This window comes from Herbaspirillum sp. SJZ107 (assembly GCF_006715485.1).
Lineage (GTDB): Bacteria > Pseudomonadota > Gammaproteobacteria > Burkholderiales > Burkholderiaceae_D > Telluria.
This window is the reverse complement of the sequence record NZ_VFNH01000003.1, coordinates 858,567-971,933: the sequence shown is the minus strand read 5'-3', so window position 1 is coordinate 971,933 and position 113,367 is coordinate 858,567. Positions and strand designations below refer to the sequence as shown.

105 protein-coding genes, 1 tRNA gene and 1 pseudogene (2 of these 107 running past the window's edge) are annotated in these 113,367 nt (G+C 65.6%); 43 read left to right on the top strand and 64 right to left on the bottom strand.

The genetic code is table 11. The annotated features are described in order from the left end of the window. The 22 genes from hisF to FBX97_RS22350 all read right to left on the bottom strand — a co-directional run. Positions 1-458: the 5' portion of an imidazole glycerol phosphate synthase subunit HisF gene (hisF, locus tag FBX97_RS22455; RefSeq protein WP_141836761.1), read on the bottom strand. It extends 304 nt beyond the left edge of the window; only the first 458 of its 762 coding nucleotides appear in the window; it begins with the start codon at positions 456-458; its stop codon lies off the left edge, out of view. Positions 459-588: 130 nt separating this feature from the next. After that, positions 589-1,365 (bottom strand): 1-(5-phosphoribosyl)-5-[(5-phosphoribosylamino)methylideneamino]imidazole-4-carboxamide isomerase, encoded by a 777-nt coding sequence (gene hisA, locus FBX97_RS22450; RefSeq protein WP_141836759.1) that lies wholly within the window; start codon positions 1,363-1,365, stop codon positions 589-591. A 43-nt stretch (positions 1,366-1,408) separates the two neighbouring features. After that, on the bottom strand, positions 1,409-2,050 hold the full coding sequence (gene hisH, locus FBX97_RS22445; RefSeq protein WP_141836757.1) for an imidazole glycerol phosphate synthase subunit HisH: 642 nt from the start codon (positions 2,048-2,050) through the stop codon (positions 1,409-1,411). A gap of 17 nt (positions 2,051-2,067) precedes the next feature. Beyond that, positions 2,068-2,658, bottom strand: coding sequence for an imidazoleglycerol-phosphate dehydratase HisB (gene hisB, locus FBX97_RS22440; RefSeq protein WP_141836755.1), 591 nt, complete (start codon positions 2,656-2,658; stop codon positions 2,068-2,070). After that, complete coding sequence (gene hisC / locus FBX97_RS22435; protein ID WP_141836753.1) at positions 2,658-3,746, bottom strand: histidinol-phosphate transaminase; 1,089 nt, start codon at positions 3,744-3,746, stop codon at positions 2,658-2,660. Before hisC ends, hisB begins: the two co-directional genes overlap by 1 nt. Further along, positions 3,743-4,714, bottom strand: a complete 972-nt coding sequence (locus FBX97_RS22430) for a site-specific DNA-methyltransferase (RefSeq protein ID WP_141836751.1) — start codon at positions 4,712-4,714, stop codon at positions 3,743-3,745. Before FBX97_RS22430 ends, hisC begins: the two co-directional genes overlap by 4 nt. Then, the gene (hisD, locus tag FBX97_RS22425) at positions 4,711-6,030 is read right to left on the bottom strand and encodes a histidinol dehydrogenase (RefSeq protein ID WP_141836749.1); all 1,320 of its coding nucleotides are present in this window, start codon (positions 6,028-6,030) and stop codon (positions 4,711-4,713) included. The genes FBX97_RS22430 and hisD overlap by 4 nt, the downstream gene beginning before the upstream one ends. A gap of 3 nt (positions 6,031-6,033) precedes the next feature. Then, positions 6,034-6,708 carry an ATP phosphoribosyltransferase gene (gene hisG / locus FBX97_RS22420; RefSeq protein ID WP_141836747.1) on the bottom strand — a complete coding sequence of 225 codons (675 nt, stop codon included), beginning with the start codon at positions 6,706-6,708 and terminating at the stop codon, positions 6,034-6,036. A 172-nt stretch (positions 6,709-6,880) separates the two neighbouring features. Continuing rightward, positions 6,881-8,131, bottom strand: a complete 1,251-nt coding sequence (gene murA, locus FBX97_RS22415; RefSeq protein WP_141836741.1) for a UDP-N-acetylglucosamine 1-carboxyvinyltransferase — start codon at positions 8,129-8,131, stop codon at positions 6,881-6,883. Between the two features lie 2 nt (positions 8,132-8,133). Then, on the bottom strand, positions 8,134-8,376 hold the full coding sequence (locus tag FBX97_RS22410; protein WP_141836739.1) for a BolA family protein: 243 nt from the start codon (positions 8,374-8,376) through the stop codon (positions 8,134-8,136). 18 nt (positions 8,377-8,394) lie between these two features. After that, positions 8,395-9,162, bottom strand: a complete 768-nt coding sequence (locus FBX97_RS22405; protein ID WP_141836737.1) for an ABC transporter permease — start codon at positions 9,160-9,162, stop codon at positions 8,395-8,397. Next, positions 9,159-10,088, bottom strand: coding sequence for an ABC transporter ATP-binding protein (locus FBX97_RS22400; RefSeq protein WP_141836735.1), 930 nt, complete (start codon positions 10,086-10,088; stop codon positions 9,159-9,161). Before FBX97_RS22400 ends, FBX97_RS22405 begins: the two co-directional genes overlap by 4 nt. A gap of 135 nt (positions 10,089-10,223) precedes the next feature. Further along, the gene (locus FBX97_RS22395; RefSeq protein ID WP_141836733.1) at positions 10,224-10,499 is read right to left on the bottom strand and encodes a lipid asymmetry maintenance protein MlaB; all 276 of its coding nucleotides are present in this window, start codon (positions 10,497-10,499) and stop codon (positions 10,224-10,226) included. A 2-nt stretch (positions 10,500-10,501) separates the two neighbouring features. Next, complete coding sequence (locus tag FBX97_RS22390; protein WP_141836731.1) at positions 10,502-11,146, bottom strand: phospholipid-binding protein MlaC; 645 nt, start codon at positions 11,144-11,146, stop codon at positions 10,502-10,504. 76 nt (positions 11,147-11,222) lie between these two features. Then, positions 11,223-12,155, bottom strand: a complete 933-nt coding sequence (locus tag FBX97_RS22385; RefSeq protein ID WP_141836727.1) for a VacJ family lipoprotein — start codon at positions 12,153-12,155, stop codon at positions 11,223-11,225. Beyond that, a complete protein-coding gene (mlaD, locus tag FBX97_RS22380) occupies positions 12,152-12,625 on the bottom strand; it encodes an outer membrane lipid asymmetry maintenance protein MlaD (protein ID WP_141836725.1) in 474 nt (157 codons plus the stop codon). Before mlaD ends, FBX97_RS22385 begins: the two co-directional genes overlap by 4 nt. Before the next feature lie 21 nt (positions 12,626-12,646). After that, positions 12,647-13,429, bottom strand: a complete 783-nt coding sequence (gene mlaE / locus FBX97_RS22375) for a lipid asymmetry maintenance ABC transporter permease subunit MlaE (protein ID WP_141836723.1) — start codon at positions 13,427-13,429, stop codon at positions 12,647-12,649. Next, positions 13,426-14,229 carry an ABC transporter ATP-binding protein gene (locus FBX97_RS22370; protein ID WP_141836721.1) on the bottom strand — a complete coding sequence of 268 codons (804 nt, stop codon included), beginning with the start codon at positions 14,227-14,229 and terminating at the stop codon, positions 13,426-13,428. Before FBX97_RS22370 ends, mlaE begins: the two co-directional genes overlap by 4 nt. 390 nt (positions 14,230-14,619) lie before the next feature. Continuing rightward, a complete protein-coding gene (locus FBX97_RS22365) occupies positions 14,620-16,083 on the bottom strand; it encodes a glutamate synthase subunit beta (RefSeq protein WP_141836719.1) in 1,464 nt (487 codons plus the stop codon). Between the two features lie 201 nt (positions 16,084-16,284). Beyond that, the gene (locus tag FBX97_RS22360) at positions 16,285-21,006 is read right to left on the bottom strand and encodes a glutamate synthase-related protein (RefSeq protein WP_141836717.1); all 4,722 of its coding nucleotides are present in this window, start codon (positions 21,004-21,006) and stop codon (positions 16,285-16,287) included. 228 nt (positions 21,007-21,234) lie between these two features. Further along, positions 21,235-21,738 (bottom strand): TssQ family T6SS-associated lipoprotein, encoded by a 504-nt coding sequence (locus FBX97_RS22355; RefSeq protein WP_255517591.1) that lies wholly within the window; start codon positions 21,736-21,738, stop codon positions 21,235-21,237. Further along, on the bottom strand, positions 21,735-22,889 hold the full coding sequence (locus FBX97_RS22350; protein ID WP_141836715.1) for a hypothetical protein: 1,155 nt from the start codon (positions 22,887-22,889) through the stop codon (positions 21,735-21,737). Before FBX97_RS22350 ends, FBX97_RS22355 begins: the two co-directional genes overlap by 4 nt. A gap of 336 nt (positions 22,890-23,225) precedes the next feature. Here FBX97_RS22350 and FBX97_RS22345 point away from each other — a divergent pair, with 336 nt between their 5' ends. Beyond that, the gene (locus tag FBX97_RS22345) at positions 23,226-24,290 is read left to right on the top strand and encodes an autotransporter outer membrane beta-barrel domain-containing protein (RefSeq protein ID WP_255517590.1); all 1,065 of its coding nucleotides are present in this window, start codon (positions 23,226-23,228) and stop codon (positions 24,288-24,290) included. A 21-nt stretch (positions 24,291-24,311) separates the two neighbouring features. On the opposite strand, the gene FBX97_RS22340 is transcribed toward FBX97_RS22345, so the two are convergent. The 6 genes from FBX97_RS22340 to FBX97_RS22315 form a co-directional block, all read right to left on the bottom strand. Further along, a complete protein-coding gene (locus FBX97_RS22340; protein WP_141836713.1) occupies positions 24,312-25,013 on the bottom strand; it encodes a transposase in 702 nt (233 codons plus the stop codon). A 13-nt stretch (positions 25,014-25,026) separates the two neighbouring features. Beyond that, a complete protein-coding gene (locus tag FBX97_RS22335; RefSeq protein WP_141836711.1) occupies positions 25,027-25,281 on the bottom strand; it encodes a hypothetical protein in 255 nt (84 codons plus the stop codon). A gap of 51 nt (positions 25,282-25,332) precedes the next feature. After that, positions 25,333-26,013 (bottom strand): response regulator transcription factor, encoded by a 681-nt coding sequence (locus tag FBX97_RS22330; protein ID WP_141836709.1) that lies wholly within the window; start codon positions 26,011-26,013, stop codon positions 25,333-25,335. A 21-nt stretch (positions 26,014-26,034) separates the two neighbouring features. After that, positions 26,035-27,231 carry a PAS domain-containing sensor histidine kinase gene (locus tag FBX97_RS22325; protein ID WP_141836707.1) on the bottom strand — a complete coding sequence of 399 codons (1,197 nt, stop codon included), beginning with the start codon at positions 27,229-27,231 and terminating at the stop codon, positions 26,035-26,037. 191 nt (positions 27,232-27,422) lie between these two features. Continuing rightward, positions 27,423-30,533 carry a DEAD/DEAH box helicase gene (locus tag FBX97_RS22320; RefSeq protein ID WP_141836706.1) on the bottom strand — a complete coding sequence of 1,037 codons (3,111 nt, stop codon included), beginning with the start codon at positions 30,531-30,533 and terminating at the stop codon, positions 27,423-27,425. Between the two features lie 242 nt (positions 30,534-30,775). Then, on the bottom strand, positions 30,776-31,393 hold the full coding sequence (locus FBX97_RS22315) for a TetR/AcrR family transcriptional regulator (protein ID WP_141836704.1): 618 nt from the start codon (positions 31,391-31,393) through the stop codon (positions 30,776-30,778). 121 nt (positions 31,394-31,514) lie between these two features. On the opposite strand from FBX97_RS22315, the gene FBX97_RS22310 reads away from it, so the two are divergent. Beyond that, a complete protein-coding gene (locus FBX97_RS22310) occupies positions 31,515-32,537 on the top strand; it encodes an MBL fold metallo-hydrolase (protein WP_255517589.1) in 1,023 nt (340 codons plus the stop codon). 4 nt (positions 32,538-32,541) lie between these two features. On the opposite strand, the gene FBX97_RS29695 is transcribed toward FBX97_RS22310, so the two are convergent. From FBX97_RS29695 to FBX97_RS29685, 3 genes are read right to left on the bottom strand one after another with little or no spacing between them, the layout of a single operon-like run. Continuing rightward, on the bottom strand, positions 32,542-32,691 hold the full coding sequence (locus tag FBX97_RS29695; protein ID WP_185748692.1) for a winged helix-turn-helix domain-containing protein: 150 nt from the start codon (positions 32,689-32,691) through the stop codon (positions 32,542-32,544). Beyond that, the gene (locus FBX97_RS29690) at positions 32,661-32,870 is read right to left on the bottom strand and encodes a hypothetical protein (protein ID WP_185748691.1); all 210 of its coding nucleotides are present in this window, start codon (positions 32,868-32,870) and stop codon (positions 32,661-32,663) included. Before FBX97_RS29690 ends, FBX97_RS29695 begins: the two co-directional genes overlap by 31 nt. A gap of 45 nt (positions 32,871-32,915) precedes the next feature. Continuing rightward, positions 32,916-33,269: a cyclic nucleotide-binding domain-containing protein gene (locus FBX97_RS29685; protein WP_185748690.1), complete on the bottom strand. Its 354-nt coding sequence runs from the start codon at positions 33,267-33,269 to the stop codon at positions 32,916-32,918. 152 nt (positions 33,270-33,421) lie between these two features. On the opposite strand from FBX97_RS29685, the gene FBX97_RS22300 reads away from it, so the two are divergent. The 3 genes from FBX97_RS22300 to FBX97_RS22290 all read left to right on the top strand — a co-directional run bounded on the left by FBX97_RS22300 (position 33,422) and on the right by FBX97_RS22290 (position 38,618). Next, a complete protein-coding gene (locus tag FBX97_RS22300; RefSeq protein WP_255517602.1) occupies positions 33,422-35,671 on the top strand; it encodes a family 1 glycosylhydrolase in 2,250 nt (749 codons plus the stop codon). Between the two features lie 119 nt (positions 35,672-35,790). Then, positions 35,791-38,160, top strand: a complete 2,370-nt coding sequence (locus tag FBX97_RS22295; RefSeq protein WP_141836698.1) for a Tex family protein — start codon at positions 35,791-35,793, stop codon at positions 38,158-38,160. Positions 38,161-38,162: 2 nt separating this feature from the next. Further along, positions 38,163-38,618 carry a GNAT family N-acetyltransferase gene (locus FBX97_RS22290; RefSeq protein ID WP_141836696.1) on the top strand — a complete coding sequence of 152 codons (456 nt, stop codon included), beginning with the start codon at positions 38,163-38,165 and terminating at the stop codon, positions 38,616-38,618. A gap of 4 nt (positions 38,619-38,622) precedes the next feature. Here the strand turns inward: FBX97_RS22290 and FBX97_RS22285 are convergent, their stop codons facing one another. Both FBX97_RS22285 and soxC read right to left on the bottom strand, forming a co-directional pair. Further along, positions 38,623-39,198: a c-type cytochrome gene (locus tag FBX97_RS22285; RefSeq protein ID WP_255517588.1), complete on the bottom strand. Its 576-nt coding sequence runs from the start codon at positions 39,196-39,198 to the stop codon at positions 38,623-38,625. Then, entirely contained in the window at positions 39,185-40,456 is a 1,272-nt protein-coding gene (gene soxC, locus FBX97_RS22280; protein ID WP_141836695.1) for a sulfite dehydrogenase, read from the bottom strand. The genes FBX97_RS22285 and soxC overlap by 14 nt, the downstream gene beginning before the upstream one ends. A gap of 235 nt (positions 40,457-40,691) precedes the next feature. On the opposite strand from soxC, the gene grxD reads away from it, so the two are divergent. Then, a complete protein-coding gene (gene grxD, locus FBX97_RS22275) occupies positions 40,692-41,009 on the top strand; it encodes a Grx4 family monothiol glutaredoxin (RefSeq protein ID WP_141836692.1) in 318 nt (105 codons plus the stop codon). A 2-nt stretch (positions 41,010-41,011) separates the two neighbouring features. Continuing rightward, positions 41,012-41,614 carry a UbiX family flavin prenyltransferase gene (locus FBX97_RS22270; protein WP_141836690.1) on the top strand — a complete coding sequence of 201 codons (603 nt, stop codon included), beginning with the start codon at positions 41,012-41,014 and terminating at the stop codon, positions 41,612-41,614. Here FBX97_RS22270 and FBX97_RS29680 read toward each other — a convergent pair. The 3 genes from FBX97_RS29680 to FBX97_RS22260 form a co-directional block, all read right to left on the bottom strand. After that, entirely contained in the window at positions 41,611-41,781 is a 171-nt protein-coding gene (locus FBX97_RS29680) for a hypothetical protein (protein WP_185748689.1), read from the bottom strand. The two genes, FBX97_RS22270 and FBX97_RS29680, sit on opposite strands and share 4 nt — an antisense overlap. 172 nt (positions 41,782-41,953) lie before the next feature. After that, the gene (locus FBX97_RS22265; RefSeq protein WP_255517587.1) at positions 41,954-42,373 is read right to left on the bottom strand and encodes a hypothetical protein; all 420 of its coding nucleotides are present in this window, start codon (positions 42,371-42,373) and stop codon (positions 41,954-41,956) included. 302 nt (positions 42,374-42,675) lie between these two features. Beyond that, positions 42,676-43,743 (bottom strand): MBL fold metallo-hydrolase, encoded by a 1,068-nt coding sequence (locus FBX97_RS22260; protein ID WP_141836686.1) that lies wholly within the window; start codon positions 43,741-43,743, stop codon positions 42,676-42,678. A 138-nt stretch (positions 43,744-43,881) separates the two neighbouring features. On the opposite strand from FBX97_RS22260, the gene FBX97_RS22255 reads away from it, so the two are divergent. From FBX97_RS22255 to FBX97_RS22225, 7 genes are all read left to right on the top strand, one after another. After that, the gene (locus FBX97_RS22255; RefSeq protein WP_141836684.1) at positions 43,882-44,298 is read left to right on the top strand and encodes a MerR family DNA-binding transcriptional regulator; all 417 of its coding nucleotides are present in this window, start codon (positions 43,882-43,884) and stop codon (positions 44,296-44,298) included. Between the two features lie 84 nt (positions 44,299-44,382). Beyond that, a complete protein-coding gene (locus FBX97_RS22250; RefSeq protein WP_141836682.1) occupies positions 44,383-45,567 on the top strand; it encodes an isovaleryl-CoA dehydrogenase in 1,185 nt (394 codons plus the stop codon). A gap of 272 nt (positions 45,568-45,839) precedes the next feature. After that, positions 45,840-47,042: an acetyl-CoA C-acyltransferase gene (locus tag FBX97_RS22245; protein ID WP_141836680.1), complete on the top strand. Its 1,203-nt coding sequence runs from the start codon at positions 45,840-45,842 to the stop codon at positions 47,040-47,042. A gap of 65 nt (positions 47,043-47,107) precedes the next feature. Further along, positions 47,108-47,776 carry an SDR family oxidoreductase gene (locus FBX97_RS22240; RefSeq protein ID WP_141836679.1) on the top strand — a complete coding sequence of 223 codons (669 nt, stop codon included), beginning with the start codon at positions 47,108-47,110 and terminating at the stop codon, positions 47,774-47,776. Between the two features lie 47 nt (positions 47,777-47,823). Then, complete coding sequence (locus tag FBX97_RS22235) at positions 47,824-48,951, top strand: acyl-CoA dehydrogenase family protein (protein ID WP_141836677.1); 1,128 nt, start codon at positions 47,824-47,826, stop codon at positions 48,949-48,951. Positions 48,952-48,958: 7 nt separating this feature from the next. Then, positions 48,959-49,525 (top strand): GNAT family N-acetyltransferase, encoded by a 567-nt coding sequence (locus FBX97_RS22230; protein WP_141836675.1) that lies wholly within the window; start codon positions 48,959-48,961, stop codon positions 49,523-49,525. Between the two features lie 110 nt (positions 49,526-49,635). Beyond that, on the top strand, positions 49,636-50,685 hold the full coding sequence (locus tag FBX97_RS22225) for a hypothetical protein (protein WP_141836673.1): 1,050 nt from the start codon (positions 49,636-49,638) through the stop codon (positions 50,683-50,685). A gap of 19 nt (positions 50,686-50,704) precedes the next feature. On the opposite strand, the gene FBX97_RS22220 is transcribed toward FBX97_RS22225, so the two are convergent. Further along, complete coding sequence (locus tag FBX97_RS22220; protein WP_141836671.1) at positions 50,705-51,718, bottom strand: zinc-binding alcohol dehydrogenase family protein; 1,014 nt, start codon at positions 51,716-51,718, stop codon at positions 50,705-50,707. A gap of 117 nt (positions 51,719-51,835) precedes the next feature. On the opposite strand from FBX97_RS22220, the gene FBX97_RS22215 reads away from it, so the two are divergent. Both FBX97_RS22215 and FBX97_RS22210 read left to right on the top strand, forming a co-directional pair. Then, entirely contained in the window at positions 51,836-52,738 is a 903-nt protein-coding gene (locus FBX97_RS22215; RefSeq protein ID WP_185748710.1) for a LysR family transcriptional regulator, read from the top strand. Positions 52,739-52,816: 78 nt separating this feature from the next. After that, a complete protein-coding gene (locus tag FBX97_RS22210; protein WP_141836667.1) occupies positions 52,817-53,359 on the top strand; it encodes a PaaI family thioesterase in 543 nt (180 codons plus the stop codon). Positions 53,360-53,365: 6 nt separating this feature from the next. Here the strand turns inward: FBX97_RS22210 and FBX97_RS22205 are convergent, their stop codons facing one another. The 3 genes from FBX97_RS22205 to FBX97_RS22195 all read right to left on the bottom strand — a co-directional run bounded on the left by FBX97_RS22205 (position 53,366) and on the right by FBX97_RS22195 (position 59,303). Further along, positions 53,366-54,397 (bottom strand): LD-carboxypeptidase, encoded by a 1,032-nt coding sequence (locus tag FBX97_RS22205; protein ID WP_255517586.1) that lies wholly within the window; start codon positions 54,395-54,397, stop codon positions 53,366-53,368. A 145-nt stretch (positions 54,398-54,542) separates the two neighbouring features. Next, a complete protein-coding gene (locus tag FBX97_RS22200) occupies positions 54,543-57,305 on the bottom strand; it encodes a TonB-dependent receptor (RefSeq protein ID WP_255517585.1) in 2,763 nt (920 codons plus the stop codon). Positions 57,306-57,476: 171 nt separating this feature from the next. Continuing rightward, complete coding sequence (locus FBX97_RS22195) at positions 57,477-59,303, bottom strand: ABC transporter substrate-binding protein (protein ID WP_141836665.1); 1,827 nt, start codon at positions 59,301-59,303, stop codon at positions 57,477-57,479. A gap of 178 nt (positions 59,304-59,481) precedes the next feature. Here FBX97_RS22195 and FBX97_RS22190 point away from each other — a divergent pair, with 178 nt between their 5' ends. After that, on the top strand, positions 59,482-60,720 hold the full coding sequence (locus tag FBX97_RS22190; RefSeq protein WP_141836663.1) for a nucleoside recognition domain-containing protein: 1,239 nt from the start codon (positions 59,482-59,484) through the stop codon (positions 60,718-60,720). Positions 60,721-60,732: 12 nt separating this feature from the next. Beyond that, complete coding sequence (gene dacB, locus FBX97_RS22185) at positions 60,733-62,265, top strand: D-alanyl-D-alanine carboxypeptidase/D-alanyl-D-alanine-endopeptidase (protein WP_141836661.1); 1,533 nt, start codon at positions 60,733-60,735, stop codon at positions 62,263-62,265. 1 nt (position 62,266) lies between these two features. Here dacB and FBX97_RS22180 read toward each other — a convergent pair whose 3' ends face one another. The 8 genes and pseudogenes from FBX97_RS22180 to murQ all read right to left on the bottom strand — a co-directional run bounded on the left by FBX97_RS22180 (position 62,267) and on the right by murQ (position 70,615). Then, positions 62,267-62,977 carry a hypothetical protein gene (locus FBX97_RS22180; RefSeq protein ID WP_141836659.1) on the bottom strand — a complete coding sequence of 237 codons (711 nt, stop codon included), beginning with the start codon at positions 62,975-62,977 and terminating at the stop codon, positions 62,267-62,269. Positions 62,978-63,117: 140 nt separating this feature from the next. After that, entirely contained in the window at positions 63,118-63,729 is a 612-nt protein-coding gene (locus FBX97_RS22175) for a M15 family metallopeptidase (RefSeq protein WP_141836657.1), read from the bottom strand. A gap of 2 nt (positions 63,730-63,731) precedes the next feature. Next, positions 63,732-64,643 (bottom strand): LysR family transcriptional regulator, encoded by a 912-nt coding sequence (locus FBX97_RS22170; protein WP_141836655.1) that lies wholly within the window; start codon positions 64,641-64,643, stop codon positions 63,732-63,734. A 333-nt stretch (positions 64,644-64,976) separates the two neighbouring features. Beyond that, positions 64,977-65,750 (bottom strand): annotated as a pseudogene (locus FBX97_RS22165) (N-acetylmuramoyl-L-alanine amidase); the annotation flags it as partial. Then, complete coding sequence (locus tag FBX97_RS22160) at positions 65,747-66,700, bottom strand: N-acetylglucosamine kinase (protein ID WP_141836651.1); 954 nt, start codon at positions 66,698-66,700, stop codon at positions 65,747-65,749. The gene FBX97_RS22160 and the pseudogene FBX97_RS22165, both read right to left, overlap by 4 nt. A 66-nt stretch (positions 66,701-66,766) precedes the next feature. Further along, complete coding sequence (locus FBX97_RS22155; protein ID WP_141837128.1) at positions 66,767-68,317, bottom strand: glycoside hydrolase family 10 protein; 1,551 nt, start codon at positions 68,315-68,317, stop codon at positions 66,767-66,769. A gap of 94 nt (positions 68,318-68,411) precedes the next feature. Further along, a complete protein-coding gene (locus FBX97_RS22150; protein ID WP_141836649.1) occupies positions 68,412-69,677 on the bottom strand; it encodes an MFS transporter in 1,266 nt (421 codons plus the stop codon). Positions 69,678-69,733: 56 nt separating this feature from the next. Further along, positions 69,734-70,615, bottom strand: coding sequence for an N-acetylmuramic acid 6-phosphate etherase (gene murQ, locus FBX97_RS22145; RefSeq protein ID WP_141836647.1), 882 nt, complete (start codon positions 70,613-70,615; stop codon positions 69,734-69,736). Positions 70,616-70,922: 307 nt separating this feature from the next. Here murQ and FBX97_RS22140 point away from each other — a divergent pair, with 307 nt between their 5' ends. From FBX97_RS22140 to FBX97_RS22090, 11 genes are all read left to right on the top strand, one after another. Then, positions 70,923-72,164 (top strand): D-amino acid dehydrogenase, encoded by a 1,242-nt coding sequence (locus FBX97_RS22140; RefSeq protein WP_141836645.1) that lies wholly within the window; start codon positions 70,923-70,925, stop codon positions 72,162-72,164. 165 nt (positions 72,165-72,329) lie between these two features. Further along, on the top strand, positions 72,330-72,782 hold the full coding sequence (locus FBX97_RS22135; protein WP_141836643.1) for a YchJ family protein: 453 nt from the start codon (positions 72,330-72,332) through the stop codon (positions 72,780-72,782). 16 nt (positions 72,783-72,798) lie between these two features. Further along, the gene (locus tag FBX97_RS22130; RefSeq protein ID WP_141836641.1) at positions 72,799-74,406 is read left to right on the top strand and encodes a carboxyl transferase domain-containing protein; all 1,608 of its coding nucleotides are present in this window, start codon (positions 72,799-72,801) and stop codon (positions 74,404-74,406) included. Positions 74,407-74,419: 13 nt separating this feature from the next. After that, the gene (locus FBX97_RS22125) at positions 74,420-75,208 is read left to right on the top strand and encodes an enoyl-CoA hydratase/isomerase family protein (protein WP_141836639.1); all 789 of its coding nucleotides are present in this window, start codon (positions 74,420-74,422) and stop codon (positions 75,206-75,208) included. A gap of 39 nt (positions 75,209-75,247) precedes the next feature. Further along, on the top strand, positions 75,248-76,588 hold the full coding sequence (gene bioA / locus FBX97_RS22120) for an adenosylmethionine--8-amino-7-oxononanoate transaminase (RefSeq protein ID WP_141836637.1): 1,341 nt from the start codon (positions 75,248-75,250) through the stop codon (positions 76,586-76,588). A gap of 4 nt (positions 76,589-76,592) precedes the next feature. Then, entirely contained in the window at positions 76,593-77,792 is a 1,200-nt protein-coding gene (gene bioF, locus FBX97_RS22115) for an 8-amino-7-oxononanoate synthase (RefSeq protein ID WP_141836635.1), read from the top strand. Beyond that, positions 77,789-78,616 (top strand): dethiobiotin synthase, encoded by an 828-nt coding sequence (bioD, locus tag FBX97_RS22110; protein WP_255517584.1) that lies wholly within the window; start codon positions 77,789-77,791, stop codon positions 78,614-78,616. Before bioF ends, bioD begins: the two co-directional genes overlap by 4 nt. A 28-nt stretch (positions 78,617-78,644) precedes the next feature. After that, positions 78,645-79,673, top strand: a complete 1,029-nt coding sequence (gene bioB / locus FBX97_RS22105; protein ID WP_141836633.1) for a biotin synthase BioB — start codon at positions 78,645-78,647, stop codon at positions 79,671-79,673. Positions 79,674-79,828: 155 nt separating this feature from the next. Next, the gene (locus FBX97_RS22100; protein ID WP_141836631.1) at positions 79,829-81,868 is read left to right on the top strand and encodes an acetyl/propionyl/methylcrotonyl-CoA carboxylase subunit alpha; all 2,040 of its coding nucleotides are present in this window, start codon (positions 79,829-79,831) and stop codon (positions 81,866-81,868) included. Positions 81,869-81,912: 44 nt separating this feature from the next. Beyond that, positions 81,913-82,842: a glyoxylate/hydroxypyruvate reductase A gene (locus FBX97_RS22095; RefSeq protein WP_141836629.1), complete on the top strand. Its 930-nt coding sequence runs from the start codon at positions 81,913-81,915 to the stop codon at positions 82,840-82,842. A 4-nt stretch (positions 82,843-82,846) separates the two neighbouring features. Next, positions 82,847-83,755: a hydroxymethylglutaryl-CoA lyase gene (locus FBX97_RS22090; RefSeq protein ID WP_141836627.1), complete on the top strand. Its 909-nt coding sequence runs from the start codon at positions 82,847-82,849 to the stop codon at positions 83,753-83,755. 103 nt (positions 83,756-83,858) lie between these two features. On the opposite strand, the gene FBX97_RS22085 is transcribed toward FBX97_RS22090, so the two are convergent. Further along, positions 83,859-83,935: transfer RNA gene (locus tag FBX97_RS22085), tRNA-Pro, on the bottom strand. A gap of 133 nt (positions 83,936-84,068) precedes the next feature. Next, positions 84,069-84,974 (bottom strand): 16S rRNA (cytidine(1402)-2'-O)-methyltransferase, encoded by a 906-nt coding sequence (gene rsmI, locus FBX97_RS22080; RefSeq protein ID WP_141836625.1) that lies wholly within the window; start codon positions 84,972-84,974, stop codon positions 84,069-84,071. 11 nt (positions 84,975-84,985) lie between these two features. On the opposite strand from rsmI, the gene FBX97_RS22075 reads away from it, so the two are divergent. The 7 genes from FBX97_RS22075 (at position 84,986) to FBX97_RS22045 (ending at position 89,640) form a co-directional block, all read left to right on the top strand. Then, complete coding sequence (locus FBX97_RS22075) at positions 84,986-86,314, top strand: penicillin-binding protein activator (protein WP_141836623.1); 1,329 nt, start codon at positions 84,986-84,988, stop codon at positions 86,312-86,314. 1 nt (position 86,315) lies between these two features. After that, a complete protein-coding gene (locus FBX97_RS22070) occupies positions 86,316-86,675 on the top strand; it encodes a YraN family protein (protein ID WP_141836621.1) in 360 nt (119 codons plus the stop codon). 100 nt (positions 86,676-86,775) lie between these two features. Continuing rightward, positions 86,776-87,372: a phosphoheptose isomerase gene (locus FBX97_RS22065; protein ID WP_141836619.1), complete on the top strand. Its 597-nt coding sequence runs from the start codon at positions 86,776-86,778 to the stop codon at positions 87,370-87,372. Beyond that, a complete protein-coding gene (locus tag FBX97_RS22060; protein WP_141836617.1) occupies positions 87,362-88,006 on the top strand; it encodes a BON domain-containing protein in 645 nt (214 codons plus the stop codon). Before FBX97_RS22065 ends, FBX97_RS22060 begins: the two co-directional genes overlap by 11 nt. Positions 88,007-88,081: 75 nt before the next feature. After that, entirely contained in the window at positions 88,082-88,600 is a 519-nt protein-coding gene (locus FBX97_RS22055) for a peroxiredoxin (protein WP_141836615.1), read from the top strand. 88 nt (positions 88,601-88,688) lie between these two features. Beyond that, positions 88,689-89,324, top strand: a complete 636-nt coding sequence (locus FBX97_RS22050) for a hypothetical protein (RefSeq protein ID WP_141836614.1) — start codon at positions 88,689-88,691, stop codon at positions 89,322-89,324. Between the two features lie 109 nt (positions 89,325-89,433). Continuing rightward, positions 89,434-89,640: a hypothetical protein gene (locus FBX97_RS22045; RefSeq protein WP_141836612.1), complete on the top strand. Its 207-nt coding sequence runs from the start codon at positions 89,434-89,436 to the stop codon at positions 89,638-89,640. 25 nt (positions 89,641-89,665) lie between these two features. Here the strand turns inward: FBX97_RS22045 and FBX97_RS22040 are convergent, their stop codons facing one another. The 4 genes from FBX97_RS22040 to oxc form a co-directional block, all read right to left on the bottom strand. Continuing rightward, entirely contained in the window at positions 89,666-91,657 is a 1,992-nt protein-coding gene (locus FBX97_RS22040) for a helicase-related protein (RefSeq protein ID WP_141836610.1), read from the bottom strand. An 82-nt stretch (positions 91,658-91,739) separates the two neighbouring features. Then, complete coding sequence (locus FBX97_RS22035) at positions 91,740-92,168, bottom strand: PAS domain-containing protein (protein ID WP_141837122.1); 429 nt, start codon at positions 92,166-92,168, stop codon at positions 91,740-91,742. Continuing rightward, positions 92,168-93,418, bottom strand: a complete 1,251-nt coding sequence (gene frc / locus FBX97_RS22030; protein ID WP_141836608.1) for a formyl-CoA transferase — start codon at positions 93,416-93,418, stop codon at positions 92,168-92,170. The genes FBX97_RS22035 and frc (FBX97_RS22030) overlap by 1 nt, the downstream gene beginning before the upstream one ends. A 52-nt stretch (positions 93,419-93,470) precedes the next feature. After that, complete coding sequence (gene oxc / locus FBX97_RS22025) at positions 93,471-95,183, bottom strand: oxalyl-CoA decarboxylase (RefSeq protein WP_141836607.1); 1,713 nt, start codon at positions 95,181-95,183, stop codon at positions 93,471-93,473. Between the two features lie 151 nt (positions 95,184-95,334). Here oxc and FBX97_RS22020 point away from each other — a divergent pair, with 151 nt between their 5' ends. Both FBX97_RS22020 and FBX97_RS29675 read left to right on the top strand, forming a co-directional pair. After that, positions 95,335-95,943: a Crp/Fnr family transcriptional regulator gene (locus tag FBX97_RS22020; protein ID WP_141836605.1), complete on the top strand. Its 609-nt coding sequence runs from the start codon at positions 95,335-95,337 to the stop codon at positions 95,941-95,943. Positions 95,944-96,132: 189 nt separating this feature from the next. Further along, the gene (locus FBX97_RS29675; protein WP_185748688.1) at positions 96,133-96,279 is read left to right on the top strand and encodes a hypothetical protein; all 147 of its coding nucleotides are present in this window, start codon (positions 96,133-96,135) and stop codon (positions 96,277-96,279) included. Between the two features lie 66 nt (positions 96,280-96,345). Here FBX97_RS29675 and FBX97_RS22015 read toward each other — a convergent pair whose 3' ends face one another. From FBX97_RS22015 to FBX97_RS22000, 4 genes are all read right to left on the bottom strand, one after another. Beyond that, entirely contained in the window at positions 96,346-97,362 is a 1,017-nt protein-coding gene (locus FBX97_RS22015; protein WP_141836603.1) for a 2-dehydropantoate 2-reductase, read from the bottom strand. A gap of 32 nt (positions 97,363-97,394) precedes the next feature. Beyond that, positions 97,395-98,171, bottom strand: a complete 777-nt coding sequence (locus FBX97_RS22010) for a fumarylacetoacetate hydrolase family protein (RefSeq protein WP_141836601.1) — start codon at positions 98,169-98,171, stop codon at positions 97,395-97,397. 20 nt (positions 98,172-98,191) lie between these two features. Continuing rightward, complete coding sequence (gene oxlT / locus FBX97_RS22005) at positions 98,192-99,547, bottom strand: oxalate/formate MFS antiporter (RefSeq protein WP_141836599.1); 1,356 nt, start codon at positions 99,545-99,547, stop codon at positions 98,192-98,194. Positions 99,548-99,698: 151 nt separating this feature from the next. Beyond that, entirely contained in the window at positions 99,699-100,049 is a 351-nt protein-coding gene (locus FBX97_RS22000; RefSeq protein ID WP_141836598.1) for a hypothetical protein, read from the bottom strand. Positions 100,050-100,178: 129 nt separating this feature from the next. Between FBX97_RS22000 and FBX97_RS21995 the strand changes: the two genes are divergently transcribed. Then, positions 100,179-101,111, top strand: coding sequence for a LysR family transcriptional regulator (locus FBX97_RS21995; protein ID WP_141836596.1), 933 nt, complete (start codon positions 100,179-100,181; stop codon positions 101,109-101,111). 4 nt (positions 101,112-101,115) lie between these two features. On the opposite strand, the gene FBX97_RS21990 is transcribed toward FBX97_RS21995, so the two are convergent. From FBX97_RS21990 to gcl, 4 genes are read right to left on the bottom strand one after another with little or no spacing between them, the layout of a single operon-like run. Continuing rightward, the gene (locus tag FBX97_RS21990; RefSeq protein ID WP_141836594.1) at positions 101,116-102,072 is read right to left on the bottom strand and encodes a histone deacetylase family protein; all 957 of its coding nucleotides are present in this window, start codon (positions 102,070-102,072) and stop codon (positions 101,116-101,118) included. Between the two features lie 10 nt (positions 102,073-102,082). Then, the gene (locus tag FBX97_RS21985; RefSeq protein ID WP_141836592.1) at positions 102,083-102,970 is read right to left on the bottom strand and encodes a 2-hydroxy-3-oxopropionate reductase; all 888 of its coding nucleotides are present in this window, start codon (positions 102,968-102,970) and stop codon (positions 102,083-102,085) included. Positions 102,971-102,996: 26 nt separating this feature from the next. After that, positions 102,997-103,773 carry a hydroxypyruvate isomerase gene (gene hyi / locus FBX97_RS21980; RefSeq protein WP_141836590.1) on the bottom strand — a complete coding sequence of 259 codons (777 nt, stop codon included), beginning with the start codon at positions 103,771-103,773 and terminating at the stop codon, positions 102,997-102,999. A gap of 3 nt (positions 103,774-103,776) precedes the next feature. Then, positions 103,777-105,519 carry a glyoxylate carboligase gene (gcl, locus tag FBX97_RS21975; RefSeq protein ID WP_141836588.1) on the bottom strand — a complete coding sequence of 581 codons (1,743 nt, stop codon included), beginning with the start codon at positions 105,517-105,519 and terminating at the stop codon, positions 103,777-103,779. Between the two features lie 113 nt (positions 105,520-105,632). Between gcl and FBX97_RS21970 the strand changes: the two genes are divergently transcribed. Then, entirely contained in the window at positions 105,633-106,538 is a 906-nt protein-coding gene (locus FBX97_RS21970) for a LysR family transcriptional regulator (protein ID WP_141836586.1), read from the top strand. A gap of 10 nt (positions 106,539-106,548) precedes the next feature. On the opposite strand, the gene frc (FBX97_RS21965) is transcribed toward FBX97_RS21970, so the two are convergent. Both frc (FBX97_RS21965) and FBX97_RS21960 read right to left on the bottom strand, forming a co-directional pair. Continuing rightward, positions 106,549-107,796: a formyl-CoA transferase gene (gene frc, locus FBX97_RS21965; RefSeq protein WP_141836584.1), complete on the bottom strand. Its 1,248-nt coding sequence runs from the start codon at positions 107,794-107,796 to the stop codon at positions 106,549-106,551. A gap of 108 nt (positions 107,797-107,904) precedes the next feature. After that, positions 107,905-108,960: a substrate-binding domain-containing protein gene (locus FBX97_RS21960; RefSeq protein ID WP_141836582.1), complete on the bottom strand. Its 1,056-nt coding sequence runs from the start codon at positions 108,958-108,960 to the stop codon at positions 107,905-107,907. A gap of 239 nt (positions 108,961-109,199) precedes the next feature. On the opposite strand from FBX97_RS21960, the gene FBX97_RS21955 reads away from it, so the two are divergent. The 3 genes in view from FBX97_RS21955 to fdhF are tightly spaced (at most 9 nt apart) and all read left to right on the top strand, a layout consistent with a single transcriptional unit that may run on beyond the window. Next, complete coding sequence (locus FBX97_RS21955; RefSeq protein WP_141836581.1) at positions 109,200-109,691, top strand: formate dehydrogenase subunit gamma; 492 nt, start codon at positions 109,200-109,202, stop codon at positions 109,689-109,691. Further along, on the top strand, positions 109,688-111,250 hold the full coding sequence (locus FBX97_RS21950) for an NADH-quinone oxidoreductase subunit NuoF (RefSeq protein WP_141836579.1): 1,563 nt from the start codon (positions 109,688-109,690) through the stop codon (positions 111,248-111,250). Before FBX97_RS21955 ends, FBX97_RS21950 begins: the two co-directional genes overlap by 4 nt. A gap of 9 nt (positions 111,251-111,259) precedes the next feature. Continuing rightward, on the top strand, positions 111,260-113,367 hold the 5' portion of the coding sequence (fdhF, locus tag FBX97_RS21945) for a formate dehydrogenase subunit alpha (RefSeq protein WP_141836577.1). It continues 769 nt past the right edge of the window; the window shows 2,108 of its 2,877 coding nt (coding positions 1-2,108); the start codon lies at positions 111,260-111,262; its stop codon lies beyond the right edge, outside the window.

Below are 113,367 nucleotides of genomic sequence, written 5' to 3'. Positions count from 1 at the left end.
TCCAGCCCGGTCGGGTTGCGCCCGCCGTGGGTGAATACTTCCCATTTGCCGGGCGCGACCTGCTTGGCGTCGATCGCCACCACGATGCACTGCGAGCCGTGCTTCTGGGAGGCGTCGAATACCAGCTGCGGGTTGGTGACGGCCGAGGTATTCATCGAGACCTTGTCGGCGCCGGCATTCAGCAGCCGCCGCACGTCCTCGACCTTGCGCACGCCGCCACCCACGGTCAGCGGGATGAACACGGTCGAGGCCACCGCCTCGATGATCGGCAGGATCAGGTCGCGGCCGTCGCTGGATGCCGTGATGTCGAGGAAGGTGATCTCGTCCGCACCCTGGCCGTCGTAGCGGCGGGCGATCTCGACCGGGTCACCGGCGTCGCGCAGCTCGGTGAAATTGATGCCCTTGACGACGCGGCCGCCGGTAACGTCGAGGCAGGGGATGATGCGTTTTGCGAGCATATGAATTAAGTGTTTGCCTCAAACCGTCGTCCCTGCGAAGGCAGGGACCCAAGTTCTGCCGGCATCTCGACGGCGCGTGCAACTTGGGCCCCTGCCTACGCAGGGGCGACGTTGGTTAGGTGTCGGCTGATTAAGCCTGCGCCCCTTCGGTCAGCACATCCGCACGCTCCTGCGCGCTGGACAGATCCAGCGTGCCCTCGTAGATCGAGCGGCCGCAGATCACGCCTTCGATGCCTTCGTCCTGCACCGCGCACAGCGCTTCGACGTCGGCCAGGTTGTGCACGCCGCCCGATGCGATGATCGGGATGCGCACCGCCTGGGCCAGCTTGACGGTGGCGTCGATGTTCACGCCGCCCATCATGCCGTCGCGGCCGATGTCGGTGTAGACGATCGATTCCACGCCGTAGCCTTCGAACTTCTTGGCCAGGTCGATGACTTCGTGGCCGGACATCTTGCTCCAGCCGTCGGTGGCAACCTTGCCGTCCTTGGCGTCCAGGCCGACGATGATCGAGCCCGGGAAGGCGCCGCAGGCATCGTGCAGGAAGCCCGGGTTTTTCACCGCGGCGGTGCCGACGATGATGTAGGTGATGCCGTCGTCCAGGTAGCGCTCGATGGTGTCGAGGTCGCGGATGCCGCCGCCGAGCTGGACCGGGATCTCGTCCAGGCCGTTGTCGTCGGCATACTCCTGCACGACTTGCAGGATCGACTTGATCGCCGCTTCGTTCTTCGGCTTGCCCGCGAACGCGCCGTTCAGGTCGACCAGGTGCAGCCGGCGCGCACCCTTCTTGAGCCAGTGCAGCGCCATCTCGGCGGGATCTTCGGAAAACACGGTGGCGAGGTCCATATCGCCTTGTTTCAGGCGAACGCAGTGACCGTCTTTCAGGTCGATGGCGGGGATCAGCAGCATGGTCGTTGTCGGTTGGTTGACGGGGTAAAAAGAACGCGGACGTTCAGGGATTCCAGTGGATGAAATTACGGTACAGGCGCAGCCCGGCGGCGGCGCTCTTTTCGGGGTGGAACTGGGTCGCGACGATGTTGTCCCGGCCGACGGCGCAGCAATAGGGCGCGCCATAGTCGGCTTCGCCGATGGTGTCTTCGGGATTCGCCGGTGCCGCGTAATAGCTGTGCACGAAGTAGAACCAGGCGCCGTCCTCGACGCCTTCCCACAGCGGGTGCGCGCGGGTCTGGCGCACGCGGTTCCAGCCCATCTGCGGGATCTTGAAGCGCGAACCGTCGGCCTGCAGCTTGCCGTCCAGCCGGAAGCGCACGACTTGGCCGGGCAGCAGGCCCAGGCCCGGCGTGCCTTCGTTTTCCTCGCTCGATTCGAACAGCATCTGCTCGCCCACGCACACGCCCATCACCGGACGCGTCTTCATGGCGCGCAGCACGGCATCCTCGGCGCCGGATTCGCGCAGGCTGCGCATGCAGTCGCGCATCGCGCCCTGGCCCGGCAGGACCACCCGGTCGGCCGCATCGATGTCGGCCGCGGCGTGGGAGACCAGCACATCGGCTTCCGGTGCGGCCGCGCGCAGCGCCTGCACCACGGAACGCAGGTTGCCCATGCCGTCGACCACAACAATCTTGTTCGTCATTGTGTGATGTCCGCCGCTTAGAGGCTGCCCTTGGTCGATGGGATGACGCCCAGTGCGCGCTCGTCCAGCTCGGTGGCGGCGCGCAGCGCGCGGCCGAAGGCCTTGAACACGGTCTCGCACTGGTGGTGCGCATTCACGCCGCGCAGGTTATCCACGTGCAGGGTCACGCCGGCATGGTTGACGAAGCCGCGGAAGAACTCGATGGTGAGGTCGACGTCGAAGCGGCCGATGGTGGCGCGGGTGAACGGCACGTGCCATTCCAGGCCCGGGCGGCCGGAAAAGTCGATGACCACGCGCGACAGCGCTTCGTCCAGCGGGACGTAGGCGTGGCCATAGCGGCGGATGCCCTTTTTGTCGCCGATGGCCTTGGCCACTGCCATGCCGAGCGTGATGCCGGTGTCCTCGACGGTGTGGTGGTCGTCGATGTGGAGGTCGCCGACCGCCTCGACCTCGAGGTCGATCAGGCCGTGGCGGGCGATCTGGTCCAGCATGTGGTCGAGGAAGGGCACGCCGGTGTTCAGTTTCTGGCGGCCGGTGCCGTCGAGGTCGAGCGCGACGCGGATCTGCGTCTCGTTGGTGTTGCGCGTGATTTCTGCGGAGCGGGTCATTACAGGGAAGCCTTCAGGGCATTCAGGAATACGGAATTCTCTTCCGGGGTGCTGACCGTCACACGGATGCAATTGGCCAGCAATACATGCATTTTACTCAAATTTTTAATCATTACCTTCTCGGCGAATAGTGTAGCGCAGGTCTTGTCTGCATCCGGCACCCGCACGGTAATGAAATTCGCGCTCGACGGGTACACCGTCACGCCCGGCAGCGCCGCCATCGCCTGCGCCAATGCGGTGCGCGCATCGTTCAGGCTGGCGGCCTGCGCATCCAGCACGTCGAGGTGGTCGAGCGCGAATTCGGCCGCCACCTGGGTCAGCACGTTGATGTTGTAGGGCGGACGCACCTTGTCGAACTGGTCCAGCAGCCTGGGTTCGGCCGCCAGGTAGCCGAGGCGGATACCGGCCAGGCCCAGCTTCGACAGCGTGCGCATGACAACCATGTTCGGGAATTCAGGCAGGCGCGCCATGAAGCTGGTGCGCGCGAACGGTTGATACGCTTCGTCGACCACGGCGATCCCGGTCTCGCCCAGCGCCTCGATGATGGCGACCACGTCCTCTTCGGCGAACAGGTTGCCGGTCGGGTTGTTCGGGTAGGCCAGGAACACCAGCGCCGGCTTGTGCTCGGCGATCGCGGCCAGCATGGCCGGCATGTCCAGCGAAAAGTCTTCCCTCAAAGGCACGCCGACGTAATCCATGCCCGCGAACTGGGCCGAGCGCTGGAACATCACGAAGGCCGGGGTCGGCGCCAGGATCACGGCGCGTTTATCCTGTCGTGCGCAGGCGGTGGCGACAATCGAGATGATCTCGTCGGAGCCGTTGCCGAGGATGACGTCGTAGCCGGCCGGGACGCCCAGGTTGGCGCAGATCTTCTGCTTGAGGGTGGCGTACGACGGCACCGGGTAGCGGTTCAGGACGGCGTCGGCCAGGCGCCTGGCCAGCTCCTCGCGCAGGTCGGCCGGCAGCGCGTACGGGTTTTCCATGGCGTCGAGCTTGATGTAACCGCTGGCGTCCGGGACTTTATAGCTATGGCCGGCACGGACGTCTTCGCGGATCGTGTTGGCGATGAGGGTGTCGATGTCGGTCATGATGGGGTTCCTTGGGTGGTGAGTGCGTGAACAGCGTTTTCTACATCTTGGTCGTTAGCCGAAAAACCGTCATTCCCGCGCAGGCGGGAATCCAAGTTTTTTCGCGGAATGCGTGCAACTTGGGTTCCCGCCTGCGCGGGAACGACGGTTTTACTGTCAGCGGTAGAGGCAAGCTTTGCCTTTTTGCGGACAGTAGCGCGTTTTTTGACCGGCGCCTCCGGCGCTGCCAGCCGCTGCGCGATCAGCTCGCAATATGCCGGATTCAGCTCGAACCCGGCATAGTGCCGCCCCAGCCGCTTGGCCGCCACTGCCGTGGTACCGCTGCCCATGAAGGGGTCGAGCACGGTGCCGCCCGGCGGGCAGGATGCCTTCAGCATGCGCTCGATGATCTCGAGCGGCTTCTGGGTCGGATGATCGACCCGCTCCGCATGCTCGCGGTGCAGGCGCGATACGCTCCACATGTCTTTCGGGTTGTAGCCGACCTCGAGCCACTTGGCGCCGACGAAGATCGAGCGCGAGCGCGCCTTCTTGGTGGCGGCGTCGTAGGGAATGCGCACCGCGTCCAGGTCGAAATAGTAATCCTTGCGCTTCACGAAGAAGCCGATCGTGTCGTGCACCGAACTGAAGCTGCGGACACTCCCTCCCATCGAGGGTACGCGGCGGTCCCAGATGATCTCGTTCATCATCGTCATGCGCTTTTTCAGCATCACGAAGATTTCCGGCGCGTGGCGCCAGGTCAGGAACAGGTACAGGCTGCCGTTGTCCTTCAGCTTGGGCAGCGCGCGATCGATCCAGGATTCGGTCCAGGCCAGGTATTCCTCGACGCTGAGCTGGTCCGAATCGTTGCCGTAGTCCTTGCCGAGGTTATAGGGCGGATCGGTCAGGATCAGGTCGATGGACTTGTCGGGAATGCGCGCCAGGCCGGCCAGCGCATCCTCGCAGAAGACCTGGTCGACCCAATCGCTCATGATTGCTTGATGCGCAGTTCTGCGCTGCGGGCGTGCGCCTGCAAGCCTTCTCCGTATGCCAGTTCGGCCGCGACTTTACCGAGCGTTTGCGCGCCGGCTTCGCTGACGAACAGCACCGACGAACGCTTCTGGAAGTCGTACACGCCCAGCGGCGACGAGAAGCGCGCGGTGCGCGAGGTCGGCAGCACGTGGTTCGGGCCGCAGCAGTAATCGCCCAGCGACTCCGACGAGAAGCGGCCCAGGAACATGGCGCCGGCATGGCGGATCTTGTCGGCCCACTGCTGCGGCTCGGCGGCGGAGATTTCCAGGTGCTCGGCGGCGATGTCGTTGGCGATCGCGCAGGCTTCATCCATGTCGCGTACCAGGATCAGGGCGCCGCGGTCGCTCATCGAGGTCGCGATGGTGTCCTTGCGCGGCATGGTCGGCAGCAGTTTGTGGATGCTGGCTTCGACCTGCGCGATGTAATCGGCGTCCGGGCACAGCAGGATGGCCTGGGCCAGCTCGTCGTGCTCGGCCTGCGAGAACAGGTCCATCGCGACCCAGTCCGGGGAGGTAGAGCCGTCGCACAGCACCAGGATCTCGGACGGGCCGGCGATCATGTCGATGCCGACGGTGCCGAACACGCGGCGCTTGGCGGCGGCCACGTAGGCATTGCCCGGGCCGACGATCTTGTCGACGGCGGGAATGGTCTCGGTGCCGTAGGCCAGCGCACCGACGGCTTGCGCGCCGCCGATGGTGATCACGCGCGTGACGCCGGCGATCGCGGCGGCGGCCAGCACCATCTGGTTCTTGATGCCGTCCGGGGTCGGCACCACCATCACGATCTCTTTCACACCGGCGACCTGTGCCGGAATCGCATTCATCAGCACCGACGACGGATACGCAGCCTTGCCGCCCGGGACATAGATGCCGACGCGGTCCAGCGGCGTCACGCGCTGGCCCAGCACGGTGCCGTCGGGTTCGGTATAAGTAAAACCGTTCAGCTCCTGCTTCTGGCGCTCGTGGAACACGCGGATGCGGTCGGCGGCCGTCTGCAGCGCGGCGCGCTGGGCGGCCGGCAGCGCATCCAGCGCGGCCTGCAGTTCTTCCTGGGTCAGGTCGAAGGCCGCCATGCTGGTGGCGCCGCCGGGAATGCGGTCGAACTTGACCGTGTATTCGAGCACGGCGGCGTCGCCGCGCGCCTTCACGTCGGCCAGGATCTTGGTGACGGCGGATTCGATGGCGTCATCGGTCTCCGCTTCGAAGGCGAGCAGTTTGGACAGCTGCTGCTTGAAACCGTCGGCGGTGGAGTCGAGCTTGCGGATGGTGATGTTCATTGCTTAACCTTGCAGCTTGGAGGCGCGTTCGAAGGCCTCGATGATCGGTTGCAGGCGCTCGCGCTTGAGCTTGAGCGCAGCCTGGTTCACCACCAGGCGCGAGGAGATGTCCATGATCTTTTCGACTTCGACCAGGTTGTTGGCGCGCAGCGTGCCGCCGGTCGAGACCACGTCGACGATGGCATCCGACAGGCCGACCAGCGGCGCCAGTTCCATCGAACCATACAGCTTGATCAGGTCGACGTGGACGCCCTTACTGGCAAAATGCTCACGCGCCGTGTTCACGAACTTGGTTGCCACCCGCAGGCGCGCGCCCTGGCGCACCGCGCTCTCGTAGTCGAAGCCGGCATTCACCGCCACCGACATGCGGCAGCAGGCGATGCGCAAATCGACCGGCTGGTACAGGCCTTCGCCGCCATGCTCGAGCAGCACGTCCTTGCCGGCCACGCCGAAGTCGGCGGCGCCATGCTGGACATAGGTCGGCACGTCGCTGGCGCGCACGATCAGCACGCGCACGCCGGGGTCGTTGGTGGCCAGGATCAGCTTGCGCGAGGTTTCCGGGTTTTCGGTGACTTCGATGCCGGCTGCGGCAAGCAGGGGCAGCGTGTCTTCGAAGATGCGGCCTTTGGACAGGGCGAGGATCAGCTGCTGGTTGTCGGCCTGGGTAGTTATGGTCATGTGACTGCTTTAATGTGGAACGCTGCGCTTGAACTTGGAACGCTACGCTTGAACGTCGCCCCTGCGAAGGCAGGGGTCCAAGTTTTCATGCGTTTCGATAGCGCCAGCAACTTGGGTCTTTGCCTTCGCAGGGACGACGTTGTTCGATGCTGGTACTGATCGAATGATAACTTTATTTGATACGCACGATATCGGCACCTACCGCCGACAACTTGTCTTCCATCCGGTCATACCCGCGATCCAGGTGATAGATCCGGTCCACCAGGGTCGTACCCGCAGCCGCCAGGCCCGCGATCACCAGCGACGCCGAGGCCCGCAGGTCGGTCGCCATCACCGGCGCGCCGACCAGGCGGTCGACGCCGCGCATGAAGGCGGTGTTGCCCTCGATCGAGATCTGCGCGCCCAGGCGGTTCATTTCCTGCACGTGCATGAAGCGGTTCTCGAAGATGGTTTCGGTCACGCGGCTGGGGCCGTCGGCGACGATGTTCACCGCCATGAACTGCGCCTGCATGTCGGTCGGGAAGCCTGGATACTCGGTGGTGCGGAACGACACCGGGCGCGGACGGCCGTCCATGCGCGCGCGGATCGAATCGCCTTCCACGGTCAATTGCAGGCCCATCTCGCGCAGTTTATCGAGCGCGACGTCGAAGATGTCGGTGCGGGTGCGGGTGATGCGGATGTCGCCGCCGGCCGCCGCCACCGCGCACAGGAAAGTCGCGGCTTCGATGCGGTCCGAGATCACGGCGTGCTCCGTGCCGTGCAGCGCGTCGACGCCCTGGATCACCAGGCGGTCGGTGCCGATGCCCTCGATCTTCGCACCCATCGCGACCAGCATGTTGGCCAGGTCCGTCACTTCCGGTTCGCGCGCGGCGTTTTCCAGAATGGTCTCGCCCTGCGCCAGCGTCGCCGCCATCAGCAGGTTCTCGGTGCCGGTGACGGTGATCATGTCGGTCAGGATGCGCGCACCCTGCAGGCGCGGGCACTTGGCGTGGATGTAGCCGCCTTCGATCGTGATCTCGGCGCCCATCGCGCGCAGGCCCTTGATGTGCTGGTCGACCGGACGCGAACCGATCGCGCAGCCGCCCGGCAGCGAGACCTTGGCTTCGCCGAAGCGCGCCAGCATCGGGCCCAGCACCAGGATCGAGGCGCGCATGGTCTTCACCAGCTCGTACGGCGCTTCCAGGCTGGTGATGGCGGCGCCGTTCAGGGTGACGTTCTCATCGTCCTGGGTAACCTTCAGGCCGGTCTGCGCCAGCAGCTTGAGCATGGTGCGCACGTCATGCAGGCGCGGCACGTTGCTCAGTTCGAGGTCGCCGGCGGTCAGGAGACCCGCGCACAGGATCGGCAGGGCCGCGTTCTTGGCGCCCGAAATCGGGATGTCGCCGTTCAGGCGCTTGCCGCCGGTGATCTGGAGCTTGTCCATGCTTATCCTTGGGTTGCGTACTCGTCGGGCGTCAGGGTCTTCATCGACAGCGCATGGATTTCCTCGCGCATGCGGTCGCCCAGGGCGCCGTACACGATCTGGTGGCGCTGGATGCGGCTCTTGCCCGTAAAGGCATTGGAGACGATGACGGCGCTGAAGTGCTGGCCGTCGCCCTCCACTTCGAGGTGGGTGCAGTCCAGGCCGTTCTCGATGTAGCCGTGGATCAGTTCAGGTGTGGTAGCCATAATTTTTCAGGAATCTGTTCAATGACGCAGCTTGTATCCGCGGCGCAGCATGTTGATCGCCACGGCCGCCAGCACCACGAAGAACACGGCAACGATGGCCAGGCTGGTCCAGGGCGAGACGTCCGACTTGCCGAAGAAGCCGTAGCGGAACCCGTCAATCATATAAAAGAACGGGTTGAAATGCGAGACTGCCAGCCAGAACGGGGGCAGTTTCTGGATGGAATAGAACACGCCGGCCAAAAATGTTGCAGGCATGATCAAGAAATTCTGGAACGCGGCCAGCTGGTCGAACTTTTCGGCCCAGATACCGGCGATCACGCCCATGGTGCCGAGGATGGCGGCGCCCAGCAGCGCGAACACGATGATCCACAGCGGCGCCACGAAACTCAGGTGCGCGAACCAGGCGGTGATGATGAACACGCCGGCGCCGACGACGAGGCCGCGCACGATCGAGGCCGATACGTAGGCCGACACGATTTCCCAGTGCGACAGCGGCGGCAGCAGGATGAACACCAGGTTGCCGGTGATTTTCGACTGGATCAGCGACGACGACGAGTTGGCGAACGCATTCTGCAGCACGCTCATCATGACCAGGCCGGGAATCAGGAAGGACGTGTAGTTGACGCCTTCCAGCATCTGCACTTTACCTTCCAGTACATGGCCGAAGATCAGCAGGTACAGCATCGAGGTGACGACCGGTGCGGCGATGGTCTGGGTAGCGACCTTCCAGAAACGCAGGATCTCTTTGTAGAACAGGGTACGGAAACCCACGGACAGAAAATTCATCGAACAGGTGCCCCATCCATGATTTGCAGGAAGATGTCTTCGAGGTCGGCTTGCTGCAGCTGCATCTCGTCGATCTCGGCGCCGGATTCGCGCAGCTTGGCGAGGATGCCCTCGACTTCGTTGTAAGCGTTTACGCGCAGCGTGTACTTGTTGCCGCCGTTGTTGGCGTTCTCGTCATGCTCGTCGTGCGCGACCAGGTGGCGCAGGCCTTCCGGCAGCGTGCCGTGCTTCAGGTGCACCACCAGCGAGGAACCGGACACGCGCCGCAGCAGCTGCGACATGGTGTCGAGCGCGACCACGTTGCCGGTCTTGAGCATCGCCACGCGCTGGCACATGGCCTGCGCTTCTTCCAGGTAGTGGGTGGTGAGGACGACGGTGTGGCCCTCGCGGTTCAGGCGCGAGATGAACTTCCACAGGGTCTGGCGCAGTTCGACGTCGACGCCGGCGGTGGGTTCGTCGAGCACGATCACCGGCGGTTTATGGACCAGCGCCTGCGCGACCAGCACGCGCCGCTTCATGCCGCCCGACAGCGCACGCATGTTGACGTCGGCCTTCGGGGTCAGGTCGAGGTTTTCCATGACCTCGTCGATCCACTTGTCGTTGTTCTTCAGGCCGAAATAGCCCGACTGCAGGCGCAGCGTCTCGCGCACCGTGAAGAAGGGATCGAACACCAGTTCCTGCGGCACCACGCCGAGCTTCATGCGCGCCTGCCGCTGGTCGGTGACGACGTCGTGGCCGTGAATGCGCACGCTGCCCACGTCCGGGCGGATCAGGCCGGCGATGGTGGAAATCAGGGTGGTCTTGCCGGCGCCGTTCGGGCCGAGCAGGCCGAAGAACTCGCCTTGTTCGATGCTGAGCGAAACGCCCTTCAGGGCCTTGAAACCCTTGTAGCTTTTCTCGACGCGGTCAATCTGGATGGCTGTCATTCGTTGGTGGGCCCGGGGAATGGGAGGGCCGTGCGGGGAAACGAGCCATTATAGAAGAAAACGCTACAGCAGACCGGCAATGGCCCGTAAACGTCGCCGCCGCAGGGGCGGGGCCGACGTTTATGGTGATGCTTGTTAAGCCCGGCCCAGCAACTCGCCGACGCCGTACAGCTTGGCCAGCGCATCGACGTTGGCCGGCACGTTGACGAAGCTGAGGCTGCGGCCCTGCGCCTGCGCGCGGCGCTGCCACGCCAGCATCAGGGCCAGCGCCGACGAATCGGCGGACTGGACGCCGCCGAGGTCGAACACGGTTTCGCCGGCGGCCAGTGCCGCGCAGCCCTGGTCCAGCGCCGCCTGGGCGTTCTGGAAGGTCAGGGCATCCAGCGAGAGCATGGGATTCGCTTCCGCCATGCTTACTTCTGCGTGGTCTTCAGCGGCTTGCTGGCCAGCTGCTGGTTGCGGTCGTGCAGCTTCTTGATCAGGCCGTCGACGCCGCCCTTGCTGATTTCCGAGTTGAAGGTGCTGGTGTAGGTCTGCACCAGCCACGCGCCCAGCACGTTGATGTCATAGATCTTCCAGCCCTGCGCGCCCTTGCTCAGGCGGTAGTCCAGGGTGATCGGCTCGCCGCGGGTCAGGTTGACCTGCGATTTCACGACGACGTCGTTGTCGGCCGGATCGGCGCGGAACGGCTTGAACTCGACGGTTTCATTCTTGATCTGCGACAGCGCACCGGCGTAGGTGTACACCAGCAGCGTGCGGAATTCGGTCGACAGCTGCTTCTGCTGCTCCGGGGTGGCCTGGCGCCAGTGGCGGCCGGCCGCCTGGGCGGTCATCTTGTCGGAATCGACGTAAGGCAGGATCTTGCTGTTGACCAGGTCCATGATCTTCTTGGTGTTGCCGGCCTGGATATCCTTGTCGGCCTTGACGCTGTCGATCACGTCGGTGCTGACGCGCTTGACCAGCGCGTCCGGCGCTTCGGCGGCGGCATATGCAGGCGCGATGGCGCTGGTGGAAATCGCCACGGCGGCGGTCATGATCAGTTGTGCGATAGGCTTCATGTGCTTCCTTTTGTCTGGTTGGGGTGGACCAGGCGGCTCAGCGGGGTCGCTGCCTGCCTGGCTGTACCATCATTAACTACTTGGTGGCCGCTCCGGATGACACAGGAGCCGGCACCGGCGGGTTGTTGGGGGCCGAATCGGTCGCGGGGGCGGCGTCTGCCGGCGCTGCCGGCGCATCGCCATCCTGGCCAGGCGTATCGACGCCCGGCGTCTCCGGCTTCTTGACGCCCAGCTTTTCCAGCCGCTCGGTCACTTTTTCCTGGACCTTGTCGATCTGGCCCTGCACCTTCTCGGAACGCTCCTGCGCCTTGTCGGTGTCGAGCACCTTGCTGGCGCGGCGCTGCAGGTAACCGTCGCGGATGAACTCGTAACGGTCGAGGGCGGCGTCTTCCAGCAGGTTCGACGCATCCAGCACGCTGGCGCGCTGGTCGACGGCGCGCAGCAGGATGCCGCTGTTGCGCAACGGGATGTTGTCCACGTGGGTCCAGGCATCGCCCCACCAGTCGCCCGGCAAAGCGACCGTGTCACGCACCGTAGATGGGCCCAGAATCGGCAACATCAAGTAGGGACCGCTTGGAATGCCCCAATAACCCAGGGTCTGTCCCAGGTCTTCGTTATGCTTGCGCAGGCCGGCCGGGGTGGCAACGTCCAGCAGGCCGACCAGGCCGAGGGTCGAGTTCATCGCAAAACGGCCGAGATCGTTCAAACCGTCGCGGCCCTTGAACTGGGCGAAATTGTTCGCCGAGCTCCACAGGTCCGACAAGTTACCGAAGAAATTATTCACACCAGTCTGCACGAAGCTCGGGGTGACTTCCTTGTAGGCGGTGGCCACCGGCTTCAGCGCATTGCGGTCGACTGCATCGTTGAAGGTGAACATGGCGCGGTTGAACTTCTCGAACGGATCGTTCGGATTGTTCGTGGTGGCGCAACCGCTCAGCAGCAGGGATGCGCCGACGGCGAGGGCCAGGCCGGATGTGCGGTAGCGGGCAGTTTTATTGTTGTATTTCATTTACTTTCGTCCTTCCCTTCGGCTGCCTTGCTATAAATAAATTGATTAATCAAGTCTTCCAGCACGGTCGCCGACTGTGTACGGTTGATGCGGTCGCCCTGCACCAGGTTGTTGGTGTCGCCGCCCGCCTCGATACCGACGTACTGCTCGCCGAGCAGGCCGGAGGTCAGGATCTTCAGCGAGCTATCCTTCGGAAACTTGAAAGCCGGGTCGAGGTCGAGGCGCACCAGTGCCTGGAAAGTCTTGTCGTCGAAGGTGATCGAACCGACGCGGCCCACCACCACACCGGCACTCTTGACCGGTGCCTGGGGCTTCAGTCCGCCGATGTTGTCGAATTTCGCGCTGACCGCATACGTCTTGCTGAACGAGATCGTGCTCATGTTACCGGCCTTGAGTGCCAGGAATAGGAGCGCTACCGCACCCAGCAATACAAAAAGTCCGACCCAGACGTCAATAGATTTGCGATGCATAAATTTTTCCCAATCTTCTAATTACTTCGTGAACATCAGTGCGGTCATGATGAAGTCCAGGCCGAGCACCATCAGCGAGGCGATCACCACCGTACGCGTGGTGGCGCGCGACACGCCTTCCGGCGTGGGCTGGGCCTCGTAGCCCTGGAACAGCGCCGTGAAGGTCACCGCGATACCGAAAACGAAACTTTTCAGCACGCCGTTCATGACGTCGCGGCGCACGTCGATATTGCCCTGCATCTGCGACCAGAACGCACCCGGGTCGACGCCGATCAGCTGCACGCCGACCAGGTAGCCGCCGATCACGCCGATGGCGGAAAACACGGTGGCCAGGATCGGCATGGCGATCAGGCCGGCCCAGAACCGCGGCGCCAGCACGCGCTGGATCGGGTTCACGGCCATCATTTCCATGGCGGTCAGCTGCTCGCCGGCTTTCATCAGGCCGATTTCGGCGGTCAGCGAGGTACCGGCGCGGCCGGCGAACAGCAGCGCGGTGACGACCGGGCCCAGTTCGCGCAGCAGGGAGAGCGCCACCAGCTGGCCCAGTTTTTCGTCGGCGCCGAACTGGCTCAGCGTGTAGTAACCCTGCAGCGCCAGCACCATGCCGACGAACAGGCCGGACACGGTGATGATCAGCAGCGAATAATTACCGATGAAGTGGATCTGTTCCGAGATCAGGGCCGGACGGCGCAGCGCGCCCGGCAGCTTGGCGGCCAGGCCGCCGAACGAGCGGGTCACGAAACCGACGCGGGCGAACACGTCGAGCACGAAGCCGCCGATCGCGCCGAGGAAGCGGTTGCTCATCGCTTGCCTCCCAGGCCCAGGTCTTCGGCCAGCGACTTGCCCGGATAATGGAAGGGTACCGGGCCGTCCGGCTGGGCGTTGACGAACTGTTTCACGTACGGGTGGTCCGAGCGGCGCATTTCATCCGGCGTGCCGGCGGCCACGATCTTCCCGGCAGACAGGAAATACACATAATCGGCAATCGAGAAGGTTTCGTTGACGTCGTGCGACACCAGGATCGAGGTCGACCCCAGGGCATCGTTCAGGTTGCGGATCAGGTTGGCGGTAACGCCCATCGAGATCGGGTCCAGGCCGGCGAAGGGCTCGTCGTACATGATCAGGCGCGGATCGAGCGCGACGGCACGGGCCAGCGCCACCCGGCGCGCCATGCCGCCCGAGATCTCGTTCGGCTTCAATTGCGCCGCATTGCGCAGGCCGACCGCGTTCAGGCGCATCAGCACCAGGTCGCGCAGCATTTCTTCCGGCAAATCGGTGTGCTCGCGCAGCGGAAAGGCCACGTTCTCGAACACGGTGAGGTCGGTGAACAGCGCGCCGAACTGGAACAGCATGCCCATCTTGCGGCGCAGGCGGTACAGCCCCTCGGTGTCCAGCTGGTTGACGTTCTCGCCGTTCACGGACACGGTGCCGCGCTGCGGACGAATCTGGCCGCCGATCAGGCGCAGCACCGTCGTCTTGCCCGAGCCGGAGCCGCCCATCACGGCAATCAGCTTGCCGCGCGGGAAATCCATGCTCAGGTTCGACAGGATGGGGCGATCTCCATACGAAAAATGCAGATCGCGGATTTCGACGAGGTTGGACACGGTGGAGTTTGGTATTTTGAGAATCTCGTATTGTAGTGCAGAAACGGCAAGCTCTGCTTGAGGCGACCCATTTCCGGCTGGGTTATCGACGTGATATTACAACACTACTGAACGATGGGTCAGGTATTTTCGACGCATAAGTCCTTGTTTTTACTAACTTATGCATATCGATGCCCGTTGCAATCAAATACACTTTAATGACAAATGCCATACGGCAACTAGGTTTTGCAAGCGGTATCCGTGCTTGCAAAAGCCGGTTGCGGAAGGTGGATTTTTTGCAGGTGCACAGGGCGAACGGCAAGGATAACCGTAACGCCATGCGCCTGCTCGCAGCCGAAAAAAAAGCGGCTCCATGAGCCGCTTTCACGCAGATGGGGGAAGCGCTGGCGGTCAGCGCGGCAGTTCCGACGACCCCATCAGGAACTCGTCGACCGCGCGCGCGCACTGGCGTCCTTCGCGGATCGCCCACACCACCAGCGACTGGCCGCGGCGCATGTCGCCCGCCGTGAACACCTTCGGCACCGAGGTCTGGTAGCAGGCTTCGCCGTCGACCGTGGCACGGGCGTTGCCGCGCGCATCCTTCTGCACGCCGAAGGCGTCCAGCACCTGCTGCACCGGAGAAACAAAACCCATGGCCAGCAGCACCAAGTCGGCCTTGATTTCGAATTCGGTATCCGGCACTTCGATCATCTTGCCGTCTTTCCACTCGACGCGGCAGGCGATGACTTTTTCGACCTTGCCGCCCTTGCCTTCGAAGCGCTTGGTGGCGACCGCGAAGTCGCGCTCGCAGCCTTCTTCGTGCGAGGACGAGGTGCGCAGCTTGGTCGGCCAGTACGGCCAGACCAGCGGCTTGTTCTCGTGCTCCGGCGGCATCGGCATCAGCTCGAACTGGGTGACGCCGACGGCGCCGTGGCGGTTCGAGGTGCCGACGCAGTCGGAACCGGTGTCGCCGCCGCCGATCACGACCACGTGCTTGCCGGTCGCCTTGATCTGGTCCTTGACCTTGTCGCCGGCATTCACGCGGTTCTGCTGCGGCAGGAATTCCATCGCGAAGTGCACGCCCTTCAGTTCGCGGCCCGGCACCGGCAGGTCGCGCGGCGCTTCGGCTCCGCCGGCCATGACGACGGCGTCGTAGTCTTTTGCCAGGTCTTCCGGGAAGATGGTTTCACGGGCCATGTTGCTGACCGTGGCCGGGAAATCCTTGCCGATCAGGGTGCTGGTGCGGAAAGTAACGCCTTCAAGCTGCATCTGTTCCACGCGGCGGTCGATCAGGCCCTTCTCCATCTTGAAGTCGGGGATGCCGTAGCGCAGCAGGCCGCCGATGCGGTCGCTTTTTTCGAACACGGTGACGTCGTGGCCGACGCGCGCCAGCTGCTGGGCCGCAGCCAGGCCGGCGGGGCCGGAACCGACGACCGCGACTTTCTTGCCGGTCTTGACGGCGGCGACCTGCGGCGTGATCCAGCCGTTTTCCCAGCCCATGTCGGCGATCTTGCGCTCGATCGACTTGATGCCGACCGGCTCGTCGTTGATGCCGAGCGTGCAGGCGGCTTCGCACGGTGCCGGGCAGATGCGGCCGGTGAACTCGGGGAAGTTATTGGTCGAATGCAGGTTCTCGACGGCGTAGCGGTAATTGCCGTGGTAGACCAGGTCGTTCCAGTCGGGGATCTGGTTGTTGACCGGGCAGCCGGTGTTGCAGAACGGAATGCCGCAATCCATGCAGCGGGCGCCCTGCACCTTGGCCTGCTCGTTGGTCAGGGTGATCGTGAATTCCTTGTAGTTCTTCAGGCGGACGGCGGGGTCCAGGTGGTCTTCTTCCTGGCGCTGGAATTCCATGAAGCCGGTGATTTTACCCACGGTGTTTTCCTTATTTATTCATTTAATAGCGCTTGCTCCGTTCAGCAGCGCTTGTTCCGTCGCCCCTGCGAAGGCCGGGGCCAAGTTCGACGCGTTACGTCAGCGTCTGCAACTTGGAGTCAAGAATGCCAGTGGCATTCTTGACGCCTGCGCAGGGACGACGTTGTTTTAATTCAATGGAAGTGCGAGCGGTGCGCTTTATCAAGCCACCAACTCAACCTTGTCGTTCGCCTCTTCCATACTGCTGTTGTGCATCTCTTCCAGCGCGCGCTTGTAGTCGGTCGGGAAGACCTTGACGAACTTGCCGCGGCTGTTGGCCCAGTCGTCCAGCAGGTTGCGGGCGCGGGTCGAGCCGGTGTGCTTGAAGTGGCGCTCGATCAGGCGTTTCAGGATCGCCTCGTCGGACTCGCGCGCGCCGCCACGGGTCTGGCTGTGCCAGCTGGATTGGTCGCCCTGCTCCTTGGTGGCCAGCACGCGCTCCAGGTTGACCATGGTCGTGTTGCACTTCTGCTCGAACTCGCCCTTCGGGTCGTACACGTACGCCACACCGCCCGACATGCCCGCCGCGAAGTTGCGGCCGGTGTCGCCCAGCACCACGACGGTGCCGCCGGTCATGTATTCGCAGCCGTGGTCGCCCAGGCCCTCGACGACGGCCGTCGCGCCCGAGTTACGGACGGCGAAGCGTTCGCCGGCCACGCCGTTGAAGAAGGCTTCACCGGCGATCGCGCCGTACATCACCGTGTTGCCGACGATGATGTTGTCCACGGCCCAGCCGCGGAACTCGGTGTTCGGACGCACGATGATGCGGCCGCCCGACAGGCCCTTGCCGACGTAGTCGTTGCCCTCGCCCACCAGGTCGATCGTGATGCCGTGCGCCAGGAAGGCCGCGGCCGACTGGCCGGCGGTACCCTGCAACTGGATGTGGATGGTGTCGTCCGGCAGGCCGGCGTGGCCATAGCGCTTGGCGACCTCGCCCGACAGCATGGCGCCGACGGTGCGGTTCAGGTTCTTCACCGGCGAGATGAACGAGACGCGCTCGCCCTTCTCCAGCGCCGCCTTGGCTTGCGCGATCAGCTTGTGGTCGAGTGCCTTGTCCAGGCCGTGGTCCTGGGTGTCGCTGTGCAGCAGGGCGCGCGGGCTGTCGACCTTCGGCTGGTAGAAGATGTTGCTGAAGTCCAGGCCTTGCGCTTTCCAGTGGCCGACGGCGCGGCTGCGGTCGAGCAGGTCGGCGCGGCCGATCAGCTCGTCATAGGTGCGGATACCCAGCTGGGCCATGATCTGGCGCGCTTCCTCGGCAACGAAGAAGAAGTAGTTCACCACGTGTTCCGGCTTGCCCTGGAACTTGGCGCGCAGGACCGGGTCCTGGGTCGCCACGCCCACCGGGCAGGTGTTCAGGTGGCACTTGCGCATCATGATGCAGCCTTCCACCACCAGCGGCGCGGTCGCGAAGCCGATCTCGTCGGCGCCCAGCAGGGCGGCGATGACGACGTCGCGGCCGGTACGCATCTGGCCGTCGGCCTGGACGCGGATGCGGCTGCGCAGCCCGTTCAGCACCAGGGTCTGCTGGGTCTCGGCCAGGCCCAGTTCCCACGGCGTGCCGGCGTGTTTCACCGACGACAGCGGCGAGGCGCCGGTGCCGCCGTCATGGCCGGCGACCACCACGTGGTCGGCCTTGGCTTTGCTGACGCCCGCGGCGACGGTACCGATGCCGACTTCCGACACCAGCTTCACCGAGATCGATGCGTTCGGATTCACGTTCTTCAGGTCGTGGATCAGCTGCGCCAGGTCCTCGATCGAATAGATGTCGTGGTGCGGCGGCGGCGAGATCAGGCCGACGCCCGGCACCGACACGCGCAGCGAGGCGATGTACTCGGACACCTTGTGGCCCGGCAGCTGGCCGCCTTCTCCCGGCTTGGCGCCCTGCGCCATCTTGATCTGGATCTGGTCGGCCGACGACAGGTATTCGGCCGAGACGCCGAAGCGGCCCGATGCCACCTGCTTGATCTTCGAGCGCAGCGAATCGCCTTCCTGCAGCGGGATGTCGGCGACCACGCGGTCCGAACCCAGGATCGAGGCCAGGGACTCGCCCTTGGCGATCTTGATGCCCTTGAACTCGCCCATGTAGCGGCGTGGGTCTTCGCCGCCCTCGCCGGTGTTGCTCTTGCCGCCGATACGGTTCATGGCGACGGCCAGCGTGGCATGCGCCTCGGTCGAGATCGAGCCGAGCGACATCGCACCGGTGGCGAAGCGCTTGACGATTTCCTTGGCCGGCTCGACTTCGTCCAGCGGGATCGCCTTGCTCGGATCGATCTTGAATTCCATCAGGCCGCGCAGCGTCAGGTGGCGGCGGCTCTGGTCGTTGATGATCTGGGCGTACTCTTTATAGGTGCTGAAGTTGTTGGCACGGGTCGAGTGCTGCAGCTTGGCGATCGCATCCGGGGTCCAGAGGTGGTCTTCGCCGCGCACGCGGAACGCATACTCGCCGCCGACGTCGAGCGAATGCGCCAGCACCGGGTCGTTGCCGAAGGCCAGGGTGTGCAGGCGCAGTGCCTCTTCCGCCACTTCGAACAGGCCGATGCCTTCGACGGTCGACGAGGTGCCCTTGAAATACTTGTCCACCAGCGACTTGTTGAGGCCGACGGCTTCGAAGATCTGGGCGCCGCAGTAGGACATGTAGGTCGAGATGCCCATCTTCGACATCACCTTCATGAGGCCCTTGCCGATCGCCTTGGTGTAGTTGTAATGGACTTTGTCGACCGCGATCTCGTGCGGCAGCGAATGCGCCAGCTCGGCCAGCGTTTCGAGTGCCAGGTAAGGGTGCACGGCTTCGGCGCCATAGCCGGCCAGCAGCGCGAAGTGGTGGGTTTCGCGGGCCGAGCCGGTTTCGACCACCAGGCCGGTCGAGGCGCGCAGGCCGCGCATCACCAGGTGCTGGTGAACGGCGGAGGTTGCCAGCAGCGCCGGGATCGCGACCTGGTCGGCGCTCAGGTTGCGGTCCGACACGATCAGGATGTTGTGGCCGGATTTCACCGCGTCGACGGCTTCCGCGCACAGCGAGGCCAGCGAGGCTTCGATGCCTTCCTTGCCCCAGCTGACCGGGTAGCAGATGTTCAGCTCATACGACTTGAACTTACCGCCGGTGTGCAGGCTGATGTTGCGCAGGCGCGCCATGTCGTCGAAGCCGATCACCGGCTGCGACACTTCGAGGCGCATCGGCGGGTTGACGTTGTTGGTGTCCAGCAGGTTCGGCTTCGGACCGATGAAGGAGACCAGCGACATCACCATCGCTTCGCGGATCGGGTCGATCGGCGGGTTGGTCACCTGCGCGAACAGCTGCTTGAAGTACGCATACAGCGGCTTCAGCTTGTTGGACATCACGGCGAGCGGCGAGTCGTTGCCCATCGAACCGGTGGCTTCTTCGCCCAGCACGGCCATCGGCGACATCAGGAATTTCAAGTCTTCCTGGGTGTAGCCGAAGGCTTGCTGGCGGTCCAGCAGCGAGAGGGGCGCTTTTTCGCCCTGGGCCGGCATGTCCTTGGCGCGGCTCTGGGCCAGTTGCGATTCCGACAGCTTGATTTCGTTCAGCTTGATGCGCACCGACTTGATCCATGCCTTGTACGGCTTGGCGTTCGAGTAGGTGTCCTTGAGTTCCTTGTCGTCGATGATGCGGCCGGCTTCGAGGTCGATCAGGAACATTTTACCCGGCTGCAGGCGCCACTTTTTCACGATGCGCGATTCCGGGATCGGCAGCACGCCGGATTCCGATGCCATCACGACCAGGTCGTCGTCGGTGACGACGTAGCGGGCCGGACGCAGGCCGTTGCGGTCCAGCGTACCGCCGATGTGGCGGCCGTCGGTGAAGGCCATCGCGGCCGGGCCGTCCCACGGCTCCATCATGGCGGCGTGGTATTCATAGAACGCGCGGCGGTTCTCGTCCATCGTCGCGTGGTTTTCCCAGGCTTCCGGGATCATCATCATCATCGCCTGGGCGATCGGGTAGCCGGCCATGACCAGCAGTTCGAGCGCATTGTCGAAGCAGGCGGTGTCCGACTGGCCTTCATAGATCAGCGGGAACAGTTTGTTCAGGTCGTCGCCCAGCACGGCCGACTTCATGACGCCTTCGCGGGCGCGGGTCCAATTAAAATTGCCCTTGACGGTGTTGATCTCGCCGTTGTGTGCGATCAGGCGGTACGGGTGGGCCAGCGGCCATTCCGGGAAGGTATTGGTCGAGAAGCGCTGGTGCACCAGCGACAGGGCCGACACGCAGCGCGGATCCTGCAGGTCTTTATAGTAGACGCCGACCTGGTCGGCCAGCAGCAGGCCTTTATAGACCACGGTGCGCGCCGACATCGACGGCACGAAGAATTCCTTGCCGTGCATGAGCTTCAGGGCCTGGATGGCGTGGCCCGACGACTTGCGGATCACGTACAGCTTGCGCTCGAGCGCATCGGTGACCATCACGTCCGGGCCGCGGCCGATGAAGATCTGGCGGATCACCGGTTCCTTGGCGCGCACGGTGGGCGACATCGGCATGGTGTCGTCGACCGGCACATTGCGCCAGCCCAGCACGACCTGGCCTTCGGCGCGCACGGCGCGCTCGATTTCCTGTTCGCAGGCGATGCGCGAGGCGTGCTCTTTCGGCAGGAAGATCATGCCGACGCCATACTCGCCCGGCGGCGGCAGTTCGACGCCCTGCTTGCCCATCTCGTCGCGGTAGTACTGGTCCGGAATCTGGATCAGGATGCCGGCACCGTCGCCCATCAGCGCATCGGCGCCGACCGCACCGCGGTGGTCCAGGTTTTTTAGGATGAGCAGGCCTTGCTCGATGATGGAATGGCTTTTGTTGCCCTTGATGTGGGCGATGAAACCGACGCCGCAGGCGTCGTGTTCATTGGCGGGATCGTACAAACCTTGGGCAATCATGTGGGGCTCCGCAGCATTTTATGAATATCGAAAGTCGAGAATAGAGCAGAGTCAGGTAAACATCAATCACAATAATTAGGGTCGGAGTCAAATTAAACCAGCGGATGACCGCCGAATAAATAAATGGGGACATGGTCAAAGCGGATGCAATGATCGAACGGATACCTGAATTGAATCAAGGAATTAGCGTCGATGCAGGGGGCATTGCAGGACTGGCCGGGTAGCGGATTACCTGGCGCGCCACAGGTCGACACCGCGCCAGCGCTCGCGTTCGCGGTCGAGCGAGGTATGGGTCCGGTCCTGTTCGCTGGTCGCTTTTGCAGCATCGAACACGGGTCCCCACATCGGATGACCGTGTTCGCTGGACCGCAATGCGAAGTCCGGATCGAGGCCGAGCGCCAGGTCGAACGCATGGCGGCATTGCGCGTAGTTCTCCAGTACGCAATAGCTGAAGGCGGTGTATTTGAGCGCATCGACCCGGATGGCTGGCGGCGCCGCCTGCACATCCGGCGCCCCGAGTGCCGCGATGGCTTCCTTGAAATTGCCGTTTTCGTACAGCCGGATGCCTTCGAGCAGGGTGGCGGCCGCCTTGCTCACGTCCTCGTATCCGGCCCGGCCAGGCGCCCCGGAACGCGCCGGCGCGCCATCCGGACGCAGGTCGGCGCAGCCGGCCCCCAGCAAGGGGAGCAGGATGCAGCAAAGCCGGGCGTGGCGCATGGCGTGGATGCTCATCGTGGCCCGCGGTCGAAGTCGACGTCGATGTGGCCGCCGCCCCCGGCCGTGTCGACCTCGAGCACGCGTTTCCCGGCTTCCGGATTGGTCACCCGCAGCGCATGGCGTCCCGGTGCCAGGACCAATTGCTTAAGAGGCGGGCTGATGCCGCGCCTGACCACATCCACGTACACGATGCCCCAGGGCCGGATGCGCAGACTGAAGACGGCGTCGGCAGCGGGTGACTGGGCGGCGGGAGCCGGCGCAGCTTGCGGCTGCGCCGGCAAGCGATCCGTGGACGGCAGCCAGGCAGCGGGCGCGGGCGGACTTGCGCGCGGACTGCGGCTGCGTGGCGCCGGCGTGCCGCTCCTGGCTTCCATGTGGCGCCCTGCCAGCGCAGGGCCGCCCTGTGCCGGCAGGGTGGCTTGCCCGCTGCCTGCTGCCACCCGGGCATCGCCGGGCATCGTGCCTTCGTGGCCGCCCGGCGGGGACGGTGCTGCCGGCGCCGGGGCAGCGACGGCTGGCACTGACGGATACCTGCCCCGCGCGGCATCCGGAACGACATGCGCCGCCGGTGGCACCGGCGCCACGGGTTCGACGCCCGCCGGACGATGCAGCACGGCGACGCCGCCGATTCCCATGGCCAGCAGGATACCCGCAGCGGTCCAGTATCGATGGCGCTTGCGCAGGCGCGCGGACGGCGCCGGGTGCCGTGCCGGCGCCGCCCTCGCCATCGTATCGCGCGGTGCGGCATGCGTGGCCGGGGCCACCTGCCCTGCCCGCAGCGCCGGTTTGAAGGCGACGATCCCGAGCAGGTCGCGCAATTCGCCGATCGTGCGCGGCCGCCTGGCCGGATCGAACGCCAGGCTGCGGTCGATCGCCGTCATGAGCGACTCGCTGTAGCCTTCCAGGGCGCGGCCGTGCAGCGGCGCGGCGGGAACCGGTTCGCGCGTGATCGCATAGTGAACCGTCCTGGCCAGTGCCGTCAGGTCGTCGGCAAGGTCGGGTTTCGGATCGCTGATGAGCGAGGGCAGCAGCGCAGGCGAACCGTCGTCGTGAAAGATGACGGTATCGGGCGAAATCACCCGGTGCGGCAATTGCAGCGTGTACTGCCTTTCCAATACCTGAAGCAATTGCCGGAAGATATTGCGGCACCATACTTCAGTCACCATTTCCGGATTGCGTTCGACAATATCCCTCACTGTGCGGCCGGCGCAGTTGGATTGCTTCGTTCCAATTGTCGATGGGCTAATCATTTGACCGGGCCAGGGAATCGGCAAAATCTCGCTCGATTGACGCTAACACTGCCCGGGCTTTCGCTCAAGCGTGCAAATAGATTCCCGATGTGATGGCTCAACATACGCAGCCGGCTCGTCAGTCATTGCGAACGCTCAAAATTCAAATCCCGCGCGGGCTCAACATTTTATGTCCATTGCCATGGTTTTTATTTTCGTATTGCCATAACCATGCGGAAAATATTAAATGCATTTTCAAAAGGATTCGAACCCATGCGCCCTTCTGCAAGGCCGGTGTATTTCTTTATCGGCGGCATGCTCATGCTGTTTTCTCGCCCGACGCCGGCGCAGGTCACGCCCGACGACGACCTCGGCCAGCGTCCGCCCAAGGTAGCGCCCTTGTTCGAGCAACCCGGCGTACTGACGCCGCGTGGTACCTATGTGCTGGAACCTGCCGTCCAATACGCCTATTCGTCGAGCGACCGGATCGCGATCGCGGGCTATGCGCTGATCGCGACCTTGCAGATGCCGCGCGTCGACGTACGCGAAGTCAGGCGCAACAGCACTATCGCCAGCCTGACGGCCAGGCGCGGCATCACGAACCGTTTCGAAGTCGAATTGCGGGTGCCGTATATCTATCGCAGCGATGCGATGGTCAGCCGGGATGTGACCGGCGGCATCGCAACGAATCGTGTTTCCGATGCCAGCGGCAAAGCCATCGGGGATGCCGAGTTCGCGGCGCGCTATCAATTGAACGAAGGCGGCCTGAATAAACCGTATTTCGTCGCCGGCCTGCGTTTCAAATCGCGGACCGGGCGCGACCCATTCGAAGTCACGACCGATTGCACGACGCGTTGCACGGGTCCCGGCGCCGCCGGCACCGCTCTTCAACTCGACCTGCCGACCGGTTCCGGATTTTATGCGCTGGAACCGAATATCGCCTGGTTCATGCCTTCCCGACCCGCCACCTTTTTCGGCACTTTCAGTTATATGCACAATTTCAAACGCAGTAATCTGAGCCGCAAGATTTTGAATGGACAAAGCGAATTCCTGGGCGAGATTACGCCGCCCGATTCATTCGGCTTCAATGCCGGCGTCGGATTTGCCTTGAATGAAAAGACTACGGTCAGTTTGGGTTACGACCATATTGCAATCACGCGGGCCAAACAGAACGGCCGGACACTGCCGGATTCGCTGCGTACCCAGCTGGGCACGCTCATGGCAGGGTTTTCCTACCGTCTCGATCCTCAGCGTACGATCAATGTGTCGGTCGGCGCCGGCCTGACGCGCGATGCGCCCGACATCGGCTTGACGGTGCGCATACCTTTCGCCTTCTGACGGCAGGGTGTGCCTGCGCCTTCAAGCGTCCGCCGGCTTGATTTTGAAAGGGCGTCCGCGCTTGGCCGGCAGGATCTGGCGTTTGGTCTTTTTTTCCAGTGCCGCCTTGAACGCATGCGAGCCGAGCGCCCCACCCTTCAGCACCGCCGCGTCGATGGTGTCCAGTTCATCCATCGACAGGCCCTGCTGTGCCAGCGCGATGTACGCGGCTTCGCGCTGGAACGGCGTATTGCCCAGGTCCCAGTATTTGGCATGGTCGGTGATCAGCGGATCGGCGCGCACGCCGGCGTGGTGGGCGTAGCTCGACCAGGGGTAATCGACCGCGCTGCCCGCCTGCTGCACGCGCACCGGATGCAGTTCGATATAGCGCATGCAGGCCAGGAAGTACTGGACTGGATCGATGACGGCGGTGCGGAAGCGCCCGCCGAACAGCGTGCCCGAGCGGCCGTGCCTGGCATTGAACCAGGGCACGTACAGGCGCCCGACTTTCTGCATCATCAGCGCCAGCCCGTCTTCGTCGGCTGGCGTGGCCAGCAGCTGCAGGTGGTCCGGCAGCAGCACGTAGGCGTGGATGGCGACGTGGTAAAACCGGGCGCTTTCCTTCAGCCAGCCGAGGAAGCGCGCGTAATCCTCGTCGTCGCGGAAGATGGTGATGTTGTCGTTGCCGCGCTGGACCAGGTGGTGCGGCTGGTGCGGGAGGATCAGTCGGGGTTGGCGGGCCATGGCGGCGATTCAGTTAATTCCTTGATGCGACCTGCACGAAGACGCCGCTGAACGGCGGTTCCGGCCACACCAGCCGCCAGACTTCGCGGCTCCTGAGGTGCAGGTACCAGACTTCGATGCACGCGGCATCCTCGAGATAAGGCGCGCCGACCGGCACCTGGCGCGCCATGCCGGCGCTGACCTGGCCGGTCATCCAGCGTTCGAAGCTGCGGAATTCGACCGGGCTGCGGAAGCTGGCGACTGCTTCCCAAGGACAAGGACCTGGCATGGCCGTCTCACTCGATACGGGAAAGCGCCCAATGTAGCGCTAACTTGGCAATCAGGCCAGCGTGAATCCGGCAGACAGGCTATACCCTTCGCCATAGGCACTGCGCAGCGGCAGGTCCTGGCCCAGGCCGGTGCGCGCCTTCTTACGCAAACGATACACCAGCATGTCGACGCGGCGGCTCGCATCCGGATCGTCGCCGCCCATGCCGGCCACGATCACCTGGCGCGGCACCGGGCGGGTGTTGATGGTCAGCAGGTGCAGGAAATTGCACTCTTTTTCGGTCAGGTCGATCACCTTGCCCATCAGCTCGAGCTGGCGCGCCGAGACGCGCAGCATCCACTTGCTCGGCGCCGGCGCCGGCTCGGCCGGCCGCACGCGGCGATCCAGGGCTTCGATGTGGGCGGCCAGTTCCGGGAACTTGATCGGCTTGGTGAGATAGTGGTCGGCGCCGAGGCGCAGGCCGAGGATGCGGTTGTCGAACGCGACCCGGCCGGTCAGCACCAGCAGGCCGATTTCGGGATACAGCTGGCGCATGCGCGGGATGACATTGAAACCGTCTTCGTCGGGCAGGCCAAGGTCGAGTACGACCACGGCGGCCGGGGTGCGGGTCAGGGCCGCCCACATGTCGCCGGCGGTGGTCGCGATCGTCACCTCGTGACCCAGTTCCCTGAGGAAGTCGGCCATGTCGCCGGCATAGTCGCCATTGTCTTCAACAATCAGTATTTGCGTCATGGGTGTGCCATGTTTCTATTATTACGTGTTCCCCGGCATTGTTGTCGGGTGGCCATCCCCGTTGCCTGCCCGATTATCACTGCTGGTCCCGCTGGAAGCAAGATTTTTCGCGGCGGCATCAGGGGCGCTTTCCTGGGCCGGCAGCCATAGCCGGAACTCGGCGCCGCCGCTGGCCGGCGTCACCATCCCGAGCGAACCACCGTGGACCTCGACCACCGAACGCGCCATGTACAGGCCGAGTCCCTTGCCGGGCGTCGCGGCCGCGTTGGCGCCGCGGTAGCCCTTGTCGAAAATGTGTGGCTGGTCGGCCGGCGCCACCCCCGGCCCCTCGTCGCGCAGCGCCAGTTCGATGCCGCCGCCGCTGCGGCGCCCGCTGACGTGCAGCGGACTGCCGGCCGGCGTGTGGCGCAGCGCATTCTCCAGCATCAGCTTGAGCGCCAGGCGCAGGCCGGCCGGTTCGCCGCGCAGCGCCGCCGGCAAGCCGGCCGCATCGAAGCTGACCGGCCGCCCCGCCACCCGTGCCTGGGCCACCAGTTCTTCCAGCAGCAAGCGTGGCGCCACCGCATGCGGCTGGCGCTGGCGCCCCAGCGCCGCCATCCGTTCCGGCGACAGGTAGTCGTCCAGCATGCCGATCAGGCGGTCGGTGGCGACGGCGATCTTGCGGTAGCGCTGGCGCGTCGGCTCGTCGGCGTTGGTGGCGGTCGCTTCGAGGCGCTGGATGGCGCCGTCGATGGTCGACAGCGGGGTGCGGAATTCGTGGTTCAGCATGCTGGCGAAGCGCTTCTGCTCGAGTTCGCGCGCACGCCGCGCCGACAGGTCGCGCACCAGGCCGGCCAGCGAACGCGGCTGGCCGTCGGCATCCGCCAGCAGGGTCGAGATCACTTCGACCGGGGTGGTGCGGCCATCCGGCCGGCGCACCTCGACCGCGCGCGTCACGCGCAGGCGCGATCCGTCGCCGGCGGCAAAGCGGCGTAGGCGCTCCGGCAAGCCGCCGCACAAGGCCGACAGGGGACCGTCACCACCCTCGGCCAACTGTTGTTCAATATCCACAAGACCATAGCCCAGCAAGTCGTCGACACCAGGGCTGAGATAAACGAAAGTGCCGGTGGCGCAGTCGAGGATGAAGGCAAGGTCACCGCCGAGCTCGGCGATGGTACGGAAGGCGTCCGCCGTCGCCAGCGCCGGGCCGGCTTGGTGGACGGAAGCGCTGCGGGTCATGGAAACCTTCCGGATGAGTGATTGCAGTCGGAATCAAAACGGCTGCCAAGGTCGCCAAGTATAGTGCGCTGACTCAACAGTTGACTAGGCAAACCACTCTAGACCGTTGCGCGGGTGAGATACGTAAATACAAAAACGCCGTCCCGCGCAGGCGGTGACGGCGTTGCATTTCAGTCAGCGAAGCAGACTGTTCAGTCTTCCAGCGGTGCAAAAATCGCCTGCAAATCTTCCTGCGTCAGCGCCATCTTCTGCGACTCGCCTTCCGCCAGGATCGATTGCGCCAGCTCCGACTTCTTCTGCTGCAGCAGCTGGATCTTTTCTTCCAGCGTACCCTTCGCGATCAATTTATAGACGAACACCGGCTTGTCCTGCCCGATGCGCCAGGCGCGGTCGGTGGCCTGGTTTTCGGCTGCCGGGTTCCACCACGGGTCGTAGTGGATCACGGTGTCGGCCGCGGTCAGGTTGAGGCCGACGCCGCCGGCTTTCAGGCTGATCAGGAAGATCGGCACCGCGCCCTGCTGGAAGGCGGCAACTTGCGCCGAACGGTCGCGCGTCTCGCCGGTGAGGATGGCGTACGGGATATTGCGTGCGTCCAGTTCTTCCTCGATCAGGCCGAGCATGCTGGTGAATTGCGAGAACACCAGGATCTTGCGGCCTTCGCCGAGCAGGTCGTCGACCATCTGCATCAGGTCGGTCAGCTTGGCGGAGACGGCGGCCGTGTTCTTCTTGGCCGGCATCGCCTTGACCAGACGCGGGTCGCAGCAGACCTGGCGCAGCTTCAGCAGCGCTTCCAGGATGACGATCTGGCTGCGCGCCACGCCCTTGCGGTCGATTTCCTCGCGCACCTTCTTGTCCATCGCCAGGCGCACGGTTTCGTACAGGTCGCGCTGCGGGCCGCTGATCTCGATGCGGCGGATCATTTCGGTCTTTTGCGGCAGTTCCTTGGCCACATTGTCCTTGGTCCGGCGCAGCAGGAAGGGTTTGATGCGGCGGTTCAGCAGCGTGCGCCGCACCGGGTCGTCCTGGCGTTCGATCGGATGGCGGAACTGGCTGTTGAAGGTCTTCTCGTCGCCGAGCAGGCCCGGCAGCAGGAAGTGGAATTGCGACCACAGCTCGCCCAGGTGGTTTTCCAGCGGCGTGCCGGACAGGCACAGGCGATGGCGCGCGTTCAGCGAACCGGCCGTCTGTGCCGCCTTCGAGCGGGTGTTCTTGATGTAGTGCGATTCGTCCAGGATCACCAGGTGGTACTCGTGCTCGCGCAGCTTTTCCTCGTCGCGCGGCAGCAGCGCATAGGTGGTCAGCACGATGTCGGCCTTGTCGATCTGGTCGAACAGGTCCATGCGCTCCTTGCCCTGCAGCAGCAGCACCTTCAGGTCGGGCGCGAAGCGTGCCGATTCTTCCATCCAGTTGGCCATCAGGCTGGTCGGGGCGATCACCAGTGCCGGCGCGGTCAGGCGGCCGGCTTCCTTCTCGGTGAGGATGTGGGCGATGGTCTGCACGGTTTTACCGAGACCCATGTCGTCGGCCAGGATGCCACCGAGGTCGTACTCGCGCAGGAACTGCATCCAGGCCAGGCCGTCCAGCTGGTAGTCGCGCAGGGTCGCCTGCAAGCCCTTCGGCGCATCGACCTTTTTCACTTTGCCGAACTGGCTCAGCTTGCGGCCGGTCTCGCGCAGGCGTTCGCCGCCGGTCCAGCTGAAGGCGGCGCCGCGCGCCAGCTCTTCGAGGCGCGCCGCGTCCAGCGTCGACAGGCGCACCTTGCTCTTGATCTTGTCGTTGAAATACAGCTCGCCCAGCGTCGACAGGATCGGTTTGACGCGGCCCCAGGGCAGCGCCACGCGCAGGCCGTCGGGCAGGGTCGCCAGCATCTGGTCGGCTTCGCCGTGGAAGGCCAGCACTTCCGGATTGAAATCGAGCGGCGTGCTGCGGATGAGTTGCACCAGCACCGGCAGCAGCGGCACGCGCTTGCGGTTGACCACGATGCCGAGTTCCAGTTCGAACCAGGCGTTACCCGCCTCGGCCGGCTCGTCGATCTGGGCGTACCACTCCTCGACCGGCACCACGTCGTAGCGGTACTTGGGCGACTTCTGCACATGCCAGCCGATGTCGGACAGCGCATCCAGTTCGTTTTCGGCAAAACGCAGCCAGTGCGCCTGGCTGTCCAGCAACTGCGCACCGGCCAGGGCCGACAGCGGCGCCGTGGCCGGCTTGCGGAAACCGATCTCGTGCAGCATGTCGAGCGCCGCGGCTTCGAATGCCTCGTTGCGCTGGATCACTTCGGTGACGTCGCCGATCTGGCGCACCACGCGCTGGGCCGGATCGAAGGACACGCGCTGGCCGTCGTAGTCGAACGACAGCACGGCGAAATCCTGCCAGCGCTGGGTCGTGCCGTCGGCCACCTGCACCGCATCCAGCAGCAGGTGCGGCTGCGGCTTGACGTCGGTACGGATGCGCTGGGTGAGTGGCTGCGGCAGCGGCATCAGCTGCTGCAGGCCATGCGCCAGCAGAAGTTGCGACACGCGCTTCTTGTCGTTGCCCGCCAGCGGCGGCGCCTGCGACACCAGGGCCTGCAGGTCGGCCAGCGAAATGTCGATGCCGCCACGGTTCAGGGCCAGGGGACCGCAGGACAGGTTGTCGATGTACCACGGCGGATCGGTCGGCAGCATGTAGTCGACCAGGTCGGCGCCCGGGTGGTTGGCGCCCTTGGCCGGTTCCACCGACCAGCCGAGCTTGGCGGTACGGCCTTCGTCGCGCCAGGTAAGGCTGGCCTGGCGCTCCGGGCCGGCCTGCAGCGGATACAGCAAACCGTTGCTCATGTCCGACCAAGAATTAGCCCAAAGCAATTTACCTTGCGCCAGCAACTGCTGCAGCAGGATGGCACCGACCTTGCCCTTGGGCTCGGTGGCGCTGGTGCTCTGGTTGGAACCGCTGCGCATGGCGATGAAGAAACGCACCAGATCCTCGTCATCCCCTTCGAGATAGGCGGGCGGCGCCGACAGCAGCGAGAACACTTCGCCGACCGGGCTGGCCGACGCCACGTCCCCGTTCGGACGCAGGCGCGCCTTGCACAGGCACACCGCGACATGGCGGCCACCGCTGGTCGGGGCCATGACATAAACGAATTTGTACTGGACAGCCTTGGGGTCAGCCACTTCGGCGGTCAGCTTGGGTTGCGGATGCGCTGCCGCTTCGACCCTTTGCAGCCAGCTCAATACCGGGGCGGGCAGGACAGGTGCGCGTGCGGGCGCTCGAGCCGGCGGGGCGTCGCTGGTATCGTCGCGAGGAAAATCAACTGTGTGCATGGGGTCTCAGGAATCTGGGATTTGAAAAAACAACAATGTTTATTATCCTCTATACGGACAGAACTGTTTTGTTCGTGATCGCACGTAGCAGGATGAAACTTTACAAGCCGAAAGGAGTAAAAGTTACACTCTTCCGCAGGTTTTTTCTAGCACCTGCACTCGTAAACATCGATTGTTGGGAGATTGAGCAAGCTTGCGCGCGTTTTGGCGGCCTTCCGACAGCGGCAGCCGGTTCGCAAGCCTCAGTCGGCGCCGCTACCGAAGTAGGCGAGGAACATCGACACCGACGCCTCGATGAGGCGCGCCTGCGCCTCCGCGTCCAGCGGTGCGGCGCCCAAGGTGACCTGCGGCCAGAACGCGAAGGTCTTGATCTGGCCCTGCAGCAGGGTGGAAACAAATGAAGGATCGCCCGGTTTCAGCCTGCCGTCGGCCTGGGCGGCGCGGATCCAGGCGGTGAGGCCCTCCTCGCGTTCGCCGATGCGGTCGAACACGGCGCGCGCGTGTGCAGGGGCATGGATCGCTTCGGCCACCGCGACCCGGGCCAGATCGATGAAATCGCGCTCGGCCAGCGTGCGCAGCTTGTGCGCCAACAGCTCGGTCAATTGCTCGCGCAAGCCGAGGTCGCGGCGATAAGGCAGGTCGAGCGCCTCGGCCTCGCTCTGGAACAATTGCACCAGCGTTTCCGCGAACAGCTCGTCCTTGCTCGGGAAATGGTTGTACACGGTGCGCTTGGACACCCCTGCAGCCGCAGCGATCCGGTCCACGCTGGTGGCCTCGAAGCCACAGGCACGGAATTGTTCGGCGGCGGCCTTCAAAATGGCCTGGCGCTTGCGGTCGGTAAGGCGGGTCGGTGCGTCCATCGGATAATTCTACACTTACCAGTTTACTTTCTCAAAAACGGAAACTACACTGTGTAGTGTACATTTACATTTATCCAACGCGATGCGCCTTCTGACGAGTGCCCTTTTTGGAGTCCTGCTCATGACCGGTTCTACCCTGGCGTCGACGCCTGCCCCCGCGACCTCTCCCCAATTCCACGACGGGAAATTCCGCAACCCGGCGCCGATGCACGAGCACAGCGTCGGCGAGATGGCGCGTCTGTGGTGGAACTTCATGTTCAACAAGCCGGCCGGCACCGTACCGGAAGGCGCGATTCCGGTACGCGCCCTGAGCCGGGCCGACCTGCTGGCGGCGCCCGACAACACCCTGTTCCGCCTCGGCCACTCGACCCTCCTGTTCAAGCTGGCAGGCGAGTTTTATCTGACCGACCCGGTGTTCTCGAAGCGGGCGTCTCCGGTGCAGTGGGCCGGACCGGCACGCTTCCACGCGCCGCCGATCGCGATCGAGGACCTGCCGCCGATCAAGGCCGTGATCCTGTCGCACGACCATTACGACCACCTCGACGAAGCCGCGGTCAAGGCGCTCGCCGGCAAGACCGCCCATTTCCTGGCGCCGCTGGGCGTGGGTGACCGCCTGGCCGGCTGGGGCATCGATGCCGCCAAGATCCACCAGTTCGACTGGTGGCAAGGCACCGAGATCGATGGGGTACGCTTCGTGGCGACGCCGTCCCAGCATTTCTCGGGCCGCGGCCTGGGCGACCGCAATTCGACGCTGTGGGCCTCCTGGGTCATCCTGCACGGGGACCTGCGTGTGTTCTTCAGCGGCGACAGCGGCTACTTCAGCGGTTTCAAGGACATCGGCGCCAAATATGGCCCGTTCGACGTGGCCCTGCTGGAAACCGGCGCCTACGACAAGCAATGGCCGGACGTCCACATGCAGCCCGAGGAAACCCTGCAAGCCTTCCTCGACCTGAAAGGCAAATGGCTGGTGCCGATCCACAACGGCACCTTCGACCTCAGCCTGCACCGCTGGCAGGATCCGTTCGAGCGCATCTCGGCGCTGGCGCAAGCGCGCGGCGTGGCCCTGTCGACGCCGGAGATCGGAGAACAGCTCGACCTGGTGCAGCCGCATGCCGGGCGGCCATGGTGGCGCGGCGTGAAATGAGCCGCTAAGGGCCAGGGCGCAGCAGATCCTCGATCTGGCGTGCGCATACCGCATAGCATTCGCAGCTGGCCCGCTCCAGGCCGGGACGGTCGAGCAGGGTCACGTGGCCGCGCGTGTAGCGGATCAGGCCAGCCTGCTGGAAGGCGCTGGCCACGGTGCTGACGCTGGCCCGGTGCACGCCCAGCACTGCGAGATGAATTCGTGGGTCAGGTAAAAACCGTCGCCGCCGACGCGGTCGCCCGTCATCAGCATCCAGCGCGCGAAGCGCTCTTCGACCTTGTGCAGGCGGTTGCAGGCGGCCGACTGCGCCACCAGGCTGAGGTAAGCCGCCACGAAACGCTGGGTCGCACGGCGCAGGGAGGGCAGCGCCGCGACAGCCTAGTGAAAGGCCTCGGCCGTCATCCACAGGCAGTCGCCCTCGACCTGGCAGAACACGGTATCGGTCCAGTATTCGCAGCCGAGCAGCACGTCGATACCGGCAAAGCCCTCGTTGCCGATGGTGCCGGTTTCGACCATCGTCCCGTCGCGCATCAGGGTCAGCACCGACAGCACGCCATGGCAGGGAAAATAGACGTTCGATGCCGCTTCGCCACGCGGGCCGACCACGTCGCCGACATGCAGGCGGCGCCGGCTCATGGCGGGCATCAGCGCACGGTAGGCGTCTTCGTCCAGCATGCGCAGCAAGCGGTTGGGGCAATCAATGGTCGGCAATAAGCCCGTAGATATATTCATGAGACGAGGCTAGCACGAAGCCGCGCCCTCCTCCGACACGAATCCAGCGCGCAACAAAATAGCGGAATAAGCCGCTGATTAGCGAAAGTTACTTGTGTTCTGATTGAAGAAAAGAATTTTTATTAAAAGCCGCCGTATGTCGGGATGCCGACATAGCTGGCTTCTGCCGGACACTAGACTGGGGTCAATCGAATACGGCAGGAGCCAGCATCATGACCAATTACCAGACACCCGGCCGCGGTCCCGCACTGTGGGGCGGCCTCGAGTGCACCGTGAACCGCGTGCGCGACCAGTACTTCAGCCAGATGGAACGCAACGGCCACGCCGAGCGGCTGCAGGACCTCGAACGCTTTGCCTCGCTCGGCATCAAGGCGATCCGCTACCCGGTGCTGTGGGAACGCACTGCCCCGGATGGGCTGGACAAGGCCGACTGGTCCTGGTCCGACCTGCGCCTGCCGGCCTTGCGCGAACTGGGCGTGACGCCCATCGTCGGCCTGCTGCACCACGGCAGCGGTCCGCGCCATACGAGCCTGGTCGACCCGGCCTTCCCGGACCAGCTGGCCGAATATGCCGGTGCAGTAGCGGCGCGCTATCCCTGGGTGGACCACTACACGCCGGTCAACGAACCGTTGACCACGGCGCGCTTTTCCGGCCTGTACGGCGTGTGGTACCCGCACGGCGAGGATGACGCCACCTTCGTACGCGCCCTGCTCAACCAGTGCCGCGCGACGGTGCTGGCGATGGCTGCGATCCGGCAGGTGAATCCGGATGCGAAGCTGGTGCAGACCGACGACCTGAGTAAAACCTACGGCACTCCCGAGATGGCGGAGCTGGTCACCTTTTTCAACGAGCGGCGCTGGCTGTCGTGGGACCTGCTGTGCGGCATGATCGAGCCCGGACACGCCTTATGGGATTACCTGCTGGCCGCCGGTGCCACCGCCGACGAGCTACTGTGGTTCCGCGACCACCCCTGCCCGCCCGACGTGGTCGGCGTCAATTACTACACCACCAGCGAGCGCTGGCTCGACCACCGGCCGGCGCGCTATCCCGAGCACTACCACAATGAGTACAAGGGCCTGGCCTACGCCGATATCGAAACGCCGCGCGTGCTGGCCACGCCGACGCCGGGCATCGGCCCGCTGCTGCACGAGACCTGGGAACGCTACCGGCTGCCGGTGGCGGTGACCGAAGCCCACGTCGACGCCAACCGCGAAGACCAGCTGCGCTGGCTGCTCGAGATCTGGGACGCGGCACGCCAGGCGCGCGACCGCGGCGCCGACATCCGCGCCGTGACCGTCTGGGCCCTGCTCGGCTCCTACGACTGGAACTGTCTGGTCACCGAATGCAGGGGCTATTACGAGCCGGGTCCGTTCGACGTGCGCGGCAACAAACCGCGCGCCACCGCGCTGGCCGACCTGATGCGGCGCCTGGCCACCGGCCGGCCGCTGGCGCATCCGGTGCTGCAGGGGCCGGGCTGGTGGCGCCGCCCGGGGCGCATCCTCTGCAAGCCGGTCGCGCATACGCTGGCGACCAACGGCTACGGCCCGCGCCAGCACGCGTCCTCGGCCCAGCCGATCCTGATTGCCGGCGCCGCGGGCAAGCTCGGCCGCGCCTTCGCGCGCTTGTGCCTGCAGCGCAGCCTCGCCTGCCGCCTGGTTGGCCACGACGAGATGGACATCGCCGATCCGGCATCGGTCGAGGCAGCGATCCGGCGCTACCGGCCCTGGGCCATCGTCAACGCCGGCGGCTACGCCAGCATCGACGGCGCCGAACGCGATGCCGCGCGCTGCTTCCGCGCCAACTCCGATGGCCCGACGGTGCTGGCGCTGGCCTGCGAACGCTACCAGCTGCGCCTGCTGACCTTCTCGAGCGACCAGGTATTCGACGGCGCCAGCGCGGCGCCCTACGTGGAATCGAGTCCGGTGGCGCCTCTCAACGTATACGGCCGCAGCCAGGCCAGGGCCGAGCAGCGCATCCTCGGTGTCGCCCCCAAGACCCTGGTGGTGCGCACCAGCGCCTTGTTCGGTCCTTGGGACGAGCACAACTTCGTGACACGGGCGCTGTCGACGCTGGCCGAAGGCGGCCGTTTCACGGCGGACGCCGACACCATGGTGTCGCCGACCTACCTGCCGGACCTGGCAGGTGCCTGCCTGGATCTGTTGATCGACGGCGAAAGCGGCATCTGGCATATGACCAATGGCGAAGCGCTCAGTTGGGCCGAGCTGGCGGCACGCGCCTGCGTCCTGGCCGGGGTCGATACGCGCGGCCTGCGCCGCGTCGCCTGCGCCGAACTGCGCCAGGCGGCGCCACGGCCGGCCTTCAGCGCCCTGCGCAGCGAGCGCCAGGTCCTGCTGCCGTCGCTCAGCGATGCGCTGGCGCGGTATGCAAGCGTGATCGCCTAGGGCGGCACCGAGGCGGAATTGAGACGGATGGTAGAACGGGGCGCCTGTCAAGACTGGCGTAATGCCCGCGTTTGCGTATCATTGCCCGTTCGACTCACCGACTGACTGACCCAAGCACCATGCTGCCTTCGATCGAACAACGCCTCGCCCAAGAACTGTCCGCCAAACCGGTGCAGGTGGCCGCCGCCATCGCCCTTCTCGATGAGGGCGCGACCGTCCCCTTCATTGCCCGCTACCGCAAGGAAGCCACCGGCGGCCTGGACGACGTCCAGCTGCGCCTGCTGGAAGAGCGCCTGCGCTACCTGCGCGAACTGGAAGACCGGCGCGCTGCCGTGATCGCCTCGATCACCGAGCAGAACAAGATGACGCCGGAACTGCTGCAGGCGCTGGCGCTGGCCGAAGACAAGACCCGCCTGGAAGATCTCTACCTGCCGTATAAACAGAAGCGCCGTACCAAGGCCCAGATCGCGATCGAAGCCGGGCTGGCACCGCTGGCGGACACCCTGCTGGCCGATCCGTCGCAGCATCCGGAAACCGTCGCCACCCAGTACCTGCGCGAGGCCTTCACCAATGCCGACGGCGTCAACAACCCGGGCGTGGCCGACACCAAGGCTGCGCTCGACGGCGCGCGCCAGATCCTGATGGAACGTTTTGCCGAAGACGCCGAACTGCTGCAGTCGCTGCGCGAATACGTGCAGGAACACGGCGTGGTCGAATCCAAGGTGGTCGAAGGCAAGCAGGAAGAAGGCGAAAAGTTCGCCGACTACTTCGATTACTCGGAAACCCTGTCGACCGTGCCCTCGCACCGCGCGCTCGCACTGATGCGCGGCCGCCGCGAAGGCATCCTCGACGTGACGCTGCGCCTCGATAGCGAAGCCGAAAAACCGAAGTGGGACGCGCCGCTGAACCCGTGCGAAAGCCGCATCGCCGCGCGCTTCGGCATCAAGGGCGCCGGCCGCCCGGCCGACAAATGGCTGCAGGACACGGCGCGCTGGACCTGGCGCGTAAAAAGCTTCATGTACATCGAGACCGAGCTGATGGGCCTGCTGCGCGACAAGGCGGAAACCGATGCGATCCAGGTCTTCGCGCGCAATTTGAAGGCCCTGCTGCTGGCGGCGCCGGCCGGCCCGCGCGCCACCATGGGCCTGGACCCGGGCCTGCGCACCGGCGTCAAGGTCGCCGTGGTCGACCCGACCGGTAAAGTCGTGGACACCGCTACCATCTATCCGCACGCGCCGCGCAACGACTGGGACGGCTCACTGCACACGCTGGCGAAACTCGCGGCCAAGCACAAGGTGTCCCTGATCTCGATCGGCAACGGCACCGCGTCGCGCGAGACCGATAAACTGGCGCAGGACCTGATCAAACAGCAGCCCGACCTGAATCTGACCAAGATCGTGGTCTCGGAAGCCGGCGCCTCGGTGTATTCGGCCTCGGAGTTCGCGTCGCGCGAGCTGCCCGACCTCGACGTGTCGATCCGCGGCGCGGTCTCGATCGCGCGCCGCCTGCAGGACCCGCTGGCGGAACTGGTGAAAATCGACCCCAAGAGCATCGGCGTCGGCCAGTACCAGCACGACGTGTCGCAGACCCAGCTCGCGCGCCAGCTCGACGCCGTGGTCGAGGATTGCGTGAACGCGGTCGGCGTGGACGTCAACACGGCGTCGGCGCCGCTGCTGGCGCGCGTATCCGGTCTGTCGGCCAGCGTGGCCCAGAGCATCGTCAACTATCGCGATGCAAAGGGCGCGTTCGCCTCGCGCGCGGCCCTGAAGAGTGTCCCGCGCCTGGGCGACAAGACCTTCGAGCAGGCGGCCGGCTTCCTGCGCGTGATGGGCGGCGAGAATCCGCTGGACGCGTCGGCGGTGCACCCGGAATCGTATCCGGTGGTGCAGAAGATTCTGCTGGACATCCAGCGCGACATCAAGCACGTGATCGGCGACGGCGCGCTGGTGAAGTCGCTGAACCCGGCTAAGTATGCCGATGAAAAATTCGGCGTGCCGACCGTGTCCGACATCCTGAAGGAACTGGAAAAGCCGGGACGCGATCCGCGTCCGGAATTCACCACCGCGACCTTTAAAGAAGGCGTGGAAGAGATTTCCGATCTGCGTCCGGACATGATCCTGGAAGGCGTGGTGACCAACGTCGCCAACTTCGGCGCCTTTGTCGACATCGGCGTGCACCAGGATGGCCTGGTGCATATCTCGGCGCTGTCGAACACCTTCGTGAAGGATCCGCACACGGTGGTCAAGGCCGGCCAGGTGGTGAAAGTCAAAGTGCTGGAAGTCGACGTCAAGCGCAAGCGTATCGCGCTGACCATGCGTTTGTCGGACAGCGCGCCGCAGGCAGGTTCGCAACCGCAGCAGCGTGGCGACCGCGACGACCGCAAGCGCATGGCTGATCACCAAAATAAGCAACAGCAGCGCCAGGAACGCTCGGCGCCGGCGGCTGCGGGTGGCGCCATGGCGGCGGCATTCGCCAAGCTCAAGAAATAAGCGTGTTCGCGATCGCCCCCGCCGACCCCGCATCGCTTGATGCCTGCGAGCTGCTGGCGGAACTGGGCGCGGCGCTGGCGGCGATCACCGGCAGCGACGGCACAGCCTCCTTCGATGCCGCCGGCGTGCGCGAGCCGGGGGGCTGCTTCCTGCTGGCGCGCGACGCGGATGGCAAGCCGGCCGGCTGCGGCGCGCTGCGCCCGCTGTCGGGATCGGTGGCCGAGCTCAAGCGGATGTATGCGCGGCCCGGCAGCGGCGCCGGCGTGCACCTGCTGGCGGCGCTGGAGCGCCAGGCCGCCGGCTTCGGCTACACCGAGGTGTGGCTGGAGACGCGCAGGGTCAACGCGCGCGCGGTCGCCTTTTACGAAAAACATGGCTACCGGGTGATACCGAATTACGGCAAGTACGCCGGACGGCCGGAAGCCGTGTGTTTCGGCAAGCGCTGCCGGTCAGCCTGACCGGTTATTTCAATACTGGCTTGAACCCGTCCCGGTTCGGCATCCGGATCGCAGCCAGCGACGCCGCATCCAGCACCGCGTCGGCTTTCAGGATGCCGTTCAGGTGCAGCGTGTAGGCGGTCACCGCATACACCTCGTCGGGCGTCAGCGATTGCGGGCTGTCGAGCGGCATGGCACGGTGGATGTAGTCGTACAGCGTGGTGGCATATGGCCAGTAGCTGCCGACCGTGAGCACCGGTGCCTTGCTGGCCAGCGTGCCCTGCCCGCCCGCCAGACGCGGCGCGATCCCCTTGTCGCCGTTGGCGCCGTGGCACGACAGGCAGCGCGCCTCGTAGATCGCCCGCCCCCGGGCCACCGAGCCGGAACCGGGCGGCAGCCCGGCGCCGTCGGCGCGCACGTCGATATCCCAGCCGCGGATCTGGTCGGCGCCGGGCGTCTGGCCCAGTCCCAGGCGCGTCGCCTCGCGTGGTCCTGCGCGTTTTCCCATTTCGTGGCGCGGGGCCGCCGGCGCACAGGCGACCAGCGCCACGGCAGCCGCACCCGCCACGGCCAGCACAGCGCAGGTGTTAGACGTGGACATTCGACACCTCGCCATTCGATGCCACTTTCCAGCTCTGGATGGCGTTGTAGTGATAGATCGAGTTCTGGCCGTCGGTCCCGATCAATGCCGCGCGGGTCGGCTGCACGTTCCCCGCTTCGTCGACGGCGCGGCTTTGCAGGATCGCTTCCTGTCCCGACCATACCCACGGCAAGCGAAAGCGCGTCAGGGCCCGGCTTTGCACCGGCCCGTCCAGCGTCGCCGCCTGCCACTGCCGGCCGCCGTCGAGCGACACCTCGACCCGGCTGATGCGTCCATGCCCGCTCCAGGCCAGGCCGGTGATTTCGCGGAAACCGTGGCCGTCCAGCACCTGGCGTGCCGAAGGCGACGTGATCACCGATTTCACCCCCATCGCGAAGGTGAACTGGCGCGCCGTCCCGTCCGGCATCAAGTCGGTGTACTTGGCGGTTTCCTCGCGCGTCTGGAACGGCGCGTCGCCCACCTTCAGGCGGCGCAGCCACTTGATGTTCATGTTGCCCTCGAAGCCAGGCAGCAGCAGGCGCAAGGGGTAGCCCTGCTCCGGGCGCAGCATCTCGCCGTTCTGGCCGTAGACCAGCAGCGCATCGTCGAGCGCCTTGGCCAGCGGGATGCTGCGCGTCATCGCTGCGGCGTCGGCGCCTTCGGCCAGGATCCAGCTGGCTGATGGTTGCAGGCCGGCTTCGCGCAGCACGTCGGCCAGGCGCACGCCAGTCCATTCGGCGCCGCTGATCAAGCCGTGGATGTCCTGCACGCTGCCTTTGCCGGGCGCCTTGAATTCGGCCATGCTGTTGCCGGAACACTCGATGAAATGGCTGCGCGAGACGGCAGGAAAGCGCAGCAGGTCCTTCATGCTGAGCAACAGCGGCCGCTCGACCAGGCCATGCAGCATCAGCCGGTGCTGGGCCGGATCGATGGCCGGCACGCCGGCGTGGTGGCGCTCGAAAAACAGGCCGTTCGGCGTATTCGTGCCGAACAGGCTTTGCAAGGGGGTGCGGGTGGCGGTGGGAAACGGCGACGGCTGGTCCGGCAGCTTGCGCAGCACGTTCTTTTCGAATGGCGAGGGCAAGCCGTAGGCCGGGTTCAGGAAGCCGGCGCCGGGCTCGCGCATCCATTGCGGCACATTCGGCGGCAGGTTGTCCGCCATGGCGCTGCCGCCGGCGGCGGCCAGCGAGGCCACGGCGCCGCGCGCGATGAAGCGGCGCCTGCGCGGTGACGCCGGCGCCGCTGCCGGCGCGTCGGCATCTGGTCGAGCGATGTCCATCGTGTTCCCATCAGCAATTGAAGAGCTGATAACTTTACGCCGCTGCGAAAGTTACCGTCAACGGCAGCGCTAGACCAAGTTCAGATAAGCTCATGCGGTTTATGAAAGCGGGAGAATGGCCCTGCACCTTAAAACTTGGGCCCCTGCCTTCGCAGGGGTGAACCGGTGGTAAACCTGCCGGTTCATTTTCTTATAAAATGCCGGCATCCACGATTAATTACCTGAGGCGACAACCATGAGCGACGTACAAACCTGGATCAAAGAAACCGTGACCAACACGCCTGTCGTGCTGTTCATGAAGGGCACCGCCCAGTTCCCGCAGTGCGGCTTTTCCGGCCGCGCCATCCAAATCCTGAAAGCCTGCGGCGTCGATAACATCGCCACCGTCAACGTGCTGGAAGATGCGGAAGTCCGCCAGGGCATCAAGGATTACTCGAACTGGCCGACCGTGCCGCAGCTGTACGTGAACGGCGAATTCATCGGCGGTTCCGACATCATGACGGAAATGTACGAGTCCGGCGAACTGGCTGCCCTGCTGAAGAAGAACGGCTGAAAATGGCTGATACCAGGCCGCGTCGTATTGTCGTCGCCATCACCGGCGCGACCGGCGCGGTCTACGGCGTGCGGCTGCTGCAGCGGCTCGGCGCCTGTCCCGGCGTCGAGACCCATCTGGTCGTCTCCGACGCCGCGTCCCTCACCCTGCACCAGGAAGTCGGCTTGCAAAAGCGCGACGTGGAAGCGCTCGCCCACGTGGTGCACCGCAACCGCGAGATCGGCGCCTCGATCGCCAGCGGCTCGTTCCAGACCGACGGCATGGTGATCGCACCCTGTTCGATGAAAACCCTGGCCGCGGTGGCGCACGGGCTGTCGGACAACCTGATCACGCGCGCCGCCGACGTCATATTGAAAGAACGCCGGCGCCTGGTGCTGATGGTGCGCGAGACGCCTTTCAACCTGGCGCACCTGCGCAACATGACCGCCGTCACCGAAATGGGCGGCATCGTGTTCCCGCCCTTACCCAGCTTCTATAACCTGCCGGCCAGCATCGACGAGATGGTCGACCACACGGTCGCGCGCGTGATGGACCTGCTCGGCGTGGACAACAGCCTGGCACCGCGCTGGGCCGGCATGCGCGGGGACAATGCCACGGCCGACTAACGGTCGCCGTAGCGCTCTTTTTCGGCCTGCCTGGCCTCTCTTGCGTCTTCGATCTTCCTGCGCTGCTCGTTACGCTTGCGCATGATTTCTGCATGTTGCTGCGCCGTCATCGGCGGCGCGGTCATCAAATCCTTCAACTGCGCGGTATTGCTGTAGTTATTAATCATGAGGTCGCTGCATCCTTGTTGACTGATAACGATACCGATTATGCGCGAGACTCTGCAGTTTGTGCCGTTCGCTTGAACAAAAATCGCGGATACCAGGAAATAAAAAAGCCCGGTCGGAAATCCGCCGGGCTTGTTACCGTTCCTGTCCGCTGCCGGGCAGCGTGCCAGAGACTTATTTTTGCTGGTGGTGCATGCGCACCAGCATGCGAATGAATTCGCGTGCCAGTTGCTTGTGGTGTTCGTCCAGGCGCTGCAGGTCGGCGATCAGTTTGACGTCGGCCGATTCGAAACGGGCGGCGCCTTCGCCGCTGTCGCCATTGCTGGCGGCGTTTTCCGAGCCGCCGAAACGCAGCCAGTCGGCCGGCACGCCCAGCCATTGGGCGATCATGCGCAGTTTTTCCTGGGTCGGGATGGCTTCGCCGACCAGCCACTTGCGCGCAGCGTGGACGGTGATCGGGCGGCCTTCGAAGCGAATGTTAAATTCCCGTGCCAACCGCGTAGGGCTATCCGGCGAATAATGGGCATTTTTCAGGGCTTGCTGCAGGCGCTCGCTGAAGCTCTCCCGTTCGTTGGTCGAATTCATGGGTGGCATTAATGGTTCATGCAAAGCCGTCATTGGTCGCTCCTTTAGTCAGACCGTCTGTGACGACAGGACAGGCTGGACGTAACAAAAGTGTGAGTATTGATCGATTCTCACATGCTGTCCAGCAATTCCCCACGTTTTCGGTCCCTGATTATGCAAGTGTGAAAAATATCCTACAGGAAAAAGAAAACGTTTGCCGAAATGATTTCACACGTGGCAATACCAAGGCAATCGCAATGAATGCCCATTGAGTATGGGATGGGACCGGCGGCCGCTTATGCAAGCCGCCTACGATGAAAGTAAGTGATTGCTCAGGTGACCTGGAAGCGGATGATGCCGTCGGCACCGGTTACACGGCGCAAGTGACCGTTTTGCCACAAAGCATGCAAATGGGCCAGTGCTTCGCCCAGGGCAAAGCTCAGCTGGTGGGCATCGAGCGGGCGCCGGAACATGATCGGCACAATGTCAACCGCCGATCGCGGCGTGGCGCAGGCGGCCTGGACTTCGTCCAGCCGCGCCGCATGGTGGTCGCGCAGCTGGCGGATGCGGGTGTGCAGGCCGCGGAACGGCTTGCCGTGCGAAGGCAGGACCAGCACGTCGTCCGGCAGGTCGCCGAACTTGGCGAGCGAATCCAGGTACAGCTGCAGCGGGTTGCCCTCGGGCTCGACTGCGAACACCGAGACGTTGGTCGAGATGCGCGGCAATACCATGTCGCCCGACACCAGCACGTTCAGCGCTTCGCTGTAGAGCGACACATGTTCGGGCGAATGGCCGAAGCCGGTGATCACGCGCCACGCGCAGCCGCCGATCGCGACCTGCTGGCCATCCTGCAGACGGGTGTAGGCGTGCGGCACCGACGGTACCAGCGACGGATAGTAATTCTTGCGGCTGGCCATCTGCTCGAGCATGGCGGCATCGGCCAGTCCGTGCAGCCGGAAATGCGGGATCGCCGACGGGCCGTCGACGCCGGGCAAGGCCGCCGCCATCATGCGCGCGAAGGCGAACTCGGCGGCGCTGGTCCAGAACGGCGCATCGAAACGCTCGCACAGCCAGCCGGACAGGCCGACGTGGTCCGGGTGGCAATGCGTCGCGAATACGCGCAGCAGCGGCCGCCCGTCCAGGGCGCCGGTGATCAGCTGTTCCCAAGCGGCGCGGGTGGCATCGGTGCCGGCGCCGCAGTCGATCAGCGACCAGCCGCGCCGGCCGTCGATCTCGTCGTCCAGCAGCCACAGGTTGATATGGTCGAGCGCGAACGGCAGCGGCATGCGCAGCCATTTGATGCCGGGTGCGGCCGGCGCAGGTGCGACGTCGAGCACGGTGCCGAGGGCCGGGACGGTGTCGCCGAAAGGATAGGCCAGCTGGGATTCGAGAGCGTTCATGCGCAGGTCTTTCGTGATATGACGGACGCGGCGCGCTACAATCACCGCCAATGAGATTACGTTGACGTAAACGGAAAGCGGCGCCAGCCTGGATTTTAAGCGATTCCCGGCGCCGTCACACTTTGCCCGCAGGACACCATGGCCACGACCTATACCATCGCCGAACTGGCACGCGAATTCGACATCACCGCCCGCGCCATCCGCTTCTATGAAGACCAGGGTTTATTGAGCCCGAAACGCGAGGGCCAGGGCGGACGCAACCGCGTGTACACGCCGCGCGACCGCACGCGCCTGAAACTGACGCTGCGCGGCAAGAGATTGGGTCTGACCCTGTCGGAGATCAAGAGCATCATCGACATGTACGAGTCGCCGAAAGATACCGTGGCCCAGATCGACCGTTTCCTCGACGTGCTGGCGCACCAGCGCCGGACCCTCGAGCAGCAGCGCGCGGACATCGAGATGTCGCTGGCCGAGATCGCCGTGCACGAGGACGAGTGCAAGCGCTTGCTGGAAGAAGCCGGCGTGCAGGACGCGCCGGAGCGCAACGCCGCCTGACGCAACAGCCGCGTCACTTGACGTTTACGTTAACGTCACTCCGCGTTATCATGCACTGTATAACATCATGGAGACGAGGACGACATGCTGCACCTTCCAGGCTTGACCTTTGACCACGGCGAAGACATCGCCGCGCTGCGCGAAGCGGTGCAACAGTTCGCGGCCAGCGAAATCGCGCCGCGCGCTGCCGAGATCGACCGCACCGACCAGTTCCCGATGGACCTGTGGAAGAAGATGGGCGAACTGGGCCTGCTGGGCATCACCGTCGGCGAGGAGTACGGCGGCGCCAACATGGGCTACCTGGCCCACATCGTCGCCATGGAAGAAATCTCGCGCGCCTCGGCCTCGGTCGGCCTGTCGTACGGCGCCCACTCCAATCTGTGCGTGAACCAGATCAAGCGCAACGGCAGCGAAGAACAGAAGCGCACCTACCTGCCGAAGCTGATCTCGGGCGAGCACGTCGGCGCGCTGGCCATGTCCGAACCGAACGCCGGTTCCGATGTCGTCAGCATGAAGCTGCGCGCCGAGCTGAAGGGTGACCGCTACGTCCTGAACGGCACCAAGATGTGGATCACCAACGGCCCCGACGCCGACACCCTGGTGGTCTATGCCAAGACCGACATCGACGCCGGCCCGCGCGGCATGACCGCCTTCCTCATCGAAAAAGGTTTTAAGGGTTTCTCGATCGCGCAAAAGCTGGACAAATTGGGCATGCGCGGCTCGCATACCGGCGAACTGGTGTTCCAGGATTGCGAAGTACCTGTGGAGAACGTGCTGGGCGGCGTGGGTAATGGCGTCAAGGTGCTGATGTCGGGCCTGGACTTCGAGCGCACCGTCCTCTCCGGCGGCCCGCTCGGCATCATGTCGGCCTGCATGGACGTGGTCGTTCCCTACATCCACGAACGAAAACAGTTCGGCCAGGCGATCGGCGAATTCCAGCTCATGCAGGGCAAGATCGCCGACATGTATTCCACCATGATGGCCTGCCGCGCCTACGTCTATGCGGTCGGCCAGGCCTGCGACCGCGCCACCGGCCCGGAACAGGTGCGCGCCCTGCGCAAGGACGCCGCCGGCGCCATCCTGTACAGCGCCGAAAAGGCGACCTGGATGGCCGGCGAGGCGATCCAGGCGCTGGGCGGCAACGGCTACATCAACGAGTACCCGGTCGGCCGCCTGTGGCGCGATGCCAAGCTGTACGAAATCGGCGCGGGCACCAGCGAGATCCGGCGCATGCTGATCGGGCGCGAGCTGTTTGGCGAGACCATGTAACAGTTTAAGCAGGAGAAGTGGAGTGGAGACGCGGGCTGCGTCGTAGAGCCGAAAAGGCCACAAGAAGAGTCGCAAAGACCGCCGCAAGCCCGTCACCGATGAACGTCGTTCCCGCGAAGGCGGGAACCCAATTTTGCCTGAATAGCCGCAGAACTTGGGTTCCCGCCTGCGCGGGAACGACGGGCTGGTGGTCCCTCTTCCCAGTTACAGCCGTTCGACATTCTCAAAACACGGCGATGCCATCGCCACCCTCATCCTGACTGGAGACACACATGAATAACGATCCGATCGTCATCGTCGGCGCCGCCCGCACCCCGATGGGCGCCTTCCAGGGCGACTTTTCCTCGAAATCCGCCAGCGACCTGGGCGCCGTGGCGATCAAGGCCGCGGTCGAACGCGCCGGCGTCGACGCCAGCAAGGTCGAACACGTCTACTTCGGCAACTGCCTGATGGCCGGCCAGGGCCAGGCCCCGGCACGCCAGGCGCTCATCAAGGCGGGGCTGCCCGTCTCGACCGGCGCCGTGACCCTCTCCAAGATGTGCGGCTCGGCGATGCAGGCCGCGATCTTCGCCCACGACCAGCTGAAAGCCGGCAGCGCCGACATCGTCGTGGCCGGCGGCATGGAATCGATGACCAACGCGCCCTACCTGATCCCGAAAGCGCGCGGCGGCTACCGCATCGGCCACGCGCCGATGTTCGACCACATGATGCTGGACGGCCTCGAAGACGCCTACTCGCGCAACGAAAAGACCGGAGAGGGCCGCTCGATGGGTACCTTCGCCGAGGAATGCGTGGCGACTTACCAGTTCACGCGCGAAGACCAGGACGCGTTCGCGATCGAATCGGTCAAGCGCGCGCAGGCCGCCAACAACGACGGCACCTTCGACTGGGAAATCGCGCCGGTGAGCGTGGCGAATCGCCTGGGCGAGCAGATCATCGAAAAGGACGAAGGCCCGCTGAAAGCGCGCACCGACAAGATCCCTTCCCTGAAGCCCGCCTTCAAGAAGGAAGGCACCGTGACCGCCGCCTCCTCGTCCTCGATCAACGACGGCGCCGCCGCGCTGGTGATGATGCGCGAATCGACGGCCAAGGAACTGGGCCTGGCGCCGATCGCGCGCGTGATCGGCCACGCCACCCACGCGCAGGAACCGAACCTGTTCACCACCGCCCCGATCGGCGCGATGCGCAAACTGTTCGCCAAGACCGGCTGGACCAGCGGCGACGTCGACCTGTTCGAGATCAACGAAGCCTTTGCCGCGGTGCCGATGGCTGCCATGCGCGACCTCGACATCCCGCACAGCAAGGTCAACATCCACGGCGGCGCCTGCGCGCTGGGCCACCCGATCGGCGCCTCGGGCGCGCGCATCGTCGTCACCCTGCTCGGTGCGCTGAAGAAGACCGGCGGCAAGCGCGGCGTGGCCTCGCTGTGCATCGGCGGCGGTGAAGCCACCGCGATGGCGATCGAGATGGCCTGAAACACGCGCGCCGCCAAAACACGGTATGGTGACAGCTTGTCATCCATACCGTAAGGAGCTGCACCATGTCCACCGTTCTCATCTTAGGCGCTTCGCGCGGCATCGGCCACGAACTGGTCCGTCAATACCGCGCCGACGGCTGGCGCGTGATCGCCACCGCGCGCAAGCAGGCCGACTGCGACGAACTCGCGCAGCTGGGCGCCCAGGCGCTGCGGCTGGACGTGACCAACGCCGAATCCATCGCCGGCCTCGGCTGGCAGCTGGACGACGAAAAGATCGATGCCGCCTGGCTGGTGGCCGGCGTCTACGGCCCTACCCACAACGGCTTCCCGACCGAGCAGGAATTCGACCAGGTCATGCACACCAACGTGCTGGCCGCGATGCGCCTGCTGCCGATCGTCGCGCCGCTGGTCGCCGCCACGCGCGGCAAGCTGGCAGTAATCTCCTCGCGCATGGGTTCGATCGGCGAGCGCCGCAGCGCCGACGGCTCGCTGTACCGCGCGAGCAAGGCCGCGCTCAACTCCATCCTGGCCGATACCGCCCTCACCTTCGGCCCGCAGGGCGTCACCTGCGTCAGCTTCCACCCCGGCTGGGTCCAGACCGACATGGGCGGTGCCGGCGCCACCCTGACGGTGGAAGAAAGCGTAGGTACGCTGCGCGCGACCCTGGCTGGCGTCGGCCACGGCCGGAACGGTTCCTTCCTGAACTACGACGGCGGTCCGATCCCCTGGTAACGCACAGGCAGGCAGCGGCGCCGCGATAACAATACAGACGAGACACGATGATACTGAGCGAAGAACACCAGATGATCCGCGACGCCCTGCGCGCTTTCTCGCAGGAGCGCCTGGCGCCCAACGCCGCGCGCTGGGACCGCGAGCACCATTTCCCGAAGGAAGAGCTGAAGGAACTGGCGCAACTGGGCGCCTTCGGTGTGGCGGTGCCCGAACAGTACGGCGGCGCCGGCCTCGACTACGTGGCGCTGGCCCTGGTGCTGGAAGAAATCGCGGCCGGCGACGGCGGCACCTCGACCGTCATCTCGGTGAACAACTGCCCGGTATGCTCGATCGGCATGACCTACGCCAGCGAAGCGCAGAAACAGCGCTGGCTGCGTCCGCTCGCCCAAGGGGAGTTATTAGGCGCCTTTGCTCTCACCGAACCGCATACCGGCAGCGATGCCGCCGCCCTGCGCACGACGGCCACCCGCGACGGCGATCATTACGTCATCAACGGCACCAAGCAGTTCATCACCAGCGGCAAGAACGGCGACGTGGCGATCGTGATGGCGGTCACGGACAAGGCCGCCGGCAAGAAAGGCATCAGCGCGTTCTGGGTGCCGACCGACACGCCCGGCTACATCGTCGCCGGCATCGAGCACAAGATGGGCCAGCATTCCTCGGACACGGCGCAGATCGTGTTCGACAACTGCCGCGTCCCGCTTGACAACCTGATCGGCGAAGAAGGGCAAGGCTACAAGATCGCACTGTCCGGCCTCGAGGGCGGCCGCATCGGCATCGCCTCGCAATCGGTCGGCATGGCGCGCGCTGCCTACGAGGCCGCCCTCGCCTATGCAAAGGAACGCACCAGCTTCGGCAGCCCGATCTTCGACCACCAGGCGGTGCAGTTCCGCCTGGCCGAGATGGCGATGGGGATCGAAGCCGCGCGCCAGCTGATCCTGCATGCGGCATCGATGAAGGATGCGGGATTACCCTGCCTGAAGGAAGCCGCGATGGCCAAGCTGTTCGCCTCGGAGATGGCCGAGCGCGTGGTCTCGAGCGCGATGCAGGTGTTCGGCGGCTACGGCTACGTGGCCGATTTCCCGATCGAGCGCATCTACCGCGACGTGCGCGTGTGCCAGATCTACGAGGGCACCAGCGACATCCAGAAGATTTTGATTGCAAGGGCGTTATGATGGCGTCATGAATGCATCGGACGAACAGATAGCGAAGCTGAATATCCGCCCAGCCGTCGAAGCCGACCTGGCGCCCTTCTTCGCCTACCTGGACGACCACCTGCGCGACAACGGCGCCGGCGGCACGCCGCTGTTCCAGCCGCTGCCGCGCGACCAGTCGCGCATGCCGGCCGGGCTGCGCCTGGCCTTCATCAAGGGTTTGCACCTGGCGGTCGGCCAGCCCGGCTGGCGCCGCCTGTGGCTGGCGCTCGGGCCGACCGGCAATATCGCCGGCCACATCGACCTGCGCGCGCGGCCGGAATCCGCGGCCGCGCACCGGGCGATGCTGGGAATGGGCGTGCAGCGCCTGTACCGGCGGCGCGGCCTGGGCGTGCAGCTGGTCGGCACCGCCGTCGAGTGGGCGCGCCGGGAAGCCGGCATCGACTGGATCGACCTGGAAGTGCTGGCCGATAACCGGCCTGCCGTTGCGCTTTACCTGCGTGCCGACTTCCGCATGATCGCGCGCATCGAGGATATGGTCAGGGTCGATGGCGCCAGCTACGACCTGTGCTACATGACCTTGCCGCTGGGTTGACCGGCAGCGGCGCCGCAGCAACAATAATTTTCCCTTTTGTTAACATTCCTGTGGCCGCGTGCTAGAGTGGAAATGCTTGCGTTTTCATAAACTTTATCAGCCGAGTCCACATGAAATCCATGATTGTCCTGAGCCTGGCGCTGAGCGCAGGCAGCGCCGCCCTGGCGCAAGATGCGCCCATCACCTATGGCGCCGCCGATTGCAGGATCGCCAAGCTGCTGCCCGCGCCGGCGACCGCGGTGCAGTGGAGCGGCAAGTGCCAGGATGGCTTTGCCGATGGCGTCGGCATCCTCACATGGAAGACCGCGGACGGCACCGCCATGCGGCTGCAGGGACGGCTCCTGCGCGGCGCCGTCGCCGGCGAAGCCAAGCTGCGTGTCGGCGACAAGCTCACCTACATCGGTTCGCTGCGCGACGGCTTCCCCGACGGTGAGGGCTACCTGAAGTATGCCGACGGCCTGCAGTATGAAGGCGGTCTGAAGATGATGGTGCGCGAAGGGAAAGGCACGCAAATCTACGTCAACGGCAACGTCTACCAGGGCCAGTTCAGCAACGACCGGCCGAACGGCCAGGGACGCCTGAGCTTTGTGCTTGGCGGCAGTATCGAAGGCGAATTCGTCGACGGCAAGCCGACCAGGGGCAAGATGGTGTATGCCGGCAGCGGCCGTACCGAAGACCTGGAGACGCTCGCGCAGAAAGCAGCCCGCCCGAAGCCCACTGCCGACAAGACCTTCAAGACACGCGAGGACGAAGCGCGAGTGGGTACCAACTTCCGCCGCGTCAACAGTACCGGCTCACTACCCAGCAACGTTGGCTGGGCAATGCTGACCGAAGAAGAAAAAGAACAGTTCCGCAGCCAGTATCCGGCACTCGAGGAAGGCGACGATCCACCTTATCCGGAACACGGTCCGGGCGGCATCTACAAGGTGGTGCGTGCGGCCGGTGGCCGCTACGGCGACACCAGCGAGCTGCACCTGAACGTGCTGGTCGGCGCCGACGGCGTGGCGAAACAGGTGGTCAAGCTGGGCGACTTCGACGCCGAAGCCACCCGCTATGTCGCCGCGGCCGCCATGGGGGAGCACTACAAGCCCGCCAAGTGCCACGGCGCGCCATGCGAAATGATGTATCCGCTGCACGTCAAGTTCCAACTGGTCTGGTGACCCGCGCCGGGCAGCGCGCTTAGAACCCTTCCAGCACGATCTTGCCCTGCGCCCGGTTCGACTCGAGCAGCGCATGCGCGCGCTTCAGGTTGTCGGCGTTGATGACGCCGAAGTTCTGGTTGACCGTGGTCTTGATCGTGCCGGCGTCGACCAGCTCGGCGATGCGGTTCAGGATGCGGTTCTGCTCGGCCATGTCGGCGGTATTGAACAGCGAACGGGTGAACATCAGCTCCCAGTGCAGCGACACCGCTTTTCGCTTGAACTTGCGCACGTCGATCGGGGCCGGGTCGTCGATCAGGCCGAATTTGCCCTGCGGCGCGATCAGGTCGACGATCTGGTCGAAGTGATGCTCGGTGTGGGTCAGGCTGATCACGTAGTCCGGGGCCGGCAGCCCGGCCTGCGCCAGTTCCTCGCCCAGCGGCTTGCTGTGGTCGATCACGTGGTGGGCGCCCAGTTGCAAGGCCCAGTCGCGGGTTTCCGGACGCGAGGCGGTGCCGATCACGGTCACCTGCGTCAGCTGGCGCGCCAGCTGCAGCAGGATCGAGCCGACGCCGCCGGCGGCGCCGATCACCAGCAGGGTTTTACCTTTGCCCCCGTCGCCGGTCGGCACCTCCAGGCGGTCGAACAGCATTTCCCAGGCCGTCAGGCCGGTCAGCGGCAGCGCCGCGGCCGGACCGAAGTCGAGCGATGCCGGCATGTGGCCGACGATGCGCTCGTCCACCAGCTGCAGCTCGCTGTTGCTGCCGGCGCGCGCGATCGAGCCGGCGTACCAGACGCAGTCGCCCGGCTGGAACAGGGTCACGTCGGGACCGACCGCCTTGACGATGCCGGTCGCATCCCAGCCCAGCACCTTCCATTCGCCGGCTTCCGGCGTGGCGCTCTTGCGCACCTTGGTGTCGACCGGGTTGACCGACACCGCGCGCACCTCGACCAGCAGGTCATGGCCTTGCGCGACCGGGTCCGGCAGGGTGATGTCGACCAGCGCCTGGGCGTCGTCGATGGGGAGGCTGGTCTGGTATCCGATGGCTTTCATGGGGGCTCCTTATGCAGGTTGATTGTGGATGGCTGTCATTCTGACCAGTTTCGCTTTTTTGATAAACTGGATAATCTCGAATTCACTTTCAACGATCCTTTGAAAATCGCATTGAAAATACGTAGTGTCCAGGACCTGGAAATCTTCGTGGCGACGGCCGACCACGGCAGCCTGTCGGCGGCGGCACGCCAGCTCGCGCTGTCGCCGGCCGTGGCCAGTGCCGGCCTGAAGCGCCTGGAGGCCGACCTCGGCGCCGCCCTGTTCGTGCGCACCACGCGCAGCATGCGCCTGACCCTGGCCGGCGAACGCCTGCTGGGGCGCAGCAAGGCGCTGCTGGACGGCTTGCGCGAGGCCGAGGACGAACTGCGCGCCGGCGGCGACGGCGTCGAGGGCCAGCTGCACATCTCGATGCCGTCCGACCTCGGCCGCCACGTGGTGCTGCCCTGGCTGAACGACTTCCAGGCGCGCCATCCGGGCGTGCGCCTGCGCCTGCAGCTGACCGACCGCGTGGCCGACATCTACCGCGAGCCGGTCGACATCGGCCTGCGCTTCGGGAAGCCGCCCGGATCGAGCATGGTGGCGCTGCCGCTGCTGCAGGATAACCGGCGCGTGCTGTGCGCGGCGCCCGCCTACCTCGCCAGGCGCGGGGTGCCGGCCTCGCCCCACGCGCTGGGTGACCACAACTGCCTGTGCTTCATGCTGGACGAGGCGGTCAACGACCGCTGGGGTTTCAGCAAGGACGGCGAGGACATCGAGGTCACGGTGCAGGGCGACCGCGTGGCCGACGATTCCGAGATCGTGCGGCGCTGGGCGCTGGAAGGACTCGGCATCTGCTACCGCTCGCGCATCGACGTGCAGGCCGACCTCGCCGCCGGCCGGCTGCGCCAGGTATGTCCGGATTGGCAAGGGAGCAACGTGCCCTTGTATATGGTGCTGGCCAACCGCCGGCAGGTATCGCCGGCGGTGCGGGTGCTGCGCGAATTCCTGGTGGCGCGCTGCCAGGCGCTGGCGGGAAGTTGAAGAGCGCCGGATAACACGGCGGAACCCGGGCATAATCGTCGTACCAATCCGTGCCTACGCACTCACCGAGGACAGCGCATGAACACCGCATCGACAACGGCAGAACAATGGGAACGACAGCTGCGCGAGGTGCGCGCCCGCGTGGCGCAGGCCGGCGGCAAGCCGGGCGTGGTGCCGGCGGAAGCGGCGCGCGCCATGAGCGGCCTCGAGATCATGCAGGCGCTGCTGGCCGGTCGCTTTCCGTATGCGCCGATCGCCGAGACGCTGGACTTCTTCCTGGTCGAGGTGGAGGGAGGCCAGGCAACCTTCCAGGGCACGCCCCTGCCCGGCCACCTGAACCCGATGGGCACCGTGCACGGCGGCTGGTATGCGACCCTGCTCGATTCGGCGGTCGGCTGCGCGGTGCAGACCATGCTGGCGCCGGGCCAGGGCTACACGACGGCGGAGCTGAGCGTCAACCTGGTGCGCGGCGCGCGCCTGGATGGCGGGCCCCTGCGCGCGATCGGCAAGGTGCTGCATTGCGGCCGCCAGCTGGCGACCGCCGAGGGCAGGATCGTCGATGCGCAGGGCCGGCTGTACGCGCATGCGACGACCACCTGCCTGGTGTTCGGCGCGCGCTGACCGCTGCTAGCTGACCGCCGGCTCCAGCAGCGTCAACGTCTGCGCAGCCGTATCGAGCGTGGCGCGCACGCCCAGCGGCATGGTGAACTGGTGGCGGATGTGGCCGAACGAATAGCCGCTCACCGCCGGCACCTGCAAGGGCTGCAGGTGCACGTCGAGGGTCTGGTCCAGCGTCAGCGACGGTCCTTCTCCCTGCGGCCCGCAGTTCTCGCAGATGCCGATCATGACGGCGGCCGCCCCTGCCAGCGGCAGCGACAAATCGAGCTGGGTCAGCCAGCGGTCGATCCGGTACGGTTCCTCGTTGACTTCCTCGATGAACAGGATGCTGTCGCGGTAATCGGCGGCATACGGCGTGCCGGCCAGCGCGCTCACCAGGGACAGGTTGCCGCCGACGAGCCGCCCGCTGGCGACGCCGCCGTGCACGGTGCGCACGCCGTACTGAGGTTCCTGCTGCGCTTTCAGGGCGTTCTCCGCCGCCATCGGGATCGTGTAGCTGGCGCGCGGGTCCACCAGCACCGCCAGCATGTGCTCGTCCGAATACGCGGACGGCGTGCTGCTCGCGACCGGCCCGTGGAAGGTCACCAGGCCGGCGTGACGCCGGATGGCGAGATGCAGCGCCGTGATGTCGGAATAGCCGAGCAGGATCTTGGGATGGCTGCGGATCAGGCCGTAATCGAGGTGCTGCAGCAGCGAGATGCAGCCGGAGCCGCCGCGGATCGCCCAGATCGCCTTGACCTCCGGATCGCGGAACATGGCATGCAGGTCGGCGATGCGGGCGGCCACCGTGCCGCCGTAGTTGCCCCAGACTTCGCGCAGCCAGGCGCCCTGCTTCACCCGGAAACCGAGGCCTTCGATGTGTTTTACTGCCTTCTCGATGGCGTCGTCGCTGGTGTAGCCGCCGGGGGCGACCAGGCCGATGACGTCGCCCTTGCGCAGGCGCGGGGGTTTGATCAGGGGTGGCATGGCGGGGGAAGAAGAGGCGGCGGCAGGCAATGCCAGGGAGGCGGCCAGTGCGCCGCCGAAACGGCGCCTGCTCATACGGATTTTGCTCGACATGCGGATAGGGACCATCGTTGACGTCGTCCCTGCGGAGGCAGGGACCCAAGTTCTGCTTGCGTTAACGATACGCTTGCAACTTGGGTCCCTGCCTTCGCAGGGACGACGTAGTGGATCGCCCGGACTATCAGAAGAACGTGTAACGCACGTTGAAATTCAGCGCCCGCCCACGCGGATCCGCCACGCGCGGGTCCCAGCCGGCACCCACGACTTCGTCCACGTTGTGCGCCGTGAACGGCGGGTCGCGGTCGAACAGGTTCTGGATGCCGACCGTGATCGCGGTGTTCCTGAAGCCGGTGTAGGTGGTCGACAGGCCGAAGGTGGTGTAGCTGCTCACGTGCGGCTTGAAGCCGGCCGGCGGCGCGCTCTTGCCCGCATCCGGCAGCTGGTCCTTGTAGCCGTCGCGGTACAGGTTACTCAGCAGGAAGCTCCACGGTCCCTTGCTCACGCTGAAGGTCGCGTTGTGCTTCCAACGCAGGTACAGGTCGCGCGTATAAAAATTGCCGACATATTCGACGTAGGGCTGGCCCTCGAACTCGGCGAACTGGTAGCTCTGGGTCCAGGTGCCGTCCAGGCCCGCATTCCAGCGCCAGCCGCCCGGCAGGCTGCCGCGGCCGCGCAGGCCGACGTCGGCGCCGCGCGTCTTGAGGCCGGCCGCATTGATCCAGCCGGCGTCGATGTACTCGATGATGCCTTCGCCGTTGCGATGGATGTATTCCGGCAGCGCGGCGGCGTTCGCCAGCACCACTTGCGGGGTGCGGTTCAGGATGCGGTCCTTAACGTTGATCGCCCAGTAGTCGACCGACACCGAGAAGTTCGGGCTCGGCTCGAGGATGATGCCCAGCGTGCCCTGCTTCGCGGTTTCCGGACGCAGGTTCGGATTGCCGCCGCTGAAATAATCGAGGCGCTCGATCGCGCAGTAGCGCGGGTCGTTCGGGTGGGCCGCGCAGCCGACCGGGTCGGACACGCCGTTCGGCAGCTCCTGGCTCAGGCGGCCGCTGTACAGCTGGCCGAAGCTCGGCGCCAGGAAGCCTTTGTTCGCCGAACCGCGCAGCATCACCCAGCTGGCCGGACGGTAGCTGAAGGCGACCTTCGGATTGGTGGTGGCGCCGATCAGGCTGTAATCGTCGCGGCGCAGCGCCAGCTGCAGTTCCAGGTCCTTGATGACCGGCACCACCAGCTCGGCATAGACCGCCTTGATGTTGCGCGCCACGCGGTTCTGGTTGGCGTTGCCCGGCGCCAGCAGGATCTGGGTGGCGTCGACGTCCTGGTGGAAGGCGTAGCTTTCGCGGCGCAGGTCGGTGCCGATCGCGCCCGAGACGGCGCCGGCCGGCAGCTGGAAGATCTCGCCCGAGATCGAGCCGTTCAGCTGGGTCAGCGTGGTCTTGCCCTGCTGCAGGCGGCCGTAGAACTTGGTCGCGTTCAGCGCCGCCATGGCGGCGTCGCTCTGGCCCTGCTCGGGCGAGGCCCACGGATTGACGATGCCGCTGCCCAGCACCGAATACAGCGCCCGGGTATTCGCGTAGCCGTCCAGCAGGTCGGTCGTGGTGCGGCTGAAGCTGTGCGACAGGTCGACCCGGTAATCCCATTTGCTTGCCAGCGTGCCTTCGGCGCCCAGCAGCAGGCGCGCGGTGTCGGTGCTGTATTGCTGGGTGCGGTCGCCGAGCGGCCAGGCGCGCCATTTGTACAGGATCGGCTTGGTCGGATCGTAGCTGGGAATGTAGGCCTGCAGGTTCTGGTAGTACGGACCGCCCACCGGATAGGCATTGCCGGCCGCCAGCGTGGTCGAGATCTGGGCCGGGGTCAGGATCGCCAGGGCATTGGTGTGCGCGCCCACGGCCTCGGCGTACAGGCGGTGCTCCGGCGCCAGCTGGAACGTGCCGCGCGCCACGAAATTGGTGCGCTCGGTCGGCAGCTGCATCACGTAGTCGCCGCCGTAGTCGTAGGTACAGGAATAGGTCGAGCGCAGCGGCGAGGTGGTCTTGGCCCACAGGCTGCTGGTGTACTGGTTCATGCCCGGGACGGTGTCGCACTTGCCTTGCAGGCTCAGCAGGCCGGCCTGCAGGTAGGTGCTGGGGTCGCCCGGCATCTTGAAACCGGTGCCCAGCGCGCTGCCGGCACCGGTCAGCTGGTTGGCGACCGGGGTGCCGGTGGTGTCCGGCGACAGGCCGCGCTGCGGCTGGTAGCCATTGGAAAAGCTGCGCTGGCTGGAATCGAGGCGGTCGTTCTTGTCGTGGCCGAGGGCGAACATGACGTTGTAGCGGTCGGTGTCCAGCCTCCCCTTGCCGGCCGTCAGGCCCAGGCGCCGGGTGGCGCCGCCGCCGGCTTCGGTGAAGTTGCCGCTGGCGCTCGCCTGCACGCCTTCGAAATCGGTCTTCAGGATGAAGTTGATGACGCCGCCGACCGCATCGGTACCGTAGATCGCCGACGCGCCATCCTTCAGCACCTCGACGCGGGCGATGGCTGCCAGCGGGATCGTGTTCAGGTCGACCGCCTTGCTGGACAGGCCATAGCCGGCGATGCGGCGGCCGTTGATCAGCACCAGCGTGCCGCTCGGGCCGAGGCCGCGCAGCGACGCGAAGGAACCGCCGCCGCTGACGCGGTCGGAGTCGGCGCCGAACACGTTGTTCCCCGAGGTCATGTTGTCGGCGCCGGTGCCGTTGGCCGAGATCAGCGTCATCAACTGTTCGGCGTTGTTGATGCCCTGCTTGTCGAGCTGGTCCAGCGTGATGGTCTGGACCGGCAGCGCGCCTTCCAGGTTGATGCGCCGGATGCTGCTGCCCGTGATTTCGACGCGCTGCATCGGCTGTTGCGATGCCACCTGCTGGGCGAAAGCCGGGCTGACGGCGCCGATCAGGGCAATCATGTGGGTTAACGTCTTGAGCTTCACGCCTCTCTCCTTGGGTACTTGCCGCGCGCGTTTCATATGCCGGTAATGTGTTTGCATTACGATATTGGTCATCTCAAAGGTAAGCGCAGGCGTGCCGCGCCAGCCAATGAAAATTCCGGCGCTGAGTATAACTAGAGGGAATGTTTAGCTAAGGAAAAACTGGCAAAAGAATCACTTTGCCCGGAGCGTGCGTGCACTTTCTGCAACATCGACATCCAGATAACGCCACTGCGTCAGTTCGACCGGGTGGCGTTTGTAGTTTTTCAACCACGGTTGGCGGATATCGGCCGACAGCACCTGGGTCAGCGGCACCCACGGGTTGTAGGCGTGGATCAGCTGGTTCATCTCGAAGTACAGCTTTTGGCGGGCCGGACCGTCGGTCAGCAGCCGCGCCTGTTCGTAGCGTTCGTTATAGGCCGGCAGATTGAAGCGCGCGTAATTGGCGCGGCCGGCGTTCGGGCCGTACAGCAGCTGGTAGAAATTCTCGCCGTCCGGGAAGTCGGCCACCCAGTTACTCTCGAACATCTGCACCTTGCCGAGGCGCGACGCCTTGATGATCTCGGTCTTCTTGTCCGATTTGAACACGACCCGCAAGCCGATCGCATTCAGGCACTTGCGCCACAGTTCGTCGCGCAGGCGGCCGCTGACCGTGGCTTCGCTGCTCATCTGCAGGGTCAGGTTGGCGCCATTCGGCTGCGTCCTGAAACCGTCCGGGTCGCGCCTGGCGTAACCATATTTGTCGAGCAGGGCATTCGCCAGCGCCGGATCGTAGCGGACCGGGCTGCGGTAGTTCGGATCGTAGCCGAGCACGTTCGGCGGCAACGGCGACTCGGCCTTGATCGCAAACCCTTTCTTTAACAGCGCAATGTCCTCCGCGCTGTTGTAGCTCAGCGCGATCGCGCGCCGCAGCGCCAGCTTGTCCTTGCCATAGCCGCCGATGAGCGGGTCCTGCATGTTCATCCACATGTAATAGGTCTGCAGCACCGGGAAGCGGTACAGTTCCATGCCGCGCGCGGCCAGCGCCGGCTTCAGCTTGCCGTTCTGGATCACCATCTCCGTCATCGATTCCGGCACCTGCTCCAGGTAATCGTATTCGCCGTTGAGGAAGCCCAGCATGCGGCCCTGGAATTCTTCCGCGATTTTCACTTCGACCCGGTCCACGCGCGGCAGGGTCTTGCCTTCGAGCGCAGCGCCGATCGCCCCGTCGGCCGCGCTTGTGCCCGGTCCATTGCCGGGCGTGCCATGGAACACGGCGGTGGAGGCCGGATTCTTCAGCAGGACGATGCGGTCGCTGTGCTTCCACTCGCCCAGCATGAAGGGCCCGGTGCCGACCGGGTGGTTGCCGGCCTGGCCCGGGTAAGCCTCGATCACTTCGCGCGCCACCACGCCGGTGGCCGGGGTCGCCATATAGAACAGGAAATTGTTATCAGCTTCCGTCAAGCGGATCCGCAGCGTGTAGCGGTCGAGCGCCTGCAAGCCGGGAATTCGGGTGTCCACACTAAAATTGGTCTTCAGGGCGGCATCGCCCAGCAGCTTGCCGTCAAACAGGAAAGACCAGGGCGATTTCAGCGCCGGATCGTACAGGCGCGTGAGGCTGTAGACGTAATCCTGGGCGGTCACTTCGCGCTGCTTCCCCTTGAACGCCGGGTCGGGCGTGAAATAAATGCCGGGACGGATGTGGAAGGTGTAGCTGCGCCCGCCCTCCTCGACAATCGGCAGCGCCGTCGCGGTATTGCCCTGCAATTTGAGCGGGCGCGCCAGGTAGTCGTAGCGCAGCAGCGGATCGAACAGGTTTTCCAGCAGCGACAGGCTGGCGAGGTCGGAACCGACCGCCGGGTCGAGGCCGGCTTCGCTGGTGGACAGGAACATGTGCAGGACCTTGCCCTCGCCGGCGGCGGTAGTGGTGGTGGCGGCCCGGGCCGGCACGGTGGCCGAGGCGTGAAGCAGGGTCGACAGCAGGGCAGCAGCAGCAAGGGCAGCGGGGCGGAAGATCGGCATGGCAGAGGTCCAGGAAGCGTTGCGAATTATAGGCCCAGGAAGCGCCTCCAAGCGCATCCGGCGGCAATAGAGGCCCATGCAATATAACTTTTAAACATAGCCTTGCAGCATTCTTTCATCGTGGCAGTGGGCTGTACGCCTATACTCTTCCCTGCACGCGACCCGAACGACATTTCCCATGGCACTGAATTACATCTGGATCGGCTTCTTCCTGGTTGGTTTTATTGCGGCGCTCGCCCAATGGATCTTTCTTGGCGATACCGAAATCTTCAAGCGCATCATCGACGGCACCTTCGACTCGTCCAAGATGGCGGTGATGGACATCGCCCTGCCGCTGGCCGGCGTGATGACCTTATGGCTCGGCCTCATGAACGTCGGCGAAAAGGCCGGCGCCATCGGCTGGCTGGCGAAACTCATCTCTCCCTTCTTTTCGCGCATCTTCCCGGACGTGCCGAAAGACCACCCGGCCACCGGCCACATGGTGATGAATTTCTCGGCCAACCTGCTCGGCCTGGACAATGCGGCAACGCCGTTCGGCCTGAAAGCGATGGAAAGCCTGCAGAGCTTAAACCCGCAGAAAGATACCGCCAGCAACGCGCAAATCATGTTCCTGGTGCTGCACACCTCGGGCCTGACCCTGATTCCGCTGGCCATCATGGCCCAGCGCGCCATCCTGGGCGCCAGGGACCCGTCCGACATCTTCATTCCCTGCATGGTCGCGACCTATGTCGCCACCGTGGCCGGCATCATCGCGGTCTCGATCCGCCAGCGCATCAACCTGATCAATGGCGTGGTGCTGAGCTGGCTGGGCGGCATCACGGCCGCGATCGGCCTGATGATTTTTTACTTCACGAACTATCTCACCAAGCCGGAAATCGAGACCGTGTCCAAGGTCGCGAGCAACCTGATCCTGTTCACGATCATCGTCGTGTTCATCGTCGGCGCGCTGCGCAAGGGCGTGAACGTCTATGAAGCCTTCATCGAAGGCGCCAAGGGCGGCATCCAGACTTCGCTGACCATCATTCCCTACCTGGTCGGCATGCTGGTGGCGATTTCCGTGATCCGCAATTCGGGCGTGCTCGGCTTTGTCGTGCAGGGCCTGGAATGGGTGATCCGCATGGTGGGCCTGGACACCGCCTTTACGCCGGCACTGCCGACCGCATTGATGAAACCGTTGTCTGGCAGCGGTTCGCGCGCGCTGATGATCGACGCCATGAAGACCTACGGCGTGGATTCCTTCGTCGGCCGCCTGGCCTGCATCTTCCAGGGCTCGGCCGACACCACCTTTTATATCGTCGCCCTGTATTTCGGTTCGGTCGGCGTGCGCAAGACGCGCTATGCCATTTCGTGCGGGCTGATCGCGGACCTGGCCGGTATCATCGCCGCCATTTCCGTCGCCTATGTGTTCTTTGGATAAATCAGGATGAGCATGTTCCGAAGCAGACTCCTTGCCCTTGCCTTCCCTGCCCTGCTGGCCGCCTGGCTGCCGGCCCGCGCCCAGTTGCCGGCACCGGTGGTCGGCGCCCTGCGCAGCACCACGATTCCCGAGGAAGCGCTGAGCGTGGTCGTCCTGCGCGACAACCAGACCGTGCTGTCGCACTTGGCCGACCGCCCGGCGCATCCGGCCTCGACCATGAAACTGATCACGACCCTGGTCAGCCTGGACGTGCTGGGGCCGGTGTTCCGCGGCCGCACCGAGCTGCGCAGTAACGGCCAGGTACAAGGCGACACGCTCAAGGGCGACCTGGTGCTGCGCGGCGGCGCCGACATCGACTTCACGACCGAAGCCCTGACCACCATGCTGCGCAGCCTGCGCTACCAGGGCATCCGCCGGATCGACGGCAACCTGGTGCTCGACCGCCAGCTGTTCAACCCGGCGCGTGCCGACCTCGGCGCGCCGCCCTTCGACGAATCGCCCGAGTCCTATTACAACGTCATCCCCGACGCCCTGCTGCTCAACAAGAACATGCTGCAGCTGGACCTGCGCTCCACGGGTGGCCGCCTGAAGATATCCTCGCTGCCCGAGATGGATGGCGTCAGCGTCGATTCCGACATGCGCCTGGTGAACGGCGATTGCGGCAACTGGGACGCCGGCTGGCAACACCCGGACGTCCAGACCCAAGCAGACGGGCGCCTGCGCGTGATGCTGCACGGGACCTTCCCGAAAAATTGCGTCGCCAGCGAATCGATCAACGTGGTCGACCGCCAGGATTACGTCGGCCGCATGGTGCGCACCGTCTGGTCCGCCCTCGGCGGCACCATCGACGGCAGCACGATCGAAGGCGCGGCGCCATCCGATGCCAAGCTGCTGGCCGAACATGTGTCGCGCGCTTTGCCGGAACTGGTCCGCGACACCAACAAACCCTCGGACAATTTGCTGGCGCGTACCCTGTTCCTGAGCCTGGGCGCGCTGGCGCCGGACCCGGTGCTGGGCAGCCGTCCGCTGCCGGGCAGTCTCGAGCCGACCCTGGCGCGGGCCCAGGCCACGGTCCGCACCTGGCTGCGCGCCCACGGCATCGACGACACCGGCCTGGTGCTGGAAAACGGCTCGGGCCTGTCACGCATCGAACGCGTCACCCCGGTGCAGCTGGCCGGCGTGCTGCTGGCCGGCCAGCGCAGCAACTGGGCGCCCGAATTCCAGGCCAGCATGCCGATCGTCGCCATCGACGGCACCATGCGCCGCCGCCTGCACGACAGCCCGGCGGCCGGCCGCGCGCGCATGAAGACCGGCACCCTCAAGAATGTGGTGGCACTGGCCGGCTATGTGCCGGATGCGAGCGGACGCCAGTGCGTCGTGGTGGCCATGATCAACAGCGACCTGGTCAGCAACGGACGTGGCCGCATGGTGCTGGACACGCTGGTCGACTGGGTGGCGCGGATGGATGCGCCGCAACCGGTGCAGCCGGTGCAGCCGATACAGGCGCTGCCGGCAGCGCCACCCGTTCCGGCCACGCAGCCGTAAGCTATTTGACCGGTGCAGCCGTGCCCGATGTCGGCACGGCCGCCGCCGGTGCCGCCGTACTGGCCTGCGCACTGCCATTCTTGCCCGGCTCCAGCCACGGCGTACCAGCCAGGTTCGGCTTGGCCTCGACCAGCGACACGTTGGCGCCGGTGCCTTCGCGGATCGCGCGCACCAGGTCCATCATGGTCGATTCGGTGAATTTTTCCGGGGTGCCCAGCACCATGCCGCCGACCCGGCGCGGCCAGGCCAGCCAGCCGCCTTCGGGCTTGGTAAAGACCCCGTACATGTCGAGGTGGTAGCCGCTCTTGTAGGGGAACAGGCAGGCGACCAGGTTCATGTTGTCGCTGCCGTGCACCTTGGGCGCCGCCTTGGCGGTCCAGGAAGCGCCGTCGCAGCTCGGGCCCTTGTCGACGGCGGTGCCCGGCGCCGCGGCAGTCGGATCGGCGATCTTGAAGTGGCCCGGGAGGTCGGTGACCTGCACCCCGGCCGGCGTGCTGACCTGGGCGTCCTTGACGTTGCGGTTGATGCCGTTGCTGGCGGCCTTGGCCACCGTCTCGGCGGGGGCTTCGGTCTTGATGTCGAATACGCGGTAGTACTCGACCGTCGTATCGCGTGCGGCCAGGTTGTTGCCGCCGTTGCCGGTGCTGCAGCCGGTGGCCAGCGCCGCCATGGCCGCCAGCATGCCGGCACCCGCCCATATCGAGCCTTTCATATGCACCTCCCATGTTTTGGGGACGGTTACCCGCCCTGCATTGATGGTGCGATTTTCCGGCGCTCGATGCGCCGGAGACTGCGTTTGCTCAAGCGTTTGGTTTGAGCGTCAGCGTGGCGCGACAGCGGCGTGGGTTCCGTTCAGAGCACGCGGCGGAAGGTCTGGCGCACATGGTCGCGGTCGCCGCAATCGAAGTGCCACCACTCGGTATTGATGCCGACGAAGCCGGCCTGGACCATGGCGTCGCGCAGCAGCCGGCGCTGCGCCACCTGCTGGTCGGTCAGCGCCCCCGCACGCAGGAAGCCTTCTTCCAGCGCCGGGTGCGACAGTTCCGTCATGTCGTCGAAACCGGTGCCCATGTCGAGTTCACGGCCGGCCGGATCGAGCAGCGTGACGTCGAGCGCCATGCCGTAGGAGTGAATGGAGCCGCGCGCCGGGTCGGCCAGGTAGATACGCAGGCCGGTGCCGTCGAGTGCATCCCACAGCTGCTGCTGGACGCGCTGCGGACGCAGGGCGTCCAGCACCAGCAGCGTGTGGCCGGGCGCGTGCCGGGCCAGCCAGGCCACCGCCCGCTCGAGCGCGGCGGCGGCGTCGCGGTGCAGCCAGGCGCAGTCGAACGGCGAATACAGATCGCGGCCGGTGAAATTGTGCGGGGTCGCGTAGCGCAGGTCGACGCCGATGCCGGCAATGGTGGACAGGTGGCGGAACGCCGGATCGCCGGCAATGTCTTCGCTAGCTATGGTCGAACCCATCGTCATCTCTTTTCGATCAGTGCCCGTGCAGCGGCGCCGATGCAGTTGGCCAGTTCGCGCGCGCCGTGCGACAGCGGCGCATGGCTGGCAGTGAGCAGGTACAGCTGTACCGGCATCGCCGGCGCCCACGGGCGGCACTGCACCTTGTCGCGCGTACCGGACGCGGCCGTGAACGGATCGAGCACGGCGCAGCCGGCACCCGCTTCCACCAGCGCCCGCGCGATCTGGTAAGTCTGCACCACGGTGTGAAAGACCGGACGCACGTCCTGGGCTTCGCAGGCGGCGACCACCATCTCGCCGATCGGGTCGCCGTCGGCCAGGCCGATCAGTTCGCCGTGCATGGTGTCGACGAGTGCCGCCGGCGTGACCGGTTCGGCGCATTCGGCTGCGCTCCAGGTGCCGGCCGGCGCCATCACGGTCAGCGCGCCCTGTGCGATCGCTTCGGCCTCGATGCCGGGGTGGCGCGGGTCCTGCAGCGACAGCGCCAGGTCGGCTTCGCCCAGGCGCAAGGCGTTCACGATCTCGCTGGTATGAAACGTGGCCAGTTCGCAGCGGGTCTGCGAAAAATCGCGGCGCCAGTCGGTCAGCGCGGCCGGCAGCACGCTGATCGCGACGGTGGGCGTGGCCACCAGGCGCACCGTCTCGCAGGCGCGGTTTTTCAGGCTGGCGGCGAGGCGGCGGATCCCTTGCAGGTCGCGGTGCAGCTTTTCGGTTTCGGCGAACAGGCGGTGCGCTTCCGGCTTCGGGTAGAGCTTGCCGCGCACGCGCTCGAACAGCGGCATGCCCAGCTGCAGCTCGGCGTGCTGCAGCACCTTGGTCACCGCCGGCTGGGAGATGTGCAGCACCTGGGCGGCGCCGCTGATGGTGCCTACCTGCATGATGGCGTGGAAAACTTCGATATGACGCAGACGCATGCTGTTCCTTGGCTTGGACGACCGCCGCGCCTCAGGCGCGCGGAATCGCCAAGCTTAGCGGAAAACCCGCCGGGCAGAAAAGCCTCACTGCTGGACCGGCACCGGCGGTGTTGCGGGAACGGCAGTCGGGCTGCCCGGCGCCGCGGCCGGCGGGGTGGTCGGCAGCGGCGGCGCGGCCGGTGCGGGCTGCGGCTGCGTGGCCGGCGCCTGCGGCTGTACCGGCTGATACTGCGGCTGCGGCTGCGCCGGCTGATACTGCGACTGCACCGGCTGGTACTGATAGTGCGGCGCCGGCGCCGGGAACGGCTGCGGCAGCGCGCCGCGCGGATTGGTCAGCGCTTCCAGCAGCACCGCCGTTTCCAGGTCCGGCAAGCCGTCGATGTTGGTTGGACGGTATTTCATCTGGAAGGCGGACAGCACGGTGCGGGTTTGCTCGTCCAGGTTGCCGGACTGGACCAGGCCGTAGCCCCAGGCCGCCAACTTCTTCTGGTACCAGGCGACGTCAGGCAGCTGCAACTGGAAGATCGGCGTCAGCGCGGCCACGCGGTTGGCGTCCGGCCAGGCGACCAGGCCGGCGGCGGCCAGCTGGCGCCACGGGAACATCGGACCCGGGTCCTGCTTGCGCAGCGGCGCGATGTCGCTGTGGCCGAGCACGTTTTCCGGCGCGATGTGGTGGCGCGTGACGATGTCGCGCACCAGCGGGATCAGGGCGTCGATCTGCGACTGCGCGAACGGCGTGTAGACGCGGCCGCCCGGGGTGTCCTTCCAGCCCGGGTTGACGATCTCGATGCCGATCGAGCTGTTGTTCAGCTGCGTGAAGTTCTTCCAGCTCGAGTTGCCCGCATGCCAGGCAGCGTTCTTTTCGTCGACCAGGTTATAAATGTGCGGGACCGGATCGTCGGTAACCAGGTAATGCGCGCTGACTTCCTGCTGGGTCAGCGTGGTGAGCGAAGAGGCGCGGTCGCCCACGGTGTAGTGCAGCACCAGGAAACGCGCACGGCTGGCCTGGCCCTTGGCGGTGTAGCTGCGGTCGTATTGCGGGCCGGACGGTGGCGTGGCGCAGCCGGCCAGCAGAGCAAGCAGCAAGGTGGCAACGAGAGTCTTCATGGTGGGTTCGTATTGTTGTTAATTGGGGTCAGTGCCAGGCGCGCGGCCGCATGGTGGGCGCCGGCTGTGGCTTGGGTCAGTACCGTATCCGGCGCCAGGTCTGCGCGCATGGCCTCGAGGATGAGCGGATGCAGCCCGGCCGCGCGCCCGGACAGCGCCACCGGACGCGGGCCGAAGCGCTCGGCCAGGGCCCGGGCCAGGCGCGCCAGTTCGCGGCCGGCTTCGCGCAGGATCCCGGCCGCGACCGGATCCCGGTCTGCGCTGGCGGCCACGGCCAGCGCCAGCTTGCCGACGGCGCCGCGCTCCTGGCCGTAGATGAACTGGCGCGAGTATGCCCAGTCGGCGCCGCCGACGTAATCGAATACCGCCTGTGCCATCGGCGAGGTGCGCCAGGCGCCGGGACGCTCGTCCTCGTTGCGCCAGATGTGGCGCATGGCTTCGCGCGCGATCCAGAAGCCGCCGCCGCCATCGTCCAGCACCACGCCGCGGCCGCCGGCCCGGTGGAACTGGCCATCGGTGTCGATGAAGGCGCCGATCGAGCCGGTGCCGGCGTACACCAGGTAGCCTTGGCCGGGATCGAAACTGGCGCGGTAGGCGATCTCGATGTCGCTGCAGAAGTGGATGGCCGCCGGCGCCAGGTGCAGCAGCTCGGCCAGCCAGCGTTGCAGCAGTTCGCTGTCGCCGCCGAAACCGGTAAGGCCGGCCCACACGCGCGCCGGCGCGCCGTGCGGCAATACCGCCACCGCCAGCCGGGCGAAGGTCGCATGCACAGCATCGCGCCCGGCCTGGCTGCCCATCTGCAGCGCGGACAGGCCATCCACGCTGCCTTCGGCCACGATGGCGCCGCCGGGAGCGGCGAGCGCCCAGCGCGTCTCGGTGCCGCCGGCGTCGATGCCGAGGCCGAACTCGGCAGCCAACCCGGACTCCGGTGCGTGTTGTGAATGAATCATGATCAAAGCGAAGTGTACGCCGTCGCGCCGATCCACCGCGCATGAATGAGGATGGTTATGTATTGCTTATGCCTTGCGCCAGGCCTGCACGCGCGCGCTCTCGTTGCCGAGGCGGTCGACCGCGCTGACCACCACCGCATCGGCCGGGCCCAGCTTGACGTCGTCCGGCACCGTCCAGTCCACGCGCGACGCCGGCGCCACCGCGAATTGCCAGCGGCCGCCATGGCGCGACCAGATCGCATAGGTCGCGTTGGCGCTGCCGGCGGCCAGCTTCAGCAGCACGCCATTGCCCTTGCGCACGGCCGCGACCGAGGGCGTGCCCGGTGTGGTTCTGCCGAGCCAGGGCGTGGCCGGCACCAGCGCCGGCGACGAATAGCAGCCGGTGCGCAACTGGTCGCCGATGCCCTTGCGGTTCTGCATCAGCGCGACCATGCTGAAGTGAACGTGGCCGGAAGCGGCCGGGCGCGTGCGCGTCACGCCGATCTGTTCGATGATTTCCTGCGGCAGGTATTCCTTGCTGGCCGCGCCGATGCGGCTGGTGAACAGGCCCGGCCACAGGTGGCGGCCGCGGGTGTTCTGGGTGACCCAGTAGTCGAGCAGCGTGCCGTAGGCCTGGCCCGGCTGGCGGATCGCCCAGTACAGCTGCGGCGTGAAGTAATCGAGCCAGCCGTTTTGCAGCCAGGTCTCGACATCCGCGTACAGCTTGTCGTACTGCGAAAAACCGTTGATGCCATGCGGGCGGCGGTCCGGGCGGCCGATGCCGAACGGGCTGATGCCGAAGCGCACCCAGCTCTTTTCGCGGTGGATTTCTTCGTTCAGTGCCTCGATCAGTTTATTGACGTTCTGGCGCCGCCAGCCGGCGCGGTCCAGCCTGCCGCCGCCGCTGACGTAGCGCTGGAAGGACGGACCGTCCGGGAAGTCCAGCTCGCCCTTGCCGGCCTTGCCTTCCAGCGCCAGGCTCTCGGCGCCGCTGGCGCCGGGCGCTTCGATCGGGTACGGATAAAAATAATCGTCGATGTGGACGCCGTCGATGTCGTAGCGGCGCACCACGTCCAGCACCACGTCCAGCGTCTGCTTGACCGCGCTGTCCTCGCCCGGATCCATCCACAGGTATTTACCGTAGCTTTTCACCGCGGCCGGGTTGGTGCGGGTGATGTGGTTCGGCGCCGCCGGCGAGCGCGCGCCGTTGTTGCGGGCGCGGTAGGGATTGAACCAGGCGTGCAGCTCGAGGCCGCGCGCGTGCGCCTGCGTGATCCAGAATTTCAGGGGGTCGTACCACGGCTGCGGCGCCTGGCCCTGCAGTCCGGTGAGATATTCCGACCACGGCTCCAGCTTCGACGGGTAGATGGCATCGGCCGACGGCCTTACCTGCAGCACGATCGCATTCAGGTTGAGTGCCTTGGCGCGGTCCAGGATGGCGATGGCCTCGGCCTGCTGTTTTTCCGCGTTCAGGTTCGGCTTGCTGGGCCAGTCGATGTTGGCGACCGTCGAGACCCAGGCGGCGCGGAATTCGCGCGGTGCGGGCGGCGGCACATCGCCGCCGGTGCCGCCGGTCACCACCGGCGCGATGCCCGGCTGCGTACTGGTACAGGCCGAGAACAGGCCACTCATCGCCATCGCACCGGCCACGCCGGCCAGTGCGAACGCACGTCGTTGTTTTTGTTTCTGATCGAGTTCCAAAACCACCTCGTATTGACTTACTTTTTAGCGCTTACTTTTTGCCGAATTCCGGATCGATTTTCACCAGCGCCGCCATGATAAACGCCGGGATCGTCGCCAGACAGGTCCACACGAAGAAATGCTGGTAGCCGATCATTTCCTGCAGCTTCCCGCTCCACATCCCCGGCACCATCATCCCCAGCGCCATCAGGCCGGTGCAGATCGCGTAATGCGCGGTTTTATAGGGGCCGTCGGCCACCATGATCATGTACATCATCATCGCGGTGAAGCCGAAGCCGTAGCCGAACTGCTCGATCGCCAGGAAGCCGCAGATCACGCCGAAGTTCTGCGGCTGCACCTGTGACAGGTAGACGAACACCAGGTCCGGCAGGTGCACGGCGAACACCATCAGCCACAGGCAGCGCTTCAGCCCCCAGCGCGAAATCAGCCAACCGCCGCACAGGCCGCCGATGGTCAGCGCGACGATGCCGATGGTGCCATAGGCCAGGCCGTACTGCACGGTGCTCAGGCCGAGGCCGCCCTTGTCCAGCGGGTCCTTCAGGAAAGGCGCGATCAGTTTCAGCAGCTGGGCCTCGCCCAGGCGGAAGGTCAATATAAAACCGAGGATCAGCCAGATGTCGCGCTTGGCGAAGAAGGTGGCGAAGGTCTTGCCGAAGCCTTCAAGGACATTGCCGCCTGCGGGCGCCTGGTGGTCCAGGTCCGGACGCGGCAGGATCTTCTGGTGCCAGGCGAAGAAGGCGAAGAACAGGCCGGCCAGCACGAAGAAGACGATGGCCCAGGCCTGGCGCACGTCGCCCAGCGACACCGCCAGCACCCCGGCCAGCACCACCAGCGGTCCCTGCCCGGCCAGCGTCGCCAGGCGGTAGAAGGTGGAGCGCACGCCGACCATCGATGCCTGCTGCTGCTGGCGCAGGCCGAGCATATAAAAGCCGTCGGCCGAGATGTCGTGGGTGGCCGAGGCGAAGGCCATGACCCACATCACCGCCAGGCTGACCATGAAATAGGCAGGCAGGTGCAGCGTCGCCCCGACCGCGCCGAGTGCGGCGGCCAGCACCAGCTGTAGCGAGACGGTCCAGCCGCGCTTGGTGCCTTTCAGGTCGACCAGCGGCGACCACAGCGGCTTGATCACCCAGGGTAGATACAGCAGGCTGGTATACAAGGCGATGTCGGCGTTGGACACGCCCATGTCCTTGTACATCACGACGGACAGGTTATTGGCGACGATGTAGGGAATCGCCTGGCCGAAGTAGAGCGAGGGCACCCACAGCCACGGGTTCTTTGCTTGCGAAGTTTGCATAATTCTTTCGTGGCCGGGCGGGGACCACGCGCCTTGGAGGCGACTGGGGCGGCAACTCAGTTGGCCAGGGAGGCGCGCACGCTGCCGCCCGTCGTCTCCAGCAAGGCACGCGCCTGCTCGACCGGGATATTCTTGGACAAGGCCACGATCGCGACCTTGACCTGGAAGCCGCACTGTTCCAGCACCGCGCGCGCCTCGTCCTCGCCGGCGCCGGTGGCGAAGGTCGTCAGGCGGATCGCGCGCCGCACCAGCTTGGCGTTGGTCGCCTTCAAGTCTACCATCAGGTTGCCATAAACCTTGTTCAAACGCACCATCAAAGCGCTCGAAAAGGTGTTCAGGGCGATCTTTTGCGAGGTGCCGGCTTTCAGACGGGTGCTGCCGGAGATGGCTTCCGGGCCGGTGTCGAGGGTGACGCCGATTTCCGCTTCGCGGGCGACCGGGGCGTCCGGATTGTTGGCGAAGCCGATCGTCAGCGCCCCGGCCGTGCGTGCCGCGCGCAGGGCGCCGAGCACGTAGGGCGTGCTGCCCGAAGCCGCGATCAGGAGCACCACATCCTTGCTGCCCACCCCGATCCGGCCGATATCGTCGGCCCCCTGCCCGCTGTCGTCTTCCGCACCCTCGACGGCGACGAACATCGCTTCCCTGCCGCCGGCCAGCAGCGCCTCGGCGCGTTCGCGCGGCCAGGAAAAGGTGGGGTACAGTTCCACGCTGTCCAGCACGCCCAGCCGGCCCGAGGTGCCGGCGCCGACGTAGACCAGGCGCCCGCCCGCTTGCATGCGCGGCAGCGCGGCGGTGACGGCGGCGGCGAGGCGCGGCCCGGCGGCGCGCACCGCCTCGACGGCCCGGAACTGGTCGTCGACCAGCACGTTCACCAGTTCGACGGTCGGGTATTGATCGAGGGACGCGTGTTGGGCGGCAGGTGTTTCGGTATTCAGCATCGCAGTGCAATCAATCCGTGATGGTGCGTGACGACGTTATCGATATGACCAGTGTAATGGCAAGGCACGACAGCCTGTCATGAAAGGATCGGTCGCGCTCATGCCAAAAAGTTATGCGGAGCGGCTGTCATGACAGGGTGCGCAGAGTCCGTGTCCCTGCCTGCATGATACCTACTGCCGCGACAGGGAGCCGTCCGCACGTCAAACATGAACGCCGGTTATGCCCGGCGTCGCTACATTCATTGGCCGAGCCGGCTGCCGGCCCCTTAAGCTTGCGGGTCATCTCAATGATCAATCGTGTGGCCTGATGCAACAAATCATCGTGATCGGCGCCGGCGTCGTCGGCCTGACCTCGGCCTGGTGGCTGCTCGAGGCAGGCTACCGGGTCACGCTGCTGGAACGCGCGGCGCAGGTGGGCAGCGGCACCAGCTACGCCAATGGCGGCCAGCTGAGCTACCGCTACGTGTCGCCGCTGGCCGATGCCGGGGTGCCGCTGAAGGCCCTGCGCTGGCTGTTCCAGGAACACGGTCCGCTGCGCCTGCGCCTGCAGGCCGATCCGCACCAGTGGCGCTGGCTGGCCGCCTTCCTCGCCAATTGCCGGGCCGACGCCAACCGCAGGACCACGCAAAAACTGCTGCAGCTGGGCGAACTGTCGCGGCGCGGCATGGCGCAGCTGGCGCCGGTCGTCCCGCCGGCCGAATTCGGGTGGCGCGATGCCGGCAAGCTGGTGGTGTACCGCAGCCGCAAGGTATTCGAGGCCGCCACCGCCAGGGCGGACGGTGCCGCCACGCGCCAGATCTGGAGCGCGGCCGAGTGCGTCGCGCATGAACCGGCGCTGGCGGCGGTCGGGGATCGCCTGGCCGGCGGTATTTATAACAGTGGCGAAGCGGTGGCCGACTGTTACGCCTTTTGCGTGGCGCTGGCCGAGCGCGTGCGGGCGCATCCGCGTTTCGGGGGGTTCATCCAGGGCCAGGCGGCGCGCCTCGTGACCGACCGCGGCCGCGTGACGGGCCTGGATACCAGCGCCGGCCGGCTGGCGGCCGACGCCTACGTGCTGGCGGCCGGCATGCAGAGCCGCACGCTGGCGCTGACGGCCGGCATCGCGCTGCCGCTGTATCCGCTCAAGGGCTACAGCCTGAGTGCGCCGATCCGCTCCGGCGACGTCGCACCGCAGATCAGCGTCACCGATTTCGAGCGCAAAGTGCTGTACGCGCGCATCGGCGACCAGTTGCGGGTGGCGGCGATGGTCGACATGGTCGGCGAAGACCTGCGCCTGGACGCGCGCCGCCTGGCCTCGCTGACGCGTCAGGTGCGCGCGACCATGCCGCGCGCGGCCGACTACGCCAGCGTCACGCCCTGGGCCGGGCTGCGGCCGGCGACGCCCAACTCGGCACCGATCGTCGGGCCGACGCCGTATGCGAATCTGTGGCTGAACGTCGGCCACGGCCCGCTCGGATTCACCTTCGCCTGTGGCACGGCCAGCCTGCTGACGGACCTGATGCGCGGACACGAACCGCCGATCGCGTTGGACGGCCTGACCCTGTCTTAGCATCGGTATCCCGAATTTTTGCAATGCAATTGTCGACCGTTTTATTTATGTTCAGCAATCTTTAGCCGAAGTTGCACCAACTCCACCCAAGATGGCCCCATCTTCCCGATTCTGAAAACCCTTTATGCCTGACTCAGGCACACGAAATGGCGGATAATTGCCGCCATGTCCACCCGCGCTCCCACTCCATCCTGCCCTTGCGGCAGCGGCTCGCCAATCCTGCGCTGCTGCGGCCCCTATATTGCCGGCGCCGAACTGCCGCCGACGGCCGAAGCCCTGATGCGTTCCCGCTACACCGCCTACACGATGCAGCAGGAAGACTACCTGCGTGCCACCTGGCATCCGAGCACCCGGCCTTCCGAACCGATCATCGACAAAAATGAAAAGATTCAATGGCTCGGACTTGAGATAAAATCTGCTTTACGTTTACGTCAACGTAAAGCAGACCTGCCGGACAATCCAGACCAGGACACCGTCGAATTCGTCGCCCGCTTCAAATTGGCGGGGAACGGCCGCGCCCAGCGCCTGCACGAAATCAGCAACTTCGTGCGCGAGCCGGACCCTGAGCTCAAGGGCAAGATGCGTTGGTTCTACCTGGACGGCAGTTTCCCCGAATAAAAACGCAGGAGACGCAATGCCCCAGATCGAAAGTCAACTCAACCCGCGCGGCGAGGATTTCAAAGCCAACGCCGCCGCCATGCACGCCGTGGTCGACGACTTGCGCGCCAGGGTCGCGGCCATCGCCCAGGGCGGCGGCGAAGCGGCCAGTGCAAAACACGTTGCGCGCGGCAAGCTGCTGCCGCGCGACCGGGTGCAGATGCTGCTCGATCCGGGCACACCCTTCCTCGAGTTTTCCCAGCTGGCGGCGTATGCCATGTACGACGGCGCCGCGCCCAGCGCCGGCATCATCACCGGCATCGGCAGGGTGAGCGGGCAGGAATGCGTGATTGTCTGCAACGATGCCACCGTCAAGGGCGGTACCTATTACCCGATGACGGTCAAAAAGCACCTGCGCGCCCAGGAAATCGCCGAGCAGAACAATTTACCGTGCATCTACCTGGTCGACTCGGGCGGCGCCAACCTGCCGAACCAGGACGAGGTCTTCCCCGACCGCGACCATTTCGGCCGCATCTTCTATAACCAGGCGAACCTGTCCGCCAAGTGCATCCCGCAGATCGCGGTGGTGATGGGGTCCTGCACGGCCGGCGGCGCCTACGTGCCGGCGATGAGCGACGAATCGATCATCGTCAAGGAACAGGGCACGATCTTCCTGGGCGGCCCGCCGCTGGTCAAGGCGGCCACCGGCGAGGTCGTGACCGCCGAAGACCTGGGCGGCGGCGACGTCCACACCCGCTTGTCCGGCGTGGCCGACCACCTGGCGCAGAACGACACCCACGCGCTGTCGCTGGCGCGCACCATCGTGTCGAACCTGAACCGCGTGAAACCGCTGCAGGGCGCGCTGCGCGAGTCCGTCGAACCCAAATACGCGGCTGAAGAACTGTACGGCGTGATTCCGGTCGATACCCGCAAGCCTTTCGACGTGCGCGAGGTCATCGCCCGCATCGTCGACGGCAGCGAATTCGACGAATTCAAGGCGCGATACGGCACCACGCTGGTATGCGGCTTCGCCCATATCTTCGGCATGAAGGTCGGCATCATCGCCAACAACGGCATCCTGTTCTCGGAATCGGCGCTGAAGGGCAGCCACTTCATCGAGCTGTGCTGCCAGCGCAAGATCCCGCTGGTGTTCCTGCAAAATATCACCGGCTTCATGGTCGGCCGCAAGTACGAGAACGAGGGCATCGCCCGCAACGGCGCCAAGATGGTGACGGCGGTGGCGACGGCCTCGGTGCCGAAATTTACCGTGATCATCGGCGGCTCCTTCGGCGCCGGCAATTACGGCATGTGCGGCCGCGCCTTTTCGCCGCGCTTCCTGTGGATGTGGCCGAATGCGCGCATCTCGGTGATGGGCGGCGACCAGGCGGCCTCGGTGCTGGCGACGGTCAAGCGCGACGGCATCGAAGCCAAGGGCGGCCAGTGGTCCGCGGATGAGGAAGCCGCGTTCAAGCAGCCGATCAAGGACCAGTACGAACACCAGGGCCACCCCTACTACGCCAGTGCGCGCCTGTGGGACGATGGCGTGATCGATCCGGCCGACACGCGCATGGTGCTGGGCCTGGGCCTGTCCGCCGCGCTGAATGCGCCGATCGAAGACACGAAGTTCGGCGTGTTCCGGATGTAATGGAGGAGAAGACATGGACACCTATGAAACCCTCGAGATTACCGTCGCCGACAGGGTCGCGACCATCACGCTGAACCGCCCGCAGCTGCGCAATGCCTTCAACGAGAATGCGATCACCGACCTGACCATGGCCTTCGACGAAGCCAGCCAGGACAAGGACGTGCGCGCCATCGTGCTGGCCGCCAACGGCCCCGCCTTTTGCGCCGGCGCCGACCTGAACTGGATGAAGAAGATGGCCGGCTACTCCGCGGCCGAGAACGAAGCCGACGCGCTGCGCCTGGCCGACATGCTGCGCACCATCTACTACAGCCCGAAGCCGGTGGTGGCCAGGGTGCAGGGCGACTGCTACGCCGGCGGCATGGGCCTGGTGGCAGCCTGCGACATCGTGGTGGTGGCGGAAGGCGTCAGCTTCTGCCTGTCGGAAGTGAAGCTGGGCCTGATCCCGGCCACGATTTCTCCCTACGTGATCAAGGCGATGGGCGACCAAGCCGCGCGCCGCTACTTCCTCAGCGCCGAACGCTTCGACGCGCGCGAAGCGCACCGCCTCGGCCTGGCGCACGAGGTGGTGCCGGCCGCCCAGCTGGACGCCAAGGTCGGCGAGATCGTAAAGGCCCTGGTCGGCAACAGCCCGAACGCGGTGCGCGAAGCGAAAGCCCTGGTGCGCGACATCGCCGGCCTGCCGATCGACGACGTGCTGCTGGCCGACACCGCCGGCCGCATCGCCGCCATCCGCGCGTCCGATGAAGGACGCGAAGGCGTCGCGGCCTTCCTGGAAAAACGCAAGCCGTCATGGCTGACTTAGTACAATCAGTTTATATCGTTTAGTTAGTTAGGAATCATCTTGAATCAGACCACGTCCTCCGACTGGATCGCCCGCAGCCTGCGCAGCGTCTGGCATCCATGCACGCAAATGCAGCACCACGAAGAGGTGCCGCTGATCGCCGTCCATCACGGCAAGGGACCGTGGCTGTATGACCACGAGGGCAAGCGCTACCTGGACGGCATCAGCTCGTGGTGGGTCAATTTGTTCGGCCACGCCAACCCGCGCATCAACGCGGCCTTGAAAGACCAGCTGGACACGCTGGAGCACGCGATGCTGGCCGGCTTTACCCACGAGCCGGTGGTCGAACTGTCCGAGCGGCTGGCCGCCCTCACCGGGCACGCGCTCGGCCACGCCTTCTATGCGTCCGACGGTGCCTCGGCGGTCGAGATCGCGCTCAAGATGAGTTTCCACTACTGGCGCAACGCCGGCTACGCCAAGAAGCAGGAATTCGTCTGCCTGCAGGGGTCCTACCACGGCGAGACCATCGGCGCGCTGGCCGTGACCGACGTCGCCCTGTTCAAGGATGCCTACGGTCCGCTGCTGCGCGCGGCGCGCACCGTGGCCTCGCCGGATGCGCGCAACGCGGTCGATGGCGAGTCGGCCCAGGACGTGGCGCTGCGCGCGGTCAAGGATGTCGAAGCGCTGTTCGCGGAAAAGGGCGATACCATCGCCGCCATCATCGTCGAGCCGCTGGTACAGTGCGCCACCGGCATGGCGATGCACGATCCGCTCTACCTGCAACGCCTGCGCGAGCTGTGCGACCGCTACCATGTGCACCTGATCGCCGACGAGATCGCGGTCGGCTGCGGCCGCACCGGCACTTTCTTTGCCTGCGAACAGGCCGCCATCTGGCCCGACTTCCTGTGCCTGTCGAAGGGCATCAGCGGCGGCTACCTGCCGCTGTCGCTGGTGCTCAGCACGGATAAAATCTACGAAGCCTTCTACAGCGAAGACATCACGCGCGGCTTCCTGCATTCGCACTCCTACACCGGCAACGCGCTGGCCTGCCGCGCGGCGCTGGCCACGCTGCAGATCTTCCAGGAAGACGACGTGCTGGCCAGGAACCGCGAAACCGCGACCCGCCTGATGCTGGAACTGGCGCCGCTGCTCGACCACGAGCGCGTCACCAACTTCCGCCAGCGCGGCATGATCCTGGCCTTCGACGCGGTCGAGCCGGACAGCGCGCGCGCATCGACCTTCTCGCGCCGATTCTTCACCAGCGCGGTCGAGAACGAACTGCTGCTGCGCCCGATCGGCCGCACCGTCTACCTGATGCCGCCGTATGTGCTGAACGAGGAAGAGATCGTCGGCCTGGCCGCGCGCACCCGCAAGGTGTTCGAATCGGTGATCGCGAGCTGACGGCATGGATTTGATCGCACACGTGCAAACCAGGCTGGATGCGCTGGCCGCGCAAAGCCTGACACGCAAGCGGCGTACCGCCGACACCCCGTGCGCGCCGCGTCAGACCGTCGACGGCCGCCCAATGCTGGCTTTTTGCAGCAACGATTACCTGGGCCTGGCCGCGCATCCGCGGGTGGTGGCGGCGCTGCGCGAAGGGGCCGCGCTGTACGGCGCCGGCAGCGGCGCCTCTCACCTGGTGTCCGGCCACAGCCGCGCGCACGCGCTGCTGGAAGAGCGCCTGGCCGCCTTCGAGGCGCCGCACCTGGTGGACGCCGGGGCGCTGTACTTCTGTACCGGCTACATGGCCAACCTGGCCACCCTCACCGCGCTCGGTCTTGATGCCGATGCGATGATTTTTTCGGAGGCGCTGAACCACGCCTCGCTGATCGACGGCGCGCGCCTGGCCCGCGCCGGCGTCACCGTGTATCCGCATGGCGACGTGCAAGCGCTGGAAGCCAAGCTGCTTGCGAGCCAGGCGTCGACGAAAATCGTCGTCACCGACAGCGTGTTCAGCATGGACGGCGACCTGGCCCCGCTGCCGGCACTGCTGGCCCTGTGCGAGCGCCACGGCGCCTGGCTTGTCGTCGACGATGCGCACGGCTTCGGCGTGCTGGGACACAACGGCCGCGGCGCGCTCGAGCATTTCGACCTGCGTTCGCCCAACCTGGTCTACGTCGGCACCCTGGGCAAGGCAGCCGGCGTCGGCGGCGCCTTCGTGGCGGCGCACCGGTCGGTGATCGAACTGCTGGTGCAGCGCGCCCGCCCTTATATCTACACGACGGCGGCGCCGCCGGCGCTGGCGCATGCGCTGCTGGCCAGCCTCGACATCATCGAAGGCGCCGAAGGCCGCGAACGGCGTGCGCATTTGAGCAGCCTGATCGCGCAACTGGACAGCGAATTGCGCCTGGCGCGCTGGCAGCGCCCGCCCTCGCCCACCGCGATCCAGCCGATCGTCATCGGCGCCAACGACGACGCCCTGCGCGCGGCCGCGCGCCTGCACGAGCAGGGCCTGTGGGTGCCGGCGATCCGTCCGCCGACCGTGGCGCCGGGCACGGCGCGCCTGCGCGTGACCTTGTCCGCGGCGCACACCCGTCAAGATGTCGCGCAGCTTGCCGCTGCGCTCAACAACCTGGAGCTGGAACTGGAAAGGACATCCGCATGATGCTCAACGACCCCGAACAACCGGGCGCACCCGCGCAGGAAACCGGCCTTGCCGAACCTGCCGTCACCACCGCCGCTGCAGTGCCTGCCGCCGTGCCGGCCGCGCTGGCGGCGGAAGGCGTGCCAACCCGCTTCGCCTGCTTCGTCACCGGCACCGACACCGAGATCGGCAAGACGCTGGTCTCCAGCGCGATTCTCCATAAACTGGTGCAGACGGGCGTGCGTGCCTGCGGCATGAAGCCGATCGCCGCCGGGGCCGACGAGCGCGACGGCGAGCTGCACAACGAGGACGCCGCCATGCTGCGCGCCGCCGGCAACGTCAACCTGCCGCAGCGCATCACCACGCCCTTCATGCTGCGCGAGCCGTGCGCACCGCACATCGCGGCCGCACTGGAAGGCGTGACCATCGAGCCGGTGACGATCCTGACCGCCTATGCCGAGATCCTGGGTGCGTCCGACGCCACCGTGGTCGAAGGCGTGGGCGGCTTCTGCGTGCCGTTTTCCGACGATTTCGACAGCGCCGGCCTGGCGGTACAGCTGAACCTGCCGGTGGTTATGGTGGTCGGCATGCGCCTGGGCTGCATCAGCCACGCCCTGCTCACCGCCGAAGCGATCATCTCGCGCGGCCTGGTGCTGGCCGGCTGGGTCGCCAACCTGGTCGACCCCGACATGCGCTTCGTCGACGAGAACATCAGCGCGCTGGAACAACGCATGCCGGCACCCCTGCTGGGACGCGTGCCGCGCCTGGACAACCCTTCGGCTGCGCAAGCAGCCGCATTCATCGAACTCGCGGGCCTGCCGGGATGGCCGGCCACGCGTGCCTGAACAAGCAACGCCAAAACAAGGAACTTTTATGTCGCAAGTCATCAACCTCCACCCGCCGGTCGCACCGGTCACCCTGCCCAAGGACGCCACCTGGCCGCTGCCCGACGTGCTGGCCCTGTTCGACCTGCCGATGCCGGAACTGATGTTCCGCGCCCAGCAGGCGCACCGCGCCAACTTCCCCGACGGCGACGTCGAACTGGCCACGCTGCTGTCGATCAAGACCGGCGGCTGCGAAGAAGACTGCGGCTACTGCCCGCAGGCGGCGCGCTACGACACCGGCGTCGAAGCGAAAAAAATCCTCGACCTCGACGTCGTGCTGGCTGCAGCCAGCGAAGCCAAGGCCAAGGGCGCGACCCGCTTCTGCATGGGCGCCGCCTGGCGCAGCCCGAAAGAGCGCGACATGGAAAAGGTCGAAGCGATGGTGCGCGGCGTGAAAGCGCTGGGCATGGAAACCTGCGCCACGCTGGGCATGCTGGAAGAGGGCCAGGCCGAGCAGCTGAAACAGGCCGGCCTCGATTACTACAACCACAACATCGACACCGCTCCCGACTTCTACGGCGACATCATCTCGACCCGCGACTACCACGACCGCCTGGATACCCTCGGCCGCGTGCGCGACGCCGGCCTGAAAGTCTGCTGCGGCGGCATCGTCGGCATGGGCGAGACCCGGGCCCAGCGCGCCGGCCTGATCGCCCAGCTGGCCAACATGAACCCGTATCCGGAATCGGTCCCGGTCAACCACCTGGTGCAGGTCGAGGGTACCCCGCTGCACGGCCTGCCGCCGCTGGACCCGATCGAATTCGTGCGTACCATCGCCGTGGCCCGCATCACCATGCCGAAGGCGCGCGTGCGTTTGTCGGCCGGGCGCCGCCAGCTGGGCGAAGCGGTGCAGGCGATGTGCTTCATGGCCGGCGCGAATTCGATCTTCTACGGCGACAAGCTGCTGACCACCAACAACCCGGAAGCGGACGAGGACCGCGCGCTGCTGGAAAAGCTGGGCCTCAAGACGCGTTCGGCGACGCTGGAGTCGGCGCCGAAGGAGCGTTGCGGCTGCTGATTGAAGTTAGATACATGAGAGCCGCGCACGTAGAACCGTCGTCCCTGCGAAGGCAGGGATCCAAGTTCGTGGCTCAGTTGCAAACTTGGACCCCTGCCTTCGCAGGGGCGACGGTCTCACGGATAACACTTAAAACTAAATAAACGAGACACCACATGTTCACCAAGATCCTGATCGCCAACCGTGGCGAAATCGCCTGCCGGGTCGCGGCCACCGCGCGCCGGCTGGGCATCCGTACCGTTGCCGTCTATTCGGAAGCCGACGCCGGCGCCAAGCACGTCGCCGTCTGCGACGAAGCCGTCCTGATCGGCCCCGCGGCCGCCAAGGACAGCTACCTGCGCGGCGACAGGATCATCGAGGTGGCCAGGGCCCATGGCGCGCAGGCGATCCATCCGGGCTACGGCTTCCTGTCGGAGAACGCCGAATTCGCGCAAGCCTGCGCCGCCGCCGGCCTGGTGTTCATCGGCCCGCCGGGCAGCTCGATGCGGGCGATGGGTTCGAAATCGGCCGCCAAGCAGCTGATGGAAGGTGCCAGGGTGCCGCTGGTGCCGGGCTACCACGGCGACGACCAGGACCCGGCCCTGCTGCAGCGCGAGGCCGACCGCATCGGCTATCCGGTGCTGCTCAAGGCCAGCGCCGGCGGCGGCGGCAAGGGCATGCGCGTGGTGGAACGGTCCGACGATTTCCAGGCGGCGCTGGCCTCCTGCAAGCGTGAAGCGATCAGCTCGTTCGGCGACGACAAGGTGCTGGTCGAAAAATACCTGCAGCGTCCGCGCCATATCGAGATCCAGGTGTTTGCCGACACCCACGGCAACTGCGTCTACCTGCACGAGCGCGACTGCTCGGTGCAGCGCCGCCACCAGAAAGTGCTGGAAGAAGCGCCGGCGCCCGGCATGCCGCCGGAGCGCCGCGCCGCGATGGGCGAGGCTGCTGTGGCGGCGGCGCGCGCGGTCGGCTACGTCGGCGCCGGCACCGTTGAATTCATCGCCAACCAGGACGGTTCGTTCTATTTCATGGAAATGAACACGCGCCTGCAGGTCGAGCATCCGGTGACCGAAATGATCACCGGCACCGACCTGGTCGAATGGCAGCTGCGCGTGGCCTTTGGCGAGCCGCTGCCGAAGCAGCAGCACGAACTGGCGATCCACGGCCACGCGATCGAAGCGCGCGTGTATGCCGAGAATCCCGAGAAGGGTTTCTTGCCGTCGATCGGCACCCTGCACTACATGGCCACGCCGGCGCACGTCGCCTTCGAACTGGGCGGCACGGCGGGACTGCCTGCTGCCGTGCGCATCGATTCGGGCGTGCGCGAAGGCGATGCCATTTCTCCGTTCTACGACCCGATGATCGCCAAGCTGATCGTCTGGGGCGCCGACCGCGCGCAGGCGCTGGCGCGCATGGCGCAGGCACTCAGCGAATTCCACATCGTCGGCCTGGCCACCAACATCGCCTTCCTGAAACGCCTGGTCGAGGGCCAGGCATTTGCGAGCGCCGATCTCGACACCGGTTTGATCGAGCGCAACAGTGCGACGCTGTTCCCGGCCGCCGGTCCGGCCCCGGTCAGTGTGCTGGCACTGGCCGCCGCCGCCCTGCTTGCGGATGAGCAAGGGCAAGCCCGACACGGCCAGCCGACCGATCCGTGGACGCATACGCACGGCTGGCGCATGAACGGCACCTATCGCCGTCAATTGTCGTTCACGGACGAGTATGCAGTGGCCACGCTCGGCAGCAAAGCCTATGCACTGGGCGTGACGTATCATCCGAAAGGCTGGACGCTCGACCTCGACGGCAACAAGCATGCGCTGGCGCCGGTCGCACGCAGCGGCAGCCGCCATGCGCTGCGCCTGGACGGCCATGCGGTGCAGGGCACGGTGCGGCGCGAGGGCGAGCTGGTACACGTGTTCAGCGGCGGCCTGCACCATGTGCTGGCGTGGGAAGATCCGCTGGCCCATGCCGGCGAGCACGAAGCCGCGGGCGGACGCCTGACCGCGCCGATGCCGGGCAAGGTGGTGGCGGTGATCGCCAGCGGCGGCCAGCAGGTCAAGAAGGGCGAGCCGCTGGTGATCATGGAAGCCATGAAGATGGAACACACGATCGCGGCGCCGAGCGACGGCCTGGTCGAGGAAATCCTGTACCAGGTCGGCGACCAGGTGGCCGACGGTGCGCCGCTGCTGGCCTTCAAGGCAGCGGCCTGATGCAAAACGCAATAAATAATATAAATAATTAGGGGACAACAACCATGCGCATCTTGCTGTATCGGGGCGATGGCGTCATCGAGGCGTGGGCCCGTGACTTCGCCGCCGAGCTGCCGCATGCCGAGACCGTGGTCTGGCAGGAAGGGGAACGCGCCGCGCCGTGTGACTACGCCGTGCTGTGGGCACCGACGCCCGCCCTGCTCGACCAGCTCTGGAATGTGAAAGCGATTTTCCTGATGGGCGCCGGGGTCGACGCCCTGCTGAAATTCGGCGATGCCCTGCCGCCGGTGCCGATCGTCCGCCTGGGCGATGCCGGCATGGCCGAGCAGATGGCGGACTACGTCGCGCATGCGGTGCTGCGCTACTTCCGCCGTTTCGACGATTACGAACGGCAGGCGCGCGAGGGCCTCTGGCGCCCGCTCGCGCTGCAGGACAAGAAGACCTTCACGGTCGGCGTGCTGGGCCTCGGCAAGCTCGGCGCACCGGTGGTGCGCACGCTGCGCCAGCTCGGCTTTCCGGTGCGCGGCTGGAGCCGCACGCCGAAAGACTTGCCCGGCGTCGCCTGCTACGCCGGCATGGACCAGCTGGACGACTTCCTGGCCGGCACCCGGGTGCTGGTCTGCATGCTGCCGCTGACGCCGGAGACGGGCAACCTGCTCGACCGTGCGCGCCTGTCGCGGCTGCCCGAAGGCGCCTACCTGATCAACGTCGCGCGCGGTGCCCTGGTGGCCGAACCGGACCTGCTGGCGCTGATCCGCGCCGGCCACATCGCCGGCGCCACGCTCGACGTGTTCCGCAACGAGCCGCTGCCGGCGCCGCATCCGTTCTGGGGCGAGCCGCGCATCACGATCACGCCGCACATTTCCGCGCTCACGCTGCGCGAGGAAGCCGTGCGCCAGATCGCGGCCAAGATCAAGCTGCTCGACCAGGGCGAGACGGTCGCCGACGTGGTCGACCTTCAGAGAGGATACTGACATCATGAACCTGCCAGGCTACGTCAAGATCGTCGAAGTCGGCCCGCGCGACGGGCTGCAGAACGAAAAGGAAGCGCTATCGGCGGCCGTCAAGATCGAACTGGTCGACCGCCTGTCACGCGCAGGCTTTCCCAACATCGAGGCGGCTTCCTTCGTCTCGCCGAAATGGGTCCCGCAGATGGCGACCAGCAGCGAGGTCATGGCCGGCATCACCCGCCGTCCGGACACGCTGTATTCGGCGCTGACCCCGAACATGCAGGGCTTCGAGGCGGCCCTCGCGGCGCGCGCCGATGAAGTCGTGATCTTCGGCTCGGCCTCGGAAGCCTTTTCGCAGAAGAACATCAACTGCTCGATCGCGGAATCGATCGCCCGTTTCGAACCGGTGGCGCGCGCAGCAAAGGACAACGGTTTGCGCCTGCGCGGCAGCATCAGCTGTTCGTTCGGCTGCCCCTACCAGGGCGAGGTGCCCTTGGAAGCGGTGGCCGACGTGGTCGGCCGCATGCGCGACCTGGGCTGTGACGAGATCGACATCGCCGACACCATCGGCGTCTCGACGCCGCGCAAGACGCAAGCCGTGATGGAAACCGCGGCACGCGCCTTCGACCTGGCGCGCATCGCCGGCCACTTCCACGATACCTACGGCCAGGCCTTGGCGAACATCTATGCCAGCCTGGAAGTCGGCGTGGCGATCTTCCACTCGTCGGTGTCGGGCCTGGGCGGCTGCCCGTATGCGAAGGGCGCGACCGGCAACGTGGCGACCGAGGACGTGATCTACATGCTGAACGGTCTCGGGATCGAGACCGGGATCGACCTCGACCAGGTGGTGGATGCGGGGGCCTTCATTTCGCAGCAGCTCGGGCGCAAGGGCGTGAGCCGGGTCGGAAACGCGTTGTTGGCCAAGAGGGGTGGGTGATGGTGTCGGGTGGGCACCCCGTGCCCACCCGACAAATTGACGCCGCAGAAATGAAAAAGCCGACGATTTCTCGTCGGCTTTTTTCATGCTTACTGCTGAATACTGGTCGGAGTACAAGGATTCGAACCTTGGACCCTCTGGTCCCAAACCAGATGCGCTACCGGGCTGCGCTACACTCCGAAGACAGTCATCATAGCCTTCCGAATAGATTCGGTCAAGGAAAGTGCCGATAAATATGCAAATGCGGTGCAAATGCGGTTTTCCGGCACAACCGTAGCGCCGGTACGAAGAACGCCGCCGCTGCAAACGGCGACTACTCGCCCTTGATCTGCAGCGCCCGTTCGTACAGCGCGTTCTTTTTCTTGCCCGTGATTTGCGCCGCCAGGCTGGCCGCCTGCTTCACCGAGCACTCGGCCAGCAGGATGTTGAGGATGCGCTCGGCCTCGGTGTCGCCGGCATCGGTGTCCTGCGTCGCGCCCTCGACCAGCACCACGAACTCGCCGCGTTCGCGGTTGGCGTCGGCCTTGACCCAGGCCAGCGCCTCGCCGATCGTGCAGCGGTGGATCTCTTCGAACAGCTTCGACAGTTCGCGCGCAAACACCACCTGCCGTCCCGGCTCGAACACTGCTCCCAATGCCTCGACACAGTCGACGATGCGATGCGGTGCCTCATAGATCACGAGCGTCGCCGCCATCGACTTGAGCGTACTCAGTTCCGATTCGCGCTGCTTGGCCTTGGCCGGCAGGAAGCCGACAAAATGGAAGCGGTCGTTCACCAGGCCGCTGGCGGACAGCGCCGCGATCGCCGCCGACGCACCCGGCACCGGCACCACGTTCAGGCCGGCCGCGCGCACGGCGTCGACGATGCGTGCGCCCGGGTCGGACACGGCCGGGGTGCCGGCGTCCGACACCAGCGCCACGCGCTCGCCCGCGTGCAGGCGTGCGATCAGCTTCTCGGCCGCTTCGCGTTCGTTGTGCTGGTGCGCCGCGACCATGTGCTTGGCTAAACCGAAGCGCGTGAGCAGGGCACCGGTCTTGCGCGTGTCTTCGCAGGCCACCACGTCGGCCAGCAGCAGCACGTGCAGCGCGCGCAGGGTGATGTCGGTGACGTTACCGATGGGTGTGGCCACCACGTACAGCGTTGCGGTAGGATAGGACTGCTGGGCGGCTTCGCCCAGTACGGGCAAGTTGGCAATCTGGGTGGACTGGGATTCTGTCATTTGGAGATCGGATGCTGATAAAAAGTCTCAAGGCCTGGCGCAGGGACGGTGAATCCGGCCTGATGCGCGCATGGTTCGCTTGCTTGTTCGCTGGCCTGCTGCTGTCGGGCTGCAGCACGGTATGCCTCGAGCCGGAGGAATTGTGCGCGTCCGGCAACGCAAACACAAGCCTGCATCCGCGCGCCTCCGCCGTGCTGGCGCCAGAAGTGCCCGCAGCGGCACCCGCTCCTGCACCGGCGCTCGAACCGGTGGACCCGGTCCGCACCGCACCGATCTACCTGCCCGGCCAGGATGCCGGGACGGCCCGTGCCGCCAATCCTGCCGTCAGTCCGGCCGCCGGCACGGCGCGCATCGCCCTGCTGCTGCCGCTGAATTCCCCGAGCCTGGGCGGCGCCGCCGAAGCGGTGCGTGCCGGCTTCATGGCCGCGGCCGAGCGCGACGGCGCCGGCATCCAAGTCGACGTCGTGCCCACCAGCGACAATCCCGACGAGGCGCTGGCCACCTACACGCGCGCCGGCGCCGCCCACGATATCATCGTCGGCCCGCTGTCGCGCCCGGCAGTTGGTGCGCTGATCGCCAGCGGCAAGGCCGACAAGCCGACCGTCGCCCTGAACCACCCCGAAGTGCGCGGCACGCTGCCGCCGCGCATGCTGGTCGCCGGCCTGTCGATCGAGGACGAGGCGCGCCAGGCCGCCGAATGGGCGGCGCGCGAACATCCGCACGGACGGGTATTGATCCTGACCGGCAGCCCGGCCTGGGCCCAGCGCGCCGCCGGCGCCTTCGAAGCGCGCTGGAGCGAACTCGGCCATACCGGCCAGCGCTTCGCCCTGCCCTCGAGCGACGGCCGGGTCGACCCGGCCCTGTTGCAAGACCTCAAGGCACGCCTGGAAGTCGATCCGCCCGAGCTGCTGTTCGCCGCCGTCGACGTGGCCGAATTGCGCCAGGTCCGCACCTTCGTCGGCGCCACGCTGCCCGTGTACGGCGGCGCGTCGATCAATCCCGGCCGCACGCCCGGCCTCGGCGCCACCGAGCTGGACGGCATCCACGTGGTCGACCTGCCCTGGCTGGTGCTGCCGGACCACCCGGCCGTGATGGTCTACCCGCGCCAGGCCGATCCGGAAACCCCACTGTACATGCAGCGCCTGTACGCGCTCGGCATCGACGCCTTCCTGGTTGCACGCCAGCTCGCCGCGCAGCAGGCTGCGGCGCCCGCGGCAGCGTCGAGCATCGACGGCGTCACCGGCCGGCTGACCTTCGGCGCCAACGCCGGCCTGACCCGGCGCGAAGCGGCTGCCATCTATCGCGACGGCAACTTCACGCCGGTCGAAGCGGGACCCTGACATGTGGCCGGCCCGCCTGTCGCACAAGCAGGAACAGGGTCGGCAGTGGGAAAATACGGCGCAGCTGTATCTTCAGCGTCACGGTTTGGTGCTGATCGAAGCAAATTTCCGGTGTAAGCTCGGCGAGATCGATTTGATCATGCGCGAAGGCAGCACCCTGGTCTTCGTCGAAGTCCGCCAGCGCGCCGCCGGTGCACAGGTCGGTGCCGCGGCCAGCATCGGCCCCGCCAAGATCCGCCGCATCGTGCGCGCCGCCCAGGTCTACCTGCAGCGCTGCCCACGCATGCCGCCCTGCCGCATCGATGTCGTCGCGATCGACGGCGGCCGCATTGAATGGCTCAAGAATGCCATCGAGGGCTGACCGGACTGCCTTTACTGGCAGGCTTGCCACCTTTTCAAGTGTAAGCATTTTTTGCAGCACTTGATCGTCTGCCGTTGCCACTGCACTATAATCTTCGACCATGAATACTCAACGCATCCTCGCTCATTTCCAGGAAAGCGCCGACCTCAAACTGAAGTCGGGCGCGCTGCTGGCACAACCCATTTCCGAAGCCATCGAACTGATGTTCAATGCGCTTTCCAATGGCAACAAGATCCTTGCCTGCGGCAACGGCGGCTCGGCCGGCGATGCCCAGCACTTCGCCGCCGAGCTGGTTGGCCGCTTCGAGCGCGAGCGTTTCCCGCTGCCGGCGATCTCGCTCAGCACCGACACCTCGATCATCACGGCGGTCGGCAACGACTACAGTTTCAACGAGATCTTCAGCAAGCAGGTGCAGGCGCTCGGCCAGTCCGGCGACATCCTGCTGGCGATCTCGACCTCCGGTAACTCCGGCAACGTGCTGGCCGCGGCCGAAGCGGCGCTCGAGCGCGAAATGCGCGTCGTCGCCCTGACCGGCAAGGATGGCGGCAAGCTCGGCCAGCTGCTGACCGAAGCCGACGTCCACATCAACGTGCAGCATGCGCGTACCGCCCGCATCCAGGAAGTGCACCTGGTAGCGATCCACAGTATCTGCGACGGTCTCGACGTCGCCCTGTTCGGAGAAGAAGATGCAAGTTAAACCCGCTGCCCTCCAAGTGCTGCGTCCCCTGTCCAAGGCCGTGCTGTGCGTCGCCCTGCTGTCTTCGCTGCAAGGCTGCATCGCGGTCGTGGCGGGCGCCGCCGTGGGCGGCGCGTTTGCCACCGTCGACCGCCGCTCGCTGGGCGCGCAGACCGAAGACAAGGCGATCGCCGTCAAGGCCGACACCCGCCTGCCGGGCATCGTCGGCGACGCCGGCCACGTCAACGTCAACAGCTACAACCGCAAGGTGCTGCTGACCGGCGAGGTGCGCGACGAAGCGATGAAGCGCGCGGTCGAGAACGAGGTGCGCAGCATCGCCAACGTCGATACCGTGAGCAACGAACTGGAAATCGCCGGCCCGTCGAGCTACACCTCGCGCTCCAGCGATGCGCTGATCACCAGCAAGGTCAAGCTCAGCCTGGCCGACAAGAACACCATCAAGGCCACCTCGTTCAAGGTCGTGACCGAACGCGGCAATGTCTACCTGATGGGTCTGGTGACCCAGCGCGAAGGCAATATCGCGGCCCAGGTGGCACAGGGTGTGGCCGGCGTCATGCGCGTGACCAAGATCTTCGAATACATCAGCGAAGAAGACCTGCGCTCGCTCCAGCCGCAGCAGGCGCAAGCCCAGTAAACGCTGGCCGGATACGGCAAGGATGAGGGGGCGGGACTATAATGGACCATCCCCTCTTATGGATGAGATGAGACCATGACTGCTTCCACGCGTTCCTGGATCAAGCCGGCCGCCATCGGCGCGGCCGTGCTGGCGCTTGCCGGCGGCGCCTACGTCGCCGTCTTCAGCCAGCAGCAGGCGCCCGACGTCACCTTCATCGGTATCGATGGCCAGAAGATCAGCTCGCAAGACTTGCGCGGCAAGGTCGTGATGATCAATTTCTGGGCCACCTCCTGCACTACCTGCGTGAAGGAAATGCCGCAGATGGTCGAGACCTACAACAAGTACAAGGGACAAGGCCTGGAATTCGTCGCCGTGGCGATGAGCTACGACCGCCCCGACTACGTGCTGAACTATGCGGCCACGCGCCAGCTGCCGTTCAAGGTCGCGCTCGACGCGGGCGGCGACCTGGCCAGGCAGTTCGGCGACGTCGCGATGACGCCGACCACCTTCGTCATCGGCAAGGATGGCAAGATCCTCAAGCGCTACCTGGGCGAGCCCGATTTCGCCTCGCTGCACGCGCTGCTGGAAAAGTCGCTGCACACGCAAGCCTGAGCGCGCGCAAAGACGCCCCGGCCGATTGCTCCAAGCTTGACGCGCCCGCTGACGCTGTTCCACACTGGCGCGGCCAAGGAGACTATCCATGCGCAAGCTGATCAGGTATGCCCCTGCACTCGCCTGCCTGCTGGCGGCCGGCTGCACCAGCGTCGATCGCGGTCTGCGTCACACGGTCGTCCTGCACTACCAGCACGTCGCCAACGTCCACCGCATCGATTTTTCCAGCCCTCTGGTTCTAGCGCGGCGCAGCAGTCCGGTGGACGCGGTGCTGCCGCTGGAATCGCAGGGATTCTGGGCCGTATTCCTGCTGTGCAGCGTGGATGCGAGCGGCGCGTATGTTCCCAGCTTCTATTTCGACGTCGACCGTTTCCATGTGCGCTACGGCAAGCAAGACTTCGGACCGCTGCGTCCCTGGACCCTGCGTCTCGACAACACGACCGACCTGAATACCCGCGCCGACACCCCGGCCATTGCCCAGGCCATCGCCATGGAAATCCAGGAAGGTCCGTCGAGCCAGGTCTTCCGGCACGGCTTTTATGGCGGACTGGATTACCGCTTCGCCATTTATATCCCGCGCGGCTTGCCCGACTATTCCGGCGATGAATTGACTCTGCGCTACGACGGTGGCCAGACCATGGTGCTGGGCAATGGTTATCCGCCATCGGATATTCCGCTTGCCGGCCTCGGCGGCACGGGGATCGCGTCCAGCTGCCTGCCCTAGCCGGGGGCGCCTAGCCGGGGGCGCCGGGCCGGGGGCGCCGAGCCGGGCGCTGTGCATGCCATGCCGGCGTTACACTGTCGATCCCGATCGATCAGGCCCGGAGGCGGCGATGGACCAACACAACGACAGCATCACGGCGGCGCAGGCTTACCAGGCGATGCTGGCTTTCCTGCAGCGCGAAGTGGAACTCACCGAATCCAGCGACCTGGCCGACCTGGTCAGCGAATACCGGCTCGGCGCGGATGGCCGCCCGGCCGACCCGGCCCTGTGGCAAGCATGGCTGGAAGCGGTCGGCAAGGTGGTGCAGGGTAAATAAGTGGGCTCGGCGCTGAGCGCCCGCCTTACCAGCGCCCCTTCTCCTTCTTCGACTGCCGCTTGCGCGCCGCCGCATTCTGCTGCTGCAACAGCGCATCGACCCGCTCCGACGCCTCCCTTGCCAGCTGCTGCGCCAGCTCGAGGCTCGGAAAGTATTCCGGCATGCGGTAGGCGAGCCAGGCATAAGCCGAATACATGCGGCAGGTATCCTCGACTTCCTGCAGGTTCTGCCAGAACAATTCCTGCTCCTGTACCTGCAGCTTACACACCTTTTTACGGGCCAGCGATTGCGCCCAGTGGGTCCAGGCGGTTTCCAGCGCCGGCACCCTGGTCGAGATCGGCACCAGAGACAGCGTGAATTTGTCGGCCACGCTCAGGTCCAGCGTATCGAGCCACTCGGCGCGCTCGTTCTGTTCCTCGGTAATGCGCGGATAAAAAAAGCCGTCCGGCACGTCGATGTTGTGGACGAAGCGTTTTAATAGTTTCACCAGCGAGGTTTCGCCGGTCACCGACGAAATCCTGTGCAATTGCTCGATCGAAGGTGCTACCGCAAAACCGCTGGCCTTGACCGGCGGGATCTTTTCCTTCATCAGCGAGCGCATGATCTCGTGGGTATCGTCGTCGTAGCCGGCAACGAAGCCCTCTTCATGCACGCCGTAGCGCCCGGCGCGGCCGGCGATCTGCCTGGCCAGCGCCGCCGAAATCTCTTCCTCTTCGTAGCCGTTGTACTTGACCGCGGTCGTCATCACGATGCGCTGGATCGGCATGTTCAAGCCCATGGCGATGGCATCGGTACCGACCACGATGTCGGCCTGCCCTTCGCGGAAACGCTCGGCCTGGGCACGCCGCACTTCCGGCGACAGGTTGCCGTACACGGTCGCCACCGACAGTCCCATCTCGGTGATCATGTCGCGCCACATCAGCACGTTGCGGCGCGAGAAGGCGATCACCGCATCGCCGCGCCGCAGGTTGCGGATTTTACGGACGGCCGAAGGCTCCATCGACAGCGGCGCCTTGCGTTTCAGCACGTGCACTTCGAGCGGACACTCCAGGCGCTCGGCCAGCGCCTCGATCGCCCTTCTCGCTTCCGGCGCCCCGACCAGGTAGACAACCGAAGCCGGCGCGCCGCACACGGCGGCGGTCCAGGCGGCGCCGCGGTCGCGGTCGGCCAGCATCTGGATTTCGTCGATCACCGCCACCTGTACTGGCGTCTTCGTATCCAGCATCTCCACGGTGCTGGCGACGTGGGTCGCGTTCTCGGCCAGGCGCCGCTCCTCGCCAGTGATCAGGCTGACGGCGAGCGGCTCGCCATCTTCGCGCACCACGTTCTGCAGGCGCTCGTAGTTTTCCAGCGCCAGCAGGCGCAGCGGCGCCAGGTAGACCCCGCTGTCGGCCTGCGCCAGCGCTTCCATCGCCTTGTGGGTCTTACCCGAGTTGGTGGGACCCAGCAGGGCGATGAAACGGCGCGCCATCTTGCGCGCGGTCTCGAACGACGCCGGGTATTCGGCCAGGTTGATGCTTTCCTTGGTGCGCGCGGCGTGGCGCTCTTCCTGCTCGCGCTCGACGGCGTGCTCGAGGCGCTGCTGGATGCGGCCGAACACGTATTCGGCCGGCTCCGACGTCTCCAGTTCTTCCAGCACGTGCAGGAACAGCATCGGATCGAATCCCGCCTCCTCGCACTGGTCGGCGACGTCGCGCACGAATTCCTCGACTTCCTGGTTGAGGTCATCCATGGCGTCGCGCGTGGCGCGTTCCTCGATCAGTTCGCGCCGCGCAGCGAGGTCCATCTTGCGCCATTTGCTCGGCTTGGCCAGCACGCCGCGCGCCGGCACCAGGCGGTATTCGACGTGCAGGCCGTCGACCCGCACCGCACCCGAAAAACGCAGGAATACGCGGCCTTCGAGCTTGACCAGCTCGGCGCCGCGCGCGGCCAGTTTCAGGTCGTGTTCGAGGAAGGCGTCGTCGTCGCCGAGTTGACTGTCGGAATCGGAATCGTGGTTGTTGCGGTATTGGTTCATGAGGCTGCCGGTGATAACTTGTTGGCAGCATATTAGCGGATACGCGTCCTGCCCGGCACGCATATCCGCCCGTACACAAAACTCAGCGCAGCGCCGTCTCCAGCTCGCGCACGCGCGCCTTCAAGGCGCGCTCGTCGTTCCAGCGCGCGGTGTCGTCGCGCACCACCGCGGCGATCCCGGATACCTTGCCGTCAGGCCCATGCAGCAGCGCCACCGTGAACGCGATCGACAGCGGCTTGCCTTCCTTGTGCAGCGCCGGCACCCGCAGCAGGTCGGTGCCGTAGCGCGTCTCGCCGGTCGCCATCGTCTTGTGATAGCCGTCCCAGTGCCGCTCCTGCTGGCGCTGGGGGACGATCAGGTCGAGCGACTGGCCGAGCGCATCTTCTTGCGTGAAACCGAAGATGCGGGTGGCCGCGTCGTTCCAGAACACGATGGTGCCGGCGGCGTCGCAGACGATCACGCCGTCGCCGAAGGCCTGCACCAACTGCTCGAAATCGAGCTGCGCCACGATCACACCACGCGCCGCTCGTGCAGGGCCGCGATCTGCTGCTGGCTGTAGCCCATGCTTTCCAGGATCTCGTCGGTGTGCTCGCCCAGCAGCGGCGACCCCTTGATGTCCACCTTCAGGTCCGAGAACTTGATCGGGCTGCCCACGGTGAGATACTTGCCGCGTTCCTTGTGGTCGACTTCGACGATGGTGCCGCTGGCGCGCAGCGACGGATCGTTGGCCAGTTCCTTCATCGTCAGCACCGGCGAGCACGGGATGTCGAACTTGCGCAGGATGTCGACCGCCTCGAACTTGGTTTTATCTTTCAGCCAGTCCTCGATGACGGCGAAGATGTCGAAGATCTTGTCCTGGCGCGCTTGAGCCGTCATGTAGGCCGGATCGTCGATCCATTCTTCCTTGCCGATGGCGCGGCAGATCGGCGCCCAGGCATGGCCCTGGATCGTGAAGTAGATATACGCGTTGGGGTCGGTCTCCCAGCCCTTGCACTTCAGGACCCAGCCCGGCTGGCCGCCGCCGCCCGCATTGCCGCCGCGCGGCACCACGTCCGAGAAGCTTCCGTGCGGGTATTGCGGATACTCTTCCAGGTAGCCAACGCGGTCCAGGCGCTGCTGGTCGCGCATCTTGACGCGGCACAGGTTCAGCACGCTGTCCTGCATCGACACCGCCACCTTCTGGCCTTTACCGGTCTTGTCGCGCGCACGCAGCGCGGTCAGGATGCCGATCGCCAGGTGCATCCCGGTGTTGCTGTCGCCCAGCGCGGCGGCGGACACGGTCGGCGGACCGTCGTCGAAGCCGGTGGTCGAGGCGGCGCCACCGGCGCACTGGGCCACGTTTTCATACACCTTCAGGTCTTCGTAATGGTGGCCTTCGCTGAAGCCTTTGACGGAAGCGACGATCATGCCGGGGTTCAGTTCCCTGATGTGTTCCCAGGTAAAGCCCATGCGGTCGAGGGCGCCGGGGCCGAAGTTCTCGACCAGCACGTCGGATTCCTTGATCAGCTTCGTCAGGATTTCCTTGCCCTCGGCGGTCTTGGTGTCCAGCGTCAGCGAACGCTTATTGCTGTTCAACATGGTGAAATACAGGGCGTCGACGCCCGGGATGTCGCGCAGCTGGGAGCGGGTGACGTCGCCGGCGCCCGGGCGCTCGACCTTGATCACGTCGGCGCCGAACCAGGCCAGCATTTGCGTGCACGCCGGCCCTGCCTGCACGTGCGTGAAGTCGATGATCTTGATGCCTTCCAGTGGTTTGCTCATGATGCGGGTCTCCTTGTCGATTGTCTTCGATGTCTGCAAATCGGGCGGCGCTTCAGGGCGTCTTCTTGGCTGCGCTCTGCGGATTCAGGTTGGTCAGGCGACCGCTCTCGGTGCCCGCGGTCTCGTCGATCACGGCATTGATCAGCGCCGGCTTGCCGGCCGCGATGGCCTCGTTCAGGGCGCGCGTGAGTTCTTCCGGCGTGGTGGCGTGGTAGCCGATGCCCCCGAAGGCCTCGATCATCTTGTCGTAGCGGGCGTTCTTGACGAACACGGTGGGCGCCACATCCTTGCCGCCGGTGGGGTTGACGTCGGTGCCGCGGTAGACGCCGTTGTTGTTGAACACGATGGTCGTCACCGGCAGCTGGTAGCGGCAGATGGTTTCCAGTTCCATGCCGGAGAAGCCGAAGGCGCTGTCGCCTTCGACCGCCACCACCGGCTTGCCGCTGACCACGGCGGCGCCGATGGCGTAGCCCATGCCGATGCCCATGATGCCCCAGGTGCCCGAGTCGAAACGCTTGCGGGGCTGGTACTGGTCGATGATGCTGCGGGCGTAGTCGAGCGTGTTGGCGCCTTCGTTGACCAGGTTGATGTCCGGGTGCTCGCGCAGCACGTCGCGGATCGCGCGCAGCGCGCTATGAAAATTCATCGGCTCCGGGTTCTTGTCCAGCAGCGCCGCCATCTTGGCCTGGTTCTGTTCCTTGCGCTGGCTTATCGATTGCACCCACTCGCCATCGGCACGCCCGATGCCGGCACCATCGAGGCCCTGCAGCAGCGCCGCCACGCAGGAGCCGACGTCGCCGATCAGCGGCGCCGCGATCGCCACGTTGCTGTCGATTTCGGTGGGCGCGATGTCGATCTGGATAAACTGTTTCGGCTTGCCCCAGGTTTTGCCCTTGCCGTGCGCCAGCAGCCAGTTCAGGCGGGCGCCGATCAGCACCACGACGTCGGCTTCGGCCAGCACGTAGGAGCGCGCGGCGGAGGCCGATTGCGCGTGGGTGTCGGGCAGCAGGCCCTTGGCCATCGACATCGGCAAATACGGGATGCCGGTGCGCTCGACCAGTGCGCGGATCTCGTCGTCGGCCTGGGCATAGGCGGCGCCCTTGCCGAGCAGGATCAGCGGCTTCTGCGCACCCTTCAGCAGCGCCAGCGCGCGCTGCACCGCATCCGGTGCCGGGATCTGGCGCGGCACCGGATCCACGACTTTCACCAGCGAGCGCTTGGCGTGCGCGGTCTCGATGGTCTGCGCCAGCAGCTGCGCCGGCAGGTCGAGGTAGACGCCGCCCGGCCGGCCCGACACCGCGGCGCGGATCGCACGTGCCACGCCGATGCCGATGTCTTCCGCCTTGTTGATGCGGTAGGCCGCCTTCGCATACGGTTTCGCCGCGTTGAGCTGGTCCATCTCTTCGTAGTCGCCCTGCTGCAGGTCGACGATCTCGCGCTCGCTGGACCCGGAGATCAGGATCATCGGGAAGCAGTTGGTGGTGGCGTTCGCCAGCGCCGTCAGGCCGTTCAGGAAGCCCGGCGCCGACACGGTCAGGCAGATGCCCGGCTTTTGGGTGATGAAGCCGGCGATGGCGGCGGCATTGCCCGCGTTCTGTTCGTGGCGGAAGCCGATGAAGCGCATCCCCTCGGCTTGCGCCAGGCGGGCCAGGTCGGTGATCGGAATGCCGACCAGGCCGAAGATCGTGTCGATGTCGTTGTGCTTGAGCGCGTCGATCACCAGGTGGAAGCCGTCGGTGACTTCCACCGATACGTTATGGGTCATGATTGTCTCCAGTGTTTTGATCGTTGCTCCGGGTGACCTGGCCAGGTGTTTTGAGCTGAAATCATCATAGCGATGCCCTCTGATTTGAATCATTGACCACGGTCAAGTTTCGCCGCATGATGTCGGGACGCCTGACAATCTCCGATTCGCCATGACGCTCATTGCCAATCACCCGGAACGCAATATCATTCGTGTGCAGCTGAAGCAGAATGTCATTCTCAAGACATTGCGCGACAGTGAAATGGCCGCGCTCGAGCCCTACCTCACGGTCGTCAACCACCAGAAAGGCGACCTGCTGCTGAACCAGGGCGTGTACGAGATGGAGCAGTACTTCATCCTCGACGGCATCCTCAAGCGCCAGGTCACCAACCACGAAGCCAAGGAAATGATCCTGCGCTTCTCGGCCGAGCGCGACATCGAAACCAGCTATGCCGCCTGGTGCCTCAAGACCCCCACGCCCTACAGCATCGTCTGCGTCACCAAGGCGCGCGTGGCCAAGATGCCGCTCAACCAGTGGGTCGAATTCCTGCAGAGCCACAGCATCGGCAAGCAGGCCTTCGAACACGAGGTGATGAACCTGATGAGCGCCATCATGGCCCACACCATCACCCTGCACCTGCTCGACGCGCCCGGCCGCGTGCACCGCTTCATCCGCAAGCATCCCGAGCTGTTCGAGCGGCTGCCGAAGAAGGAACTGGCGGCTTACCTGAACCTGTCGCCGGAAACGCTGAGCCGCCTGAAGCACCAGGGCAAGATCTGACTGTGTGCCCTTGCTGCAACGCGGTAGCGCAACTATTTTCACTACCGGTTTCTGCCTCTTTTCATAGCAAGATATTTACAGCCCGAATGTCGAATATCACGTCCTTCAATTGGACGGGCCAGCTACTGCTTGTAGAATCAAAGGCATAGGTCATCCCTACCGTTTTTGAACTCTTCAAGGAGCAGCACCATGAATAGCATCGGTAACACCGCATCGCAGCAAACTGGTTCTTCGTTCTCCTTCGGCGCCCTGATCGCCTTTCTTTTCCAGCTGAACCTGCGCGACAAGCTCAGCGCGAACAACCAGGACGACGGCGCCCACACCTGGGGCATGTAATCCAGTCACTGGTAGTCGAGAACAACCGGCCGGGCCGAACGCCCCGCCGGTTTTTTTACGCCCGCTTTACGCCAGCGCGGCCGCCTGCAGCCGCACTCCGCCGCGCGCCTGCGCCATCGTCTGCTCCAGCAGCTTCATCAGCGCATAGGCCGAATCGATGTGCGGCGTCGGCGTGCCGGTCATGCGCGCCAGTTCGATCACCGAGCCGACCAAGGCATCGATCTCCGGCTCGCGGCCCGCTTCCACGTCCTGCAGCATCGAGGTCTTGTGCTTGCCGATCTTTTCGGCGCCGGCGATGCGCCGCTCCAGGCTGACGCGGAACGAGATCCCCAGCCGCGCCGCCACCCCTTCCGCCTCGCGCATCATGTTGGCCGCCAGCTCGCGCGTGAGCGGGTACTGGCAGATGTCGACCAGGGTCGAATGCGCCAGCGCGCTGATCGGGTTGAACGAGAGATTCCCCCACAGCTTCAGCCAGATCTCGGCGCGGATGTCGTCCAGTACCGGCGACTTGAAGCCCGCCCGCTCGAAGCAGGCGCTGACCCGCACGACGCGTTCGCTGGTGCTGCCATCCAGCTCGCCCAGCGGAAAGCGATTGCCCTCGATGTGGCGGATCGCGCCCGGCGCCGTCAGTTCGGCCGCCGGGTACACCACGCAGCCCAGGATCCGCTCCGGCGGGATCGCCCGTGCCAGCGCCCCATCCGCATCGACGCTGTGCACGCTGCGGCCCTCGTACTCGCCGCCGTGGCGGTGGAAGTACCAGAACGGTATGCCGTTCTGCATGGTCACCACGGTCGTGTCCGGCCCGAACAGCTGGCCGATGCGGCCCGCCACGCCCGCCACCTGGTGCGCCTTCACCGCCAGCACGACGATGTCCTGCGGCCCGGCGGCGGCATAGTCGTCGAAGGCCTTGACCTGTGTCGCGGTCTTCGCCTCGCCATCCATTTCCACCAGCCGGATACCGCGTGCGCGGATGGCCTCCAGGTTGGCGCCGCGCACCATGAAACTCACCTCCTCACCCGCGAGCGCCAGCCTCGCACCGACGAGCCCACCGATGGCGCCCGCCCCTATCACTGCGATCTTCATGACACACCCCTTTGGTTTTACTGGAAACCGTTTTATTCGTAACGATTGGTGAGCGTGCCGATGCCGTCGATCTCGACCTCGATCGTGCTGCCCGGCCGCATCGAGCCGACGCCGACCGAGGTGCCGCACAGGATCAGGTCGCCCGGTTCGAGCGTCATGTCCTGCGAGATCCGGCTGACCAGCTCGGCCGCGCTGAAGACCATGTCGTTGACCGGGTAGTCCTGGCGCACCTCGCCATTCAGCAGGGTGCGCACCACCAGCATCGCCGGGTTCAGCCCGGTGGCGACCACCGGGCCGAACGGACAGAAGGTATCGAAGCCCTTGGCGCGCACCCACTGCGGAAACGTGGGATCGCGCCCGATGATCTCGTTCACCGTGACGTCGTTGGCGCAGGTGTAGCCGAAAATGTGGTCCGGCGCGCTGTCCGGCGTGACGCCGCTGCAGGTGCTGCCGATCACGATCGCCAGCTCGCCCTCGAAGGCTACCTTGGCCCCGCTGTCCGCCACGCGCGGCTTGCGGATCGTGGCGCCGGGTGCCAGGTACGTGTTCGGCGGCTTCATCAGGTACAGCGGCTCGCCCGGCGGCGCCAGGCCGAGCTTGCGGCCCAGTGCGTGATAATTGTTCCATAGGGCCAGCACCTTGCCGGGTACCACGGGCGTGAGCAGCGTCGCTTCCGCCAGGTTGATCGCGATGTCGGTGCGGCGCGGACTGTCGAACATGTCGCCCTTGAAGACCCGGATCTTGTCGCCCTCGATGGTGCCGAAGCGGACCGTGTCGAGGTGCAGGAAGCGTATCCAGTGCTGGATCATGGGAAGCCCCTTCTACGCGATCAGTTGACCATGCGTGCGCCGGCCGCGCCGGGGGCGGTGCCGGAGGCGCCGGGAAGCTGCTCGCCCTCGACCACGCTGACCGCACCGATCGACTGCTCGATGAAGCGCCTGCGCATCGGGCGCAGCACCCACCAGGCCAGGATCGCGGCGGCGGCATTCATCGCGCAGCCGATGAAGAACACCGATTCCCAGGTGCCGCTGGCGGCCATGATCATGCTCGAGATCGGCACGAAGATCGAGGCCGTTCCCTTGGCGGTGTACATCAGGCCGGCGTTGCCGGCGGCGTTGCGGGTGCCGAAGGTGTCGGCCGTGGTGGCCGGGAACAGGCTGTAGATCTCGCCCCAGGCAAAGAACACCAGGCCGGTCAGGATCACGAACATGATCGGGTCGCGCCCCAGGTAGTACAGCGCGATGATGCCGACCGATTCCAGCGCAAACGCGATGAACATGGTCTGCTCGCGGCCGATCCGGTCCGATACCCAGCCGAAGAAGGGACGCGTCAGGCCGTTCAGCACGCGGTCGATCGCCAGGGCGAAGGTCAGTGCCGGCAGCACCATGCCCATCACGTTGAATTTCACGCCGTCGATGGCGAAGTCTTTCGCGATCGGTCCCATCTGCGCGGTGGCCATCAGGCCGCCGGCGGCGACCAGCACGAACATCACGTACATCACCCAGAACACCGGCGTGCGCACGATCTGCGAGGGCGTGAAGTTGGCCGTGGTCTGCAGCACGTGCGGGTTCTTCTTCTTGGTGCTGGCGGCGCCCTGGTGCGGCGGACGCGCCATCATGAGGGCCAGCAGGATCACCACCAGGCCCTGGCCGATGCCGAAGTAGAGAAAGGTGTCGGCATAGCCGCTGCTCTCGATCATTTTCGAGATCGGAATGATGGTGGCTGCCGAACCGGCGCCGAAGCCGGCCGCGGTCAGGCCTGCCGCCAGGCCGCGCCGGTCGGGAAACCATTTCAGGGCCGAGCCGACGCAGGTGCCGTACACCGCGCCGGCGCCGATGCCGCTGATGGCGGCGGCGACGTACAGCACGAACAGCGTCGAAGCGAATGAGTTCATCACCCAGCCGATGCCGCACAACAGGCCGCCGAACAGCACCACCGGGCGCGGCCCCCATTTGTCGACCGCCCAGCCCTCGATCGGGACCAGCCAGGTTTCGGTCAGGATGAAGATCGTAAACGCTACCTGGATCGCCGCTTTCGACCAGCCGTGCGCTTCCGACAGCGGATTGACGAACAGGGTCCAGCCGTACTGCAGGTTGGCGATCATGGCCATGCAGATGATGCCCATGACCAGTTGCATCCAGCGGAAGGACGCTGGCCTTTCGGATACCAATGTTTCGGTTTTCATGCGATGTCTCCCTTGCTTTGATTTTTTGGCGCGTGACGAAACGGATCGATGCTCAGGGTAGCCTGGAACCCTTGGTCAAAGTTCAACAGCTGGGCCGATTGTGGAAGAACGGATTTTTCATATCCTTGACCGCGGTTAAGATTCGAAAATCTCATATCCCGATCTGGCGCTGCTGCAGCTCGCGCCAGTCGATCGTTGCGGCGGGCCGGACACCGGCCGCGAAGTGCGGCGCGCAGCGCTCTTTCGCGGCCAGGATCGCATCGACCAGGAAGTCGGCGTCGTAGGCCGTCAGCAGATGCGGCTGGTGCTGCGCCAGGTACTCGCGCACGCAGGCACGCTCGCCGGCTGGACCGGCCTGGTGGCAGCCGGCTTCCCAGAACCATCCGAGCCCGAGTTCGTAGAAGGCGGCGTTGTAGGCATTGCGGCGGACTTCAGCCTCATGGCCGGGGTCGCCATGTGGCGTGGTGACGTTGGTGATGCTGGTGATGGTGAGGTCGTTCATCGCAGGCTCCAGTGAAGTGGGCAACTCGCTGTCGACGATAGTAGGCGCATCGAAGGATTCGTAAAATTCATATTTTTTAGGGATAATCATTAGCGAGCGCTGATACATCGAAGGCGCCAGGAGACGCCCATGAAGCACGCCACGCTGCGCCAGCTGAAAGCCTTCGAGGCGGTCGCCCGCCACCTCAGTTTTTCGCGCGCCGCCACCGAACTGCACCTCACGCAGCCGGCCGTGTCGACCCAGATCCGCATGCTGGAAGACCACGCCGGCCTGCCGCTGTTCGAGCAGCTGGGGAAGAAGACCTACCTGACCCAGGCCGGCACCGAACTGCTCGATTTCGCGCGCGCGATCATCCGCCAGTTCGAGGATGCCGAGGCCGCCATGGCGCATTACAAGGGCATCGCCAGCGGCCGCCTGAATGTGGCGGTGATCAGCGCCGGCGATTATTTTTTCCCGCAGCTGATGGTGGCGTTCGCGCGCCGCCATCCGGGCGTGCAGCTGAACCTGACCGTGCACAACCGCGAAGAGCTGCTGGGCCAGCTGGCCGCCAACCGCACCGACCTCGCGGTGATGGTGCGCCCGCCGGCGCAGGACGACGTGCAGCACGACGCCTTTGCGCCGCACCCCTACGTGATCGTGGCGGCACCCGACCACCCGCTGGCCGGACAGGCGCACATCGGCATGGCGGCGCTGCTGCGCCACCCGTTCGTGGTGCGCGAGCGCGGCTCGGACACCTGGCATTCGATGGAGGATGCGTTCGGTGCGCACCTGGCCGAACTGCAGGTCGCGATGGAGATCCGCAGCACCGAGACGATCAAGCAGGCCGTCATCGCCGGCATGGGACTGGGCTTCCTGTCGGCCCACACGATCGGGCGCGAGCTTACCGACCGCAGCCTGACGGTGCTGCAGGTGGACGGCTTTCCGCTGATGCTGCACTGGTACGTTGTGCACCGCCGCGAAAAGCGCTTGCCGCCGGTGGCGCGCGCCTTCCACCAATTTTTACTGGACGAAGGCGCGCAGCGGATCGCGGCGCTGATTCCGGCGCCCTGGCAGCAAGCGTAGTTTCTCAATGCTGCATCAGTGCCCTCACGTGCGCGGCACAGCCGCCACCGAGCCCCTCGCCGCTGTAGCCGCCCTCCAGCACCGACACGATGCGGCCCTCGCACACGGCGTCGGCGATGGCCATTACCTTCTGCGTGATCCAGCCGAAGTCGGCGTCTTCGAGCGCCATCTGCGCCAGCGGATCGAGACGGTGCGCATCGAAACCGGCCGACACCAGGATCAGCTCGGGTGCAAAGCGGCGCAGCGCCGGCAGCAGATCGGCTTCCACGCGCGCGCGGAACAGTGCCGAGGCACAGCCTGGCGGCAGGGGCAGGTTGACGATGTTGCCGCTGTCGCCGCGCTCGTCGGCCGCGCCGGTGCCGGGGTACAGCGGCGACTGGTGGCTGGAGCCGAAGAACAGTTCGGGCCGGTGATAGAAGGCGGCCTGGGTGCCGTTGCCGTGATGGACGTCGAAGTCGATCACGGCGACCTTCTGCAAGCCGTGCACGTCGAGCGCATGCAGGGCCGCGATCGCCACCTGGTTGAAGATGCAGAAGCCCATGGCCTGCCCCGGCTCCGCATGGTGGCCGCAGGGCCGGGTGGCGCAGAACACGTTGCGCGCTGCGCCCGCCAGCACCGCATCGACGCCGGCACAGGCGGCGCCGACGCAGCGCATGACCGCATTCCATGAGCCGGACGACATCACGGTATCGCCGCCATCCAGCTGCACCAGGCCGCGGCCTGATGCAGCCGATGCGGCCACCGATTCCGCCACCGTCTCGATCAGCTCGACGTAGTGCGGCGTGTGCACCCGCAGCACCTGCTCGCGCGTGCCCAGCGGCGCTTCGCGCCACGCCAGCTGCGCGAACTCGGGCTGCTGCAGCGCCTGCAACACCGCGTGCAGGCGGCGCGGCGATTCCGGGTGGCCCGCGCCCGGCCGGTGCTCGAGGCAGTCCGGATGAAACATCACCATCGTTGCCATGGCCTGTCCTTCAACCGGCGGCGATCGCGTGATTCGCCATGCGCTCGATCGCCTGGCACAGCGCCGAATGATCGAGCTGGGCCAGTCCATGCGCGGCGCAGGAATTCATCAGCTCCTGGGTGGCCGCCGTGTTCGGCAGCGAGACGCCGAGGCTTTTCGCACCCTGCAGCGCCAGGTTCAGATCCTTCTGGTGCAGTGCAATGCGAAAGCCCGGAGAAAACGTGCGCTTGACCATGCGTTCGCCGTGCACTTCCAGGATGCGCGAGGCCGCAAAGCCGCCCATCAGCGCTTCCCTCACCTTGGCCGGATCGGCGCCGGCCTTCGAGGCGAACAGCAGCGCCTCGGCCACCGCCTGGATCGTCAGCGCCACGATGATCTGGTTGGCCACCTTGGCGGTCTGGCCGTCGCCGTTGGCGCCGACCAGCGTGATGTTCTTGCCCATCATCTGGAACAGCGGCAGCACCCGGTCGAAGGCTTCCTGCGAACCGCCGGCCATGATGGTCAGCGACGCTGCCTTGGCGCCGACCTCGCCGCCCGAGACCGGCGCATCGAGGTAGTCGCAATCGCGCTTGTTGATCTTCTTTGCGAAGTCCTTGGTGGCGAGCGGCGAGATCGAACTCATGTCGACCACGATCTTGCCCGGCGTAAGCGCTGCCGCCACGCCGTTCTCGCCGAACAGCACCTGTTCCACCTGCGGCGTGTCCGGCACCATCACGATGATGATGTCGGCGCGCTTGGCCACCTCGCCGGCATTGGTGCAGACGGTGGCGCCGCCCTCCACCAGCGCCAGCGGCGGATTTTTCACGTCGTGCAGGTACAGCTTGCAGCCGCCCGCCTGCAGGTGGCCGGCCATCGGGCCGCCCATGATGCCCAGGCCGATGAATCCCACTTTGGTCATGATCGTCTCCTTGAATGGTTGCGGAATCAGATGCCGTGCCGGGCCAGCCATGCCAGGCCCTCGGCGGTGCTGCTGCGCGGCTTGTATTCACAGCCGACCCAGCCGTCGTAGCCGATCACGTCCAGCCGTTCCAACAGGTAGCGGTAATTGATCTCGCCGGTGCCGGGCTCGCCGCGGCCCGGGTTGTCGGCCAGCTGGATGTGGCGGATCAGCGGCAAATTGGCTTCGATGGTGGCAGCCAGCTCGCCTTCCATGCGCTGCATGTGATAGATGTCGTACTGCAGAAACAGGTTGTCCGAACCTGTCGCACGGATGATGTCGCGCGCCTGGCGCGTGCCGTGCAAAAAGAAACCGGGGATGTCGACGGTGTTGATCGGCTCGATCAGCAGCGCGATGCCCTCTTCCTTCAGGCGCGCGGCGGCAAAGCGCAGGTTCGCCACCAGCACGGCACGGGCCTGCTCGGGGTCGGCGCTGCGCGGCACGATGCCGGCCAGGCAGTTCAGCTGCCTGACGCCGAGCGTGCGCGCATAATCGACGGCGAGCTTGACCCCGGCCTCGAATTCGGCGCGCCGTCCGGGGTGGCAGGCGATGCCGCGCTCGCCGCCGGCCCAGTCGCCGGGCGGCAGGTTGTGCAGCACCAGTTGCAGGCGGTGCTTGTCCAGCTGCTCGGCGATCGCCTGCGCCGGATACGCGTACGGGAACAGGAATTCCACGCCGCGGAAGCCGGCCTGCGCCGCCTTTTCGAAACGGTCCAGGAAATCGACCTCATTGAACAGCATGGTCAGGTTGGCAGCCAGTTTCATGTCTTACTCCACGGTGAGGACATCGTTGAATTCGTTGAGCGCATTGATCTCGGTCCCCATCGCGATATTCGTCACGCGCTCGAGGATGACCTCGACCACTACCGGCACGCGGTACTGGCGCATCAGTTCGCGCGCGCGCTCGAAGGCGGGGATGATGTCGTCCGGGCGGAACACGCGGATCGCCTTGCAGCCCAGGCCCTCGACCACCGCCACGTGGTCGACACCATAGCCTTCCAGCTCGGGCGCGTTGACGTTCTCGAACGAGAGCTGCACGCAGTAATCCATCTCGAAGCCGCGCTGGGCCTGGCGGATCAGGCCGAGGTAGGCGTTATTCACCAGCACGTGGATGTAGGGCAGCTTGAACTGCGCGGCCACGGCCAGTTCTTCGATCAGGAACTGGAAATCGTAGTCGCCCGAGATGGCGACGATGTCGGCGTCGGGATCGGCCACGCGCACGCCGAGCGCGGCCGGGATGGTCCAGCCGAGCGGGCCGGCCTGGCCGCAATTGATCCAGTGGCGCGGATGCTGCACGTGCAAAAACTGGGCAGCGGCGATCTGCGACAGGCCGATCGAGGCCACGTAGCGCACGTCGCGTCCAAAATAGGCGTTCATCTCGTGGTAGACGCGCAGCGGATGCACCGGCACGCTGTCGTAATCGCTGCGGCGCAGCAGCGTGCGCTTGCGTTCCTGGCAGTCGGCCAGCCAGGCCCCATGGTCCGCCAGGCGGCCATCGGCCTTCCACTCGCGCGCCACTTGCACCAGTAAAGTTAACGCTGCCTTCGCATCCGAGACGATGCCGAGGTCGGGACCGAACACGCGGCCGATCTGGGTCGGTTCGATGTCGATATGGACGAATTGCCGGTCTTTCGTAAATACGTCGACGCTGCCGGTATGGCGGTTGGCCCAGCGGTTGCCGATGCCGAGCACGAAGTCGGACGCCAGCAGCGTCGCGTTGCCGTAGCGGTGGCTGGTCTGCAGGCCCGCCATGCCCGCCATCTGCGGGTGGTCGTCGGGGATCGAACCCCATCCCATCAGCGTCGGGATCACCGGCACCCCGGTAATCTCGGCAAACTCGACCAGCAGTTCGGAGGCATCGGCATTGATGATGCCGCCGCCGGCCGTGATCAGGGGCCGCTGCGCCTCGTTCAGCATGTGCAGCGCTTTTTCGACCTGGGCGCGGGTGGCGGCCGGCTTGTAGGCAGGCAGCGGCGCATAGGTGTCGGGGTCGAACTCGATCTGGGCCAGCTGCACGTCGAGCGGCAGGTCGATCAGCACCGGACCCGGACGCGACGAGCGCATCAGGTGGAAGGCCTGCTGGAACACCTGCGGCACCAGCGCCGGCTCGCGCACCGTCACCGACCATTTGGTGACAGGTTTCGAAATCGATTCGATGTCGACCGCCTGGAAATCTTCCTTGTACAGGCGCGCACGCGGCGCCTGGCCGGTAATGCACAGGATCGGGATCGAATCGGCATGCGCCGCGTACAGGCCGGTGATCATGTCGGTCCCGGCCGGGCCCGAGGTGCCGATGCACACGCCGATATTCCCGGCCTGCGCGCGGGTAAAACCTTCGGCCATGTGCGAGGCGCCCTCGACGTGGCGCGCCAGGATATGGCGGATGCTGTCGCGCTTGCGCAACGCGGCGTACAGCGGGTTGATTGCCGCGCCGGGCACGCCGAAAGCCACCTGCACGCCTTCCTTTTCCATTACCCGCACGGCTGCTTCTGCTGCGGTCATCCTGGCCATGTCGTCTCCCGTATCGGTTGAGTAGATAGTGGCATGCTAGGACGTGGCGGCGTGCTTGATAAGCCCACAAAAAATCGTGTGATTCGATACCAGGAATATGGAATACTGTTTATATGGATAAGTTCCGCGAGATGAGCGCATTCGTCGAGGCCGTCGACCAGGGCAGCCTGGCGCGTGCCGCCCTGGCCCAGCACGTCACCCCGGTGATGCTGGGCCGGCGCATCGACGCGCTCGAGCGCCGCCTCGGCGTCAAGCTGCTGCACCGCACCACGCGCCACCTGGCGCTGACCGAATCCGGCACCCTGTTCCTCGAGCACTGCCGCAAGCTGCTGGCCGGCGTCGAGACGGCCGAGACCATCGTCTCCGAAGGGCGCGATGAAGCCAGCGGCCACCTGATCGTGTCGGCGCCGGCGGCGTTCGGCAGGCTGCACGTGGCGCCGCATGCGCCGGCCTTCCTGGCGGCGCACCCGAAGGTGCGGATCTCGTTCAACCTGACCGACCAGGTCGTCGACCTGGTGCGCGAAGGCTACGAACTCGGCATCCGCATCGGCGGCGCGATCGACCCGAGTTTCGTGGCGGTGCGCCTTAGCGCCAACCGGCGCGTGGTGTGCGGCACGCCGGCCTATTTTGCGCGCTGCGGCACCCCGCGCACGCTGGACGACCTGGCCAGGCACAACTGCCTCGCCTTTAACCTGCAGGGCGGCCAGCAGCGCGGCTGGTATTTCCAGAAGGAGGGCAAGCCGGTCGCCGTCAAGGTGGACGGCAAGCTCGATTGCAACGACGGCGAACTGCTGCACCGCTGGGCCAGCGAGGGTCTGGGACTGGCCTGGCGCTCGACCTGGGAAATCCAGTCGCAGCTGGCCTCGGGCGAGCTGGTGACGGTGCTGGACGACTACGCCCTGCCGGACTACGACATCATGGCAGTGTACATGCAGCAGCGGCATTTGCCGGCGCGGGTGCGGGCGTTCATCGATACCTTGAAGGCGGCGTATGCCCGGCCGGATTATTGGATTCGGTAGGGGCGACGAATCATATAGCGTGTACGGAGCGCAGCGCCGCAATCTGCTCCGAACTGTAGCCCAGCTGCCCCAGCACCTCCTCGGTATGCTCGCCCAGCAGCGGCGAGCGGCGCACCTCGGTCGGGCTGTCCGACAGCTTGATCGGATTGCCCACCGTCAGATACGGTCCGCGCTCCGGATGATCGACCTCGACGATGGTACCGGTGGCGCGCAGCGACGGTTCCTCGGCGATCTCCTTCATCGACAGGATCGGGCCGCACGGGATGTCGTACTGGTTGAGGATATCCATCACCTCGAACTTGGTGTGCTCGCGGGTCCATTCCTCGATGGTGGCGAACACCTGCATCAGGCGCGGCAGGCGCGCGCGCGGCGTGGCGTAGTCGGGGTCGGTGATCCACTCCTCGCGCCCGATCACCTTGCAGATCGCCGGCCACACCGCCGCCTGCGTGATGAAATAGATGTAGGCATTGGGGTCGTCTTCCCAGCCCTTGCACTTCAGGATCCAGCCCGGCTGGCCGCCGCCGGAGGCATTGCCGGCGCGCGGCACGGCGTCGCCGAAGGTCCCTTCCGGATACTGCGGATATTCTTCCATCACGCCATTGCGCTCGAGCCGCTGCTGGTCGCGCAGCTTGACGCGACACAGGTTCAGCACCGCATCCTGCATCGCCGTCAGCACGCGCTGGCCGCGGCCGGTGACTTGTCTCTGGTAGAGCGCGGTGACGATGCCCAGCGCCAGGTGCAGGCCGCTGCCGCTGTCGCCGATCTGGGCGCCGGTGACGACCGGCGGACCGTCCTCGAAACCGGTGGTGGACGCCGCCCCGCCGGTACACTGCGCCACGTTCTCGTACACCTTGCAGTGCTCGTACGGCCCCGGCCCGAAGCCTTTGACGGACGCCACGATCATGCGCGGATTGAGCTCCTGGATGCGCTCCCATCCAAAACCCATGCGGTCGAGGGCGCCGGGGGCGAAATTCTCGACCAGCACGTCGCAATCGCGGATCAGGGTTTCCAGCACTTCCTTGCCGGCCGGGTGCTTGGCATTCAGCGTGATCGAGCGTTTGTTATGGTTCAGCATCGTGAAGTACAGGCTGTCGACGCCGGGGATGTCGCGCAGCTGGGCGCGGGTGGCGTCGCCCTCGCCGGCCCGTTCTACCTTGATGACGTCGGCGCCGAACCAGGCCAGCAACTGGGTGCAGGTCGGCCCCGACTGGACGTGAGTGAAATCGAGAATCCGGACGCCTTCGAGTGCCTTGCTCATTCCCAGTCTCCTCCGATGTTTTATTTATATGTGGCGATGCCGGGCCATCTTAGCCAACCGGCCCGGAAAGTCCACTTGACCCGGGTCAAGATTTGCAAAATCCGCGTGTCAGAACAGGGTTTCCAGGGCGCCGGAGGCAGTGCCGTCGTAGCCCGGCAAACCGTCCAGTACCTGGCGGAAGGCGGCGCTCGCCATGGCGTCGCGCGCAGCCTGCAGCAGCGGCGTATCGAGTGCGGCGCGGTCGCAGGCCAGGAAGTAGCGCTCGCGGCAGATCGGAATGAAATCGAGGTCGAAGCGGCGCGCCGCGGTCTCGACGCCGAAGCTGACGTCGGCCATGCCGCTGGCAACAAAAGCCGCCACCGCCGCATGCGTGAATTCGGCGCTGTCGAAGCCGGCGATGCGGGCGGTATCGAGCGCGCGGTCGGCCAGCAGCAGCTCCAGCAGCACGCGTGTGCCGGAGCCGTGCTGGCGGTTGACGAAACGGATGTCCGGACGCACCAGGTCGTCCAGTCCGCCGATACGTTTCGGGTTGCCCTTCGCGACGAACAGGCCCTGCTGGCGACAGGCGAGGTGCAGGAAGGCATGGCGCGCCGGGTCCAGCCATTGCCGGTGCGCCGCGGCGGCGGCCGCTTCGAACTTGCCCATCGGGAGGTGGAAGCCGGCCAGGTCGCATTCGTCGTGCGCCAGCGCCGCCACGGCTTCGGTGCTGCTGCGGTACTTGATGTCGACTGCGACGCCCTGCCCGCCCAGCTGCGCGACCAGCGCCGCCACCGCGAAGCCGTGCGAGGCCGTCAGGCGCAGCACCTGCGCTTCGAGGGCCAGCACGCGCGCCAGCTCCTGCTGCAGTTCGGACGCCAGGCTGTCGAGCAGCGGGCTCAAGCGCGCGCTGATGCGGCGGTCGGCCCAGATCAGCTTTTCCGCCAGCGGAGAAAGCAGCGTGCCCTGCCCTCTCACCTTGTGCACCAGCTGGGCGCCGAACTGGTCGCCGAACTGTTCCAGCAAGCCCCAGGCGTGGCGGTAGGACATGCCGCAGGCCGTGGCCGCCTTGCTGATGCTGCCGCTCTGGCTCACCGCCGTCAGCAGCGACAGCAGCGCCGGCAAGGCAGTGGGCGTGCCGCGCGCATCTCTGAGAATCCAGTCTGGACGGATTTCGACCTTCAGCATATGCACTCCTCGAAAAACCTACTGCGCGTTGCCAGCGCGGTTTGCGATGCTCACTGTACTTTCGTACAGCTGCGCTTCTCAACCACGCTGGCCGCCGCTCGCGACGGTTTTTCGAGGAGCGCATATGCAAATTATTTCCTATTGATTCAGAATTTTGCGGGTGCTAGGCTGGATTTATAACATCAAAACCGGCCCCGCATATGCAGCAGCGAACATAAGCGGGCCAACATGGAGACGCCATGCACACACCATCCGACCCGGACGCCATCCTTGACGACCTGTGCGCACGCCACGGCACGCGCCAGGACCAGCTGCTGCCCCTGCTGCACGCGCTGCAGGACCGCCTCGGCTACGTCCCACCCAGTCTCGTCCAGCCGATCGCGCAGCATTTCAATTTGTCGCGCGCCGAAGTGCATGGCGTGATCACCTTTTATCACGACTTCCGCAGCGCAGCGCCGGCCCGGTGCGTCGTAAAACTGTGCCGTGCCGAGGCCTGCCAGAGCATGAGCGGCGACCGGCTGCTGGCGCATGCGCAGCAGGCGCTCGGTTGCGGCTTGCACGGCCACAGCGCGGACGACAGCTTCGCGCTCGAACCCGTCTACTGCCTGGGCCTGTGCGCCAGCGCGCCGGCCATGACGGTCGACGACCGGGTGTTCGCACGCGTGACGCCGGCGCGCTTCGATGCCGTGCTCGCCGATGTGACGCATGCCCAGACCGCGGAGGCCGTATGAGCACGCGCATCTATGTGCCCTGCGATTCGGCGGCGCTGGCCGTCGGCGCCGATGCGGTAGCGGCCAGGATCGCCGCCGAAGCCACCCGGCGCGGACTCGACATCGAGATCGTCCGCAACGGCACCCGCGGCCTGCTGTGGCTGGAGCCGCTGGTCGAAGTCGAGACGCCGCAGGGCCGCATCGGCTTCGGTCCGGTCGATGCCGGCGACGTCGCCGGCCTGTTCGAGGCCGGCTTCCACGCCGGGTTCGACGGCAGCCATGCGCTGGCGCTCGGCCTGGTCGAACAGATCCCCTACCTGGCGCACCAGCAGCGCTTGACCTTTGCCCGCGCCGGCATCACCGATCCGCTCTCGCTCGACGACTACGAAGCGCACGGCGGCTACCGCGGGCTGCGCAATGCGCTCCTGAAGACGCCGGAAGAAATCGTCGCCGCCGTGACGGCCTCCGGCCTGCGCGGCCGCGGCGGCGCGGCCTTCCCTACCGGGATCAAGTGGAACACCGTGCTGAAAGCGCCGGGCCCGGAAAAATACATCGTCTGCAATGCCGACGAGGGCGATTCCGGCACCTTCGCCGACCGCATCGTGATGGAAAGCGACCCTTACGTGCTGATCGAAGGGATGACCATCGCCGGCATCGCCGTCGGCGCCACGCGCGGCTACATCTACGTGCGCAGCGAATACCCGCACTCGATCCGGCAGCTGGAAGCGGCGATCGCGACGGCCACGCAGCGCGGCTACCTGGGGCGCAGCCTGCTCAGCTCAGGCCGCAGCTTCGAGCTCGAAGTGCGCAAGGGCGCCGGCGCCTACATCTGCGGCGAAGAGACCGCGCTTCTGGAAAGCCTGGAAGGCAAGCGCGGCATCGTGCGCGCAAAGCCGCCGCTGCCGGCGCTGGCCGGCCTGTTCGGCAAGCCGACCGTGATCAACAACGTGCTGTCGCTGGCGACCGTGCCGATCATCCTCGACAAGGGGGCGCAGTACTACCAGGACTACGGCATGGGGCGCTCGCGCGGGACCCTCCCGATCCAGCTTGCCGGGAACATCAAGCATGGTGGGCTGATCGAACTCGCCTTCGGCGTCACGCTGCGCGAAATTTTATATGACTACGGCGGCGGCAGCGCCTCCGGCTGTCCGATCAAGGCGGTGCAGGTCGGCGGTCCGCTCGGCGCCTACCTGCCGGAATCGCAGTGGGACACGCCGCTCGACTACGAAGCCTTTGCTTCGCTGTGGGCGGTGCTGGGCCACGGCGGCATCGTGGTCCATGACGACAGCGCCGACATGGCAAAACTGGCGCGCTATGCGATGGAATTCTGCGCGGTGGAATCCTGCGGCAAGTGCACGCCCTGCCGCATCGGCTCGACGCGTGGCGTCGAGGTGATCGACAAGATCCGCGCCGGCACGCAACCGGCGCAGCAAGTGGTGCTGCTGCGCGACCTGTGCGACACCATGCTGTACGGCTCGCTGTGCGCGATGGGCGGCATGACACCGTATCCCGTGCTGTCGGCACTGAACCACTTTCCGGAAGACTTCGGCCAGCCCAGTGCGGGCGAGCGCGCCGCCTAGGAGAACAAGATGATCGAAACCATCCTCAAACGCGACCTGGGCACGCCGCCTGCCGCCGTCTTCGCGGACGCCGATATCGAATACGTCACGCTGGAAATCGATGGCGAGCGCGTCACCGTCCCCGCCGGCACGTCGGTGATGCGCGCCGCTGCCCTGGCCGACATCAACATCCCGAAACTGTGCGCCACCGACAGCCTGGAGCCCTTCGGCTCCTGCCGCCTGTGCCTGGTGGAGATCGAGGGCCGGCGCGGCTATCCGGCTTCCTGCACCACGCCGGTCGAACCCGGCATGGTGGTGCGCACCCAATCGTCGAAGCTGCAGCAGCTCAGAAAAGGCGTGATGGAGCTGTACATCTCCGACCACCCGCTCGACTGCCTCACCTGCCCCGCCAACGGCAATTGCGAACTGCAGGACATGGCCGGCGTCACCGGCCTTCGCGAAGTGCGCTACGGTTACGACGGCGAGAACCATTTAAAACTGAAGAAGGACGAATCGAACCCCTACTTCACCTTCGATTCCTCCAAGTGCATCGTCTGCAACCGCTGCGTACGCGCCTGCGAGGAAACGCAAGGCACCTTCGCACTGACGATCTCGGGACGCGGCTTCGATTCGCGCGTCTCGGCCGGCCAGAACGAGCCCTTCATGGCATCCGAATGCGTGTCCTGCGGCGCCTGCGTGGAAGCCTGCCCGACCGCCACGCTGCAGGAAAAATCGGTGATCTGGCTCGGCCAGGGCGAGCACAGCGTGACCACGACCTGCGCCTATTGCGGCGTCGGCTGCTCGCTGAATGCCGAGATGAAGGGCAACGAGGTGGTGCGCATGGTGCCGGCCAAGGACGGCAAGGCCAACGAGGGCCATGCGTGCGTAAAAGGCCGCTTCGCCTGGGGTTACGCCACGCACAAGGACCGCATACTGAAACCGATGATCCGCTCGAAGATCACCGATCCGTGGAAGGAAGTCAGCTGGGACGAAGCGCTCGACTACGCCGCGTCCGAGTTCAAGCGCATCCAGGCGAAATACGGCGTCGATTCGATCGGCGGCATCGTCTCGTCGCGCTGCACCAACGAGGAAGGCTACCTGGTGCAGAAGCTGGTGCGCGCGGCATTCGGCAACAACAACGTCGACACCTGCGCCCGCGTGTGCCACTCGCCGACCGGCTATGGTTTAAAGCAGACGCTGGGCGAATCGGCCGGCACCCAGAGCTTCAAGTCGATCGAGCAGTGCGACGTGGTGCTGGTCATCGGCGCCAACCCGACCGATGGCCACCCGGTGTTCGGCTCGCGCATGAAGCGGCGCTTGCGCCAGGGCGCGCGCCTGATCGTGATCGATCCGCGCCGCATCGACCTGATCAAATCGCCGCACGTGCGCGCCGACTACCACCTGCAACTGAAACCCGGCACCAACGTCGCCATCCTGTCGTCGCTGGCGCACGTGATCGTCACCGAGGGTCTGCTGAACGAAGCGTTCATCGCCGAGCGCTGCGAGGAACGCGCGTTTTCCCAGTGGCGCGATTTCGTGGCGCAGCCGGAGAATTCGCCGGAAGCGATGGCCGACGTCACCGGCGTGCCGGCCCAGCTGGTGCGGGAGGCGGCGCGCCTGTATGCGACGGGCGGCAACGCCGCCATCTTCTACGGCCTGGGCGTGACCGAGCACGCGCAGGGTTCGACCGCCGTGATGGCGATCGCCAACCTGGCCATGGCGACCGGGAACGTGGGCCGCGAAGGCGTCGGCGTGAATCCGCTGCGCGGCCAGAACAACGTGCAGGGTTCGTGCGACATCGGTTCCTTCCCGCACGAGCTGCCGGGCTACCGCCACGTGTCCGACAGCACCGTGCGCGGCGTGTTCGAGCAGGCCTGGGGCGTGCCGCTGCAGGCCGAGCCGGGCCTGCGCATCCCGAACATGTTCGAAGCCGCGCTGGACGGCAGCTTCCTCGGCCTGTACTGCCAGGGCGAGGACATCGTCCAGTCCGACCCCAACACCCAGCACGTGACCGCCGCGCTGCAGGCGATGGAGTGCGTGGTGGTGCAGGACATCTTCCTCAACGAGACCGCGAAGTTCGCCCACGTGCTGCTGCCCGGCTCGTCGTTCCTGGAAAAGGACGGCACCTTCACCAACGC

Bases quoted from the DNA above. Each gene is read 5' to 3' on its own strand.
- FBX97_RS22295 (WP_141836698.1), top strand. From the start codon at position 35,791: ATGCTGCCTTCGATCGAACAACGCCTCGCCCAAGAACTGTCCGCCAAA.
- hisG (WP_141836747.1), bottom strand. From the start codon at position 6,708: ATGACCATAACTACCCAGGCCGACAACCAGCAGCTGATCCTCGCCCTG.
- FBX97_RS22250 (WP_141836682.1), top strand. From the start codon at position 44,383: ATGCTGCACCTTCCAGGCTTGACCTTTGACCACGGCGAAGACATCGCC.
- FBX97_RS22045 (WP_141836612.1), top strand. From the start codon at position 89,434: ATGGACCAACACAACGACAGCATCACGGCGGCGCAGGCTTACCAGGCG.
- FBX97_RS22065 (WP_141836619.1), top strand. From the start codon at position 86,776: ATGAATACTCAACGCATCCTCGCTCATTTCCAGGAAAGCGCCGACCTC.
- FBX97_RS22325 (WP_141836707.1), bottom strand. From the start codon at position 27,231: ATGACCCGCAGCGCTTCCGTCCACCAAGCCGGCCCGGCGCTGGCGACG.
- soxC (WP_141836695.1), bottom strand. From the start codon at position 40,456: ATGGACATCGCTCGACCAGATGCCGACGCGCCGGCAGCGGCGCCGGCG.
- FBX97_RS22190 (WP_141836663.1), top strand. From the start codon at position 59,482: ATGGCACTGAATTACATCTGGATCGGCTTCTTCCTGGTTGGTTTTATT.
- FBX97_RS29685 (WP_185748690.1), bottom strand. From the start codon at position 33,269: ATGAATATATCTACGGGCTTATTGCCGACCATTGATTGCCCCAACCGC.
- FBX97_RS22160 (WP_141836651.1), bottom strand. From the start codon at position 66,700: ATGATTCATTCACAACACGCACCGGAGTCCGGGTTGGCTGCCGAGTTC.
- FBX97_RS22015 (WP_141836603.1), bottom strand. From the start codon at position 97,362: ATGAAGATCGCAGTGATAGGGGCGGGCGCCATCGGTGGGCTCGTCGGT.
- FBX97_RS22135 (WP_141836643.1), top strand. From the start codon at position 72,330: ATGTCCACCCGCGCTCCCACTCCATCCTGCCCTTGCGGCAGCGGCTCG.
- FBX97_RS22020 (WP_141836605.1), top strand. From the start codon at position 95,335: ATGACGCTCATTGCCAATCACCCGGAACGCAATATCATTCGTGTGCAG.
- FBX97_RS22360 (WP_141836717.1), bottom strand. From the start codon at position 21,006: ATGATTGCCCAAGGTTTGTACGATCCCGCCAATGAACACGACGCCTGC.
- FBX97_RS22255 (WP_141836684.1), top strand. From the start codon at position 43,882: ATGGCCACGACCTATACCATCGCCGAACTGGCACGCGAATTCGACATC.
- dacB (WP_141836661.1), top strand. From the start codon at position 60,733: ATGTTCCGAAGCAGACTCCTTGCCCTTGCCTTCCCTGCCCTGCTGGCC.
- hisA (WP_141836759.1), bottom strand. From the start codon at position 1,365: ATGCTGCTGATCCCCGCCATCGACCTGAAAGACGGTCACTGCGTTCGC.
- FBX97_RS22320 (WP_141836706.1), bottom strand. From the start codon at position 30,533: ATGCACACAGTTGATTTTCCTCGCGACGATACCAGCGACGCCCCGCCG.
- FBX97_RS22090 (WP_141836627.1), top strand. From the start codon at position 82,847: ATGAACCTGCCAGGCTACGTCAAGATCGTCGAAGTCGGCCCGCGCGAC.
- FBX97_RS22390 (WP_141836731.1), bottom strand. From the start codon at position 11,146: ATGAAGCCTATCGCACAACTGATCATGACCGCCGCCGTGGCGATTTCC.
- FBX97_RS22395 (WP_141836733.1), bottom strand. From the start codon at position 10,499: ATGGCGGAAGCGAATCCCATGCTCTCGCTGGATGCCCTGACCTTCCAG.
- FBX97_RS22335 (WP_141836711.1), bottom strand. From the start codon at position 25,281: ATGCCAGGTCCTTGTCCTTGGGAAGCAGTCGCCAGCTTCCGCAGCCCG.
- FBX97_RS22130 (WP_141836641.1), top strand. From the start codon at position 72,799: ATGCCCCAGATCGAAAGTCAACTCAACCCGCGCGGCGAGGATTTCAAA.
- FBX97_RS22235 (WP_141836677.1), top strand. From the start codon at position 47,824: ATGATACTGAGCGAAGAACACCAGATGATCCGCGACGCCCTGCGCGCT.
- FBX97_RS22230 (WP_141836675.1), top strand. From the start codon at position 48,959: ATGAATGCATCGGACGAACAGATAGCGAAGCTGAATATCCGCCCAGCC.
- murA (WP_141836741.1), bottom strand. From the start codon at position 8,131: ATGGACAAGCTCCAGATCACCGGCGGCAAGCGCCTGAACGGCGACATC.
- rsmI (WP_141836625.1), bottom strand. From the start codon at position 84,974: ATGACAGAATCCCAGTCCACCCAGATTGCCAACTTGCCCGTACTGGGC.
- FBX97_RS22265 (WP_255517587.1), bottom strand. From the start codon at position 42,373: ATGCCACCCATGAATTCGACCAACGAACGGGAGAGCTTCAGCGAGCGC.
- FBX97_RS21955 (WP_141836581.1), top strand. From the start codon at position 109,200: ATGCACACACCATCCGACCCGGACGCCATCCTTGACGACCTGTGCGCA.
- FBX97_RS21985 (WP_141836592.1), bottom strand. From the start codon at position 102,970: ATGACCAAAGTGGGATTCATCGGCCTGGGCATCATGGGCGGCCCGATG.
- FBX97_RS22315 (WP_141836704.1), bottom strand. From the start codon at position 31,393: ATGGACGCACCGACCCGCCTTACCGACCGCAAGCGCCAGGCCATTTTG.
- FBX97_RS22355 (WP_255517591.1), bottom strand. From the start codon at position 21,738: ATGAGCATCCACGCCATGCGCCACGCCCGGCTTTGCTGCATCCTGCTC.
- bioB (WP_141836633.1), top strand. From the start codon at position 78,645: ATGTCGCAAGTCATCAACCTCCACCCGCCGGTCGCACCGGTCACCCTG.
- FBX97_RS21995 (WP_141836596.1), top strand. From the start codon at position 100,179: ATGAAGCACGCCACGCTGCGCCAGCTGAAAGCCTTCGAGGCGGTCGCC.
- FBX97_RS29680 (WP_185748689.1), bottom strand. From the start codon at position 41,781: ATGATTAATAACTACAGCAATACCGCGCAGTTGAAGGATTTGATGACC.
- gcl (WP_141836588.1), bottom strand. From the start codon at position 105,519: ATGGCCAGGATGACCGCAGCAGAAGCAGCCGTGCGGGTAATGGAAAAG.
- hisB (WP_141836755.1), bottom strand. From the start codon at position 2,658: ATGACCCGCTCCGCAGAAATCACGCGCAACACCAACGAGACGCAGATC.
- FBX97_RS22400 (WP_141836735.1), bottom strand. From the start codon at position 10,088: ATGACAGCCATCCAGATTGACCGCGTCGAGAAAAGCTACAAGGGTTTC.
- FBX97_RS22050 (WP_141836614.1), top strand. From the start codon at position 88,689: ATGCGCAAGCTGATCAGGTATGCCCCTGCACTCGCCTGCCTGCTGGCG.
- FBX97_RS22405 (WP_141836737.1), bottom strand. From the start codon at position 9,162: ATGAATTTTCTGTCCGTGGGTTTCCGTACCCTGTTCTACAAAGAGATC.
- FBX97_RS22125 (WP_141836639.1), top strand. From the start codon at position 74,420: ATGGACACCTATGAAACCCTCGAGATTACCGTCGCCGACAGGGTCGCG.
- FBX97_RS22140 (WP_141836645.1), top strand. From the start codon at position 70,923: ATGCAACAAATCATCGTGATCGGCGCCGGCGTCGTCGGCCTGACCTCG.
- FBX97_RS22245 (WP_141836680.1), top strand. From the start codon at position 45,840: ATGAATAACGATCCGATCGTCATCGTCGGCGCCGCCCGCACCCCGATG.
- frc (WP_141836584.1), bottom strand. From the start codon at position 107,796: ATGAGCAAGGCACTCGAAGGCGTCCGGATTCTCGATTTCACTCACGTC.
- frc (WP_141836608.1), bottom strand. From the start codon at position 93,418: ATGAGCAAACCACTGGAAGGCATCAAGATCATCGACTTCACGCACGTG.
- FBX97_RS22430 (WP_141836751.1), bottom strand. From the start codon at position 4,714: ATGAGCGATTGGGTCGACCAGGTCTTCTGCGAGGATGCGCTGGCCGGC.
- FBX97_RS22100 (WP_141836631.1), top strand. From the start codon at position 79,829: ATGTTCACCAAGATCCTGATCGCCAACCGTGGCGAAATCGCCTGCCGG.
- FBX97_RS22070 (WP_141836621.1), top strand. From the start codon at position 86,316: ATGTGGCCGGCCCGCCTGTCGCACAAGCAGGAACAGGGTCGGCAGTGG.
- FBX97_RS22285 (WP_255517588.1), bottom strand. From the start codon at position 39,198: ATGTCCACGTCTAACACCTGCGCTGTGCTGGCCGTGGCGGGTGCGGCT.
- bioD (WP_255517584.1), top strand. From the start codon at position 77,789: ATGATGCTCAACGACCCCGAACAACCGGGCGCACCCGCGCAGGAAACC.
- FBX97_RS22095 (WP_141836629.1), top strand. From the start codon at position 81,913: ATGCGCATCTTGCTGTATCGGGGCGATGGCGTCATCGAGGCGTGGGCC.
- FBX97_RS22345 (WP_255517590.1), top strand. From the start codon at position 23,226: ATGCGCCCTTCTGCAAGGCCGGTGTATTTCTTTATCGGCGGCATGCTC.
- FBX97_RS22055 (WP_141836615.1), top strand. From the start codon at position 88,082: ATGACTGCTTCCACGCGTTCCTGGATCAAGCCGGCCGCCATCGGCGCG.
- FBX97_RS21990 (WP_141836594.1), bottom strand. From the start codon at position 102,072: ATGGCAACGATGGTGATGTTTCATCCGGACTGCCTCGAGCACCGGCCG.
- FBX97_RS22260 (WP_141836686.1), bottom strand. From the start codon at position 43,743: ATGAACGCTCTCGAATCCCAGCTGGCCTATCCTTTCGGCGACACCGTC.
- FBX97_RS22210 (WP_141836667.1), top strand. From the start codon at position 52,817: ATGAACACCGCATCGACAACGGCAGAACAATGGGAACGACAGCTGCGC.
- FBX97_RS22060 (WP_141836617.1), top strand. From the start codon at position 87,362: ATGCAAGTTAAACCCGCTGCCCTCCAAGTGCTGCGTCCCCTGTCCAAG.
- FBX97_RS21950 (WP_141836579.1), top strand. From the start codon at position 109,688: ATGAGCACGCGCATCTATGTGCCCTGCGATTCGGCGGCGCTGGCCGTC.
- FBX97_RS22040 (WP_141836610.1), bottom strand. From the start codon at position 91,657: ATGAACCAATACCGCAACAACCACGATTCCGATTCCGACAGTCAACTC.
- FBX97_RS22340 (WP_141836713.1), bottom strand. From the start codon at position 25,013: ATGGCCCGCCAACCCCGACTGATCCTCCCGCACCAGCCGCACCACCTG.
- FBX97_RS22270 (WP_141836690.1), top strand. From the start codon at position 41,012: ATGGCTGATACCAGGCCGCGTCGTATTGTCGTCGCCATCACCGGCGCG.
- grxD (WP_141836692.1), top strand. From the start codon at position 40,692: ATGAGCGACGTACAAACCTGGATCAAAGAAACCGTGACCAACACGCCT.
- FBX97_RS21960 (WP_141836582.1), bottom strand. From the start codon at position 108,960: ATGCTGAAGGTCGAAATCCGTCCAGACTGGATTCTCAGAGATGCGCGC.
- hisD (WP_141836749.1), bottom strand. From the start codon at position 6,030: ATGAACATCACCATCCGCAAGCTCGACTCCACCGCCGACGGTTTCAAG.
- bioF (WP_141836635.1), top strand. From the start codon at position 76,593: ATGGATTTGATCGCACACGTGCAAACCAGGCTGGATGCGCTGGCCGCG.
- hyi (WP_141836590.1), bottom strand. From the start codon at position 103,773: ATGAAACTGGCTGCCAACCTGACCATGCTGTTCAATGAGGTCGATTTC.
- FBX97_RS22150 (WP_141836649.1), bottom strand. From the start codon at position 69,677: ATGCAAACTTCGCAAGCAAAGAACCCGTGGCTGTGGGTGCCCTCGCTC.
- hisC (WP_141836753.1), bottom strand. From the start codon at position 3,746: ATGACCGACATCGACACCCTCATCGCCAACACGATCCGCGAAGACGTC.
- FBX97_RS22410 (WP_141836739.1), bottom strand. From the start codon at position 8,376: ATGGCTACCACACCTGAACTGATCCACGGCTACATCGAGAACGGCCTG.
- mlaE (WP_141836723.1), bottom strand. From the start codon at position 13,429: ATGAGCAACCGCTTCCTCGGCGCGATCGGCGGCTTCGTGCTCGACGTG.
- hisH (WP_141836757.1), bottom strand. From the start codon at position 2,050: ATGACGAACAAGATTGTTGTGGTCGACGGCATGGGCAACCTGCGTTCC.
- FBX97_RS22000 (WP_141836598.1), bottom strand. From the start codon at position 100,049: ATGAACGACCTCACCATCACCAGCATCACCAACGTCACCACGCCACAT.
- FBX97_RS29675 (WP_185748688.1), top strand. From the start codon at position 96,133: ATGAATAGCATCGGTAACACCGCATCGCAGCAAACTGGTTCTTCGTTC.
- FBX97_RS22195 (WP_141836665.1), bottom strand. From the start codon at position 59,303: ATGCCGATCTTCCGCCCCGCTGCCCTTGCTGCTGCTGCCCTGCTGTCG.
- FBX97_RS22180 (WP_141836659.1), bottom strand. From the start codon at position 62,977: ATGAAAGGCTCGATATGGGCGGGTGCCGGCATGCTGGCGGCCATGGCG.
- FBX97_RS22220 (WP_141836671.1), bottom strand. From the start codon at position 51,718: ATGAAAGCCATCGGATACCAGACCAGCCTCCCCATCGACGACGCCCAG.
- FBX97_RS22205 (WP_255517586.1), bottom strand. From the start codon at position 54,397: ATGAGCAGGCGCCGTTTCGGCGGCGCACTGGCCGCCTCCCTGGCATTG.
- FBX97_RS21970 (WP_141836586.1), top strand. From the start codon at position 105,633: ATGGATAAGTTCCGCGAGATGAGCGCATTCGTCGAGGCCGTCGACCAG.
- FBX97_RS22170 (WP_141836655.1), bottom strand. From the start codon at position 64,643: ATGCGTCTGCGTCATATCGAAGTTTTCCACGCCATCATGCAGGTAGGC.
- FBX97_RS22385 (WP_141836727.1), bottom strand. From the start codon at position 12,155: ATGAAATACAACAATAAAACTGCCCGCTACCGCACATCCGGCCTGGCC.
- FBX97_RS22310 (WP_255517589.1), top strand. From the start codon at position 31,515: ATGACCGGTTCTACCCTGGCGTCGACGCCTGCCCCCGCGACCTCTCCC.
- FBX97_RS22075 (WP_141836623.1), top strand. From the start codon at position 84,986: ATGCTGATAAAAAGTCTCAAGGCCTGGCGCAGGGACGGTGAATCCGGC.
- FBX97_RS22350 (WP_141836715.1), bottom strand. From the start codon at position 22,889: ATGGTGACTGAAGTATGGTGCCGCAATATCTTCCGGCAATTGCTTCAG.
- oxlT (WP_141836599.1), bottom strand. From the start codon at position 99,547: ATGAAAACCGAAACATTGGTATCCGAAAGGCCAGCGTCCTTCCGCTGG.
- oxc (WP_141836607.1), bottom strand. From the start codon at position 95,183: ATGACCCATAACGTATCGGTGGAAGTCACCGACGGCTTCCACCTGGTG.
- FBX97_RS22155 (WP_141837128.1), bottom strand. From the start codon at position 68,317: ATGGCGATGAGTGGCCTGTTCTCGGCCTGTACCAGTACGCAGCCGGGC.
- mlaD (WP_141836725.1), bottom strand. From the start codon at position 12,625: ATGCATCGCAAATCTATTGACGTCTGGGTCGGACTTTTTGTATTGCTG.
- FBX97_RS22240 (WP_141836679.1), top strand. From the start codon at position 47,108: ATGTCCACCGTTCTCATCTTAGGCGCTTCGCGCGGCATCGGCCACGAA.
- FBX97_RS22330 (WP_141836709.1), bottom strand. From the start codon at position 26,013: ATGACGCAAATACTGATTGTTGAAGACAATGGCGACTATGCCGGCGAC.
- murQ (WP_141836647.1), bottom strand. From the start codon at position 70,615: ATGCTGAATACCGAAACACCTGCCGCCCAACACGCGTCCCTCGATCAA.
- FBX97_RS22010 (WP_141836601.1), bottom strand. From the start codon at position 98,171: ATGATCCAGCACTGGATACGCTTCCTGCACCTCGACACGGTCCGCTTC.
- FBX97_RS22225 (WP_141836673.1), top strand. From the start codon at position 49,636: ATGAAATCCATGATTGTCCTGAGCCTGGCGCTGAGCGCAGGCAGCGCC.
- FBX97_RS22175 (WP_141836657.1), bottom strand. From the start codon at position 63,729: ATGGGTTCGACCATAGCTAGCGAAGACATTGCCGGCGATCCGGCGTTC.